Source organism: Laspinema olomoucense D3b (assembly GCF_025370785.1).
Lineage (GTDB): Bacteria > Cyanobacteriota > Cyanobacteriia > Cyanobacteriales > Laspinemataceae > Laspinema > Laspinema olomoucense.
Genome location: NZ_JAMXFA010000021.1, coordinates 1 through 115,343 on the forward strand (window position 1 = coordinate 1; position 115,343 = coordinate 115,343).

Below are 115,343 nucleotides of genomic sequence, written 5' to 3' on the forward strand. Positions count from 1 at the left end.
ATCTCCCCTATCTCCCCTATCTCCCCTATCTCCCCTATCTCCCCCATCTCCCCTATCTCCCCTATCTCCCCTATCTCAATTAGTCCTGCTCATCTAGCATTCGTTCCAATGCCACGCGATCGACTCGTCGGGGGTAGCGTTTATCCATTGGGATTTTTTCGACGACGCGCAACGCTTCTACATTGGCCCATTGTAGGGATTCTAGGACGGAGGATAAACTGCGTTGAAATAAGGTGCGATCGCCGCTTTGGTCGGCCATTTCTACAACTAAAGTTCGCTGATAGCGATAGGAAAAAAAGGCGATCCGCTGGACTTCGCGATTGTAATCTACGGCGCATTCTACAGTGAGGGGATAAATCACTCCGAATTTATCTTGAATGCAATCTTGGCAGGGTCCAAGCAACCACAATCGTCCCTGAGAGTCTAAGTATCCTGCATCCCCGGTGCGATGCCATTGTTGGTCCCCGACCCGAAAGTTCATGGGTTCGTCTCCGAGTTCGTTTAAGGTTCGGGTGAGGAAGCGATCGCCTTGCAGCACAATTTCTCCCGGTTCGGAATAAGGGCGGCAGGTGGCTTCAAATTCGGCTTGATTTTGATAGGGGACAACGGGTGCGCCCCATTGGTTGGAAATAATTCTTAACTGAATATCTGGGGCCGGTTTGCCCACGAGTAAGCCTTTTCCCGTCTGCATTTGACTAACATCGCTGACTTCAATTTCTCGGCGAGAGAGGCTGGCGATCGCGGCGGTTTCTCCATAAATTGCGATAATTTCTGCTTGGGGTGCAATTTGATTGACTTGATTAAGCCGACTGGGCAGAACTGGCGTTCCCCAAATAAAAATTTTATACAGCGAGGTTAATAATTCTCTTTTTTTTAGCAACGCTTCGATTAGGTTTTCGAGTAAAGTGGGAGCAGCCACAATCCGAGTGGGTTGATATTTGTTAATGGCATCAATAATCGGTTTTATTTGAGTCATTAAAGGCTTCTGGGTTTGAAACTTGGGCAATAAACTGGTAACGCCTAAGCCGAGATTAATTAGTCCTAAAAGTGGTTGTAGGGTAATATCTATTTCTCCGGGATGTAATAAAAGAATTTCTCCCAGTGATTTTTGTTGAACTCCCAAATAATGGTGAGTCAATTCAATAAATTTAAATTGGTCATACAATCCCACAGTAGAGACGATTAATGCTGGAGTTTGTGGCTCAATTTCGGTAATTTTAGGGTCAGTTTCTAGGGTTTGCGATTTCTGCCAAGAAATGAGGGGGGGGAGGGAAAATCCGATGGTGAATTTCAGCGCAATTTTGCGAAAAGCCCGGGAGAAAAACCGCCCAATTAAATTTTTTGTGGTGGTAATGATGGCTTTTGGACGGCACAATGTACAGGCGCGATCGACTTCATCAGACTTGGCATCTGAATCGAGGATTAAGGCGATCGCACCCAGCCTAAAAATTGCAATGAGCGCCACGTAAAAATCTGTTGACAGGGGCATCATCAGCAAGACGGTATCTCCCGTCTGCACCCCTTTTTGTCGCAACAGCGTAACTCCCCTCCGCGCCCTCAACTCCAAGTCTGCAAAACTCACCCTGCCTCTGGCACCGCGTCGCATCTCCAGGATGGCTGGAGTTTCTGGGGTTTCTTCAACTTGTTTGTGTAAAATTTCGGCAATATTCATCGCTCAAGGAGTGGGATAAAGGCAGGCGTTGATTCGCCATTTTAAGCCAGCAACAGGGCTGGAAACTACATCGGCATCCCGCTCGCCACGGGAATTTAAGGGGTGGATAAAAATTGTTTTGATTGGGCTATTTTAGAAATATATCCTATGAAGTGACCCCTTGGGAAATCCGAACGGCCAATTTAACAGAGATACCACAAGTGCAAGCGGGTAGCCTCTAGCCCGAGAGGGAGATGGGGGGATAGGGGAGATAGGGAGGATAGGGAGGATGGGGGAGGAATGGAAATGAGCAAGGTCGTTTTTATATCGACCGAATAAGATAAAATGGAAATCTTTATTAGGATTTTTCAAGGGAATGATAACCGATTTCATTTTAAAGGATAATGGAAACAATTATTGGGCCAATCTGTGCAAGTAGGGGTCGGTCAATTGAGCAGATGTATCCTGAGTCACAATTTAACCCTGCCCATTGAGATTACAATTTTTCCTTAATGTCCCCGGTCCGGATTTGATTCAACTCCAAAGGGGAAAACCAGCCCTGATCATACCTGATAAATGTCCTGAATTCTAATAAAAATTCGGTTAAACTGCTAATTGATGTCGTACATTCCTCTATAATCTGTTTAATCTCATGCGTAAAACGAAGATTATCTGCACTCTGGGTCCGGCTAGTTGCGATCGCAATACCATTAAACAAATGGTTCTGGCGGGAATGGATGTAGCTCGCTTAAACTTCTCCCACGGTGAGTATGCCACTCACGAACAAAATATCCGCACCATTCGCGAAGTCTCCGCCGAATTAAATAAACCGATCGCGATTATGCAGGATTTGCAAGGTCCGAAAATCCGCGTCGGAGAAATGGAAACCGGGGTGGTTCTCCATCCTGGGGATCAAACCATCATTACCATGCTAGAGGTATTGGGCAATGCTGAACGCTTTAGTTCAACCTATAAAGGATTAGCCCATGATGTTAAAGAAGGAGATTCAATTCTCATTGATGATGGTCTGATTTGCATCCAAGCTAATCGTATTTATGAGAAAGAAATTTACGGAACAGTAATTTATGGGGGCCCGGTCAAAAGCCACAAGGGAATTAACCTCCGACATTCTTCAATTTCTGCGCCAGCCATGACCCAAAAGGATATTGAAGATTTGAATTTTGGCTTAGAGCAAAACATTGATTATGTGGCCCTCTCTTTCGTGCGGGAAGCCTCAGATATCAAAGAAGTAAAAGGAGCAATTAGGCGCAAGGATAAATACGCTCATGTTATTGCTAAAATCGAGCGCCATGAAGCCTTAGAGTGTTTAGAAGAGATTGTAGAAACGGCAGACGTTGTGATGGTAGCCCGGGGAGATTTAGGGGTGGAAATTCCCTTAGAACGGGTTCCTACCCTCCAAAAATCGATTTTACAGGCCTGTAGAAATCATCAAAAACCTGTGATTGTCGCCACTCAAATGTTAGAGTCTATGATTCATAATCCGCGCCCGACCCGTGCGGAAGTATCGGACATTGCTAATGCGATTTATGATGGAGCAGATGCGCTGATGCTGTCGGGAGAAACAGCAGTGGGAGATTATCCCATTGAATCGGTCAGAACAATGGCGCTGATTGCCGAAACTGCCGAGGCTCAGTTAACCACTTCCCGACAATATGTCACGGGAATTGAGGCATATTCGATTGGGAATTCGGTGGTCCATGCAGGCTGCCAACTGGCTGAAAACCTCCATGCCAAGGCGCTAATTTGCTTTACTGAACATGGATTCACAGCCCGGTTATTGTCGAAATATCGCCAATCTATCCCAGCGATCGCCGTCACTACCGATGAGTTTATTCAACGGCGCATCGCTCTATATTGGGGGTTGCAATCCTTGCAACTCCAAGAGGTTTCTAATACCGATGAAATGATTGTTTTATTAGAAAAAACAGTTTTGGAACAACAACTGGTCGAAAAAGGAGATCTGGTTGTCATTATTGCTGGGTTACCCCTTCCTATTACCGGGGTAACTAACTTGATTAAAGTGCATCGCATAGGGGAAAGTTATGCCGTTTAAGGGAAAGAAACGCCCTCTGAGGGAATGATTTTATAATTCCGCACTGATGAGGTACTCATAGCCAGCACGAGTGAAAGCATCTTGCTCCCCCCACATCCTCGGGAGCAAAATGCTCTCACTCCCAAAAGAAGGTACGCGGATAACTGTGGGAATGGTGGTAACGCGGTGCAACAGGAGTTTGGCGTTTGAACCCCGGCTTGCCCTCTGTTGAATTTGAGAATAAACGGTTTAAAATAGTTGGCAGTTTAGTCTATTGGGAATTGGTTCGATGCGTTTACCCCAAAAATTAATGCTTCTCGGGTCCGGCGAACTCGGGAAAGAATTTACGATCGCCGCTCAACGTCTCGGGAATACAGTCATTGCGGTTGATCGCTATGCCAATGCTCCGGCGATGCAAGTGGCGGATTATTCTGAAGTGATTTCTATGCTGAATCCCGATGATTTGGAACGAATCGTAAATCACCATCAGCCTAATTTTATTATCCCAGAAATTGAAGCAATTCGCACCGAAAAATTACTCGAATTTGAGAAAGATCGCGGCATTGTGGTCATTCCCACAGCGAAAGCAACAAACTACACCATGAATCGCGATCGCATTCGGGAACTCGCTCATCAAGAGTTAGGCATTAGAACCGCTAAATATGCTTATGCCACCACTTTAGAACAATTAATTGCCGCTTCGGAACAAATCGGCTTTCCCAATGTGGTTAAACCTGTGATGTCTTCTTCGGGGAAAGGACAATCTACCGTTCGCGATCGCAGCGAAGTGGAGGCATCCTGGAACTATGCGATCGCCGGTTCCCGTGGCGATACTCAAAAGCTAATTGTTGAGGAATTCATTGAGTTTGAACTGGAAATTACCCTGCTAACAATCCGCCAATGGGATCATCCCACGTTGTTTTGTCCGGCGATCGGTCATCGTCAGGAACGCGGCGACTATCAAGAATCCTGGCAACCGGCAGATATTTCACCGGAACGAGTCCAAGAAGCCGAGGCGATCGCCCAAAAAGTTACCGATGCTTTAGGTGGTGCAGGTATCTTTGGCGTCGAGTTTTTTATCACCAAAAATGAGACCATTTTCTCCGAACTCTCCCCCCGTCCCCACGATACCGGCATGGTAACTCTCATCTCCCAAAATCTCAATGAATTTGAGCTTCATCTCAGAGCTATTTTAGGGCTACCTATTCCCAAAATTGAACAATTTGGTCCTTCTGCCAGTGCAGTTATTTTAGCCCAAGACCATTCAGAATCAATTTCTTATCAAGGGGTAGCCGATGCCCTCATCGAACCGGATGTGGATTTAAGATTATTTGGTAAACCCGATTCTCGTCCCTTCCGCCGCATGGGAGTCGCTTTAGCAAAAGGTCAAACCATTGCAGAAGCAAGGGCAAAAGCAACTCGGGCCGCTAATACCGTGAAAATTAGTAAATAATCCCAGAAAAATCCTAGGGACTCGGTACAGCAGGCATGAAACCCTCCGGTTTTTTATTCCATTTCTGCCCCGAAACAGTAAATTTAGGCTAAAAATCGGGTTTCTGACTCCTGCTGATTTAATCTGATACTGATGCCCTAGGTCCATAGCCCGCACAGGCGCTCTAACGGTAAGAATAAATGTTTCAACTCCAGATTATGCCTAACTATGTCTGGGGGATGAGGGAGAAATCTCTCTCCTGAGAGAGTATATTTTCCTTTTATTTTTGCATACTATTAGGAGTTTCTAAATAAACCCTCCTACTATCGGCGTGCCTTAGTCTTGGCTTCTGTCAAGACTAAGCATTTTTTCATTGCTTCAGTTGAGAGGATAGCCGAGGATATTTAGAAGCCCGAAACCGAGAGCAAGCCTTAATTATTTTTAAAATATTAATTTTTTTCCCCTATTCTACATCCCTACTGATATTTTGGAAAATCTTTCACCCAAGGAGTTAGAGCAACTCCCTAAGTCCGGCAATAAATTAGAAATAAATCAAGGAGAATCCCCGAAAATGTTTAACCCTTTAAAAGTTACCCTAACTTTGATGACATCTGGCCTCTTTGCCTTAATGCTCCCTGTTTCCAAGGGAGCGATCGCCCAAGAATATCCAGGCTGTTTTATGATCGATTCTTCCGGCCAAGCCAGGAATCTCAATAACCTCTGTCAACCCCCGTTGCAAACTGCCACACCGGGGGGCCAAATCCCCGGACAACCGGGCAATGTCCCCGGGGGAGAGGCAGCAGCGCCCGGTCAAGTCCAAACCCTCCCTGATGGCACAACTGTTCAAATCCTCCCCGATGGCACGAGGGTGATAAATGGGACGGGTTCTGCCCCGATTCAAACAGTGCCTGGACAGCCCACCCAAGGAACTCCCACTCAGCAGCAGGTTCCCATAGGAACTCCCACTCAGCAGCAGGTTCCCATAGGAACTCCCACTCAGCAGCAGGTTCCCACCGGAACTCCCACTCAGCAGCAGGTTCCCACCGGAACTCCCACTCAGCAGCAGGTTCCCATAGGAACTCCCACTCAGCAGCAGGTTCCCATAGGGACTCCTACTCAGCAGCAGGTTCCCATAGGAACTCCCACTCAGCAGCAGGTTCCCATAGGGACTCCCACTCAGCAGCAGGTTCCCATAGGAACTCCCACTCAGCAGCAGGTTCCCATAGGGACTCCCACTCAAACGATTCCGGGGGATTTTCAAGTTAATCCTGGAGTTCAGCAGCAAGTGAATCCCGGAGTTCAGCAGCAAATTAGTCCCGGAGTTCAGCAACAACCGACGGTTAGTCCCGGAGTACAGTAAAGGTTAGAAACCGGGTTTTTTACGAATCCGCAACCCATCGGGGCCAAAAACTCGGTTTCTTCTCCCGGGGATTTAAAAGGGTGCAGATGTTCCAGCAGTTCAAGGCAAAACACTGCATTATCATCCCAGGCAAGCTGATTGCGTATGATAGAGGCAGACCTTCAACCCCCATAACGATAAATTCCGTGTCAGTCAATCGCACTATGACCCGTAAGCATTCAGGGCATCCCTTGGGGCGTCTGCTGGAATATGGACATCAATATCGCGTTCAAATCTGGCAGGCGATCGCCTGTTCTATTCTCAATAAATTGTTTGACTTGGCACCTCCAGCCCTGATTGGGGCGGCAGTGGATGTAGTCGTCAATGAAGAAAACTCTTTTGTTGCCCAATTTGGGGTGACCGATGTCTTTGGACAATTGCTGATTCTCAGTGGGCTTACCTTTATTGTCTGGGTGTTGGAATCGGTCTTTCAGTATGCTTACGATCGCCTTTGGCGGAATCTAGCCCAAACCCTACAACATGATTTACGCCTGGATGTTTACCGCCACTTACAAGACCTCGACCTAGCCTATTTTGAGGAGCGTTCTACCGGCGGGTTTATGTCTATCTTAAATGATGATATTAACCAATTAGAACGCTTTTTAGATGTTGGGGCCAATGAAATTCTCCAGGTGGTCACGACGGTGATTATCATTGGCACAGTCTTTTTTGTTTTAGCGCCGACGGTGGCATGGATGGCACTGTTGCCCATGCCTTTTATTATCTGGGGTTCGATCGCCTTCCAGAAATTGCTCACTCCTCGCTATGCTGAGGTTCGAGAACAAGTCAGTTTACTCAATAGCCAACTGAGCAATAATTTAAGTGGAATTACCACCATTAAAAGCTATACCGCTGAGGTTTATGAAAGCAAACGCATCGGACGATTGAGCGAAAATTATCGCCAAAGCAATCGACGGGCAATTGCCTTGTCTGCTGCTTTTATTCCTTTAATTAGAATCATCATTCTGGTGGCTTTTACCGCTACTTTGTTGTTTGGCGGTCTGGCTACGGTAGAAGGGAATCTAGCAGTGGGAACTTATAGTGTTTTAATCTTTTTAACTCAGCGGTTATTATGGCCGTTAACACGGTTAGGTCAGACTTTAGATTTGTATCAACGGGCAACGGCTTCTGTAGCGCGAGTGATGAATTTATTAGAGACACCGATCGCCACCCATCCGGGGAATAAACCGTTACCGATTCAAACGGTACGCGGCGAAATTCAATGGCGGGATGTTAGCTTTGCCTATTTTGAGCGCAATCCGGTGATTAATCACTTATCCCTAGAGATTCCAGCAGGAAAAACTATTGCTTTAGTGGGGGCGACAGGTTCGGGGAAAAGTACCGTAGTGAAACTGTTGCTGCGACTGTATGAAATCCAGTCGGGTAGTATTACTTTAGATGGGATAGAGTTGCGCGATATTCAGTTGCAGGATTTGCGACGGGCGATCGGGTTAGTCAGTCAGGATGTATTTTTATTTCATGGGACTGTTGCTGAAAATATCATTTATGGCAGTTTTGATGCCCGCTATGAAGATGCAATTGAGGCAGCAAAACTCGCAGAAGCCCATGATTTTATTATGGAACTGCCTCAAGGGTATGACACCATTGTAGGGGAGAGGGGGCAGAAACTTTCCGGGGGACAGCGACAACGATTGGCGATCGCCCGGGCCCTGTTGAAAAATCCGCCGATTTTGATTTTAGATGAAGCGACATCAGCGGTGGATAATGAAACAGAAGCGGCGATCGGGCGTTCTTTGGACCGAATTACTCAAAACCGCACGACCATCGCGATCGCCCATCGTCTCTCGACTATCCGAAATGCGGATTGCATTTATGTCATGGATCGGGGAGAATTGGTAGAACGCGGCACTCATGAGGAACTCCTGGAACGAGGAGGGATTTATGCAGGGTTATGGCGCGTGCAAATGGGTTTAAAGTAATCCAATCATCCAATCGCAACACAAGAGAAATAGCAATGACTGGTTTTTTACCGGGGAACCTTCAGCCAGAGAAAGTCGAGGACCGATGGCGTTATGAATTAGCTGATTTTGCCAAAGCTCACCAACAGGAATTGGCAGCTCTTTCCTGGGGCCTATGGCTGGAAAATCAACATAACGGCAGCGTGATGGGAATCGACTTGCAACCCACTCCGCATTTTATTTACTGCCCAAAAGAGGCGGTACTTAAACTCAATGAAACCGTGGGGAGTTTCTTACAAGAAGTCGTGGGAATTGTCGAGGGGTTTAATCCAGAAACTGAGGTTCTCCTCGTCGGGATTAATCAAGGGCAGCTAAAGGTGATAGAATTTGTCACTGAACCACCCCCTCCCCAATGTTTTGAAATGATATCTACCGATGTGGATACGTTATTGGACCGATTAGAACAGGGTCTGCAAGAACGGGTGAAAGGGTAAGAGTTAGGGGACTGGGGTGAGGGGAAGGGTAACGGTAAAGGTCGTCCCTTGACCCAGTTGGCTTTCTACGGTAATTTGACCGTGATGTAAATCTACGGACCGTTTGGCGATCGCCAGTCCCAACCCAGTTCCGGGAATCGTTCCCACATTAGAAGCGCGAGAAAATGGCACAAACAAGGTGTTGATTTCTTCGGGGTCAATGCCAATCCCGCGATCGCAGATTTGAAACACCACCTCATCTTCCTGGAAAGATAGGTTAATCAAAATTTCCCCCCCTACCGGAGAATACTTAATCGCATTTGCAATTAAATTATTGAACAAATGCCACAGTAATTTTTGGTCGAGGTAGGCGGTTCGGGATTCTCCTTGTTGAGTAAAAATTAGGCGGTATTCCTGTCCCGCACTCAATTGGAAGGTTTCGACAATCCTCTCGCAAAATGATGCCAAATTTAAAGGGGCGGGGTTTAAGCTAGTTTTGGGAAAATCCGCTTTACCAAATTTTAAAATATCTTCAAGTAGCTGATTTAGGCTTTCCGTCGCCATCACAATTTGTTCAAGATGTTTTTGGGTTTTTTCCGGGGGCCAATTATCCACATACTCCTGAATTAATTCCGCTGAGGATTGAATAGTCGTCAGGGGGTTGCGAAATTCATGGGCCGCCATCGACAAATATTGAGCTTTAATTTGGCTCATTTCTTCGGCTTTATAACGGTTAGTTTCTGCGGTAGAAACTGCTTTTTTGACTTCCAATTCAGCCTGATGCCTGGATAAAGCAATTTCGATAGTCACCCACAGTTCAGTTTCCCGAAAAGGTTTGAGAATGTAACCCAAAGGCTGAGTCACCTTCGCTCGTTTCAAGGTATTTTCATCAGCATAAGCGGTTAAATATACCACGGGAATTTCTAAGGTTTCCCGAATTTGATCCGCTGCCATAATTCCATCCATTAGCCCTTGCAGCATGATATCCATCAACACCAAATCCGGCTGATGAATGGCCGCAGCGGCGATGGCTTCTTCTCCCGAGGCTACGATATCCACCACCTCATATCCCATTTTTTCTAAGCGGAGGGCAATATCTTCAGCAATAATGGCTTCATCTTCTACAACCAGAATTTTATGTGACATAACAGGTTTTCCCCAACTTTAATCGGTACCATGAGACAGAATTCCTGTCCCTCAAGTTTTGTGTCAATTATAAAACTGAAATTGCCTGGGGTAAAGCAAAGAAGAGTGGGAACTCAAACCCTTTTGCGGATCCCCGAAACGGCGTTAAAGACCTTGGGGAGAGGGAAAGGTAATTTGAAAGCAAGCTCCGTGACTATTTTTAATATCCAGGGTTCCCCGTAATTGTCGGGTCAGAGCACGGACTAAGCGCAGTCCTAAAGAACTGGTTTTTTTGAAGTCTAATTCGTCCGGTAAGCCCCGACCCGTATCGCGCACCATCAGATTTAATGTCTGATGATCCAAGGCGGAAAATTCTATAAAAATGGTTCCCGAACCGTCGTCGGGAAAGGCGTGTTTGAGGGAGTTGGAGACGAGTTCATTGAGCAACAATCCGCAGGGAATTGCCGTATCTAGGTTGAGGGAAACATTTTCAATCTGCAGTTTTAACCGGACTTTTTTGGGGCTAATATTGTAGCAGGAAAATAAGTTGCTCGTCAGGCTTTCAATGTAATCATTGAAATCTATTTTAGCGAGGGTATCAGAGTGGTAAAGTTTTTCATGAATTAAGGCCATTGAAGCAATGCGGTTTTGACTATCGCGTAAAATCGATAAAATTCGCGGTTCTTCAATATAAGAACTTTGCAGGGAAAAAATACTGGAAATCACCTGCAAGTTATTTTTGACCCGATGATGAACTTCCTTGAGGAGGAGTTCTTTTTCTTCTAGGGAGGCTTTAATTTGGCATTGGGCTTTTTTGCGATCGCTCAGTTCCACTTGCAGACGTTCGTAAAGTTCTGACTGCTGAATTGCAATGGTCAGTTGAGTGGCTAAAGAGGCTAAAAGGTCAATTTCCCCGCCTTGCCACTGCCGAGGTCCCGAACATTGATGGGCGATTAATAATCCCCACAGTGTATTTTTTTCAATGATGGGAACGACCAGTTTAGCGCGGACTTCGATGGTTTTCATAAACTCCACCAAACAGGGGACAACCTGTCCGGAATCGCGGTCAACTAAGGCACAAATTCGTCCTTCAATGTACCGTTGATAATTTTCTACGGGAAACACTTCTTGGGGGAAAACCCGATTTAAGACCTTCAGCCAACCGGGTTTGACGGCTTCGGCGATCGCACTGCCGGTCCCATCAGCCCAGACCCGATAGACTAAGACGCGATCGCACCCGAGCACTTGCTGCACTTCCTCAACGGTGGTACTCAGAATTGTGGTTAAATCCAAGGAGTGGCGAATTCGTTGGGCGATCGCCCCAAGCAACCGTTCCCGTTCCACCTGTTGCCGCATCGCCTCTTCCGCCTGTTTGCGATCGCTGATATTCAACATCACCCCATCGGCGATCACATCCCCATTATCCATCCAAGTATAATGGGTATTGTCCTGCACCCACTTCAGTTCGCCCGAAGCACTAATAATGCGAAATTCCTGATGATCCCGGGGTTGTTGCCTCCCCCCGAGGGAGGCAATGCGCTCCCGAAACCCCTCGCGATCGTGGGGATGGACTCGGCCAAATAATCCCCACAAATCCGCCATCGCATCCATAGGGTCGATCCCTGTGAGTTCTTTAATACCATCACTGATGAAAGGAACCGTAATCCGTCCATCGGTCCGAACAATCGCCCGATACATCACCCCGGGCAAGTTCGCGGCGATCGCGGAAAACTGGCGATCGCGTTGCTCCCGGCGGGCAATTTCAATTTCTAGCCGTTCCACCGTCCGGGCTAATTCCGCAGTGCGCTCTTGCACCAAGGCTTCTAGGGTTTGATTTTCCCGATCAATGTTAGAAATCAATTGATCCCGTTCCTGCTCCGCCTGTTTCTGCTCCGTTATATCTTGTACCAGGGATAAAATTGAAATCGGATGTCCCGCTTCATCTAACAGAGCCGAATTATGCCACTCACACCAAATAACTTCCCCTTTTTTTGTATAATTTCGATAGCAAACAACATTGTGAGGTTCTTTCCCCTCCATGAGGCGATCGAGGGCTGCGATAACCAACCCTTCATCCTCGGGATAATTACAAGGCCACTTTTGCCGAGGAATACCGATTACCTCTTGTGCCTTCCAACCCAAAATTTTTTCGGCTTGGGAAGACCATCGTTTCACCCCGAACACACAATCCCACTCGATCGCCCCTAGGGGAAAATTTTCTACATGAAAGGTTAATCTCTCGTAAGCCTGCCGCAGTTCTTCATGATCCGATGGTAGACTTTCCGCACCCTCCAAGGGGGGACGGGTGGGGGCGGCCCAGTTAGTCAAACGGTTCTCCGGCTGTTGGCTAAAATTTTGCATTCCTTACCTTCCCGAACTCAATCCCCTTCAGCGGTTTCACGACTCCTATTTTTGATAGGCAGTGGCTTTCCTGGCGACCTCCAACCGAGAACCCCAAACATCTCGGGGGTCGAGTTGCGGTCCCTGACGCCTTCAGGACTTGCCCTGAACCAGCCGGTTTTTTGGACTCCCAGTGGGGGGATTCCATTAATCCCAGGCTTTTAGGACAAAAATCCCAGAGATTTTACATCAGGGTTCGCACTGCCTGCATTCCCTAATTTTAGGTTTTGCTATGTCTTTATATTCTGTCGCGAAAAAGACCCAGTTGCCAAAAAAGTTTGGCAACTGTGGAACAGCCGTGGATCAGTTCAGAACTTAGACCATTCCAGAATGTGCTTCGCCGTCATCTGGGGTTGTTCTAAATGGGGAACGTGACCACAGTTGGGAATCCAGATTAGCTTACTTGAGGCGATCGCTTCCGCGAACTTGTAAGCATCCGCTGTGCCCAAAATTTGGTCATCTTCTCCCCATAAAATTAGAGTCGGTTTGTCTACCTGCTCAATTTTATCTGCTAAAAAGTTGTAGCCCCCGCTTTTGGTAAAGGCGATCGTGCCGCGATCCCACCCCGGCATCTGCAAATGCAGACTCGCACAAGCTGCGGCATCTGCCGAAGCTAACGCGCGATCGCAGTACGCTTTCAGACTGATTTGTTGCCGAATCCGAGGATTTCTTAAAAATTGGGTTGCCAAATACCCCAGGGGGGGAAACATCATCTTGCCCATCGCGGGACCCTTGGCAAACCCAGCACTATCAATTAACACCAATTTTTGCACCGCATTCGGGTAAGATAAGGTAAAATCGAGCGCCGCTGCACCGCCCATTGATACCCCTACTACAATCATGGGCTGTTGAATTAATTGGGTCCAAAACTCATATAAATGGGTTTTAATCGCCGAGGGTGTAATCGGAATTTCCGGCAGGCGATGGGTAAATCCAAATCCCAATAAATCCATCGCCCAAGTTTGGTGCTCTGCTGCCAGCAACGGCAGCAACCGGCGAAACTCAAACACGGAACTATCAAACCCATGTAGCAGCAAAATCGGCGGCCCCCCCCGCCCTTCCCGAACGAAACTCGTCGGAATCGGGCGATCGCCCCCGGAAGTCAGGATGTCCTGACATTCGATTCTTTGTGCCAGGGCGATCGAAGTGGATTCCGTCAAAAACTTAACATCAGAAGGCAGAAAACTCGGAAACATAATTTTGATAGAATTCAAAAAGTGTCGGTTGCAAGACACTCAATCAACAGTAAACTAAAAATAGCACGTCAAAGCAGCAATTAAAATTATGGTTTCCCTCGCCCCCACACCCACAGATCTTCCCAAATTAGATGAATTTGCACAAGGATTACCCAATATTTGCGGCTGGGAAAACGCAGTTCGTTCCGTCGTTCAACATAACGAACCTGTATTTTTGCCTATTACAAATATCCGATTAGAAGACATTAGTGCTGCATTTGCGATCGCCTTGCATATGCACCAACCCACCATCCCGGCAGGACCCAACGGTGAGTATATCGGCCACTTGCAATATATGTTTGAACATACCGGCGAAGGCGATAATCACAATGCCGGACCCTTCTCCTGGTGCTACAGTCGCATGGGGGAATTCATTCCCGAACTCGTTGCCAATGGTTGTAATCCCCGAGTCATGTTAGATTACTCCGGCAATTTATTGTGGGGATTGCGACAAATGGGACGCCATGATGTCATCGATAGTCTCAAACGCATCACCTGCGACCCCCAATACTATCTCCATGTGGAATGGTTAGGAACTATGTGGAGTCATGCCGTGGTTCCCTCCACTCCCCTGCCGGATCTAAAACTACATATTCAAGCATGGCAACATTATTTTGCCTCAATTTTTGGCTGGGAAGCCCTCGCCCGAGTCAAAGGATTTTCCCCCCCAGAAATGCACCTTCCCAACCATCCTGATACCCTCTTTGAGTTGATCAAAGCCCTCAAAGAAAGTGGCTATCGCTGGATTATGGTTCAGGAACATTCCGTGGAAACCTTAGAGGGTCATAGTCTGGGCTACAAACATCTTCCCCACCGCCTAATTGCCCGAAATTCCCACGGAGAAACCACCAGTATTACTGCCTTAATTAAAACCCAAGGGTCTGATACTAAATTAGTGGCACAAATGCAGCCTTATTATGAAGCCAAAACCCTGTCTAAACAGCAAATTGGGTCGGTAACCGTTCCCCCTATTGTTACACAAATTGGTGATGGGGAAAATGGGGGCGTGATGATGAATGAATTTCCCGACGGCTTCAAACGCACTACTTATGAAATTGCCCAAAATAATGGGGGAAAATCGGGAACGGTTGCTCTTAACGGGACTGAATATTTAGAACTGATTGAAGCGGCAGGCTGTTCCCCCGAAGAGTATTCCCCTTGTCAAGCGGTGCAACAACATAAAATCTGGCAACGGGTTGATCTAGAGAATGTCACCCCTGAAAAAGTAGCCGAGGCGATCGCGCAGTTAAAGCAAGAAGACCATCAATTTCATGTGGATGGTTCCTCCTGGACGAATAACCTCAATTGGGTGCAAGGCTATGAAAATGTAGTCGGACCCATGAATTCCCTCAGCGCCCTATTTCATGAAAAAATTGATCCGCTCATGGGTGATGAAAACTTTACCCAAGAACCGCGCTATCGTCAAGCCTTACTGAACAATTTGTTAACCCAAACCAGTTGTTTTCGCTACTGGGGACAAGGAATGTGGACTGACTTTGCCCGGTCCATCTACAATCGGGCGATCGACCAGTTAAACAACGACTTTTAACCGTCCAAGTTCAACATCAAAACGTCAATCCTTATTAATAAACCTCCTGCTTTCATTCGGGATTGATCCCCCCAACCCCCCTTAATAAGGGGGGCTTAAGAGATTGAGGTAAGAGGTCTAATGTTTGTAATAACAAGTTCAGTTGTTATAGCAAATCCGGGTATCAAAAGTCTGTTTTTGCTCTTTAGCCCGCGTAGGCGGGCTTTGTTCGTATAGCCTCCGGGCTTAAGCCTGGGGGGTTTTATAGACTTTGAATGCCGAATTCCGTATTACTCCTTAACTGGAATCTCCATCTGTAAGGTTCGGACTAGAAATGCCCACTTATCGGCGGCTTCCTCGATGATTTTAGCAGTGGGTTTTCCGGCACCATGTCCGGCTTTGGTTTCAATGCGAATCAGGACGGGTGCATTCGAGGTATGCGCTTCTTGTAAGGCAGCGGCGAACTTGAAACTATGTGCGGGAACAACGCGATCGTCGTGATCTGCGGTGGTAATGAGAGTGGCTGGATAGGCAGTACCCGGTTTAAGGTTATGTAAGGGAGAGTAAGCATACAAGGCTTTAAATTCATCGGGATTATCCGGGGAACCGTAATCGGAACACCAGGCCCAGCCAATGGTAAACTTGTGGAAACGTAACATATCCAGGACACCGACGGCAGGGAGGGCAGCAGCGAACAGGTCCGGGCGTTGTGTCATACAGGCCCCGACTAATAATCCGCCATTGCTGCCACCGGCGATCGCCAGTTTCTGGGGTCGCGTGTACTGATGTTCGATTAACCACTCCGCAGCGGCAATAAAATCATCAAACACATTTTGTTTATTTAACTTCGTCCCCCCTTGATGCCAATCTTCTCCGTATTCTCCCCCACCGCGTAGATTAGGAATGGCAATGATGCCGCCCAATTCCATCCAGACGACTTGGGAGACAGAAAAACTTGGGGTGAGGGAAATATTAAATCCGCCATATCCATACAAATAGGTGGGATTATTTCCATCCCGTTGGATTCCCTGTTTATGGATGATGAACATCGGTACTTGGGTGCCATCTTTACTGGTGTAAAAGATTTGCTCCGTTGTATAATTATCTGGGTTGAAGTCTACCTCGGGTTTTCGATAAAGGGTACTCTTCCCGGTCACCATATCGTAACGATAAATCGTGGGTGGCGTAGTAAAGCTGGTGAAACTATAAAAGGTTTCAGTATCGTGGCGTTTGCCATTAAATCCACCGGCAGAACCGATTCCCGGTAATTCGACTTCGCGGATGAAGGAACCATCGAGGTTAAAGAGTTTAATTTGACTGCGCGCATCTTTGAGATAATCGGCTACAAATTGATTATTTAAAAGACCGATACTTTCTAAGGTTTCGGCGGCTTCGGGAATCAGTTCTTGCCGATCGCCAGTGCGGATATTCAAGGCGATCGCCCGTCCCCGGGGGGCATCCAAGTCCGTTTGAAACCAAAACACATCCCCTTCTTTATCAATAAACCCATACTGGGCTTCAAATTCGGTAATTAATTCAATAACGGAAGCGTCAGGATTGGTTAAATCTTTGTAAAATACCAAGTTTTTCGGGTCAGTACCGCGCCAGACCGAGATAATCAGCACCGTGCCATCTTCACTGACACCCCCGCTAAATCCCCATTCTTTTTGATCAGGACGATGGTAGATTAAAATATCATCAGATTGGGGAGTACCGAGGCGATGATAGAAGAGTTTTTGATAATAGTTAACCTCTTCATATTGGCCTTTGGTGTTGGGTTCATCATAGCGGCTGTAGAAAAACCCTTGATGGTCGTGGGTCCAAGAAGCACCGGAGAATTTAATCCATTGAAGATGGTCGGATAAATCCTCGCCGGTTTCAATATCGCGCACTTTCCACTCTTGCCAATCGGAACCGGAGGAAGAGAGACCATAAGCCATGAATTGAGCATTTTCGCTAATGGCAATACCTCCTAGGGCGATAGTGCCATCTTCCGAGAGCTTATTGGGGTCGAGCAAAACCCGAGGTTGATCATCGAGGTGATTGAGGACATAGAGAACGCTTTGATTTTGCAGTCCATCGTTTTTAAAATAAAAATACCGACTGCCTTTTTTAAAAGGGATACTGTACTTGGAATAATCCCAAAGTTGAGTCAAGCGATTTTTGAGGCGATCGCGTTGAGGAATTTCGTTAAGATAAGCAAAAGTGACTGTATTTTGCGCTTCTACCCAAGCTTTGGTTTCCTCAGCGTCGGGGTCTTCCAACCAACGATAAGGATCGGAAATCTGGATACCGTGGTAGTCATCCACGATATCGCCTTTACGAGTATTGGGATAGCTGAGGGTTCCGTCGAAATAGGACATACACTTAGGGAATTAAGGAGTGTATTCTAGTGTAGCGTTTTGCCTAGAGGATTAAAGCCTTACCGGGGACTGGGAGGGCTTTTTTACCTACCCACCATAACCGGGCGATCGGTACAGATTGGCTCCCAGGAACCCCGTCCCCAGCCCAGCCCCCTCCCGAGGGAGGAATCGCGACAGAATCGCCCCAGGTGTCCGTGATGGCAAGGGAAGCGGTGATTTTTCAGCCCGAGGTAGGAGCTCGGATTCCCCCACCCTAGGTGATCGGTTATAATCTCCGGATTTTCTGCTCTGTCCAATCAGAATAGAGAGAACTCCATTGCGATCGCAATGGAGTTCTCTCTATTCTGAACTGTTCCCCACTCCATGTACCCTAACAAGAAGATCAAAGGGGAAAAACATCCGGTGTAGAAGCAGCTTAATGGTAGGGTGGGGTCTAAATCCTCCGGGGTCACCCCCCATTCTAGGGTAGCCACGCTCTCAGACTCTAACTGATCCTGAGCCAGCGCGGCTAGGGCTAAGGGTTTCCCCAAACAGATGCCCTGTCCGGGAGCATCTACACAGAGGTCACCGGGGAAAAATGCCCTCTTGTTTACCCCAGTCTGGAGCGGATCCTAAAGAAAGCGGGTATCGCCCCTAAGTGGCCTCTATCAATCAACTGACGAATTGTCCGTGGCGAGGGCTACATAAATTAGATTGAGGTAAATGCTTCCATCGGCGAGTTATTTAGAATACAAGCTAAAGCAATTGGGTCGCCAACAATGGGAAGTATAAAAAAGCCTTTTTGAATCAAACCAGTAGTTGAGTGAAGTTGACCCTTTCTTTCTTACAGTGCTACATTTTTTACTATGGCTAAAATCCTAATTGTTGATGATGACGTAACCGTGCAGCTCGTTCTCCAGGACTTACTTGAAAGCGACGGACATCGCATCACCGTGGCCTCTGATGGGACCGAAGGCTGGCGTTTGGCTAGAGAACTGGAACCGGACTTGATCGTTTGCGATTGGATGATGCCCGGACTGGATGGATTAGAAGTCTGTCAGAAAATCAAGTCTGACCCCAAACTTGCACCGATGTTTTTCATCCTACTCACCGCCCGAGAAGAAGTGGGCGATCGCATCAAGGGACTCAACACCGGAGCCGATGATTTTCTCTCCAAACCCATCGAAACCGAAGAGTTTCTCGCGCGGATCAGGGCTGCCTTACGACTCCAAGGCTTAACCCAGGAACTCAGCCAAGCCAATCAGCAGTTAGAAGCCTTAGTCGAAGTGCAGCGCCGACTCCTCGCCTTTAAAGGAGACACCACCACGGATAATAGTCTCAGCTACCCCTACACAGAAATTCTTAAACCCTTGGGACAAGCGGCTCATGCCAGTCGCGTCTACCTGTGCCAAAATCCGCCCTTGTCTACAGGCAATCTGGCCCACAGGGGGCACTCTCCCCTTTTAGTGGCCCAGTGGAGTTGCGAAGAGTTAAAAATTCAACCCGGATCCGACCCCTCTCCCAAACCGGCTCAATGTTTCTCCTTAAAAGCACCCGTGCTGATTGAGCGGTGGGTATCCCTGTTGGCACGAGGAGAAGTCATTGCCGATGTTGTGAGTAACTTTCCCGACTCTGAACGAAAAATCTTAGAACAATCCGGAATTCAATCCCTGCTGATTTTGCCCCTGATTGTGCATGGGGAATTCTTTGGATTTATTCGCTTTGACAACTGCACAGAACCTCGGGTCTGGTCCGAGTCAGAAGTCTCCATCCTCCGGGCCGCTGCTGCTGCCGTCTCTCTTCATAAAGAACGGGCCTTAGCGGAAGTGGCCCTGCGGTCTTCGGAAGCTCGCTATCGTGCCATTGTCGAAGATCAAACTGAACTGATTTGTCGGTTTGCACCCGATGGCACTCTAACCTTTGTTAATGATGCCTACTGCCGCTATTTCGGCGTGAGTCGCAAAGAGCTCATGGATGGATCGGTGGTCTCTTTGATACCGGATATCGATCGCAACCCCATCGCCATGCCTGTGGTCACCCGGGAACGCCGGATCATCCTGAGCAATGGAGAAGTGCGCTGGCAACAGTGGACCGATCGCGCCATTTTCGACGCCCAGGGGGTGTTGAGTGAGTTTCAAGCCGTGGGACGAGATATCACTGAACGTAAATTAGCCGAGGCAGCGGTCCAAGCCAGCGAGGAACGGTTCCGCCAATTAGCCGAAAATATCGAAGAGGTCTTTTGGATTAGCGATCCAGACTATAGTCAAATCCTGTACGTTTCCCCAGCTTATGAGGAAATTTGGGGACTAGAACGCCAGCAATTGTATGAGAAACCCACTGCTCGTTTAGATGCCATTCATCCGGACGATCGCCAAGCCGTCCTCAGCGGATTGATGCCGTTAGATCGCCTCGATCGCGAATATCGGATCATTCGACCCGATGGTTCCATTCGCTGGATTCGCGATCGGGGCTTTCCCATCCGTGACGAAGAAGGAAAGATCTACCGCATTGCCGGAATTTCAGAAGATATTACCGAAATCAAACGCGCTGAAGAGCAACTCCGTCATGCCTTGGCGAAAGAACGAGAAATCATGGAGTTTAGAACCCGATTTGTTTCAATGGTTTCTCATGAATTCCGCACCCCCATGACCACCATTCTCTCCTCTGCCGATTTACTCGAATATTATTTAGAGGAATGGCCCCATGACAAACTGGATAAAAAGTTCCAAGCCCTCCATCGCATTCAATCGGCTACGGTGAACATGACCCAATTACTTGAAGATATCCTGTTCATCGGACGGGCCGAAATGAGCCAACTTCCGTTTAATCCCCAACCCCTTGATCTCGCCGCATTTTGTGAAGGAATTGTAGAAGAGTTTCAATTTTCTTCAACCAAAAATTACACGATTAACTTTGTCCAAAATTACTCTAAGGAGTTTTTAAGCCATAAATACCATAAACCTTGCTTTGATGAAAAATTATTACGATATATCTTAAACAACCTCCTTTCTAATGCTATTAAATACTCCCCGGAGGGCGGAGAAGTTTATTTTGAATTAACCTGTACCGAGACTCAGGTTATTTTTATGATTAAAGACTCAGGAATTGGCATTCCTTCCGATGAAATACCCCGCCTCTTCCAAACCTTCCACCGTTGCGGAAATGTCGGGAATATCCCCGGTACCGGGTTGGGATTGGCAATGGTGAAACGGAGTACCGACTTACATGGCGGGGAAATTGCCGTCAAAAGTGAGGTGGGATTCGGGACGGCATTTACCGTTAGGCTTCCTTTGTATAGCCGACAGCGAGAAGAGGATTCAAGTTCACAACAAGTGGGATAATTATTCTCAGGCGGTTGTCCGGACTCGTCCCCTCGGAATTCTGCCTCTTCCCGAATTTTTGGGGAGTAGAAATGACTTCCTAACGGGTCTATATCTAGTGCTTTTCTGATAAACTATCACTTATGATGACTGAATACTTTGCAACTGTTGCTCGGGGTTTAGAACCCATTGCTGCCCAAGAATTAGAACGGTTAGGTGCTCAAGACGTTCGTCCGGACTTTACAGGAGTCCATTTTTCGGGCGATCGCGCTTTACTTTATCGGGTGAATTTGTGGGGAAGAACTCTGTTTCGGGTTCTCGTTCCCATACGAGAATTTTTCTGCCCAAATGCTGAAATGCTGTATCGAGAAGTCCAGTCTATTGATTGGGAAGAGTATCTCGATCCAGGTAATACCCTGGCGGTGAACTGTACCGGCAGCAATCAAAAACTCAATCACACTCATTTTACGGCCTTACAGGTCAAAAATGCGATCATAGACCAACAACGCGATCGCACCGGAGAACGGTCTACTGTGGATCCGAAGGACCCGGATTTGTTGCTAAATCTGCATATTCATGGCGATCGCGCCATTCTCAGTTTAGATAGTTCTGGAAATAGCTTACACCGGCGCGGATATCGTCCGGCAATGGGAACTGCACCTCTCAAGGAAACCTTAGCTGCTGCTATTTTAGAACTCGCTGAATATTCCCCAGAACAGCCCTTTTTAGACCCCCTGTGCGGGTCCGGGACTTTACCTTTAGAGGCGGGTTTAAAGGCATTAAATATTGCCCCAGGATTGTTTAGAGAACGGTTTGGGTTTATGAGTTGGCGCGATTTTGACCTCGAACTTTGGCAGGACATCCGCCAGGAAGCCCTAGAAGGTCAAAAAGCCGAATTAACCGCCCCCATCTACGGCAGCGATCGCGATCGGGCTGTTATCCAACAAGCCCATCTCAATGCGGAAAACTGTGGATTAGATACTCACGTTCACTTTTCTACCCAAGAATTTTATCACATCGAACCCCCTGCCGAAACCGGCATTTTTATCTGCAATCCTCCCTACGGAGAACGTCTCGGTGAAGTACAGGAACTCGGTGATTTTTATAAATCCCTTGGAGATATTTTAAAACAGCGTTTTACCGGATGGACGGCTTATATTTTATCCGGCAATAAAGAACTCACCAAAAAAATCGGGCTGAAATCCTCAAAACGCATTCCCGTTTACAATGGTTCTTTACCTTGTACCTTACTCAAATATGAATTGTATTAAATTTGAGGCCGGATTTCTCGGTAGGGGAATCGCTTTGAAACCCCTACCCATGTTACTTAGTCTTTCTCGATTTTAACCGATATGATTTTATCTCCAGCCCGAATAGAGTTGACGACATTCATATCTTCGGTTTTACCAAAAACGGTATGTTGTCCATCTAAATGGGGTTGGGGAGAGTGGCAAATAAAGAATTGACTGCCCCCAGTATTACGCCCTGCATGGGCCATTGATAATGTACCCGCTAGATGTTTGTTGGGGTTAATTTCACAATTAATTTTATAACCCGGACCCCCCGTTCCTGTTCCATTGGGACATCCCCCCTGGATCATGAAATTGGGTATTACCCGATGGAAGGTTAATCCATCATAAAACCCACTTTCAGATAATTTGGTAAAATTATCTACCGTATTGGGGGCATCTTTATCGAACAGATCCAGATGAATCGTTCCTTTGTCGGTTTCCATAATGGCACGAGGCATAGGTTTCTCCTTGAATTGATTCAGATTTAAGGGCGTTCTCAGTGGACCGATCGCACAGGACAGCCCTATATTACCTTAGAGCGTCGGTTGTTGGGGAGAGGGGTCATTTGTCATTTGTCATTTGTCATTTGTCATTTGTCCTTGGTTGATGGGGGAGATGGGGAGATGGGGAGATGGGGAGGAGGGGGAGGATGGGGAGGATGGGGAGGATGGGGAGAGGGGGAGAGGGGGAGATGAATTTTTTGGGTTCATCTTTGCCGAGGATGATGTTGATGGGTGCGGGATTGTTGTACTCTAATCATTACCGAAAAAAGCAGAGGAAAATTATGGATAGCGAACAAACTCAAGAAATTCTCAGGTTGCGGGATAAAAAATTGACCCCGAAGCAAATCGCCCGCAAAATGGGGTTGAAAGTCTCGGACGTTACAAGATTTGTGAAGGAACAAGCCGAACAAGTGGCGATCGCTCGTGAGGAATCCGGAGAATTAGCGCCGCTGGTGGAGTGTCTAATCAATGCCAATTGCCTATACAGATTCTTTCCTGAAGAAGGGGCGATCGCAACCCAATCAGAGGATGATTTAGAAACCACAACCGACCCGGGTATGGCGATTGTAACGGTGACGCGATCGCCTGGATTGAACCGCTTTATTGTCTGTACTTACCTCGTGGATTATTGGTGTTTGGGGGTCAAAGATGCCTCGGGGCCGCGCAAATACAATCGCAGTGAATATCAAAAAATTGCCTCTTTGTATTATGACTCGTTCATCGGGGGTTCTGAGAAAATTTCATTAACTCAGGCTCAAGCCATTGTCTGGGGCGCTGTTGAATATGCGGAAACATTAGGCTTTAAACCCCATCATGATTTTGAACAATCCAAAGAACAGTTAGGGGAGTGGAATGGGGAGCCAAAACTTGAATTTGGAAAAGACGGAAAGCCATTCTATACTAGCGGACCCTACGATAATTCCGCCTCAATTATTAGTACCTTGAATAAATCTGTGGGTGAGGGAAATTATCATTATATGATGGGTAGGGAGATGGACTTATAATTTTGTTGAATTTCTGAGGTTGTCAAGCAGGTATTAACTCCCGCTTGACAACCCCGAGACTTAGCTGGCATTAAATGCCATTTGCCAAAATGCCTTTTCAAATTGAGCCACGGTAATCACGGTTTGTTCAGCTTCTTTCTGAACCTCCGGTGAGGCATCCCTGAGCATTTCATCGGCTTGTTGTGCTAACAATTTGACATAATCGGTAAAGCCCGAATTTCCCCAGCGATCGGCAAATTCAGTATAGGGTTCCGGCATGGGTCCTGGCAATTGCCACCCTTGATTATAAGCCAACTCCACCGCCCACAATCCCGTTGCTTGCACCGCATAAGGAGTCCGGGCTAGATTTCCTAAAAACTGGCTGTATTCTTCACAAGTGCGCTGTTTAGCGACATCCAAGGATAAATTCCGTTCGGCGGCTTTGGCTTGAAACCAGTTCAATTCATCTTTGAGGGCAGTTAATCCTCCTAACAGGACATCAAAATGATGGCGAGGAGCAACGGATAAAATCCGGGCTAACATCCGCGTAAATTCCACTACAAATTGATAATCCTGCACCAGCCAAGTATTAAATTGCTCGGGGGTAATAGTGCCTTGTTTACACCCCTCCAGAAAAGGATGGACCGTGGCTTCCTGCCAAAGAGGTTGATGGTTTTTAAGAATTTCTTGACAGGTGAGGCTCATAAGTTAAGAATAATAAACAACAGCTTCAGGTTACATCATTTGGGTACAAAACTGCCCCGTCCCGCATCATCAAGGTTGCTAGACGAGGCGGTGTTTTAGTTGCTAGAATAGGTGCTTTCAATTTCAGCCAATTCCATCCAACGTTCGGTAGCTAATTCAATTTCATGAGCCAAATCTTGGACCTTTTGATGGAGTTTTTGCACTTCGGTGACGGCCCCAGGTTCGGCATGATAGAGGGCTTTTTCCGTGGCGGCTTTTTCCGCTTCCATTTGGGCGATTTTGGCTTCGAGTTGCTGATACTCTCGCTTTTCCTTGGAGGACAGTTTGCGCTGGCGATTTTTATCCCAACTGACCCGTTCCGACTTGTCAACGGTGGCGGTTTGGGAGTTGGGTTTTTTGTCGTTTTGGCTGGCGGTTGCCAGCCGTGCGGCTTCGGCGGCTTCAGCTTTTTGGTAGTCGAGATAAACCGTATAGTTGCCGGGATACTGGCGGAGGTTTCCGCCTTCTTCTAAGGCAAATATGGTATTGACGGTGCGATCGAGAAAATAGCGATCGTGGGAGACAACGATCGCACATCCGTTAAAGTCTTCTAGGTAATCTTCTAAAACGGATAACGTCTGCACGTCTAAGTCATTGGTGGGTTCGTCCAAAATGAGAATATTCGGGGCGCTCATCAAGACGCGCAGTAAAAACAGTCGCCGTTTTTCTCCCCCGGAGAGTTTATGAACGGGTAAATATTGTTGATTCGGGGGAAACAGAAACCGTTCTAACATTTGGGAGGCAGTAATTTGCAGTCCGTCGGCTGTTTTGACTAATTCGGCTTCTTCCTTCACGTAATCGATCGCCCGTTGATTTTGATCCGCAGCGGCGAGTAAATCATCACAGTGTTGGTCAAAATAACCGATATGGATGGTACTGCCAATCTCTACTGTTCCCGAATCTGGAGCGAGGCGTCCGGTAATGATATCCAGTAAGGTGGATTTCCCAATGCCATTTTTGCCGATAATGCCGATGCGATCGTCGGGACTAAATTTATAGGAAAAGTCCTGGATCAAGGTGCGATCGCCATAAGCTTTACTGACATTTTCTAGCTCGATCGCCTTCTTGCCAATCCGCCGACTAGCCGTGGAAATTTCAACCTTCCCTAAACTCTGTTTAAACTCCTTATCCTGGAGATCCATTGCCCGCCCAATCCGAGCTTTTTGCTTGGTACTGCGGGCTTTGGGTCCGCGACTGAGCCATTCTAATTCCCGACGTAATACGCCATAATGTTTACGTTCCTGACTGGCTGCCGCTTCTTCGGCTAGGGCTTTTTTTTCTAAATAATAAGAATAATTTCCGTCGTAAGTGTAAAGTTCCCCACGATCAAGTTCGATAATCCGATTAGTGACGCGATCGAGAAAATAGCGATCGTGGGTAATCAGCAAAATTGCCCCGCGAAAGCTGTTCAAGTAACTCTGCAACCACTCCACGGAAATCGCATCCAAATGGTTTGTCGGTTCATCCATCAGCAGCACATCTGGATCGCTGAGTAAAGCGGCAGCTAGGGCGATCCGCTTGCGGTATCCCCCAGAAAGGGTCCCGATTTGGGCGTCAAAATCTTCAATTCCTAACTGACTGAGGATAATTTTCGCTTGGGTTTCCAGTTCCCATGCGCCGCTGGTTTCCATATTGTGCATGACTTCGGATAACCGCGCCATCAACTGCCCATCTTCAGGATGGCGGGCAATTTTGTGACTGAGGTCCTCATACTCACGCACCAGGTTCATGCGATCGCCACAGTCGGCAAAAACCTGCTCTAATACCGTCCGATTTTCATCGAGCTCCGGTTGCTGCGGGAGATACACGATTCTCACCCCAGAATTGACTAAGATTTGTCCGCCATCCACGGGCTCTAAGCGGGCAATCATTTTCAATAGGGTAGATTTGCCAGATCCGTTCGTGCCGATCAAGCCCACTTTATCGGTGGGATTGAGGCTAAAGCTGGCATCCCGGAGGATTTCTTTAATGCCAAAATCTTTTTTGACGGATTGCAGGGTAAAGATGCTCATCGAGTTCCTTTGTACGGCACAGACTCCTGCTTTGTATTATCCCTCAGTCTTTGCCTCGTGGGTAGTGCTTCAGGCTGAATCTGCCTTGAATCCACTGCTTAAGGGCCAGTCCCCTCCCTTGAGGGCCACAATTACCGGGGATTTACAACGGGGCTTCCCGAGGATGGGTACAGCTCTAGGGGCAAAGCACAAGCAACGGGGTTTCTTGAAAAAATAATAGGCAATGAGTTCCAAATCAGTTACAGCAACCGGGTTAGTCTTCCCTTTGGAATACCCCCGCACTCCGCGAGTAATTGGCTTAAATTTGCATTAAATCTGCCCCTAATTTTTGGCAGAAATCCCCCCGTTTGCTGGTCCGCTTGCTCACCTTCCCCTGGGTAGGGATCGGCGCATTAGGAGACGAAATCCGGGGAAACGGAATGATGAGGCGATCTATTATCATACCATTCCTAGTTTTTTATTTAGCAATAGTTTTATTGATAAATATTGATAATTTACCGAACTTCAAGGCCATAAAATTAAACTAGCTGGGAGTCAAGGGGTTGAGATCTCTCGATTGGGTGAGATTGTTAATCCTGCCTTGAGAAATCCCTTAATTTAGGTCTACCTGGGGAGTGTTTTTTTACGTTCAGGGAGATGAGAGGCTGATGTATAGGAAGCCGACCCCCAGAAAAAAGGCGATCGCCTTTCCTGATCTACTCCTTGCTGACATCTCCCCTCGTCTGTAGGGGCGTGAAAGCCCAAACCATCCTAGGACCCAGGGTGGCCAGTCATCGGATATCAGTACCCGACAGGACCATTCCCCCGGGAAACAAGGAAACACAGGTGCGCTATGAACCCAGACAGTCTAAAAACTCAAATCCCCCCCGATCGCCAGGCGATTCAACTCTGGCTGCAACAACAGCCTCCCCATCAACGCCGCGATCGCCGCTTATGGGTCAAAGAGTTTTTAGCCTTTGTCGGGAAACCCCTGGCGGTGGTTACCATAGTCGATGTCCGGGCCTTTGCTCAAACCCTGGCCGCCCGTCGCATCCCACCCCAACAAGCTCAAGCGCGATTGTCCGTGATCAAGTCTCTGTTTGCCTATTGGTATCGTCAGGGGCAGTTGCCGGTGAATATTCCCCTCCAACATTGGCCCAAAGTCCGGGTTAAGGCACAGTCACCACCGGATTCGGCAATTCTCACTCGGGTGCTGTCTAATTTAGAATCTACCCTCAGACAGAGATTTGGGCGACGCTCCCGGAAGCGATCGACCCGTCAGAAGCAGGCAGCCTTCTGGGGGGGAGTCTGTTTGGTGGGGGTGGCGTTGGTGATTCCTGCCCACCTCAACTCACAAGCGGAAACCACGGAAGAAGTCACCCTTCCCCAGCCTGCGCCCCCAGTTCGATCGCAGACGGTGGCCAGTCTCAAGGCGGCTTATGTCCAGGCTTTTCTCGATACAATCGCCTGGGCTGAAGGGACTGCCGGTCCCTCCGCCTATCGGATGCAGTTTACCGGCACTGAGTTTTCGAGTTTTAAGGATCATCCCCGGGAAATCAAATGTGGGTCCAGCCACGGGTCCCGCCTTTGTTCCGATGCCGCAGGCAAGTACCAGTTTCTGAGTACCACTTGGGACCCCCTGGCTAAAAAAATAGGCGCGTCTGATTTTTCCCCCGCTAATCAAGACCGCGCCGCGATCGCCCTGTTGGATGAATATGGGGTGTTAGAAGATATTGAAGCGGGTTCTTTCACTTATGCCGTGCTCCAGTTGATTCCCGTTTGGCCTTCCCTTCAGGATGTGGGCAATGGCGATCGCGCCCGGGCGATCGCCCGGTTGGAACAGGTGTATCAGCAGAAATTACAGAAGCATTCTTTTGACCAAGCCGCGTTCCCCACAAAAAATTAGCGATCGCTATTTGTGCCGTTAGTTAATATTTATTAATAATTGGCTCAATCAACTCCCGGTAAGGATTTGAGAAGCGGCCAGAAAAATTACCTAAAGTTTAATGGGGGGAATCTGTGCGGGGTTATTAACCCTAATGATAGAGGGGATTTCTCCAGTCTATTCCTGGGAATCTCTGCCTGGGGGGGGAGCATTAACTTTAGGATTCTCGACAGAATAGAAGCTAAGGTAACTCGAAACTTAGGAGTAATCGCATCAATCAATAATCGGGTTTAGTTCCCTTGGACTAACCTCTGATGAATTGCTAACTGCATGAGATGAAAAGAACGGAGTTTCGGGCCGCCGCCCTTGAACCCTGACGCAAGGGAACTATAGATTACCTCGGTAAGCGACCTGCACTAATTTAAAGATTCTTAACAAATTTTTTTCGGACTTAACTTAAAACTGCGGGTCTTCAGGGTGTTCATTGCCATCGCACAGGTAGAGTCCAAAGCAAAAGACGAATTTCAGAGTTTGAGACCCGGCGATCGGCGAACTGAAGAAACAAAAATTAAGGAGAATTGCCATGAAAGGTATTTATAAGATAGTCACCGTTTTAGCAATTAGTTTAGGAATTGGGATAGCCCCAGCGGCGATCGCCGAAAATTTATCTGGGCCATCCCACCAGGAATCCCAGAGTGTGATTGAAGTCGATTCTTATGACTTTGTAGTGCTGGCAGAAGATGCCCTGGATGTGGGAGATTATCAAAATGCCATTTTCCATGCCAACCGGGCGATCGATATCGAACCGGCTTTAGGAAATGCCTATCTGATCCGAGGACAGGCGCGCGCCTATCAAGGGGAAATTCAAGCGGCGATCGCCGACTTAGAACAAGCGGCCCAGGTTTACCGTCAGAACAACAATCAACTTGGTTATCGGCTGGCATTGGAATATCTCAAGGACTTGAATGCGCCCACTTCTCCTCAAGCCTTAACCCTTCCAAACCTTCCGGAGTAATGGGGTCCAGAGTCGGGCGATCGGTCCCCCTCCCCATCACCGGAGGCGATCGCCCTCCCGGGATCACCCTGTATAACTCCCTATCTCTCAGCAGATATAACCTATTCCCCAGATTCACCTCAACTTTCAAAATGTTCCTTGTCCGCAAAGGATAATCTTTATGACTCTCAAGGCGACCCCAGCCCAATTACCTTACCTGCCACCCCTAGCAACTCCGTTAAACCAGGCCGCAGAACGAATCCTCCCCCTACAGCGTCGCGCCATCAGCGCCCTCGTTGTTACCCTACTTTTACTCATCCTCACCTATACTCTGGATGTTCTATCCGTTTGGGCCTCTATCGCTACATCAACGGCCCTCTCCACCTTGTGTTTACTAAACATCCTCACCACCACCCTCACCCTGCTGACTGGCGTAGCCGGGATCGCCGCAGCCATGACCTTTGTCTCCTATCGTGCTAAGGTACTGCGCTGCGGTTCCCCAAGGGCCAGGATGATGGGACCTCTGGCTCCCTCCTCCCTCAATCCGTAGTCAACGCGCCCCCTCAAAAGCTTTTTCCATTAGACCCAATCCGGTTTTTAAAAGCCAGTTTTCTCTTCACCCTTCCCGGCAGGCTTTGTCCCTGTCACCACACCGGATATTCGGTGTGGGTTTTTTATGAGAAATTTTTCTTTTTTAGGCCAATATCCGGAGAATTTATTAGGCAGAATTTCGGGAAGTGAACCCTAGATAGGGCCTTTTCTTCCCTCGGCGGGTTAATAAATCTGATTGGGCTTATCAAACTGGTGGCTTCCCCCAAGCCAGTTTCTGCCCTTACCCCATCAAAATTTCGGGGGATAAAGAGGGCAGAAAAGAGCTTGTTAAAAGGGACTTGAGCCTATATAATTACTCTTTTAAATCGCTCTGACTCCGTTGAACGGGCTACTCTAATTGTCAGGGTTGCCTCAGTGCCGGATGTCAGAAGGATGGAGACGAGCTTTTAGAGGGAATCGAGCCAATCAAAATAACCGAAGACTGTCCCTCCCGTTGTGGACCCTGCCCCCCTGCCTTGGGGATCGGCTGTCCCTTAAGAATTGTAAAAATATGTAAAATCTCCCTTAAGGATCTAGTAAATTAAAATAAATTGAGCCATTGTTAGCTAGGCTTTACTTCCATCTAAAGCCTATCACGGGAATTTACACATTATTAAGCTAGGCTCTATCGGGATAAAAATAGTCCACCAATCCCCGGGGAAAATCCTAAAAAATTATAGATTTAACGGTTAACAATAAAAACAGTTATAGCAATTTTCACCTTCATGAGGTAGGTTTATTGGCTCCCCCCTAGCCCCCCAGAGTTCCCCCCTGCCCCCCCTTAAATCCCCGTACAGTCGATGGCGTTCTTAAGGGGGAAGCCATAGGAATAAATGTTTAATTACTGGGGGATTTGGAAAGTCTCCCTTTTTCTTCGGGGTGTTAGGGGGAGCCTGAATCTACTTCACCCCGAAGAAAAAGGCTATAGTTCCTCCCCAAAATAAATTAAACCGAGTCAAGCCCGTGGCAAGCCAGGGGACAGGACTCTATAAACTGAAGTGAATAAGCATGGATAGAACATGAATTTAGGCCAGATTCATATTATTGAAAAAGACTCGTTAATGATCGCGCCAGCTACCGGGGTGAGTGAGGCGATCGCCCTCATGATTCAACAGCGAGTTAGTTGTGCATTAGTGGTGGACAATCATCAGCTAGTTGGCATTTTAACCGAAAGAGATATACTCAGAATTCCCCCAGAGGCGAGAGACCTTCACACCCTCAAAGTTGCCACAATTATGACCTCAGATCCGGTCCGGATCGTGGTTTCCTCAGCCTTGGAAATTTTTTCCGTATTATCCACCCTGCGCCAGCACCAAATTCGCCACTTACCGGCTATTGATGAGTCGGGAAATATCCTGGGAGTGATTACCAAAAATAGTATCTGCAAAGTCCTTCAACCCACGGATTTATTAAAGCTCCAGCAAGTTGCTAAGGTGATGAGCGATCGCGTAATTCACTTACCCCAGACTGCTTCTGTGTGGGAAATCGCCCAACAAATGACCCGAGAGCAGGTCAGTTGTATTGTCATTGTTGACGCCCAACATGACTCAATAACGGTACCCCTGGGGATGATTACGCAACGGGATATCGTTAAACTGCCGGCTTTAAATTTAAACTTAGCAGAAATTGTTGCCTCCCAGGTTATGAGTACCCCGTTGCTTCCCCTTAAAACCGGGGATTCTTTGTGGGATGCTCATCAATTAATGGAAAAACATGGAATTCATCGCTTAGTTGTGGTGAATGACTCGGGAAATCTAGCGGGAATTGTGACTCAAACTAGCTTGTTAGCAGCCTTTGACCCCCTGGAAATGTACAGCAACCTAGAGGTGTTAAAGGAGCAACTGAATCGCCAAGGGATTGAATTAACTCAAGTAAAGGAACGCCTCCAGGAGGAAATTGCCCTGCGACAACAGGAATTGCAGGAACGGTCCCGACTGGAGACGGAATTGAAAGCACAAAATACCCGATTGCAGGCTGAGATTAGCGATCGCATTCGGGTCGAAGAAGCTCTAGCCCAACGGGAAGGAGAATTTAGAGCCTTAGTCGAACAGGGACCCGAGTTAATTGTGCAAAGGTCCGAAAAAATCTTGCAAGAACGGGAGCATTTCATTCAAACCGTTACTCAATCTTACCCTAATTTTTTATATGTTTATGACCTCATGGCTCAGGAGTTTGTTTATACTAATCGCTCCTTGGGGGAAATCCTCGGCTATTCGGAAGAACAAGTTAAAGTCATGGGAGAGGACTTTTTTGAAGCCTTGATGCACCCCGAAGACTTTCAGGAAATTCCCGATCGCCTGAAAAGTTATGGTTTGCATGAAGAGGGTCATTTGTTTAGAAGAGAATACCGTCTGCGAGATGTTAGCGGGATTTGGCGGACTTTCGCCGTTCGGGAATTGGTGTTTGCCCAGGATGCTCAAGGAACGGTGACGCAAATTTTAGGGACAGCGATCGATATCAGCGATCGCAAACAGGCGGAACAAGAGCGCTTGCAACTGCTCGATCGCGAACAAGCCGCCCGCGCCGAAGCCGAAGCCGCCACCAATCGGGTGGTAAATATCCTAGAAAGTATTACCGATGCTTTCTTTTCTCTCGACTCTAGTTGGCGATTTACCTATATTAACCCCCAAGCCGAACGGCTCTTTCAAAGAAGCAAAGAAGAACTCCTCGGCCAAAATCTGTGGCTGGAGTTTCCCGAAGCAAGACAGGGTAGATTTTATGAGGAATACCACCGGGTGGTTGCCGACAACATAAGCCGGGAATTTCTGGAATTTTATCCCCCTCTGAATCGCTGGTTTGAAATTCATGCTTATCCCGCAAAGGAGGGAATTTCCGTGTATTTTGAAGATGTGACAGAGCCGATTCGATCTGAAGCCTCCCTCAAAGAAAGTGAGCAGTTTTTACGCAGTATCTATGAAGGGGTAGAAATGGCCATTTTTATTGTGGATGTCTTGGCTGATGGCACATTTCGCTATTGTGATAGTAATCCCACTCATGAACGGATTTGGCAAATTTCTGCGGAAGAAATGAGCGGGACTACTCCAGAACAGTTGTTGCCTCAAGCCAGGGCCGAGGAGGTGATGCATCGGTATCAGCACTGCATTGAAACTAGAGAACGGATAACTTATGAAGAAAAGCTGCCTTTAGAGGGTGAAGACAGTTGGTGGCTGACTCACTTAAGCCCAATTTTTGACAGTAGCGATCGCATTTACCGTCTGATTGGAACAAGTTTTAACATCACTGATCGCAAGCAAGCAGAAATCGCCCTGGAACAACAACTCAGGCGCGAGCAATTACTCAATGCGATTCAAGATCGGATTCGATCTTCCTTAAATTTAGAAGAAGTTTTAACAACGGCTGCCGACGAAGTTCGCCAATTTTTATCCAATGATCGCGTATTAATTTACCGAGTTTATCCCAATGGCACCGGCATCGTAGTCACGCACTCCTCTGGTCCGCTTGCGCCTCAAATTAACGAGAATACTTTTCCCCAGGAACGCTTTAGCCAAGAGGAACGAGACCGTTACGCTCAGGGGGAAATTGTAGCAATTGAAGATACCGAGTTGGTCAAACATTTACCTTGTCTAGAGGTGTTAATGAAAACCCTCAAGATTAAGGCTAAACTGGTCATTCCCATTTTAAAAGAACAAAATTTGTGGGGTTTACTGATTGCCCATCATTGCCAAAGTACGCGAGAATGGCATCTTTCGGAGATAGAATCCCTGCGCTCTATTGCCGGACAACTGGCGATCGCGGTTCAACAATCCACCCTATTTGAGCAAGCCCAGGCTGAACTGATTGAGCGGCGAAAAGCGGAAGAAGCCTTGCAAACCAGCCAGCGCTTCGTTCAGAACATTGCTGATACGTCGCCCAATCTCTTATATATCTACGATATTTTAGAACATCGGAACATTTATGTCAACCGAGAACTCGCCCAAATGTTAGGTTATTCTGACGCAGAAATTTCCAAATTAGGGAATAATTTGTTACCCTCTCTGATTCACCCTGATGACTTGGACAAAATTCCCGAACATTTTCAAAACCTCTCCCAAGCTCAAGAGGGAGACATTGTGGAACTGGAATATCGGCTGAGAAATATTCATGGGGAATGGCGCACAGTTTTAGCCCGAGAAACGATTTTTGCCCGAACAGAAGATGGCACAGTTAAGCAACTCTTAGGCACAGCAACAGATATTACCAAACTCAAGGAAAGTGAAGCGGCATTACGCGAAAGTGCCGAACGGGAAAAAACCGTTGCTTCCGCAGTCCAGCGGATTCGTCAATCCCTGGATTTAGGGACAATTTTTGCGGCTACCACCGAAGAATTGCAAGGATGTTTAAGCTGTGATATTGTTGCCATTTACCGTTTTAATCCGGACTACAGTGGCGAATTTGTCTCGGAAGCCGTCACCTCACCACGAGTTTCAGTCTTGCAAAGAAACCGGCAATCCCTGCACCTGTCTGCGCAACCGGATCGTGACCAACTTTGCCAGATGCAAGTTCTGATTAATTCTTGCGTAGAATGGCAAGATAGCCATCTGATTCAGACGGGAGGGAGTGATTTTAACCGAGATGAGAGTTGCTTGGTGGTGGAAGACATTTATCAACGCAACTTTAGCCCCTGTTACTTAGGAAGATTAGAAGAATTTCAGGTTAGAGCTTACATGATTGTACCGATTTTTTGCGGGCCCAAACTTTGGGGATTGTTAGCTGCTTACGAAAGCGAGCGCCCGCGACACTGGCAACCGAGCGATCGCAAAATTGTCATCCAAATTGGCAATCAATTGGGAGTTGCCTTGCAGCAAGCGGAATTGCTCGAACAAACCCAGAAGCAATCAGAAGCCCTCCAAAAAGCGGCGATCGCTGCGGATGCGGCTAACCAAGCTAAAAGTGAGTTTCTCGCGAACATGAGTCACGAATTGCGAACCCCACTCAATGCCATTCTGGGATTTACTCAACTCATGAATCGCAATTCCTCCTTAAATGCCCAGCACCAGGAACACTTGAGAATTATCAATCAAGCTGGAGAACATTTACTCTCATTAATTAATGATATTCTGGAAATGTCCAAAATAGAAGCGGGGAGAACCATCTTTAACCCCACTTCATTTAATTTAATTTACTTACTCCGAAACCTGGAAGCCATGCTGAAAGTTCAAACCCAATCCAAGGGCTTAGAACTTAATTTTGAGTTGGATAGTAACCTGCCGGAAATTATAATTTCTGACGAAAGCAAATTGCGGCAGGTTTTAATTAATATGTTAGGGAATGCTATCAAATTCACCAACTCTGGCGGAGTTACTTTGCGAGCCAAACGAGAACCTTCTTTAGACAACAATTCCCTAAATACTTCCGCAATTTTATCTGAAACCCCATCAATCCTCTGCATTGAAATCGCAGATACCGGAGCTGGCATTGCGCCGGAAGAAATGAATCAGCTATTTGAACCCTTTTCCCAAACCGAAACCGGACGTAAATCCCAGCAAGGCACGGGATTAGGATTGCCAATTAGTCGAAAATTTGTACAATTAATGGGAGGAGATATTCACGTCCGTAGCACCGTGGGAGTAGGGAGCGTGTTTAGCTTTGGGATTCAAATTTTGGAAATCAACAAGACCCCCGAACCTCCGGTTCAAACTCCTGGAAAAGTGATTGGGTTAAACTGTGCTCTGGAACGCTATCGCATTTTAGTCGTCGATGATGCAGTTAACAATCGGCGGTTTTTAGTGACCCTACTTTCTGACATTGGGTTTGAGATACGGGAAGCAGAAAATGGTCAAGAGGCGATCGCCCTCTGGTCCAGTTGGGACCCACATTTGATTTTTATGGATATGCGGATGCCCGTGCTTGACGGGTATCAAGCAACCCAACAGATTAAAGCCAGTCGGAAAGGACAGAAAACTGTGATTATTGCCCTCACAGCCAGCGCTTTTGAAGAAGAACGAAAAGGGATTTTGTCTTGCGGTTGTGATGACTTTCTGCACAAACCATTTCGGGAAGAAGTCCTCCTCGAAAAAATATCCACTCATCTAGGGGTTAGCTATCGGTATCACCGCGAAACTTCTCCCGAGTCCCCAAAAGTCTCCCCCATTAAAGACCTTTTAAATTCAGAGGAAATTAAACATTATTTAACTCAAATGCCTCCACAATTTGTTACCGAACTTTATCACTACGCTTGTCAAGGCTACGATGAAGGAATTTTTGAATTACTCGAATTCATTCCCCCAGAAAATAGCCATTTGGCTCATACTTTAAGAGAATTAACCAAAAACTTTGATTTTGAAATGATTATTGAATTAACTGAACAGGAGGAGGCATGAATTCCGATCTAGGTGAATTAAATAAACCCCGGGAATCCCAAAACAATCGCCCGAATATTTTGGTAGTGGACGATACTCCAGATAACGTCCGCCTCTTGTCCTCTGTATTGACCAATAATGGCTACCGGGTTTGTAAAGCCTTGAAGGGAGACATGGCTTTAACCGTCTGTAAAAATGCCTTGCCCGATTTAATCCTCCTGGATGTCATGATGCCGGGGATGGATGGCTATGAAGTTTGCAAATCCTTGAAGCAGCAGGAAAGCACTCGTCAAATTCCCGTGATTTTTTTAAGTGCATTGAATGAGGTGGAGGATAAAGTCAAAGCCTTTGAAGCGGGAGGAGTGGATTATATTTCTAAACCCTTCCAAGAGGCAGAGGTTTTATCCCGAGTTCAAACTCATTTAAAGTTACGCCAACTCCAGATTAATCTTCAAGAAAAAAATCTTTGCCTAGAACAGGAAATTAAGGACCGTCAAAATGCGCAACGCTCTCTGGAGATGAGTGAAGCCAAAAACCGGGCATTGGTCAATGCGATTCCTGATGTAATGTTTCGCATTGGCGAGGATGGATTTTTCTTAGATTATCGTAGCCCCTCTTTAAAAAGTCTGGAGGACATCGCCGACGACAATCCCGAAAATCAGCCCGGTAATGCCCTCCAAAAGAGCCAGTATTTTACTCAAAATATTTTTCCGATTTCTGAATCTTTAGCCGCTGATTCTAGTTTTGTAGGGAAGCATATTAATGAGGTTTTATCCAATGATTTAGCCATTTGGATTATGCATTATGTGCAGCAAACCCTGCTGACTTCAAAACTCCAGCTTGCGGAGTATATTCAACGAGATAAAAACCAAGAGCGGTGGGTGTCTTATGAGGTGCGCTATGTCAAAAGTGGCCCATCGGAGGTGCTGGCGATCGCCCGGGATATTTCCTCCCGTAAACAGGCTGATGCTGCAAAACTCCAGGCCGAAGCTATCATGCGCCATCAAAAGCAAAAAATTGAACAAGCCTTAAAGGATCTTCAAGAGGCTCAAGTCCAATTGGTTCAAAATGAAAAAATGGTAGGCTTGGGTCAATTAGTCGCCGGAATTGCCCATGAAATTAATAATCCGGTTAATTTTATCTATGGAAACATCTCTCATGTTCAGAGTGCCACCTCTAGTTTAGTCAAACTTCTGGAAATTTATCAACAAGAACATCCCCCCAACGAGAAGGTTAGGGAAGTGATGGAAGAGTTAGATTTTGATTTCTTAACGGACGATTTAAGAAAAATGATCACTTCCATTGCTGCCGGAGCCGATCGCATCAATGAAATTGTTTTATCTTTGCGGAAGTTTTCCCTCATGGATGAAGCCGGAGTTAAAAAAGTTGATATTCATGAAAATTTAGACACCACACTAATTTTATTGAAACACCGATTTAAAATAACTGACGAACAAGAAATTGAATTGATTAAAGAGTATGGGGAAATTCCGCCGGTTCTGTGTTATCCAGGCGAATTGAACCAAGTGTTTTTTAATCTTTTCAATAATGCCATTGATGTTTTAAAAGATATCTTACCCGATCGCCTCAAGGCTCAGGAAGCCAATCCCAACGCCCCTGAGTTCATACCTTCCATTCAGATTTCTACGGAGTTAACCGAGCACCAAACCCTGTTGATTCGGATTAAAGATAATGGTCCCGGGATCAGTGAATCGGGGCGATCGCGCTTATTTGACCCTTTCTTTACCACCAAACCCGTCGGCAAAGGCAGAGGATTGGGACTCTCCATTAGTTACCAAATAGTCGTCCAAAAACATGGAGGACAACTCTCCTGCAATTCCACCCCAGGTCAAGGCGCAGAGTTCGTAATTGAACTCCCCCTGGTACAATCCACCGTAGACCCCCTGGGGGCTGTTTAAGCAGCGATCGGTCCCCGAGTCAACCTGGACTCCGGGACCGAATCGCACAGGCCCCTCCTCTGTCAGCCTTCCCTTTCCCAACTGGACCTGCACCCTGGAGCCTTCCCCGGGGAACTTTTGAGCGGCGATCGTTTCCGATATTCCATCCCCCTAACGGTGAGGGCCTTCCTCCCGGGGGTCCATCGATACCCCAGGGGAGAATCTCTAATCCCACACTGTTCAATTTAATGTCATGATTTTTTCATTGTGGGGTCAAAAAATCTTTTTAGCCGCCATCAACCCCCTCGAATTCAGCCGATTCTAGCCTTTAGTCCCTCCACAGACAGCTCAATTGTCACATGGGTCAAATGACTCGCATCACATCCTCTGGATAGGGTTTAATTCATAATAGAAGCATTTATGGAAAGCTCAAAACAATTGGCGGACTGAGTGTCCCCTGAACCCGAATGGAACCCAGCCATTTCCATGTCAAAATCAGCCTGGGCAATGAGTGGGTTTAACCCCTCACTTCCCAAAGCGGGATGTCGCTCCAACCTCCCACGGAAATCCAGAGGGAAAGGCGATACACCCCCAATTCTGGGGGGTCCGATCTTAAAAGCCCTCTGAGTGGTCAAGAAACCTGCCCCAACTTTAAGACTTAGTTTGATTGAGAAGACGGAAGATGTTTAATTCAACAGCACTACTCATTGAAGCTTTCGTAGAACGCCTGCAAGAAGGCTACCATCGGACCTACGGAGGTTATAAACCTGATTACGCAGAAATCCTGGCTTGGGCCGGTGGTATGGCCTTAGAAAATATTGCCAACAGTGATGCCCTGTATCACAACGTAGAACATACGATTTTGGTAACCTTAGTCGGACAAGAAATTCTGCGCGGTAAACATATTCGAGAAGGCGGCGTATCCTGCGAAGATTGGCTCCATTTCATTATTTCCTTGTTGTGTCATGATATTGGCTATGTCAAGGGAGTCTGTCGCCAAGATGAAGATAGTAAACGACTTTATGCCACCGGCAGAGATGGTTTGAAAGTACCGATTCCCTTTGGATCTACGGATGCCAGTTTAACCCCCTATCATGTCGATCGCGGCAAACTTTTCATCTCCGAACGTTTCGGAGGTCATCGCCTGATTGATGCAGAAGTCATTAAACGCAATATCGAGCTCACGCGCTTTCCCGTTCCGGCAGATGAAGATCATAAAGATACCTTTAATTATGCGGGAATGGTTAGAGCCGCAGATCTCATCGGTCAATTAAGTGATCCCCGCTACTTGCAAAAAATTGCTGCCTTATTTTATGAGTTTGATGAAACTGGGGCGAATAAAAAGCTAAATTACCGCCATCCTGGAGACCTCCGTCGGAACTATCCAAAATTCTACTGGCATGGTGTTTTTCCCTTTATTACCCAGGCTCTGGCTTACCTGAATTTGACCCAACAAGGTAAACAAATCGTCGCTAACCTCTATGCAAATGTCTTCAAAATAGAACATGAAGACCAGCAGCTTTCTGAGGTTGCCTAAACCCAACCGGCGATCGCATCCAACCCCTTCCCCAATCATCCCTCAACAGGGGAACGATAGAGGATGAAAGGGAAATTTCTACTGTTCGCAGTAACGGCTTAAGTCGTTCTCACTGTTGGGTCTGAGCAACAGCAGAAAACTTACCCTAAATAAAAAGCGCGATCGCTCCACAGAGATCGCGCTTTTTATTATCCTAGAAACTAAAGCTAAACCCCCGCCTCCGCCTTCAGCGAGACCAGCTTTTCACCTTTAAGCATTCGTCCGGCAGCTTCCAGTAAGGATTCCTCCAAATAGGGTTTTGTGAAATAGCCACTAGCTCCCATTTGAATTGCCATTTGCCGATGTTTGTCCGCACCCCGAGAGGTGAGCATCGCGATCGGCAGCGTGGTGAGTTGCGGGTCCTTCTGCATTCGCGAGAGCAGTTCGAGTCCATCCATTCGGGGCATTTCAATATCGCAGAAGACCAAATCGCAGGGGAGACCCGATCGCATTTTTTCCCAAGCTTCTTGACCATCCCGCGCCTGTTCCACCCGGTATCCCGCCTTATTAAAGGTCATGGACAACAGTTCACGCACCGTAATCGAATCATCCACAATCAGCACCGTTGGGTCGATCACCGCCTCGATTTCAGGCTCTGGCTGAATCCGGTTACCCAGGGCATCTTCCCACAGAGTGCCCGTGCCTTCTCGGCGCAGACGTCCGGCAGCCAAATCGAGCAACTCTAAAACGTCCGCGATCGCCACAATTCGGCCATCCCCCATCACCGTTGCACCTGCCACTCCCACGGGCTTCGGCACAGGTCCTTCGAGCTGTTTAATTACAATTTCCTGCTCCCCTAACACCTGATCCACCTGAAGAGCCAGGAAGTTACCCGCCGAACGCAGAACCACCACCGAAATGATATCCTCTTCCGGGTTGGCCCCATACACCACCCCGCGTCCGAGATGACGATTATAAACCAACAGTTCTCGCAGGTGACGGAACGGCAACATCGTATCCCGCCAGGGAATAAACGTCTGTCCATCTTCCTTAGTTTTAATGCGATCGCGGGGGACATCAATCATATCTTCCACCCCATCCATCGGGAACGCAATCCGGGCGCGATCGCTAATACAGCACAGGGCCTTAGAAATACTCAAAGTTAGAGGCAACCGAATCGTAAAGGTCGTCCCCTTACCCATAGTCGAATCAATCGTCACCACCCCACGAATAGCGCTCAAGCAGGTCCGAACCACATCCATCCCGACCCCGCGACCCGCCAAATCATCCGCTTGATCCCGGGTACTAAATCCGGGCATAAACAGTAAATCATAGACATCCAAACGGGTCATAATCTTCGCCACTTCCGGCGAAATCAACCCCCGTTGTAATGCCTTGGCTTTCACCTTTTCCGAATCAATCCCGGCTCCATCATCGGAGACAGAAATCACCGTTTGGTTCCCTTGGTGGAACGCCCGCACCACGATCCGCCCAACCGGGGGCTTACCCTTTTTCCGGCGCTCTTCGGGAGTTTCCACCCCATGAGCCAGAGCATTGTTAACCAAATGGGTCATGGGGTCCGAGAGTTGCTCCAGAATCATTTTATCGATCAGGGTTTCACGGCCCTCAACCTGAAGCTCCACCTGTTTGCCAAACTTAATCGCATTATCCCGGACCCCACGGGGTAGGCGATCGGCAGTTTGAGCAAAAGGCACCATGCGCGATCGCGTCAGTCCCTCTTGTAACTGAGTCGTTACCTGGCGCAGTTGGCGGGTCACCTGTTCAGTTTCATCCACCAAAAATTCAATATCCGAAGCCGATTCCCGGACCCGAACAATCAACTCCAAAATATCTTGGGACAGACTATGGAACGGCGTGAACCGATCCATTTCCAAGGCGCTCCAATCGGATCCGCCATTGCCTTGGTCCTTATGGCTATTACTGTTTCCCACCATAAAGTGGTAGTTTTGTCGGGAAGCCAGCAGAGAAATTTCCAAGAGCGATCGCTCGTACAAATCCTGCATCCGCTGCCCTACATCCGTAAGCTGGGAGACCTGATGCAGCAAATTATCCAAAAACTGCCGCATCCGTTCCTGATTCTGCTCGATGCTATTGCGATTAACAACCAGTTCCCCCACCAGGTTGCTCAGGTTGTCTAATTGTCGCACCGGGACCCGCATAGTCTGCTCAAAGCCCCCACGCCGAGGGGCTCTGCCCCCGGACTCGTGGGAACCTGTACCTGGAGTTTCAATCAATTTCGTCAGGGTGGCCCAATCATCGGAAGCCGTGGTATCTGGATCCGATTTGGGGAAGCCCGATGAGGATGTTAGGGAGTTTGGATACGTCGTCGGTAAAGCAGCCACAGCCGTGGAAGGGCTGGTTGCCCCTGGTTTCTGGCTACTCACCGGGTTTAACAGAATTTCTAACTCCTCAAAACTCGCTTTGAGCGGCCCCATTGCTAACAAGTAGTCTAATTCCGTAAAAACATCTGCTCCCTGGGTCAGTTTGGGTTCCGGAGGCAAATCCAGGCGCTCTCGGATGGGAGCGGATATTGCCACAGGGGTGGCTTGGCCCAGGTCACCCATCACGGAGACGGACGGCTCCTCCCCAAATAAGGATTCAAAGTCTAAATTAACCTCTGTGGACGAAGAAAATCCTGACCCTGACCCAGTTGCCTTCGATGGCCCTTGGGGGGGCGGGGAGGTTTGGTTGACATCAAGGTTAGGCGATCGCCCCGTCGGTTCATCGAACAGGGACTCTAAGTTTTGATAAAAGTCGCTAGTGTCTTCCGGGTCTTCCGAACTCTCCGGGTCCCAGTTCCAATCCTCACCGTCCAGGTTGCTCTGACTCTCCTCGAAGAGGTTGTAGTTGTCATCCCCTGCCGCCAGTTCCTCCCCAAACAGTTCGGAATCTAAAGAGGAGTCCTCCAGTAGATCAAGCTCTGCGATCGCCCGGGGTGGTTCATCATCAAACAGGCCGTCCAAGGCTTCTAAGACATCGGACTGTGGCTCTGAATCGGTTTCCTCAAAGTCCAACCAAAACTCGTCAGACTGCCCAGAAGTCCGGGCGGCTTTTCCTTGCCCTACCGGCTCTTTCGCGGCTTGAATTGAGGGCGACGGGGCCCTGTCGAGTTCAAATAAATCCGTCAAGTCGTCTTCTATAGCTGCACTTTCCGAGGGTTCGGAGTCAAACCAATCCATTGATTCCTCAGACGAGGTAAGATTCAACGAAGCATCCTCATCCTCGCCGGTCTCTCCAAACAAATTGTCAAAATCTTCCTCATCAATGGGAATTTCAGTAGCCAGTTGCGGTTCAAACCTGTCTCCCCCAGCTTCTGTGCCACTTTCAAATCCATTGATTTCCAGCAAATCCCTAAATTCTGAATCGTCCGCTATTTCTAGGGAAAACTCCGCCTCCGGTTCCGGTGGGTTCATTTCAGTGACGGCATCTAGCGGCTCATCATCCCACATTTGCTCCCAATCATCGGGCTCTTTGAGTTCTTCGGTGGCGACTTCCTCAAACAAATTTCCCAAGTCATCTAGTTTTTGACTGGAGGACTTGAGCGGTTCTACGGGGGTGGGACTCCGGGGAGGTTCGCTGATGCTGCTATCCTCCATCTCTACAAATCCCTCAAGTCCGAACAGGTTACCTAAATCCTCTTCGTCATTTTCCGGACTACTCATCGGGGTCCGATTGCCCGAAGGGGGTTCAAATAATAAATCGTCAAAATCATTGGTATTAGAGAGAAGTTCTCCCGGGTCCGGGAGTAGAGCCTCCCGGGTCCCTTCCCCGGTATTTGCTTCTTCTACGACTTCTTCTCCTTCCCAGTTTTCATCAAAGTAGGAACTCTCTCCTTCAAATAAGTCCGCCAGAGTGTTGAGTTCCGCTGCTCCTACTTCCGGACCACTATTATAAGTGGGTTTGCTACCCCGTTTATCTTCACTCCAGGTCTGGTTGTTTTCTGCATCCGGATTCTTTTTCCTTGTAGAGTCGCGCCCTTGGGATGTTCGTTGATTGTGATCAGAGTTTGACACGTTATTAGGCATAGGATTAAATTTTGAGTCTGTATGAGTAGTTTCCGATAGGATTGGGATGGCTGATGAAGTTGCGGGTTGTTGTTGAGGCCGGAGGAGTCTTTCGAGTTCTGGACTGACGGTAATGGCTTCGGCATGGCCACAGAGAACCTGTTCTCTAGCCTTTTGGATTTCTTTGATGAGAATAGGGGCAAGAACCCGATAGCTATATTCTGGAGTAGCGATCGCTGTGGCTACCTGCTCAATTAAATGACACCACAATTTTAAATCGAATTGCTCTCCGGCTCGTATCCACTGGCGGCAGATTTGTTGCATCCGTTCTTGTCGTTCAGGATTTTCTCCCTGCTTCAACAGATGCACCATTTCTTGCAACAGCCGAGAAACATCACTTTTAAAAATGAGTTGTTTGGCACTGTCTTCTTCTGCGCCTCTGTGCTTGGGCGGACTCTGGAGGCGGGTGAGTTCGCCTCCCATCTGGATTCTTTTCTGGGTGCGCGTCACGAAGGCTGAGGGACTCTCTTGTTCCTGAACCAACTGGGCTAAATGCTTGTGAAGTTGGGCGATCGCCGGTTGGACTTCGGCACAAATCGCGGCTCCTTTGGCTTCGTCTAAGGGACCGGGAACGCGGATTAATGCCACAGTATCCTGAAGCCCCCGAAACACTCTCAAAAATAGGGACGAAAGCGTGGAGTCAACTTCCACTTGCACATCCTGAAGCACTTTAAATTCGTCTTCTAGTTTGTGAGCGATTTGTTGAATGGCACCCAGTTCCAGCATTCCTGCCCCCCCTTTAACGGAGTGGGCCGCCCGAAAGAGTTCCGCAAGTACGGAGGGATCTTGTACCGCGATCGACAGATTTTGCAACCCTTGTTCTATTGTATTGAGGTGTTCTGTGGCCTCCTCAATAAAATAGCCCATTATTCGCTCTCGTTGTTCCGGCTGCATAGCGGGTGTCCCATTCCTATTCCTATTTGTTAAACAAGGGTCTCATCGGCTTATCTAACGGAGTTTTATCCCCTTAAAAGGTCCGGATTTTGCTGATTAAAACGGCCTCCGCCAGCTTAGAGGGATTGTCGTCCGCAGGTGACAAGCGGTCTTCTCGGGATTAAGGTCCGTCTACAGGCATCGGTCCTTGATGGGTTGGACGGCTTGTGACCTGGGATCAATGTACCCATTCCTACCGATTCGGTGATCAACAGGTCCCGTTGTCACCCTGAGAGACCCTCGGGCCGCTGTTTCTAAACAATTGTAGAGACACCCTAGAGCATCTCTACAATCACCCATTCACCCCCCACCCAGGCAGAGATTAAAACTCTTGCCGGTGCTTAAAGGCAACTTGTAGACCCTAGCGACGCTCTCCAGTTTCCACTCGGAACCGTTCCACCGAGGTCAACAGGTCTCGCGCCACACCCACGAGGTTTTGCAGAGAACCCGAGACCCGCTGGGCTTCTTGGGAGGTTTCCTGGGCGGTGAGTTCCACCGCTTGCATCACCTGGGCGACCGATCGCGACGTTTGGGATTGTTCCACCGTATCGGCCGTAATCGATCGCACCAACACATCGATGCGATTAGTCACCTGAATGATATTTTCCAAGGCCCGTTTGGCTTGTTCTGCCCGCTTCGTCCCCTCAATCACCTGTTGGGTGCCTTCCTCCATTGCCACCATCACCCCGCCGGTCTCGCTCTGAATTTGCATCACGATTTGCTCGATTTCTTTGAGCGCTTTAGCCGAGCGATCGGCTAACTGACGGACTTCATCCGCCACAATCGCAAACCCCCGACCCGCTTCCCCGGCACGAGCGGCCTCAATACTAGCGTTGAGCGCCAAGAGGTTAGTCCGTCCGGCGATCGTCGCAATCAAGGCCACAATTTTGGAAATTTCTTGAGTCGATTCCGCCAGTCGCTTGACTTTTCGCGTAGTTTCTGCAACCGTTTCCCGGACTTCCAGAATCCCCGCCACAGTCTGTTCCACCGCCTCTCCGCCTTTTTTAGCCGTTGCCGAGGCAGATTTTGCCACTTCTTCGGCCTCCCGAGCGTTATCAGCCACCCGTTGAATCAAATCCGTCATCACCTGGACAGAATTGAGGGTAGCCGCCAGTTCTTCGGCTTGTCGGAGGGCATCTGTGGATAAACTGCGGGCAAACGATTCGCTATCCGTTGCTCCTTTGGTCACTTGTCGCGCCGCCAGTTTCACTTGCAGAACGATTTCCCGCAGGTTTTGAATCGTTAGATTAAAGGAGTCAGCCACGGCCCCGAGGACATCAGCAGTAACTTCGGCCTGCACCGTCAGGTCCCCTCTAGCCGCCCCTTCCACATCATCCAGCAGACGAATCACTTGTCGTTGCAAGTCTTCCTTGGACTGTTCCTGTTCTTCTGCCTTCCGTTGGGCTTCCGAGGTGGTCGTGTAGATGATTCGCCCCATTTGGTTGAATTTAGCGGAAAGCTGGCCGAATTCATCTTCAGTATAAACCGTCGCTCGGGCGGACAGATTGCCCTGAGACATCGTATCGAATTGCGCGTGTAAATCGTCCACCGAACGGCGAATCAACTTCGCGCTGGCACTGCCGACCCCAAAACAAGTGAGAATGCTGGCCCCTCCAGCAACTAAGGCCATCATGGGGTCCTTCAGTTGTTGGGGCCAACTGCGTTGACTGGAAAACGCAAAAGAAACCGAAGCCGCTGCGATCGCTGAGACTCCTCCAGAAATTAACGCAATCCACAGGAATTTTTTCACCAGGGACGCATTTTCCAAAAAGCTCAAAATCCCCGGTTCTGTATTTGCTACCGCTTCTACCGGAGGATTTTCCGGCTGAGTAAATACGGGGACTTGTTCGGCACTTCCAGCGAACCGAAAAATCTCATCATCCCGAATGATCGACCCATCCGTATCTTCTCCAATATCGTAGCTATCGTCGATATTTCGGAAGGAGGCTTTTCTGCCCATGCTACCCATTCCAAATCCACCCGTACTCGAACCTGTCGTATCCTCAGACAGATCGAAATCGGGAATATTATCCGGAATGTTGCCGAAATCATCAAAATCATCGAACTCACCCAAAAAGTCAACGCCCTCTTCTTGGAGAGGGGACGAGGTTGCGATCCGGTTCGGAAAATTCTCCCCCTTGCCCTGAGAATCAAAGGCATTGTCCCCACTAAAGGCGTCGTCAAAATCCTCTAAATCGTAACTAGGGGCGCGATTGTATCCATTCGTGGGTTCAGAGACGAAGGTCTTACTATCGTAGTCATCATCCTCTTCTATTTTCGGTTGATCCAGTCCTTTGGGCTGGGAGTAAGGAGGCCCTGATGCTTTGGAAATTCTGTTGAGCGCTGGAGTCTGTTCGAGCTGTTTGCGTCCCATCAACAGGGTTTCTTCTTCCTCTGAAGGGGGGTTAAAGTCAAAGTCTTCGTCAATATCATAAGGAATGCCCGGATCCCCCGCACCGTTTCCATTCTGATGGTAGGATGCCTGTTCATCATCCTCGCTGAACTCATTCCCTACATCATCGACGGCATCGAACAGGTCAAAGTCTGAGTCGATCGCCGACCCATTGTTGTTGTAATAACTGGTTGCTTCGTCATCCTCTAAGGGGTCTGAATTGGACTCGAAGTCCATATCATCTTCTACAGCAAACGCATCTTCAAACTCCTGAAACGGGGTTGCCAAATCCATCAGGTCCAAATCATCATGGCCCCCATCAAAGGGAGAGTGATTCGAGACCCCGATCGCCGTTTCCTCCCCCACCAAATCCGGCATTTCATCCTCTCTAGGCAAAAAGTCCGGTAACTCCGATGCCAGGGGATCTCTCCATTGGTTGTTTTGGACCTCGGAGAGCATTTCTTCGTCATCAATCGCAAAGGGGTCTTCATCTGCCATCCCCTCATAAGCCTCTTCGCTTGTAAAGGGATTCATCAAGCCGCCCTCTTCTGTCCCAGCAGAAGCCACTCCTAAATCCCCCGAATCATACCCCTCCAACTCATCAAATTCCATTGATTCGAGTTCGCGATTCGGGTCCACCGGATCCAGTTCCAGACTCAAGTCCTGTGAATCCGACCCAATCTGGTTGATAGCTAAGGCTTCATTGTAAGCCCGGTCGTGCAAACCCAGGGCGGAGTCCTCTTCTTCCCAGAATTCTTCTTCCTGGCTCGGGGCTGGGGCTTCCAGCTCATACAACGCCGTATCTTGTTCCGATTGAATCGGATCAAAATCCGTCTCGAACTCCTGCGCGGCGGAGTCATATTCATTGTCCGACTCATACCCATACTCGGAAGGCTGCATCCCTTCTGAAGCGTACTGATTGGCGTAGTCTATGCCTTGGGACGCTCCCTCAACGAACGCCGGGTCATCCGTCAGATTCAGCACCCCTTCGTACTGACCCAGTGCCACATCATACATTTGCAATCCATAACAATAGATGTGACCGGCTAAGAGTCGCGCACTGGGATCCTCGGGAAAATTCGCCACTAATTGATTGACGATTCCCGCTGCTTCTTCATAATTTTTCTCGGTATAGGCCGTTAAAGCTTGTTCGTACTCCTGCTGATAGTCCGTACTTGATACCATTTGCCCCCTCCTGGCGGTGCCTACCTGGTGCGCTCTTACAATTTTTCTAGTGAAATCTTATCAAGGTTAACTAAAACTATAGTTATATCCATTGGATTTCTGGACTGCCTTGATGGGATTCTAGGAGACTGATATTACAAAAAAAAATGGATTTAAAGCCCCGTCCTTATTAAGACGGCTTTTAATAGGTGTGCTATAACTGAGTGTAGTGTATCGACGTAACGATAGCCTTTCCCCGTCTGATCCGATCGCCCATCCATGCTCAAACCTTTGCTCTCCTTGTCGGGGCTGTACCTCATCAGTTTGACCGGGGCTAGAGGGGGGTTGTGGCAAAACTTGAAATAGAAAGGCCCCCGCCACGAGGAGTCCCCAATCCGGGCCTCGGATATCTGCTCGAAAACCAATAGAGAAATCAGTCCGGACTGAGCGCCCCTTTCCCCGTCCTCAACCCAAAAGTTTCTGGGGCCAACTGGCTCAGCCCTGAGTTTAACTCCTGTTTCCAGCCCGATCGCCTCACCCAGGGCGCACCTACGATTCGAGCCTTTGGGTGGGAGGTGGGGTGGCTGAGTACCAGAACTCATAAATGTCTCATCTGTGGTTTTGTACTGGACAGAGATGGGAATGCCGCTCTTAAGAGACTCAAGGGAACCGTCCGTACGGTCCGGCTTCCTAGAAGGGTCCGTACCGCCCTAGAGGCATTGACTCGGTGGATCTGAAGGTGAAATCCTTCAAGGTTAGCCGAGTCGCGACAACCGGAAAACGCTGCAACAGTGATACTGGGAATCAGGCTGGGTTTACGGTGCAAAGGAGGTTAACTTTCGGATGAGTTGTAATTAGCTTGCGCTGAGTTTAACTCGCCGGGGCGGTTGGTCCTGTGGGACACCGGGGGTCGGGGCTATTTATGCTGCCCATCGTGCCGATCGCACAATCGCCACCTGATCCAGCAATCGCAAAATTTTCTCCTCTTGTTCTTTAACTTCTTCTTTGGGTGGGATGACCCACTCCCCCCGTAAAAAAGGAGCCATACTGTCTGGAACATTGGTGGGCAGTCGGACTTGCTCCACATCAAGCCAGTCCATTCCCACGATTTGATCAACCGCTAACCCTAGTATAGTGTCTTGGTCTTCGACTGCGATCACGGGAATTTCGGGGCGATCGGTATTTAACGTGGTGGGTTCTCCGAGAAATTGCCCTAGATCCGCGACCCAAATTACCCGCCCACGAATATTGAGCGTTCCCAATAGTAAGGAGGAGACGTTGGGAATCAGTGTAATGCGATCGGGGGATTGGGAAATCACCTCCCGAATCCCCGTGGCACTTAAAGCAAATTCATTGCCAGAAGGCACGAAAAACCGAAGATGTAACTCCCCTTCAGGGCTTTCTAATTCTTGAAATTCCGGTGCTTGTTCTAAGCCAATCCCCGTTAAAAAGTCCGGATTACCCACCATGATTGCAAGTCCCCTATCTTCTGAGTAGCTGTTTGACCGTTCCCACCAGTTCAGTGGGCTGGAACGGTTTGGCAATGTAAGCATCTGCGCCTTGCTTCATGCCCCAGTAGCGATCAAATTCTTCACCTTTCGACGAACACATGACCACTGGAACGTTTTGGGTTTTGGGATCAGCCTTGAGACGGCGACAAACTTCGTAGCCATTCATCCGAGGCATCACAATATCGAGTACCACCAGATCCGGGCAGGTCTCCTGAATCCGTTCCAGGGCTTCTAAGCCATCACTTGCTACGGTAACATTCAATCCACTCTCTTTCAGTAGGGTTGAGATCATCTCCCGTTGCGTGACGCTATCTTCTACAACCAGAACTGTACTCATAACTTCCCTTCGCTGAAAAGCTCTCTGAACAGATTAACGGGACCGCCCCCAGGGCGGCGTGCTTGTCTTAGCCCCGCTGCCTCCAGGTTATGCAACCGGAGACATTTGAGGGATGGGTTTAACAGTGCCAGCGTCTTCAACACAGTGGGTGACAGGTAGTTTTCCTTTGAGAATTAGAAATAAATCCTATTATATTGGCCCCAAAGCACTCATAAAAATCAAGGCTTTCACCCCCCACCCTCTGGTGCGGTCAATTTGGGTAGCCCACAAAGGGGGTATTCAAAGAGCCGATGAGCCTCCGGTGCGATCGCAGGTTTGCTTTAAGGGGTAGGGGTTGGGGTCCAACTAACCGAGGGGGACAAACGAGCAGCCTCCGGTTCGGGACCCTTTCTGGGAAAAGAGCGTTCGTTGGCCTGGTTTCGTGCTAATGATAGTTTACCTCTTCACGCTCCCGGATCTAAACAGACTGGGATTCTAGTTTCCAAAAGTTTCTCATTTTCTGGTCCTGGGCTACGGTTTTAGATGCCAGGGACAAGAAACCTGGTTTTTAGCCTAAGTGGGGTACTCACTGCCCAAGAGTTTGTCAAAAAACCCAGTTTTTAACATAAGCGGTCCCCCCGGACTAAATGGGATGCCGCATGGAGCATCGATCGCCCTGGGTGTGACTTGCCCTTGACAATGATGGCGATCGCCTCCGAGGGCTGAGTGTTTCAAGGATAATCCAGACTAGAGTTCCGCTTCTATCACCTCGGCTAATACCCGGTCCGGTTCAGGAACATCGGGGTCTCCGGGGCCAATATATTTTTCGACAATGGTTAAGAGTTCACTTGAACCGAAGGGTTTGGTGAGATAGTCTGTGGCTCCCACCATTCTAGCTTTGACGCGATCGATAAAACCATCTTTGCCCGTGAGCATCACGATGGGGGTCTGGCGAAAAGCACTGCTATGACGGAGCATCGCACAGATTTCATACCCATCCAGTTCGGGCATGGTAATATCGCACAGGATCAAGTCAGGTTTGAGGTGAAAGACTAAACTTAGGGCTTTGAGGGGATTCATCAAGGCAGTTACTTCATACCCATATTGCGCCAGGATCGCTTCCACCGTTTTACCCACAGTCAGGTCATCTTCGATACAGACTACTCGGGGAATTTTCAATCCGTGATCTACATCGCATTCTCCCAACCCGTTGCCATTTAAGGGGGAGTTTGGATAAAAAAGTTGGACCAATCCCAACTGAACGAAGGGATAGATGGCACGGGCAACGGTTAAGATATCCCGATTCAGGTATCGAGACATTTGGCGGAGGTTGGTTGTCCCATCTGCCCAGCGATTGAGGTTATTAAAGGTATTTTCCGGAAGAGCTTCGCGCATCTGGGCAGCATCGGAGATCACCGGGCATTGATTGGGGGATTGGATATGGGGATGAAACTGTTTCCACTCCTGAACCTGCTTGATAATTTTGGTCACGAGGGGCGCAATTTCCAGGGTGGTCAGTTGCGGCGCGAGTGCCGGACCCATTTCAAAAATAAAGGAGCCTTGGTGGAGGCTGAGTAGATCGAAGAGGGTTTCGCGAACCATGCCCTGAATGATGCTACGTCCTTGGGCTGGGGTGAGGATGTGGTTTTCTAGTAAAGCCCATAAATAGCCATATTCTAGAGCGTTGGTTGCAGAGATGGAGAGGTTGGTGATGCTATCTAAGGCGGATTCTGCGTTATAGCGCCGCAGGAAGTCCCGCAATCGGGATAGGCTGGTATCCGTATTGGCGGCATAAATGATTTGTCCATTGGAGAAGAACACAAACCAGGATTGGTCACAGGAGCGCGATCGCTTATCTCGGTAAGGATAGCGATACACCAAGGAGTCCCGCACGTTATCGCGTCCGCCACAGGTATTGCCGGAGTTAATCCCATAAGCTTCTACAAACAGTTCTCCTGTTCGCTGTCCCAGTTCAATGAGTTGTAGAATGCTCCGAATATCGATTTCATTCAAATTTCCCTGCATGCCACTAAAATTTTCTCCTTAAAACCGTTTGAAACCGACCGTGCTGTAAGGCCCGCAGGGGTAGGGAATACACTGTTCACCTGAAAGTAGGGGATGCCTGGAATCCCTGTTGATTGAGAGCAGGGAACTTTGGCTGCGCTATTTCATTTATTCCGAGCCCAGCAGCCAGCTACAATAGAAAGAGCCGCAAGAATAATGATCTGCCTGTGGAACCCCTGAAATAAGGTGAGACTCCTGCGTTAACAAAGAAGGCTGGATTGCTGTAGCCCCGTTGAACCAGCACTTTTTAGAATGGTTGAGCGGACCTAACACAGCATCAGTGACAGACAATGACAAGCAGATTTACATACCATAATGTCCGCAAAGTTGCAATACCTCTGATTCGGGTAGTTGTTTGGAGCCGGTTGTAGCACCTTGACAAGACCTTGACCGGGGATCTTTGAGAAGATCCGCCTCGATTTGAGGTAGCCTGGTCAAAGCAGCCGGACTAGAATTGTCAAAGCTGTCCTTTTACTGTACCGTCTTATTCCCCGGTAGTGGAACGGTGCGCACGGATTGTTATGATGCGCGAATAAGCCGGATGAGTTCCTCGGCTGGCCTATTCCCACCCCAGAATTCGGGGGTTTTACCCTGGGCAAACCCGGGAGTCTTGCGACAACAGGCTTTAAACTGTCCTGGGCCTGATACAATAGAACAAAATTTTCTTTCTCTCCCGGTTCTGGGGCTGATTGGAGATTCCGGGGTCTACCCATCAACCTCGTCTGACCTTATGCGATCGCTTCCCTGATAGGGTATGATACGCCTTTATAGGTTCTGACCTGTAACTGCCAGATGTGTGTTCCAATTTTTTAGACTTTTTCCGTTGCCAGCGGTGGGTGAAGGGTAAACCACAAAGTCCATTCGGGCTGATGTGACCGCCACTCTCCCAGACGCTGTTTAAGCCCTAAAAGCAGATAGAACAGCAGATAGCTCGGCAACTGAAATCCCGCTCGGAATCTTCAGGGAGGGATTCTGATCTACAGTGTTGGTTCTGATTATAGGTCAACCTGTCCCCTCTTGCTTGGGGCGATCGCCTAAATCAAGCTGGGCGATCGCTGGCCTAAGTTCTCCCTATTCTGGTTTACTGTTAGGGGTCGGCATAGCGATCGCCCCTCGGGGATCGCGTTGGCTCGACTCATCCTAACTAACCCAGGACATTCTAACCATTCACCGGAGGTCACAAAACTTAGCTACCCTTTAAACTCAACTCATCGTTTGGGTTGAATAACGGGTTAGCTTATGCTAACAAATGCTAATATACGCTACCATTTAGGTAGGCCATAATACTACTGCCCTCAACGCAGTTAAAGTTTGGGGAATATACCCCCATACGCTTCTGAAATGTCAGCCCCCCTCCCAGTGGGAAGGGACTTGGGCCACCCATCGGCACTGAAAAGCTGACACTGCCAATCATGCCGTTACCCGGTAAACAACTTGATGAATCCCCCCGACTTCCGATGATTTGCTTTTTCAGCAGTTGCCAGACTCGGCTCAAAAGCAGACATTTAGTTAGCTCGGTTTGAAGGAGCGTATCCAGGTTTCGGAGAGTTCCCCGGGAAATAAATTCCCGAAAAAATCCCTCCCCCTTCTCGCCAGAAGCCCCGGGTTTTCAGACAGGTTTTTAACAGATGAAGGCCAAATCAACCGCACCAAAAATGCCCAAAAGCCAAGAATTTATTCCGTTGAATCCCATTCACCGGATTCAATTAAGCCGGTCATTGTCTGCTTACGGTGATTTTATTCTCTACCCCAAAAAAATAAGAGGGTCAGACCCGGGAAATTTAGGCCAACCCGATACCCCTAAGCTGACGTTAGTTCAAATATTAGACCAGATATCGGCGAATATAGCCATCACCCGAATTATTTTAAATACCCTGCTAAAACAGGTTAAATCAGTCCCCCCTCACATAAAAAATTTTATAGTTAAAACTGCTGATATAGCACTAAATTCACGCCAAACAGGGTCAAAAAAGGAGGCACAGATTCATCCCAATGAGTATAGCAGTCGCCGAATGGATAAAGTCCCAAAGGGATTGTTCCCCAAGTTGGCTATTAACCCCCCCAAAATGTATCCTGATTATTTAGGACAGGTCACCCTAAACAACAGGCTGCCTCACCGGAGTTTCCTAACGGTTAACCCTTGCTTTTTTTTGCAAGAAAGACCCCCTTGTTTCGGGAATTGATACGGTTGGGTTGAGGCCAGCCTTCAACGGATTAATGGGTTAACTTAGGTTAGCAAAAACGTATCAAAGTATTGGTTGAGATCAGAATTCGGCATAGAAACGGAAGAGGAAGAGCGGCGTGCTTTATCTAGCGGAAGTACAAAAACAGAAAAGCGGCTTTGGCCTGGGTAGCGGTAAAGCTGAACTCAAACTACTCGCCTGTCAGCGAGGTGAACAAAGTTGGGCAGCAGTACCCGGATCGGAGACGATCCCAGCGGACGATGCCAATAATTTGAATGCGGGGACTCTGGTACTCGTCGATCTGAGTCCTAATAAACAAATTAAAGGCAATATTGAAGAGGCGGCTAACCGTCTCGTCAGTATTTTGCAGGGATTCTCCCGAGGCCAAGAGAAAATTAAAACCAAGGAAGAAGAAATTGAGCAGTGGATGCAGTCGCTGACTTACCAAAGTCAGGAACTCCAGCGCCGCGAAATGGAACTTCAAGTTCGAGAAGAAGAAATCGCTCAACTGGAGTCTCAACGCCAGGAAATTCAAGGCTCCTCGGAAGAAGCACAACGCATTCGCAATGAACTGCAAGCCAAGCAGCAGGAACTGGATGCTGCCCTGGAAAAACTCCAGTCTGAAAAACAGGGGATGGAGGCGCAATTGGCTCAATCCCAACAGTCCGTTAAGTTGGATGAGGGACTTGCCACTCACATTCAGGAATTGCTGGATTATCTGACCCAAACAACTCCTCCGACTGCCTCCCTTGGGGAACAGATTGCAGTCGTCCTAGAACAGATTTCGTCACAGCAGGCGGTTCTTGATGAACACTGGCAACGTTTGGAACAACATCGTTCCCAAGCCCAGGTAGAAGAACAGGAAGCGGAGGCCAAACAACAAGAATTAGGGCGATTGCGCCAAGAGTGGGAAAAAAATCAGGGAGATCTAGCTGAGGCTCACTCGCAGTTAAAACTCCTGGAAAAGACGCTTTCGATTCAGCAAAACCAGGCGAATACTCTTGATGCTCAAGTGCAGAACCAAGTGATCTTAAGAGAACAATTGGTTCAACTTTCGGAGATGTTTGAACAGGTGGCGGTGGTTCCAAAGGTGGATATAGAAGCCTTGGAACGGATGCCAATTGAAGAATTACAAGGGTTGGCACAAAATCTCCAGCACGATTTGGATAAAATCTTTCAATTTGTGAATGGTCAAGAAGAGGAGTTGAAGTTACAGCGGGAGACGATTCAAGAGCTAGAGCGACAGTTGGCGAATGCGAATGACTCCGATCGCTGGAATATTCAGCGCAATCTAACCGATGAGCAGGAAGCGTATCAAATGTTAGACCAAACTTTGGTGGGTCAGCGCCGAAACCTCCGGGAACGTCAAGAAACCTTGACTCACCACCAAGCGGTTCTGGCTCGTCGTCAAGGTCATGGGGATGCGACGCCTGTTAAGCAAGCTCAACCGATGGATCCGGTGTTGGCACAAATTGACCAACAGAAACAACTTTTGGATGAGCAACTGGCTCAGATTAAACAGGAAATCGAGCAAACTCGACAGTCTCTCGATGGGGTTCAGGGTCAGGTGAGCGATCGCGCCAGTCAAATGGAGGGGAAACGACAGGCGATCGAGCAATTGGAGGCACAGTTGGTGCAACTGCGGTCTAGCGCGGCTCAATTAAGGGGTCGAGTCACCAATTATGAGGAGATGTTGCAGCCACTGCAAGACAAGCTCAATGAGCTCAAGTCTAAGCTGGAAGAAGTCAGCAGTTTGTTGACTCAGGTCCAGGAAACCGAGGGTCATCAACAGCAGGCCGTCACCCAGTTGCGGGACCTGTTGATGGGATTGATTACTTCCCAGTCGGCTGAGTTGGCAGCATCGTAGCATCCCCTGGGAAGGGGGTGCGGGCAGCGGTCCCTTCACCTCCTCTCGGGACTCAGGATGATCCAATCTCCCTCTACTCGGGCAGTCGCCCCTCCCGGAAACGGATCGGTTTGAGTTTTGTTCGGGGCCTGAATTAAGGCGGTCATTTTCTCCACTTGCTCGTAATTCGGCGCTTTCGGTAACTGTTGCTGCAACAGTTGCCGCAGGGCACGGCGCTGAAGGGCGAGGGGTGCAGTCTCCAAAATGCGCCGATTGATTCTCTGAGTCATCTGGGTAAATTCACCCTTGACAATTGGCTCACTTTGTGATTTGGCTTGCTCCAACAGTTCCCCCGCTTGGGTTTCCAGGTATTCCACATCAGCGCGTAAGAGTTCGGCAGTTTGTGCGAGATGTTGCTCTACACCGGGGTTAAACTGTTGAGTGAGGTAAGGGAGCAATTCTTGGCGGATGCGGTTTCGGGAATAGGTGATATCGAGGTTGGTAGCGTCTTCCCAAATGGTAATCTCACGCTGTTGACAAAATCTGCCGGTTTCTTGGCGGCTAACTTCTAGGAGGGGACGCACCAGGCGGAGATTAGGAGTAAGCTGACGGTCCCAGGAAAGGGCTTGTAATCCATCGGCACCAGTGCCCCGGATTAAGTTAAATAGGAGGGTTTCAGCCCGATCGCTCAGGGTGTGACCCGTGACGAGGGTGGTATAACCTTCCCTTTGGGCAGTCGCGCTTAAGGCATGATAGCGCCATTCTCGCGCACCGGCTTCCGTGTGCGGGACTTCAGTGCCAGCGGTTTGGAGGAAAAAGGGTAACTGCCACTGATTTGTGAGAGTTTCCACATATTTTGCATTAGGAGTCGAATCGCTACGCCACTGATGATCACAATGGGCGATCGCCAGATGCCAATTCCATTTAGGTTGTAAATCTAGCAGCAACTGGGCTAAACAGAGGGAATCTTGTCCACCGGAAACGGCGATTAAAATGCGATCGCCCGGTGACAATAACCCACGCTGTCGCAAAGTTCGATGGAGTTTAACATGGAGAGGCGTCCATTGAGTCATAGGTGATTGAGCATCGGTTGTTTATCCTAACTGTCCATTTGGCGAATTTCATCTAGTGGAGATTCGGGTTCTGTGGGGCGATCGGGATAAAATTCTATATGAAGTTTCATTTTTCCCGTTTGCCATCCTTTTCCCGGTTGGAGAACTTTACATTCCCATCCATTGAAAAAAAACTTTTTAAGCGGATCGTAAGTTTGATTTTCCCAGGATTTGAGTAAAGTGGCAAGTGTAAATAGCTCCGGCAAGTTACTAATCTTTGCAAAATTGGATTGCTGAGAAATTACGTCATTTTCTGGATGCAACTCAATCCATTTATCATTCATTTTTGTCTCTCCCTTTGATTGTTTTTACTCTCTTTCATCGTGACAAAAGCTGGTTTTTTACCTTGTAAAAAAACTCAAATTTTGAGCTAACCCCGCTTGACCTGCGTAACTTTTGCTTGATTCTAACGGTCCATTTTCCGAATCTCATCCAGGGGTGAATCTGGTTCCGTGGGGTCATCCGGGCAAAATTCGACATGAATCCTAATTTTTCCAGTCTGCCATTTTTTCCCCGGTTGGAGGACTCTACACTCAAACCCATCGATAAAAGCTTGCTCTTCCTCACTCAGTTGCTCTCGCAGGTGATCAAGGATTTGGATACCCGTAAAATTCCAGGGCCAATCCTCAATTTGATTTTCGGAATTGAATTGTTGAGAAATTATATCCTCTTCTGAATTCAAAATTATCCAGCTTTCCTCCACGGTTTTATTCCTCCTTGTCTGACAGTCTACAAAATAGTGAGGTGAGGTTGAGGGAATTTCCAGAAAATAGGGTGCGCTAGAGATGTGTAACGCACCCTATAAGTTATCTTGCTGAGTTCAGATTGGATAAGAAAATCGAGGGAAACCTGGCGATATAACCTTACCCAATCCGGTAAATTTCTTGGAGCGAAGGTGATGGGAAAATAATTGCCAATTATTCCTTCTTGATAGTGGAAGGTTCGGGAAAACCGCTGAGATGATTTTGAACAGAATTACTGTCTTCGGGACAAAATTCAAGACGCAGTTGAACTTTTCCTCGTCGCCAGTATTTACCTGGACTTAACACTTCACATTCTAAGCCCTCGGTAAATAAACTTTCTTCTTCTAATTTTGTTTGCAGCAAGTCCATGAGTTCACTGACTTTGAACGTGCATTGAAACATCAGATTGCTGCCACTGGTAGACAGGACGTCTTCATTTCCGAGCGCCTCAAATTGCTGAGCCATTTCTATCTCCGCGTTCTATTAATTTGACAGTTTTCATAGCGGCGGTTATGGGGTGGATATTCAGTCTCCCTCGACCCTGGCGATCGCCCTTTGAGAGCGACTCCTAATGGGACCCCATAACCACTTTGTATTGACGGTTTAGAAAAACCACCCGTAGGAATGCAGCCCTTTACCCAAAAGATTGACCCCAAGATAACAGATCCAGACTACGACAAACCCAGCGGCTGCCAAAATTGCTGGTTTTCGTCCTTGCCAACCTCGGGTAATGCGCGCATGAAGATAGGCAGCAAAGACTAACCAGGTAATTAATGCCCAGGTTTCTTTCGGGTCCCAACTCCAGTAGGAACCCCATGCTTCGTTTGCCCAAACTCCACCGGCAATGATTCCAATGGTGAGGAGGGGAAACCCTAATCCGATAATCCGATAACTGATGTTATCCAGGGTGTCGGCAAGACTGAGGCGTTGGGGTGAGAGGGTTGCTTGGAGGGTTTCGGTAGCGGGTTGTGCGGAGGTATCAACTTGCACGACGTCAAGCAAGGCAACATTGCCGCTGAAACCCTTGCCGTTGTTGTTGCCGGAGAATTCGGTAGCAAATTCCGGGGTGGGACCTTCGACTGCTGGAATGGGGGTTCCTGCACGTTGGAGGCGGTAGCGATCGCTGCGATAGGACCCATTCCCAATGGAACTCCCCCGCAGTTCGATATTTTGACCCCGTGTCACCACTAAGAAGGCGATCGCCAGCAGAGAACCCACCATCAGGGTGGCATAACTGAGCATCATGACGCTGACGTGCATCATTAACCAGTTAGATTTTAAGGCAGGGACGAGGGGTGCTGATTGCTGCATTTCCCCCGGTAAAGTGAGGGCAGCAAATGCGGTAATCGCCATCGCCACTGGGGCAGTGGCTACCCCAACTAACCGACTGCGGCTCATATTTTCCGCAATGAGATGAATCGCGGTAATTCCCCAGACGAGGAAAAACAGGGATTCATAGAGGTTACTTAAGGGAAAATAGCCCGCTTCGATCCATCTTGCGCCGAGTAAGGTGGCGATGCAGAGATTGGCGATCGCCATGCCACTGGTCCCCAAGGGCCACAAAGCGGGAATTCCCGGAAATGCTGCACCTATCCAATACAACAACATGGTAATGAATAGGACGCAGAAAGATGTATTGTCTAGCCAATTCTGAAGGCTACTGAGGTCCACAAGCATTCTCCCATCGGTTTAGATTGAGACGTTCTAGTTCTCTTTATCCTAACCATTGTTGTTACTGCTCAAACCTGTGAATTTGATACGGGAGTGTTCACGGGCGATCGCACTGGGGATTTTTGGGGTGGAAAAAACCCGCACCCTGAAGGGTGGGGCGTTTGCGGACAAAGCCCGCCTGCGCGGGCTGAAGAGAAGCCCGCACCCTGAAGGGTGGGGCGTTTGCGGACAAAGCCCGCCTGCGCGGGCTGAAGAGAAGCCCGCACCCTTCAGGGTGGGGCGTTTGCGGACAAAGCCCGCCTGCACGGGCTGAAGAATAAAGGGGCCGGAAAAACCTGCACCCGGTTTGAGGAGTGTGCCGTCAGGAAAGGGTGGGGGTTAAAGCGTAGGAGTACCGGATTTGGAAATCTTCAGCCTGCGGAGGCAGGCTTCGTCCGTATAGCCCCACCCTTCAGGGTGTGGGTTTTTAGGGTATTCCAACAAATAAATCATCCAAATCCGAGGGTTAAGGACCCAACAATACTCTTGTAGCCTGCGGAGGCAGGCTTCGTCCGTATAGCCCCACCCTTTCCTTACGGAACGCTACGCGAACAGGGTGTGGGTTTTTAGAAACCTTTGACTCTCTATTACTCTGGGGTACTCGGGGTCTGTACCTCTGGAGTCGCTGGTGCTTTAGGCGCAAGAGAGGGGGTAGAAGGTTGTGCGCCCGGAAGGGTAGCGCCGGGGAGAGGTTGGGCACTACCGGCTTTTTTCATCGCCACAAAGACTTGATAACGAGTAGTCCGTTGGTTTTCAATTGCAGCAGTGACCCCGATCGCCCGCATGGCACTAATGGCAATTTGTTGTTGGGGAGGCAGTTGCAACCAGGCGGGAGTATTCTGATTAAGAGTCCGTTCCATATCCATGAAAAAATGGCCGTTGTTAGGAGAAAGCTCTAACGGGACCACACTTTGGAATTGCTGACTCATGGCGAGGGGAGTTTGCGGTTTGGGGATAATCCGCTCAGCAACGGGGGCCAAAACGCTGATAAAGGCTACATTCCCATCTAACCACCCGTGGTTCACGCTCACGGAACCATTTTGAGCCGTCCATTTGACTAGAGGCTGTTCGCCAATCTGAGCCTGTTCAACTTTAAAGTTATATTGCTCAGTCATCACTTTATCCAGCTTAGCGAGAATCGCTTCCCCCGCACGGCGATCGCTGGCTTGGACCATTAATACCACCCCCACGGGAAAAAACGAGGTATTGTTTTCTGCCGGTGGCAGCATTGCCAGGGAAAATTCCCCTTGCATCCAGGGGAGTAAGTCTTTTTCTAAATCTAGGGTCGTGGTATTTCGGATGGCAGTTTTCAACCAGTCCGGACTAATCGGTGCGAGGGGATTGGTTGCCACCCCTTGGCTATAATCTTGCCAGACGCGCTGTAAATTGCCTCCGGACATCATCATTAAAGTGTCTGCCGGGAGGCGGGTTGTCATAGTTTTACCATTATTTTCGACGGCATATTTCCGTTCGCTATCGGGTTTGAGCCATGCCACGGTATCAAAGGCAATGCCTTCGGTTTGGAGGGTGATACTGGTGGCGAATCCTTGGTTTTGTTGCTGCTGCGCAATTTCATTGGGATCGGCGCGATCGGAGTTTAACGAGGCAACGGCAGCGGCAACGGGAACGTTGACATAAAAACGACCAAAGGGTCGGGAGGTTTCGATTTTTTGCCATGCAGCGATCGCACCCGGTGCATCGACGATGGAGGGTGCGCCGAGGAAGGTGTCAATGGCGCGGTTGATGGTTTCACTATCCTTGGCGATCGCTAAATAGCGCCCATCGATGACAGTGACGGAAAAGCGATTCTCATCGGGCACCCCTTGGGTTTCTTTAATTTCTATATTTTTGTAGGTCCGAGGGACCCATCTGCCGCCTTGTGGAGGTTGGGCGGATTCTAGAATTTGCTTGGCGCGACTGGGATTGGCGATCGGTAACACCATGAGTAGAGACTGGCGACCCGAAAATGCGGCGGGAGAAGGCACTACTTCTTCCTTATTTTCCCCAGCGGCATTCACGGGGAAAGGGGGTAAAAACCCCAGGGTCACTTCGGACCCTACCCAAGGTTGAATGTCTTTTTCATACTGGAATCCATTGGCGGTGAGGTAGCGATCGCGCAACTGCACTAGGTAGTTATCCAGCAACTTTTGGCTTTCGGGGGTGCCAAATTCGCGCATTCTCTGCCACTGTCCCGCATTGGTGGTGAGGGAAAGGGTCATCAAAGCATCTTCAGGGATCAGTTCGGCACCCACTGGGATCTCGGGTAAAGGCCGTTTTTGGGCGATCGCCCAGAATGCCGTAATTGCTCCACCGAGTAACAGAACCGCCGCAACAGCAGCGATCCCGATGGAAACTTTTGGTTTTTCCAGTTTGAATTTGGGGGTCCCTTTGGTGTCTTGGGTCTCAGATTTAGTCTCAGACATGATGTTACCGAGTGTCAGGAGTGCAATTGACAATTTAACGCAAACTGTTGCTTTCTTTCGCGTATCCTTCCCCAATTCTCAAAAATGTGGCATCCGCCCAGAGGTAGAGCCCCCCTGATGCGGGATACAGGAATAAGGTAGAGGAAGAATCCAAGGGAGGGAAAACCCGTTTTTTTAGTAGAAATTTCAGGAACTATTTTACATCTCTCGGGTGAATCAGTAAAACGCGGATACAGTATTCGCTAAACCGGATAAAAATCCAGTTTCACTGCCCACAGAAAGGGGCAATTTGCTACGGATTTTCTCAAAAAAACCAAGGTTTTCCCCATGCGGTACTGACGCCCTAGACGGCAGTAGACTTAAAATCAGTTCCGGTTGGTTTTCTGGGATTTGACCTAACCGGCGTGATATTTTGTTGATTCTGGCTCTCCCATTTTTTTAAGGGCAAATTGGGGCAGTTATGGGGCGATAGAGGGTATCTCGTTGTTGGTAAGGGCGATTAATTCCGGTAATCGCCGATCGCAGGGTTTCCGGTTCCATACAGCTTCCCCCTTTCGCCCCGGCCATTGTGGTAATATGTTCTTCCATTAACGTGCCGCCAATATCATTGCATCCCCAGTTGAGGGCTGTTGTTGCACCCTCTAATCCCAGTTTTACCCAACTGGGTTGATGATTGGGAATCCAGTTGCCGAGGAAGATTCGGGAAACCGCAGTTAGGAGCAAAGTATTGGAGAGAATGGGTTGATCTCGACCGACACGACTGCGCAAGGGGGCGGGGGCTTGTTCTCCTACAAAGGGGAGTAAAATAAACTCGGTAATTTTGGCAGGATAGTTACGATCGCAGGCAGTTTTTTGAAGCGATCGCAATTTTTCCAAATGGTCAATTTGTTGCTGCGGTGTTTCAATATGTCCGCACAACATCGTGCTAGTTGTTGGTAATCCCAAGCGATGGGCGGTACTGATAATTTCTAGCCAAGTTTCGCTATTAATTTTTTCCGGACAAATAATATTTCGGATGCGATCGTCCAAAACTTCCGCAGCAGTTCCCGGCATGGAACCCACTCCCGCCTCCTGCAAGGTGGCGATCGTTTCCTCATAGGTGATCTGGTCTTCCCGGGCAATAAACTGGACTTCTTGGGGAGAAAAAGCGTGCAAATGCAAATCAGGAAATTTATCTTTAATTGTCCTCACCAGTTTAAGATAATAAGGCAAGGATTTTCCGTCAATTTTAGCCTCCAAATGCAAGCCGCCCTGCATACAAATTTCTGTTGCTCCCCGTTGCACCGCATCGGTTGTTTTTTCCAGAATTTTTCCCCAATCCAGCCAAAATGCTCCCTCTTCATCCGCATCCCGACGAAAGGCACAAAAACTACAATGTTGCTCGCAGATGTTCGTAAAATTAATATTGCGATTAATCACGTAGGTCACCGTATTGCCAGATTGTTTTTCCCGGAGTTCGTCAGCCACCTGGGCAATGGCATTGACCTGTTTGGGTTCGGTTTGTTGGAGCAAAATTGCGGCTTCGGCGGGAGAAATATCGGTTCCATCCAAAGCCTGAGATAGAAGAAAATCAACAGTTTTTAAAGTCATGACAGTAGAAGTAGTTAATGAATAGGAAGGGTTAATTCGTTTTAATTAACCCATTTGTGAGGAGCTATAGGGAGGGGAGCCAAGTCGGGTGGGATAATAGTGATTAAATTAATTCAGCTTTATCCCTCCATTCTATAATCTGATGAATTTCTTTTTTTGAAGCTAAGAGGGTGATTCGATTCCCCCAAAATATGACCGGGTACTCAGGACATAAAATTAGGGATCCTTTCAAAAACTGGATCAAGGCGTCATAATAGATTCTTGGTCCTTGGGGTTCGATGTTCCTGTAATCCAGATTGATTCCACTTGCTCATCGATTTTAGCCCGCAGGGAAAACACGACTATTTGGGTTTGATTATTACAGATTAATGGAAATTTCACCCGCTTTGCATCCGGCCTACATCCAACCCGCTCTTTCCTCCTTAGACATATCGGTGGTTGTCCCTATTCACAACGAGGTGGAAAGTCTGCCACACCTGATCAGTGCGATCGCCCAGGCTCTGAGTGATGCTCAACTCAATTATGAACTGATCTGCGTGGATGATGGCTCCACCGATGGCTCCACCGAAGTGCTCAAACAAGAAGCGCAAAAGCGAAATGACTTAGTAGCTGTGATTTTGCGCCGCAACTATGGGCAGACGGCGGCAATGGCAGCGGGATTTAAGTGTGCGCGATCGCCGATTATCGTCACCTTGGATGGGGATTTACAAAATGACCCCGCCGATATTCCCGAACTGGTAATGAAGTTAAATGAGGGATATGATCTCGTTAGTGGTTGGCGTCAAAAGCGTCAAGATGCGGCCCTCACTCGTTTGCTTCCTTCTAAAATTGCTAATGCCATGATTGGCAAAGTAACCGGAGTCCAATTGCACGATTACGGCTGTTCTTTGAAAGCATACCGCACGGAAATTGTGGCGGATATGAATCTGTATGGTGAGTTGCATCGTTTCTTACCTGCCTTGGCATTTATTGAGGGGGCGAGAATTGTCGAAATTCCAGTCCGTCACCATGCTCGACGCTATGGTAAAAGCAAGTACGGATTAGGCCGAACGATTCGGGTCTTGATGGATTTATTAACGGTTTTCTTTATGAAAAAATTTCTCACCCGTCCTATGCACGTTTTCGGCGGGTTTGGAATTATTTCTATGGTCTTGGGTTTTGTATTAGGATTGTATTTAACAATTCTCAAACTCGGATTTGGGGCAAGTATTGGCGATCGCCCCTTACTAATTTTGGCCGTAGTCCTGCTTTTAGCCGGGGTACAGTTGTTTAGTTTTGGCCTCTTGGCGGAGTTATTGATGCGAACCTATCACGAATCTCAGCAACGACCTATTTATCGGATTCGGGAAGTCATCGAACCCTCGTCTCGATAACCGGGCTGAAAAAAGTCAACGCTTACAAGGACAAGAAACCCGGTTTTTAGCCTAAATTAGTGGCGAATTGATAAAGAGGTGGTGAAGAAACCCGGTTGCTAACTTTTTCCGGGTTTTCTAACCTTTACCGGGGCAAGAAACTGGGTTTATGCTTCAACTTTTAGCGCTGGGATGAAAGTCAATCAGGTAACTCGATTTCTGAGGGGCTACTTTCATCGTTTATCCTGAGTTCTTTCCCCTATTCTCGAATCCCATCGTCGGGAATGCTGACGGCGGAAAGTCCGGCGATCGCCCGTAAGTTTTGGATGCGAATCAGTTCCATAAAATCTAACCCAGGTCTCCCTTCTAGGGTGGCGACGGTTTCGATCGCACTCATCAGATGTCTAGCGGCATCAGGTTCGTTATATCCTCTTCTCAGGGCAATTTGAATGGCCGCTTGATCTGCCTCGATTTCGCGATCGCTGCGGTGGGTGCTTCGCCAAATTTGAACCCCTGCTAGGACCGTTAACCCCCCAGCAGTCACCACTCCTACCGCATCTCTTTGGCCAAGTTCGACCAGAGTCCCTAACAATCCAGCAATGACAACCCCTTGATATAAGTCCGCTTTAAACCATTTCACCCCCAATAACCAGCTAACGGTTCTCAGGAGTAACAAGTCTCTTTGGGGTCTGGATAATTTACGCCAGAGGTCAAAGTTAATATAAATCGGTCGTTCCCTCGCCCAAGGCAGGGGAAAAGAACTCTCGATCGCCGTTGATTGTTGCGGTTTATTGACGATTTTGCACAGCATCCGACCTGATGCAGGCATCAAGTCTAATAAGCGGAAAATTTCGGGTGATGGATCCATGATAGGCAGATTCGGGTTGAAAGTGGGGATATCTAGAGTTTGGGGGAAGTGGCAAAGAAATGCCCACAGCGTCCTACAATAGAATACGATAGTGCGATTCGTTCCTCCTTTGGAGTGGGTTGGGCCCAAACCAGCCATTCCCGGGAATATTAGGGCAGCTATCAGCCATCTTAATGAGTGAAGTTTAAGACATGGAAGCTTTTGAGCCAATTCCACCGGAATGGACAACGAAGGCAGTTCACGCTCACGAGTTCGACTGCCCTTCCTGCCATGCTACCTCTATGGAGGCGCAGCGGGTTTGGATTAATCGGCGATCGCCGGTTTATACGGAAAACCACCGCCGCAAGTGGCAGGAGTTTTACGAGTGTAGTCAGTGTAGTTGTGTTTGGTGGGCCTGGAGTAGCGATCGCCCCCCTTCTCAGTTTGCCGATCGCCAGGTCCCTCCCCGAGATGATTTCCCCTCGTCTCTGGATGATTTATTTTAACCCTTGACAAATGTCCAGTATTGTAATTGGGTCGCTCTAGGGTGAGAAACGGGCCATGATTTACCACCTAGGGGCTTTTTCTAGCAATTTTTGAGCCGCAACCCGATCCAACCCTCGGGAGAAAAAATACCCCTGTCCATAATCACAGTGCAAGGACCAAAGTTGCACTAAATGTTGCTCTTTTTCCACCCCTTCTGCGGTGACGTACATCCCGAGATTATGGGCAAGGGTGGCGATCGCCCGGACAATTTCCGAACTTTCATTATCCCCCTCCATTCCCATCACAAAGGATTTATCAATTTTCAAGGTATTAATCGGAAATTGGGCTAGATGAGACAAAGAAGAATACCCCGTGCCAAAATCATCAATACACAAATGAATATTCCGCGCTCTCAATTGTTCCAATAACTCCGCTGCTAATGCCGCATTTTCCATTAATACACTTTCAGTAATTTCTAACTTTAAACTACTGGGGTCCAGATGGGTTTCTTCTAAAATGCGATCGATGCGGGCCAGTAAATCCGGTTGTCCCAACTGCTGCCCGGACAAATTAACACTAATACTCAAAGGTTCCGGTGTCTTAAATTGCTCATGCCACTGTTGCATTTGCAGGCAAGCTTCCCGCAAAACCCATTCCCCTAAAGGTAAAATCAACCCCGTTTCTTCCGCCACGGGGATAAATTCCCCCGGAAACACTAACCCGCGTTCTGGATGTTGCCAGCGTACTAACGCTTCAAATCCGGAGAGTAAACCCGTATCTAACGCCACAATCGGTTGATAATGTAGCAGAAATTCCGCTGGTTCTAAATAAGGCTGACTGTCTGTTTTTTCCTCTGAACTCGAAGCATAGGAAATGACCAAACCCGAGGCAGGGTCGGTGAGATTTTTCGCCAGAAATTCTGAGGTGTGTGCAGGCGTAGGGAGGGGCAGTTCACCATTTTTGAGAATAGAGCGCCGCAAATCATTTTCTAAGTTTAATTGAGCTACGGCATCTTCTAACATTGTACTATCAAACACTTCATATCGCGCTTTGCCTCGGGCTTTGGCGCGATACATGGCAATATCCGCATCCCGGAGTAAATCTTCGGGACGCTCATAGCCCAGTTTGCTGGGGGCGATACCAATACTCGCCGAGGTAAAGACTTCATAACCCTTTAGATTAAAGGGAGAAATTAGTTCAGTGTGAATTTTTTCGGCCACTGTAATCGCCGATTGAATATCCGGGATATGTTCGACTAAAATGGTAAATTCATCCCCCCCAAACCGAGCTAGAATATCACCGGAACCCACACACTTTTGCAGGCGTTTTGCCAAAGCGACGAGCAGGCAATCCCCAATAAAATGCCCTAAACTGTCATTGACCACTTTAAATCGGTCTAAATCCAGAAAAATCACGGCAAACTGATAATCGAGTTGAACTTTTGCCCGAGTTAAGGCAGAAGTGAGACGGTTCAGGAAAAAAGCACGGTTCGGCAACCCGGTGAGACTATCGTGCAGGGCTTCATGACGTAATGTATCTTGGGCATTCTGGCGATCGGTAATGTCCATAACGTGAATATGCACAATATTGAGGGAGGGAATCGGGTGATACAACCAATAAAATAGCCGATCCTGAACGAACCGTTCTACCTGCCACCCGGATTTCCCTTGTTTTAGGGAGGTGACGACCAGTTCTCGATGATTCCGGGGTAAAAAGCCGGTAGCCAATCCCAGGCGTAATTCTTCTAACACTCGTTCGGTGGCAGGATTGACGTAGAGAATTTCTCCTTTAAAATCGCAGGCGAGGACGGGATTGGGGTTGTATTTGGGAAAGGCAGCGAGGCGGATATTGGCTTCTTCGGTGGCTTTGCGATCGCTGATGTCGGTTTGGGAACCCGCCATTCGATAAGGGTTTCCCTCGCGATCGCGCACTGCCAGACCCCGAGAGAGCATCCAGCGATATTCTCCCTGAACATCTAAAATTCGATGCTCACTTGTGAAGTGGGGGGTGACTCCGGCTAGATGATCGGCGATCGCTTGTTTCAACGGGTCGATATCATCCGGATGAACTCGGCTAAACCACTCTTCTGGACGGTAAAGCGAGTTATGCTCAGAAATCTTCTCGCCATTTTCCACCTGATACCCCAGCAAGGATTTCCATCGCGGGGAAAAATACACCCGGTTGGTAATCAAATTCCAATCCCACAGTCCATCATTCGCCCCAGCTACGGCTAAAGCATACCGTTCTTCACTCTCACACAAGGCGCGTTCCCGTTTCTGGCGGTCGATCGCAGCAGCTAAAACATTGGCGATCGCCTGTAAAAAGTGCAAATCCTCTAAATCAAACTGATGGCGTTCCGCACTATAAGCTGCTAAAACGCCATAAGGTCCCGTTTGTCCATGTACCAGCACTGTAATCCCACTAACGATACCCCGTTCTAATAAAAAGGGAGAGGGTGTGAAACGGGTTTCCTCCAGGAAATTAGAGGACAAAATCGGTTCATTCACCACTAGAGTATAACCCGCTTGGGATTCTGTATTCACCCCTATTTTTACCGACTTGAGCGCATCCTGACAACATCCCCCACAGGCTTTTAACTCCAGTTCCTCGCGATCGGGTAACAATTCCCACAAACAACAACAATCGCTATCGAGGGTATGGAGCACTTCTTCGGCTGCTTCTTCAATCAGGCTCATGACCTCCATTCCCGCCAGCGCCCACTGCCCTAACCCCGCAATCACCGCACTTTCCCGAGCGTGTGCGGCTAACAGTCGTTCGGTGCGCTTCCGTTCTTGCAGTTCCCGTTCCAACGATGCCATATTCGCTTGCAGTTGCTGTTCTAATTGATCAGCATGAATGAGAATCGGACGAGTGAGGGGATATAGTAAAAGCGCGATTAATCCTGTGCCTAAGAGTAATAAGACAACCGTAACCCCAACTAAAAGCTGGATGTGGTGAATCCCAGCTTCCACATGAGTTGAGGAAAGTTGTAACAAAATCACCCAGTTGCTGCCCTGAATTGGTGCAACTGCCACCGCCTCGGAACCGGGAAGACTGTTTTTGGGGAAGTAAACGCTGCGCGGGTGCGTCATCTTCTCGTTTTGTAATACCGAAAGCCGAGTATTCGGTCCCAGCGGCATCAAACCTTTTTCATCCGTATAAGAGAGGAACGGCAGCAGGCGATCGATCCGGGCATTGTTGACTCGTGCTAAAGCAATTTCTACGGATTGACCCGAAGGGACAAACTCCTGTAAAATTCCTTCGATTTCCGAGACGGTGAATAAGAATAAATCGGTCCCCTGGGGTTCTGGGGATGGCGGGTTAACTCGGACTATAGTGACGAGCAAATAAGACGGGTTGACGACTTGTACCGGCTGGAAGGAGATTTTTTCCGGGGCATCCCCCATCGATTCAAACCCTAAGCCCAGGGGAATCTCCATCCCTAACTTTACTATTACCTCACCCTGGCGATCGAGCCGAGTGATCCCCGCTACTTTTGGGGCTTGTTGGAGCACATCCACCCGGGGGGAACTCCCCTGTAGCCCCTGGGTTAAATCACCCCCAAGGGTGTTGGTACTGGAAAGCTGTTGCGCGATCGCCCTCACCTGCCAGAAATACTGCTCTAGGGCTTGACTTTTCGTTTGGGCTACTAAAAGAACCTGTTGTTGGCGGTCCTCGTTCAGATGATGATAAAGGAATCCGATACTGACGATAGAAATGATTGCACCGATGGAGAGCATCCCCAATGCCGTATAAACCACAAGCGATCGCCGTAACCGTCCCGATAGGTTGCCATTTGCCACTGTTAATGCCCACCGTTGGAAAAGCAAGTGAATCTAAAGCCTCTTTCTCACGATAACCCTATCCCTACTTTTTAGTAAACCATTTTTGCTCGGGTTTGTCTGCACAATCTGAGATTTTCTAAAACATAATTTAGGATTGCACGACGCAATGGACAAAAGTCCAGGCTTAAAAACTCTCCAACTCCTCTAGGAGCCACTGCCAATGGCAGTCAAACCCCCTAAAGTCGTCATAGAAGGTACTCTCAAAGACTGCACCGCCAAAACAAGTCCACCCTACCGGATCGTTACCACGATTAGAAGTAATTATGGCTACCATTTCCCCTCTGAATCAAGGCGATCGGTCTTTTCCCTAATTTTTCCACCCTTGTCTTACTGCATTTGCCCCTGTTATACCCCATCCAGTTTTTAAAGCACGTTTACTCTTCACTCCCACCGCCAAAGCTTTCCCCCTCTAGGCGAACCCTCGAATGGCTCAGCTTTTTCACACAACGAGAACTGAACTCCCTCTTCTTCCCTCAACCGCCAACCACACCCGATCCCTCTTAGTGTTCTTCTCACTTTTAGTAAAGCCGGAAAGAAAATCTCGCCTAAATTTTGGTAACGAGGAGAGAGAGCGGATAAAGTACCTATGGACAATTTAAAACCCCTTTTCCAGCGGTAGGTTTTGACTGTTCGGGTTCAAACTGGAAAGTAGTATCAGTTGTTGCCACAACTACACACTCCCCGATTTAACCCCATTGAAAGGATCCTCCAGATTAGGCCCCTAGGAATCCGGTGACAAATTTTCCTCATCCCTGGTTCAGACACAGAAGGGACTGATATCTGCCCTAATTCTAGGAAGAGTCCTACAAAATACCCCTGTACCAAGCTTTTGGGTAATTAACCCGCCCCGGAAAGGGTTGGTTACGATAGCCCCACCCTCAAGGGGACCCGGGTTTTTTGTAGAAAAATTTATTAGACTCCCGGCAATAATTACCATACAATAAAAGTTCTGTCAACACCCTATGGAGGGAAGCATCCCAGGTTTACGCTCTCAAATACCGTTCACAAATAGGGGAACACTCACCGATGCCAGACTACTATCAACTTGAAAAACGCTTATGGGACGCGGCGGATCAATTGCGTGCCAATTCCAAACTCAAACCGTCAGAATATTCCCTGCCGGTACTGGGTTTAATCTTCCTGCGCTATGCTGACTATAAGTTTACCCAAGCCCTGCAGCGCTATCGCACAAGCGATCGCCCCGTAGCGGAACGGGAACGGGTGTTATCTGTTCCCCTCCAGGCACGGTTTGAGTCCCTGCTGAATCGTCCGGCAGAAGCCAATCTTGGAGAAGAGATCAATAGTGCGATGCGGGCGATCGAAGCTGAAAACCCCGCGTTGAAAAACATCCTCCCCAAAACTTACCACCGTCTCAGTAACGAGATCCTCCGGCAACTGCTGACGGACTTTCATACCATCGCCTTGGATATCGAAGGGGATGCGTTTGGAAGAATTTATGAATACTTCCTCAGCAATTTTGCCATGAGTGAAGGGCAAAAAGGTGGCGAATTCTTTACCCCTACCTCTTTAGTAAAGTTGATTGTTGAAATTATCGAACCCTATCACGGGCGCATTTTTGACCCAGCTTGCGGCAGTGGAGGAATGTTTGTTCAAAGTGCCTCATTCGTAGAAAAACTACAAAAAAATCCTAGCACGGCCATCGGAATCTATGGACAAGAAAAAATTGCCGATAATGTGCGTCTGTGCTTAATGAACCTCGCTATTCACGGACTTACGGGAGATATTCGCCAGAGCAATACCTATTATGAAGACATTCATAATTGCGTAGGTAAATTCGATTTTGTGATGGCTAATCCTCCGTTTAATGTAGACAAAGTAGACAAAGAAAAAATCAAAGAAGACCCCCGATTTCCCTTCGGCTTACCTCGGGTTGATAATGCCAACTATTTGTGGATTCAATTATTTTATAGTGCCTTAAATGCCAAGGGTCGTGCAGGTTTTGTTATGGCAAATTCCGCCAGTGATGCTCGCGGCCTGGAATTGGAAATTCGCAAAAAGCTGATTCACGAGGGGGTTTTAGAGGCGATCGTCGCTGTCGGTTCTCACTTTTTCTATAGTGTAGGCTTACCCTGTACACTCTGGTTCTTCGATCGCGACAAAGTGAATAACCCCCGCAAAGATAAAGTCCTATTTATCGATGCTCGTCAATTCTATCAGCACGTTTACCGTTCCCACCGGCAATTTAGCGATGAACAAATCCAATTTTTAGGGAATATTGTCCGGATGTATCGCGGACAAACAGTGGAACCTGTAGCAACTTTACCGGAACATACTCGTTACAATCCGTCGGTCCCAGCTTACGGAACTTTACCCAATTGGGAGGAAACATTTCCGGACAATATCTATCGCGATGTTCCGGGTTTGTGCCGGATTGCCGTGATTTCCGAAATTGCAGAACAGGCTTATAGCCTGAATCCGGGACGGTATGTGGGGCTGGCCCCCAAACCCGAAGACGATTTTGATTTTTATGAAAAATTACAAGAACTCAAAGACGAATTTGAGATGCTCACGGTGGAGGCAAGAGAACTAGAAGGGCGAATTTCTCAAACTATTCATGGCCTATTAAAGGTAAAAGAGAATGAATGAACGAGAGAAGAATAACCTCCCGACTTCCTCATTCCTATCCTTTTTCCAGGACTGGGGACTGTTTACTTCTAAACTCTGGTACTCTACCTTTTAGCTAACACCGTGAAACCAAGGAACAATTGGACGCAAAAAGAGATTGGCGAAGTCTGTCTTGTTGGAGATGGCACTCATGCCAAAATTAAAAGACAAGAGGATGGAATCCTCTACTTAACCGCCAAAAATATTAAACCGGGTCGGTTAGAACTTTCCAAAGTTGACTGTATCTCCGAAGCGGATTTTGAACGCTATTTTTGTAAGAGTGCTCAGTCGATTCGCAAGCCAGAAGCCGGGGATATTTTATTTGGCATTATTGGCAGCATCGGAGAACCCTATTTAGTCCAACCCGAGGACTTCTTTGGGATTTCTAGCAGTCTGGCTATTTTAAGACCTAATCAGACCATTCTCTGGTCTCCCTATCTTTATTACTGGGTGAAAGGTCCGATTTTCCAAAATGCGTTACAGGCAAGGAAGGCTGGAGTCGTTCAGTTGTATATCAGTTTGAATGCCCTAAAAGGAATGCCGATCGCCTATCCCGATTTGCGTACACAACAAAAAATAGCGGCGATTTTGACGGATTATGATGATTTGATTTCTAACAACCAACGGCGGATTAAGCTACTCGAACAGATGGCGCAAAGTATCTATTACGAGTGGTTTATGAAATGGCGGATTCCTAATTTGGAATTGCGAGAGGCAACCCCGGAAGAACAACAAGTAACCGGCCAGGAATTGTTTCCAGTCGGATGGGCGATCGCACCGATTGGTGAGGCGATCGAAACCATTAGCGGCGATACCCCAGCGAAGAAAAAGCCCGAATACTGGGCCAATGGAACATTAGTGTGGTACAGAACCACGGATTTAACCAATGCGGGAACGATGTTTGTTTCGGGTTCTACTCACAAAATTACGGACTTAGGGCAGCAGCGCAGTAAAATTCGCACATTCCCCCCCTATTCGGTGATGATGACATCTCGGGCGACGATTGGGGTTGTGGCAATTAATACCACCACTGCTTGTACAAACCAAGGATTTATCACTTGTATCCCCAATGAGCAGATATCGGCCTACTATTTATATTTTTGGATTAAGGAAAACCGCGATCGCATTTTTAACCTGGCATCCGGTTTAATGTACCGCGAAATCAATCTCGGCTGGTTTCGACAATTACCCATCACTATTCCCGACCCCACTACCCACCATCAGTTTATCGAAACCCTCGACCCCCTCTGTCGGCAAATCGAAACATTACAAGCGAAAACGACTAACCTCAAGTTAACTCGGGAGTTACTCTTGAGTAAATTACTCTCCGGCGAAATTGATGTCGAGTAGATAACAGGGGAAGGGTATCATTAGGTTTCAGCGTGATACAGAGGCTGAGTACACTCCTGGAAAATTCAATACTTTTCCAGGGAAATCTAGGGGAGAGATGGACAAAAGTTTAGGAATCAGCCTAAAATTCCTCATTATCAATATCCGGGAATCATCAACCTCTACGGAGGGTCCTAACCACTCCCCATACACCAGTCATCACCCCACGGTTTCTCAAAACTGCCCCTCTGGCATTTTGAAGAAATAAACCACTTAATTTTACCACCCAATTCAGCCCGGTTTCAGGGTCCTGTATCTGAGCAAAACGGAAGCTTTAAGTCAATTTTTTATAGCAACATTAAATGATTTTTCCTACCCTAAACAAGCCAGCTACTCACCCTATTTAAAGATGTTTTTCTGAACTATCTCCTAGAAAAAATCCGCCCATTTGATTGAATTATAATCCAATAAAGGGCAGATTGTCCCGGTGCTAGAGTCTTAGGTTTGAGAATTGATAACCTTCTTCCTATTCCCCTCTGTTGTTTATTCAAAAATCTGCTAAACTAGATAAAAACACCGATGAACGGGGAGACCAATATGGTACAGAGTCAAACCTCGGAAATTCCTATCTTTCCCCCAGGCGATTTATGGAGTGAGGAGCCGCCCTTGGAAAGTTATCGACACCTTAAACAACTGCTGCTGCTGCTTGCTTGTTTAGAGAGGTTTTGGAAAAATCGCCATGATTTTTTTGTAGCCGCAAATATGAGCGTCTATTACAGTAACCGCCAGCGCAAGTCAGAAGAAATGCGCGGACCCGATTTTTTCGTGGTTTTGGATACAGAACGCCGAGAGCGAAAAAGTTGGGTGATTTGGGAAGAAGAAGGAAAATATCCGAACTTTATTATCGAGGTTCTATCTGATAGCACAGCTAACACGGATCGGGGCTTAAAAAAACAGCTTTACCAAGATATTTGGCGCACTCCCGATTATTTTTGGTTTGATCCTTATACTTTAGAGTTCCAGGGATTTCACTTGATGAACGGGGAATATCAAGCCACTCAACCGAATGAGCAGGGATGGCTTTGGAGTGAACAATTACAGCTTTATTTAGGTATTTTACAGGAAAAGCTGCGCTTTTTTACTCCAGAAGGGGAACTGGTTCTGACGCCAGAGGAAGAAGCGGATACCGAATATGCTCGTGCTCAGGAGGCGATCGCCCAAGTTGATGCCGAACGTCAGCGTAGCGCTATCTTGCGGCAAAAGCTGCAAGAACTGGGCATCAATCCGGATGATATTACTTAATATTTGTCAAGGTTAAAGGTTCTGAAATATTCGGCCTTTCGGAATCTTTAACCCCCTATTACTAATACCCCTAAAAAACCACCAAGAAATTATCCAACTATCATAAGCAGGGGAAACAAATATTTTTTTGAATCCCTCCAAGTTTTTAAGCTAAAATGTAACAATTTTAAGTTATAATGTTTTTTTAAAACAACCTAAAATGACCTTTATGTTAATTTGGGAAAATTTTATGAACTGGCCTTTTTTACTGTTAGTTTTGGGGCTGGTAAGTGTCGTCATTCCGTTGGGATTGAATGCCTACGTTTATGCGGTGACTTACGGCGATCGCTATCGGGAAATTCAACAGGTTCCCCCTCAACCAATTGCCATTGTTTTTGGTGCGGGGGTTTGGGATGATGGAACTCCTACCCCTATGCTGGCCGATCGCGTTCAAGCTGCGATCAATTTGTATAAACTGGGTCGCGTTCAGAAAATTTTGATGACTGGGGACAACTTCCATCCTGATTATGATGAAGTTCAAGCCATGTCATCTTATGCAGAAGAACAGGGGGTTCCAGCCAGCGATATTCTGCTCGATCGCGCCGGATTGAGCACTTATGAGAGTTGTTACCGCGCTCAAACCCTGTTTGGCATTCAACAGGCAGTTTTAATTACCCAACGCTATCATCTCCCCCGGGCCGTTTATACGGGTCGTCAGATGGGAATTAAAGCAGTGGGTTTAGGAACCCCGGATTGGGGGATTTTCCGCACCGATTCGATGACTTACTATACTTTTCGGGAATTTATGGCCGTTGTCAAAGCATTATGGCAGGTTACTGTTACTCGACCTGAACCCACAGTTATTGGTCCTTTTGAAGGAGGGAAATCAGGGAAATAAACGAGCAACTGTTGCAAGGAACTCTGTCCGGCATTTGCCCAAAACTTTCTTGATCCCTACAAAAAAAGACGCGCCCAACAAATTGCGTTATATCAAGTTTGGCGGATTAACCTAAAAAACCATTTTTTCCTCTTCTCCCCCATCCTTGCAAAGAATGGGGGGAAAGGGGTTAGGTCAGTGTGGGTGTCAAGCAAACATGATATTAAGCGCGTCTTTACAAAATATAATTTCTGGGTGAATTCACTCTTTTAGGGATACCGAACTGGAATTCCGAGGTTTCTTAAATGCTCCTAAATCCAGGTTCGGGATTTTTCTGGAGTAAATAAAAACTTACGGATTTTTCTCATCCATGAGTCCCACCTGAGACCACAGTAGCTTGACCATCAGCGCTTTAGCAATAGCATTCAATTCTTCCGCTGATTCTGACTCCTCTGGGCCTACGTTGGATTTGGGAGCCCTGGGGGACGAGGATTCATCGTCTTGGTTATCAACTTTGGGTGAATCTTCTGGGTTCATGCTGCCTTTACCTTCGAGGATCAATTCGGATATCTGTTCTTACTATAAATCCATTTGTTTCTCTAAAAGGCGATCGCCGTCTAACCCTGATGTGAAGATTATCCCCAGGAGATTGCGATCGCGATCGCAATCTCCTGGGGATACACAAGACCTCGGCAAATTTACCAGAAATATTACCCCCCCTTATCTAAACAGAGTTAATTCCACCTGCCAGTTTTTCTGCTCAAACTGCTTGCGAGAATAAGGAAATTCTTCCCCGCCTTCTAGCTTAATAACATAGTTCTGAAGCTCGGGTATATTTTCTACAACTAGAGGAAATTTACAGGTCATTTTAGAAAAACCAGCTTGTAAAGGTTGGGGGTTCCCTACCCCTAAGACTCCGGTGGCGATCGGCTGGTGATCGCTATTTTGAATGACAACTTCCGTCCCGGGATGGAGATATCTCTCTTGACTCTGAATGCAGGGGTCTCCGGGTTCCGTAAATAGTATTTCTACATACCCCGTTAATTTTCCAGGTTGTGACTGGATTGAGTCTCCTGGGTTCATCACGTTTTTGGGACCCGGTGTAGAAAGGGGCATGAACCCCACTAAAAGTCCCCCCACCGCAAAAACTCCTACAGTTCGTAAAATAAACAAGTTAAGGGTCTTCATAAATTTGGCATTGATTGCTGTTTGTTAGGATGTTAATAAACCGATGCCTTATTCTGGACTTTTTTTTAAATATAATCAGCCTTTGAAGGCATCAAAGGGAGCGGGGCTGACTACCGAATGCTGCCAGAACTCTAGTTTTTATTTTCCCAGCATTCCCTGAATTTATTCATCATTCTTAAGGGGGATCTTATAAAATTGGTACCCTCTTCCTCTGAGTCCCGCTATCTTTATCTTAAACAGGCTGAAATGGGTGTGGTTGGAAGTCGGATTACTGGCGATGGATTTAATCAATAAAGGTCTTACTCTTGAGTTGTTTCTTGAGTTTCGCCCCCCTTTTAATTGATTATTTTTAGACTTTTACCTCAAAAAAAACATATTTTTTTCATACAAATCCCCAATTTGAGAAACCTTAAATTACCTGAATTGCTCTATAGAGCGCCTCCCTATCAGTTAGACAAGATGGGCGTGATTTACCCTTACTATGGTTGATGGAGCATTCACTTCAGGAAGACTGCTGATAGAGGTCCCGTAGGCTGGAGTCACACCTAGCACGATTCCAAAATTTTATCCCGAAAATAAGCGATTTTGGGGTAAAGAGAGATGTGGTTTTTAGGGCTTGTGCGCGATTTAGACTAGAGCAGCGAGTTGCTATAGGGCAAAAAAGTCGAAATTAGAGCGATCGCGATCGCTACCAAGCGGTGATAGGGATTATTCATGCCCGTGATAGGAGTCCCTTCCATTTTCAAAGAAATTGGAGAAGATCCAAAGAGTAGAACCTAAAGTCTGAAGCCGACCACCCGCTTGAGCAACCTAAACCTCTTGCGGATCAGTCAATACATTGAGAGCCATCCGGGTTGACCCCATAAGAGGCTGTAATGTCCATGCAAGTGCTGACTTAGCACCCGCTCGTAACAACAGAGGAAACCAGATGAATGTATTAGATTATACCATACAGCATCTAATTCGCATCACTTGGATAGAGCTTTCTGAAAAAGCGCCCACACAAAGCGATCGTTCTACGGTTCCAACTCGTGCAGACCAGGCATTTTTCCAGCCATTAGGCCCCCTCAAGCACTGGCTCGATCGCCTAGAAGTTCGCGATCGCCAAATGGCGCATAGCTTGTGTAAGCTGATCCCCTCTCAATGTCCCTTTGAACGGGATATCAAAGTTGGGGATCGCGTCTTATTTCACATTCCGCCCCTATGTAAACTCAACCCATTTTATGAGCAGTTTGTAGGGCTGCGCTTCCGCGCATTATGTTATTTAGTCGATGAATGTGGTGAGGACGTCACCGTTTACTGTTAAACCAAACCCGGTTTTTCGCCCTCACTCTGCTTGACCCAACCCCTGCTACTTTCGTCGGAGTTGCGATCGCTTTTTCAATTCCTCTAACCGTTGCTGCAGAAGAGCCAAATTCGGTTGACTGCCCCCATAACGCCAACTCACATAAGCGTGAGAAATCTCCTCGACTGCGGATGCGTCAGTCTGGGGTTGATGTTGATGCAACTCTCGCGCATACTCGAAGGGAGTTTGAGCAGGATGTTTGCGATATCCCTGGCGTCCTAACGTATCCAGCATTTGCTGATACAGTCGTTCCACTGGGGGCATTTTTGCCAAAAACCGACGATAGCGCCACTGTCGGAAAGCGTCCCAAGCTAACCAAACTAGAAATGCCACACCCGTGAGTAAGATTGAACCGGCAAAGAGTCCCACCCAGCCTCGGGTAAACAGCCGCAGTACCCACACAATGCTACCCACCAGCCAACCGCCGAGGATAGAAAAGACCGCTTGCAGAAATCCCGTCACCGGAGAAGGCAGCCACCCTGCAACCCACCGCCACAACATCCGCAACACGCTAAAGGGCTGATATTCTTGAATGGATGGGGGAACGATTTCATGACCGGGAATCGGATCAAAGGCAAACCAACCATATTGAGGAAAATACACCTCCGTCATGGCATAGGCGTCAGTGTTACGAACGATATAAAGTCCGGTAAAGGGATTAAACTCACCGGGTGCAAACCCCACGACTAAGCGAGAAGGAATCCCAATGGAACGCAGCATGACGGTATAGACGGTGGAGAAGTGGTCCGGATAGCCTCCCTTTTGCTGGAACAGAAACGTCTCGACCAAATCATCCTCGGGTCCTAAAAAAGGCAGTCCAAAGGGATCGTTCGGAATGCTGTAGTTTTGTTTGAGATATTGAGCTAGGTATAGGGCTTTTTCGTAGGGGGAGGTTAAGGGATTGGGTGCGCCTGCTAAAATTTCCTCAGTATGTTGGCGCAGGCGATCGCTGATTTCGGGGGGGACTTGCAAGTAATAATTGCGAATCGCCTTGGGATAGGTTGTGGGGGATTGAGAAAGGGCGGCGCGATCGCGATACGGAACTTCTGAAATCACGGTGTAAGTCAGTCCTTCCACCAAACCCAAGGGCGATCGCAGACTCCCTTCCGTATCAAACGTCACCTGTTCAGTGGGAAAATAAAGCGATTTTGGCTCATACAGGGCCGGAATAATATTCGGTAAATCTGAAACGGCTGTATAGCTTTGAACGATCTCTTGAGTTCTCCCGACTCGGCTCCGGTCAAAGGGAACATGAAATTGATAGGACCAACTGGGACGGCGTAGGGTGGTCGCTTCTTCATTGCGACCGATTTCCCAGCCTTTCCCGGTATAGCGGTCAAACGCCAAGACGCGCCAAAATCCCTCCGCTTGCGATCGCACCCGCATCACGACTTTGGGTTTCATTTCGCCTCGGAGATTTTGGTTCATCCGGTTATTGAACCCATAATAAAAGGTATCATCAATCTCACCGGGTCCATCGGTGCCATCCCCCCCGGTGCCGTCTCCTTCGCCGTTCTCATAGCCCGGATTGACAATTTGACGACCATCCAAATCTCCAGGAATTTCAATGGGAGAACTCACGGGAAAGGTCTGTAATTGATAGCCCGGAAAGCGCGGCATGACTGCAAAAATGACCAGTCCGATCGCCAGAACCAGACTAAATAGGAAACCGTAAAAACCGAGTTGAGAATAGTTGATTTTCTTTTTTTTCCGGGGTCCCGTGGGACGTTTCTCCGGTTTCAGTCCTAGGCGCGATCGATAATCCAAGACCAACGTCGGCAGGGCGATCGCCAAAAAGATTAATAATAACGGGGCAAAAGCTAACGTTTGGCTCACGGTTCCCGCTACCCCCAACAGGATCAATCCGATGACCATCGAATAGCCCAAATCCGAGCGCCGGGGGAGGTCAAAACTATGGAGAACCTGAACTTGAATCAGCAGTTCAGCCAGAACAACCCGGGTATCGTTGAGTGCCTCAATTAAGCGCCCGAAAAACGAACCCAGGGCCACGAGCATCCCAATCGCCAGCAAAAATTTAACAGCAATATTGCGATCGCGGCGGCGATACCAACTCCAGGTTGCTCCCAGAATACTCAAGGGGACTGCCCAAAGGCTCATCGTCGTCCCTGCCGCCACATCCGTTGCAATAATCCCCACGATGACAAGGGCCTGCACCAGTACCCGCAGCATCAGCGAGTCCTCCGGAGTCGGAGGTTTGCTTGCCTCGATTTGCTGTCGGATCCTACGCCAGACGGGAATAAGGGACAGATGCCGAATCCCTGACGAGTTAAACATAGTGATGAAGGAGAAAAGAACAAAAGAGTGTCTTTATTCCTTCCTAATTTACTCTATAGAGCGGATGAATGCGGACGTTGCCCCTTCCTTCTAGGAGAGACGCACCACAAAGGTCAGGGCGTTATGGTATTCGTTATGGAAGCGCACTTCTAATAAATAGGAGCAGTCTGGTTGTGGCTCAAACAGTTCAACGTGCAAACATCCGGCATTGGGACGAGAGGTGGTAGACTGAGCCTCACCCCCGCGCAGTTGCAAGGTCCCACCAGAGGGGAATTCGCCCCGGACTCGCAGACATCCTAGGGATTGAGTCTGTTTAGAGGGGTCCTGATTCAGTTTCCCCACACATTCCACCCGAATGCTCAACATTCCGGCACTGGTGAGCCATTGTCGTTCCACTGGCCCTCCCGAAGCACTCACGCTTAAGGTCAGGGTCCCCATAATTTCTCGGGCCGCCAGTAAGCAAAGGACCATTTGCTGATCCGCACTGGCCCCTTCGTAGGTGGGGGGAAAATCAACGGTTCCACTGGCTAGGGGATTCATCGCCTCTGCACTGGATCCACGGGTGGGAGACATCGCCAGGGCCCATCCCGCTAACTGGTGCAGTTGAGGACGGCGATCGGGAAATAATCCTTCTACTGCCCGAACTAATTTAGCGCCATCTTGCAAGGAAGATTGGATCAGAACCCGGCATTCTTCTAAAAGTTGGGTGAGGACAGTCGCCGGGAGAGTGACGGGCAAACTCAACAAGGGCAACTGGGTCAACCAATCGAAAGCCGGAACTTTTTTCTCTTCCGGAAAATCTAAATATTCAGGTTCGTAATCCAACAGTTCATTTTCCCAGGGAAATAGGGGGGGATGATGTTGAATTTCAGTTTCCAGTCGGCGTTTCACAAGTGTGTAAAAACGGTCTTGCACGGCAGGTATCTCTCCTGGTTTAAGTGGTCGCTCTCCGTTGAGACTCACTCCCTCGTCCAGTTCGGTAAACCCTGCTTCTGATTTACCCTCAATAGAGGGCGATCGCTCGATTGGTTCAGAATCGAGAGGGTCTAAGTTATTCTGAGCTAAAGGGTTGTCTAAGTCTGCTTCCGGAGGTGTTTCCGGACTGGTTAGCTCTTCCATTTGCGGCATCGAGTCTGGCTCACAGAGTTGGAACAGCCAGCCGAGAATTCGCTCTTGAATAGCTTCTGAGTTGGCAAGGTTTTGAAAAACTTGCTCGTCCCTATCCATGTCTTACCCCCCTATTCATCTGTAGATGCATTATTTCCGGAATCGCGCTCGTTGCGAAGATGCCATGCGGCTTCTAATAGTCTAAACCACCGTTTCTGCACTTGGTTAACCGTACATTCTAAGAGTTTGGCAATGTCCGAATCCTTCGCGCCTTGTTGCTTTAATCGGAGTAATTTCCGTTGGGGATCTTCTAGGCTGTCTTGAAATTGTTGCCACCGTTCCGGGGTTAACCCTAAGTTTCGCTCTAAATCAGCTTCTAACCATTCATGGACCAGTTCCCAGCGGTGAGAGAGGGCAAATCGAATCAAATGATATTTAAAGCGTTGCTGCAAGTAATCCCGCTGTCGGGGAGTCACGCCTAAAATTTCTTCGATTTCATTAGTGGGTAAATCTTGCAATCGCAAAATAAAATAGTCCGCACAGTCGTTTTGTCCTCTCTCTTGCAGGTAAGCCAGCACTTCTTTGATGACGGTTTCGCGTAAGGAATCATCAGCAGGCTCTAGATCGCGATCAACCATCGCATTTCGCACTTGCTGCACTGAGGAGTCATTCCAGGTTTGGTCTGAGTCTAGGGAGGACCCTTCGGCAGCCTGTTCCATATCCACGGTTGTTTCGGGCGGTTGCTGCTGGGAAAAGGTTTGTGCTCGCAAGATCAGCAGTTGTTGCGATCGCCCTCCCGATAGCGGAATCCGCCGTTTAGCATACCGTTCAGTGAATGCCATATATTCCGACAGTTCTAACAAGGTCGTGGGGGAAAAGGTCCCCTCCAGTTGCGCTTCCCGTCGAAACGCATTTAACGATTCCACATAAAATCCTTGCAGAAAATCTTCGATTAAGTTCAAGCGAGCTTGATAACTCGATTGGATTTGAGGCGGCGTAATGTAGCGATAAACCATCGCACTGAGGGTACTGTGTAATTCAACTCTTCCCCCTCGCGCCCCAAAATTATAATAAAACAGACATTGCTGTAAGCGATGTCGCGATAAAGTCACTCTCCATTTTTCTTCTTCTCCTGATGCTTTAATTCTTTGACTTTCTTGGCAAATCCGGTTAACTTCTGCCGCAATGCGATCGGCGACTTCCCGGCATTTTTGGTCAGAAGAACGGGTATTTTGCTGGAGTTCTGTAAATAGAAGTTGAAAAATATCTTCTTCCACGCGCCCCTCGATTTTTCCCATCATGGTGGTTTTGTTAAGTATCAACCCCCTAGTCCAGCTAGGGATGACTACAGCTAAACTTAAATGGATGATAGAAAGCTCGACCTATTTAACAATGAATTTAGATCGACAAGTTCAGCTTCTGATTGACAATGCACCCCAAGATGGTCAAACTCCTGGTATCGTGGCTGCGATCGCGCCAGCGTTGAAGCAACTGGCTTTGCAATTGCGCCATTCCCAGTATTATATCCTGCAAACTCTTAATCAACGTTGGATGGTGACGGCGTTACGCAATCGCGCTCAACCTGATCTGGAGAAACAGGTAATTTATGCTTTTCCTTCAGTTAAGGACGCCAGCAACGGTGCTTATGCTCCCAAAGATTCACAAGCAGTGGCTGTGCCGGTCCCGGTTATTCATATTTTATTTCAAATGGTGGCAATTGATACCCTCGATAGTGTGGTTTTTTTTGAAAAATCAGGAGATGTTTCTGCCGGGACGGAGGTCCGTCGTCAGGACCTTCAAACCCTGATTCAAGCACAGTTACAACAACATCTGCAATCCCCATCCAATCCGCTTAAATCTCGCCCGGTCCCGCCGGATATTGCCTAGTTCCGACCCAGGGGGCTGCCTCGGATTGGTTCGAGGGGAGTCTCAGTTTAGTCAGGTTAGCCCTTTTTGAGTAACTCTCCCCTGAACAGTCGGGAGAAATAGCTAGATGGCAAAGGGCTAGTCCTGCTCACCCGGATGGTGAGGGCTATTGGATGGGGCCTCTGTCGAGTTTTCTTTCTGTTTAGCACTCTGTTAACCGGGCAACCGCTTTGTTAAATCGGTTGTCGGGTGAATATTTCCACCGTATTAATGGATCTATTCCACAAAAACGCTCCCGGTTCATTGGGCTAAGGGCCTAAGCAATTGACCCTTGCGGGCAAACTCCTTCGTTCCGGAGTTTCGGTGTCACTGCCGCAGCAGAGGTCCCGAAAGGACGCAGGGAAATTGAGCAACTTTAAGAGCGATCGCAATTTCCTTTAAAAAGGGTTAAGCGCGATCGCGCCCGTTGAAAATTAGAGCCCTCGACGGCGATCGCCTTAGAACCCTCAACACCCTCAACGGACCGTTAGCGGTTCATCTGCGGTGCGATTTTGCTACATAAGGATCCACCCGACCGGCTGAACGCTCATTGCTAATACAAGCGACTCAGGACATAATCCGCCAACTTTACCAAGGCTTGATGACATTCCCCCGGGGGCAGTCCCTCTAAGTGCTTGACCGCATCCTGAGCATGGAAAGCGGCTAATTCCCGAGCACGTGGGATGCCATTGGAGTCTTTAATCAAGGCGATCGCCTCGGCTAAATCCTCCTCTTCGGCAAACTCCCGCTCAATTAAAACCTCTAAATAGGGTTTCTCTTCCAACGCATATAACGTCGGTGCCGTCAGATTGCCGCTGCTGAGGTCCGAACCCGCATTTTTTCCCAAAACATCCGTTGAACCCGTGAAGTCTAAGATATCATCCACAATTTGAAACGCTAGACCAATCTGGCGTCCATATTGATAGAAGTTTTCGGCTAGTTCTTCATCTACCTCACTTAATATACCCGCCGCTTTAGAACTATTGGCAATTAAGGAGGCGGTTTTATAGTAGCTTTTTTCTAGGTACGCTTCAATCCCTAAGCTGCTGTCAAATCGATTCAGCCCTTGCTGAATCTCTCCCTCGGCTAGATTCATAATCACTTCCGAGAGCAATTTGACCACTTCTAGGTTATCTAAGTTGGCTAAATACCAGCTCGATTGAGCAAACAGGAAATCCCCGGCTAACACCGCCACACGATTGCCAAATCGACTATGAACCGTCGGCACTCCTCGGCGGAGTTCCGATTCGTCCACTACATCATCATGGACTAGGCTAGCCGTGTGGATCATTTCCGTGATTTCTGCTAATCGGCGATGACGAGGGGTGATCTCTCCATCGGGTGCCAAGGCCCGCGAGAGCAACAGCACAATTGCTGGCCTCATCCGTTTTCCCTTGGCCCCAAAAAGGTACTCCGCCGCAGCGAACAAAATGGGGTGACGGGCACCAACTAGCTGTTTCAGGTTCTCGGTTAACAACCGCAGGTCTGCTTCAACCGGGGAAAATAGGGAGGTGGTTGAGGTCATGGATAGGCCGACTCAGACGTAAAGTTACGAAATTTTACATATATTCTAAGCGAAGCCTCTCCCGATCCGACACTTTTCTTGTAAAAATATCCTGAAAAGCTCATCGGACCGATGTCTTGGCCTCTTTATAAAGAATTGTTAAATAAAATCTCAGAAACCCTGGAAAACTTGACCCGCTTGTGTTAGGGTAGAAAGTAAGAATTTAAAGATTCCATCCATAAGCGTAGCGACGCTACCCAGTTTATTTTCCCTCCCGGCAACCGTCAAGTAATAGATTGTTAGCTAGGTAACTGATTTTAAAAATCAGAACTTCTCCTAGGTGACTTGGGGCTGGGGATGTAAATTTGGTCAGAGGATGAGAAAAAAACCCAGGGTGGGTTACGTTCAGTAAACCCCAGGCGGGTGGCTTTCAGTCTGGATTTTCTTTGATGATCGCTTCTTGTGTTTCGCTCGCTCCCAAGCAGCTTATTGTTTTGGGAAAGCAAGGAGTAGCCCAAACCCCGAAAAACCTAGAGTAGGTTTTTCTGCGTCACCGCAAGACCGATGGGATGGGGTTTGGCATTCACCACTCTCATTCACCCTGTTTCGTTGGCTCGGGATCCTTGGGGTCCGTAGAAAACCCAGAACGATAGATATCTTTTGGAAGGGATGTATTTCCAGCTTTGAGGGTTACCGCAGTAACTTGAGGGGTTCGGCAAATCCTCTCTAGGTCCTCAAGATTGAGAAAGGGGTATTCACCGAGTGACTATATGGGTCCTGCAAGGGCCATGTCAGTATTTTGAAGCCAATTGTGCTTGAAAGTGCTGAAAATTCCTATGACTATTTTCCTTGACGACTCCTGCGCTTTCATTTCTGGCCGTACTATGACATACACTGATATGCCTTTGATTATTCCCGTTCTGGCAACAGGTTATTTGCTAACCATTTATTTGCTCTTGAGTTTGGCAGGACGACACGCAAAAGGGTCAAGTTCGAGACCTTGAAGCGGTGTTCCTGCGGGATTCAGATGCAGGAGAACGATTCTAGTAGCAGAGCGATCGCACTCAAGCTGAGTGGCGATCGCTTTCGAGTCCAGTTATTCCTCAGAAATTCCCGGGCCCTCTAATGTAGGATAGATAGCCCTGGGGCGATCGCCTCATCGAAACCCCAGAACCTAGGAGCCAGAAAACCCAAATTTATCAACAAAGACGGCCCAAACCGAATCTCAATTGGGCAAAAAGCCGCCTTGATGCTCAACCCAATTTGGATCAGCCCGTAGATCAAGGTTCCACTGGCAAAGGCTGACCTTCTAATACAGGTAAACACACCTTTTCCACCACGGGAGTACAGCCGAGTAAATGAACCGCCCGTTGAGCAAACTCTTGAGCACAACCACTCACCGTAAATCGAGTGGGGAGTGCCGGACGAGTCTCTGCCAACCCTAACATCTCCAACTCCCGGGCCGCTGCTGCCACCACATGAACAGCCGGATCCACCAACTGGACCGAACTCGGCAAAATACTCTTGAAAACCGGCGCTAAAAGGGGATAGTGGGTGCAGCCATAAACCAACGTATCGATTTGCTGCTCTTGTAGAGGGGCCAAATATTCTCGTGCCACCTCCATCGTATAAGGGTCATTAATCAGGTTGCCTTCAATTAAAGGGACAAACTCTGGACAACCCACTTGCCAAACCCGCGTCTCTGCATTCATTTCTTGAATTGCACGCCGATAGGCATTACTTGCCGCTGTTGCCGGGGTCGCAATCACCCCAATTCGGCGACCTTGACTCACCGCAGCCCGAGCCCCCGGTAAAATGACGCCCAACATCGGCACTGGAAACTCTGCTTGCACCATTTCCAGGGCCAGAGCGGAACTGGTATTGCAGGCCATAATGACCATTTTGACGTTTTGTGTCATCATCCAGTAGAGAATCTCGCGCACAAATTGGACAATTTCTGCTTGAGAGCGAGTGCCATAAGGAAGGCGAGCGGTATCCCCAAAATAAAGAATGGATTCCTGGGGAAGCTGGCGATAGACTTCTCGCAAGACAGTCAGCCCCCCCAGACCGCTGTCAAAAACCCCTATTCTAGGTCTTTGGTTGTTGCCATCAGCCCCGGGGGTATAGGGATGGGAACCCGCAATGGAACTGGAGAGATAGTTAGAGCCAGTATTGGGGACAAACCCATTGCTTTGTCCTGGAGAATCGTCATGCAAGGGACGCAGGTCAGACTCAAAAAAGTTAGACACGGGTGGTTGATTTGCTTCAAGTGTATGGGTTAAAAATCAGCACTCAGCAGCCCAAATTCGGGAATCTTTCAGAAAGATTTCCGAGGAATAGGCAGACTAGGGATTTTGCAGGTATTGTAGAACACCCTGGACGATCGCCTGGGCTAATTGGGTGCGGTAAGCTGCATTCGCCAGACGCGGTGCATCTTCCGCACCTGTGACAAATCCGACTTCCAGTAATACCGCAGGCATGGAGGTATGGCGCAAGACATAAAATCTGGATTGCCGCACCCGGCGATCGCGAGCGCCAGTCCCTTGCAAGAGGCTGTTATGAATGGTTTGGGCCAGAGCCTGACCACTGGCATAATAATAAGTCTCGATGCCATTCACATCCGGGCGACTCATATCAATCGCATTGGCGTGAATGCTAACAAAAATATCTGCATTGACCCGGTTAGCCAGTTGAACCCGAGGCGCTAAATCGATTTCCCGGTCATCCTGACGAGTCATGACCACTTGGACACCATTTTGTTCTAAAAGTCTCGCCACTTGTTCGGAAATGTCCATGACGATTTCCTTTTCTTGGATGCCCCCAATGCCAACGGCGCCGGGGTCCCCACCGCCATGTCCCGGATCGATAACCACGACTCGCCGTCCATCGCGCGATCGCATCGGCGAGGGGGCAGGATAACTCATCGGTCCTGGCGCGGTGGGAATTGAGGTCCTGGAATTAGGAGCCGCTGCGACGTTACCCGGACGTTGTAAGGTAACCGAGAGCAATTGGGGACTGGGTTGGGTCAGGGGTCCAATCCGCACCCCGGCTGAGGGTTGTACCAGAATTGCTACGGTTTGGGAGTCTTCTTGCTGCAACTTTACCCATAAAAAAGCACCCCGATTAGTAGATTGAGGAGGTTGGACCCCATTGCCTAACTGGGCTGAGGGAATGACGATGCGATAGGCTCCGGAAGCCCGGTCCCATTCACTGGTGTAGGTGAAGGGTTGATTGGACTGGATTAAAATTTGGGACCCATCTTGTTGTAGTTCAACCCGTTCAATGGTGACGATGCGATCGCTACTCGGATTCTGCGCCATTGCCACAGATCCGGATCCAACCCTGGAACCTTGAGGACCGGGCAGAACCACCACGCCACCCAAGTTGCTCGCGGTGACCTGCCAATTGGAGTTAGTATCCGATAAGATGAAGGTCACTCGCACTCCAGGAGTGGACCCTTCCAGGGGTCGGACACTCATGCGAGCGACACCGTGGCGATCGAGTAGTTGGTCTCGTGACCCCATGTTCGGGGAAATGGTGGCCCCGGGGAGATCTACATATAAGGAGCGATCGCTACTTTGCTCCATTTTGACTTGAGGCTGTCCCCCTCGGGTCCGGATAAAAAATCCATCCGGCGTCACCTGAACATTTTCGATTTGAACTCCGCTGCCCGATCGCGCCGGTGGCGCGGCAGCCGCCGATCCACTCGATGGCGCCCCAATTCGTTGGGGTGTGGGTAAGTCAACGGTCCATTCCGTGGGACTGATTCCCCGGAATTGCACCTGTTGCGGATCCATCGTATAACCCGGGCTTAATTCAATCACTAATCGCGTCGTGTCTGACTCGAACTGTCCCACCCGAATAGACTGGAAACCTGAACTGCCCACGGGTTGAGTCACCGCCGAACGGTCTAAGGTTGTCCCGGGCAAATCAATAACAAGGCGCGTGGGATTAGCGATTAATTGCGCCTTGGGTTGAACCCCTCCGGCAGTCGTAAAGTGCAGTCGGTTTTGCTCCGTATCAAAACGCCAATATTCCAGCCTAGCCGCTTGCGCGGGAGCGGCTAGTAGGAACACAGCAGTTGCTGTTGGGAGTAGCCAAGAAAATATTTGCGGTTTCACCCAATTTCTCATAATGAAAATGTTGTGTTTGCGGATAGTACAGCCATAGAGGTTAACAGGGGCTTTGATGGCCCACTTGCCATCAGCACCCTCCCACGGTTTATAAGCCTCAGTTTATTAACATAATCTTAAGACTGGCTTGAACGATATCATGTTCTCATCAGCCAAGGTGGAAGTTTTGTCCCTATCAAGCGTAACCTACCCTTTTCTCTAATTTTTTTAAAAGACCTCGCTGAGGAACCCTTGCAGGCTCAACCTGGGCCATTGTTGAGGGAGGCTACACCACCTTCCACATTTTTCTTCCGGAGTCAACCCCATTTGGACCGATCTCGAATGCCAACTCAATCCCGTGAGTAAGTTATTATATCTAGCTGACCCGGAGAGGCAAACCATTTTCATGAGCTTTAGGATTTCCTCTGGTGGAGTAGATCGGGATTTATTTAAGGGGTCAATTCATGGCACTTTTAGAATTGCCCCACCAAAAAGTTCGAGCTTAAACGACTTTTAGGGGGTAATGCTTTGAACCCTGATAAGTTTTGGAACCCCTCAGAAAGAAACAGCTTACTCTTCGAGTGGGGATGCCCTACTCGGAATTGAACAGCCATTCGCGCTCGCCGCCTTCTCAGGTTTCCAACATTTTTCAGGGAACTAACCTAGTTCTCCGGATGCACCATTGCCTGAGTACAAATTGCGTTCCTCCCGCAGAGTTTTTCAGCTAGGGGTCCAAGGCGAAGGTATCCCTAAAACTAGCCACTTTTGCTTAAAATAGTGATAGGGTTTTTTGATGAATCCACTGTATTTTTTTCAACTGCGGGAATGCAGTGGCTTTAGCTAAACAAATAGTTGAGCGATTTAGCGGTTCAAAATGAGATCTCCCGTTTCAATTCCCACAGTCCCCTCTTTTAGATGCCCTAACCCCCATTAGGTTCGCCCGGGGAATGCTTCGGAATGATGCAAGAGGTCTCTACCCATAAAAGCTATGTTGTAGGTCTTCATCCGGTCGCGGATTTCAACTCCCGCCAAATCCCGGTTTTTTGTTCCATTTTTAGGGTGCTGTAAAACTAATTCATGCAGTTTTCTTGTTCTTTTCAACCTTGCCAGATTGTCTGTCTCGAATATCACCAAACTTGCCTCTATGCAGAAGTCATTCAAATTTTGGCAACTCGTTCGATGTTATGGTTGAGGCCCCTGATGTTGGCTGTAGGTCCTGTCCTGACCCGTCCGCCGTTTCCAGATGAATCCCGGGAACTGTACGATCTACGCCAGGGTGCGGATCTGGTCTGGCCTCAAAGTTTATTCCGCTTGGCCCTGGATACGGAAGTGATTCCTTTATTGACGGAACTGCAAAGTTTTCCTCCTCAAGAACCCGGGTTCTGTGCGATCGCCCACGATCGCCTCAGATCGTTTGTTCAACAGGTTTGGCAAGCCCACCCTGAAGCGTTTGAGGGGTGTTAGCGATCGCCTTGGGGGTTTTTAGAACATCACTACAGGGTGCAGAAACCCGCTTTCTTCCCCCCATTCTCCCGTCCTTGATGCTCTGGGAAACCCGTCAAGAGCGATCGCCTCCAACTCCTACAACCGCTTTCTTATTGATACCGAATTCCCGCATCTTTCATGCGGTGAATCCCCTCAATTATTCTCTCTTCCGTTAGGGTTAAAGCAATTCTAAAAAAGCCTTCCCCTGCCGCACCATATCCGTTCCCTGGGGGAACGATAATGCCGCATTTTTCTAATAGCAAAGTTACAAACTCCGCCGAAGAATAGCCCGGGGGAACGGGAGTCCAGACATAGAGTGTGGCTTTCGGTGGTGAAATCGGCCAACCTAGAGATTGTAACCCTTGAATTAAGATATCTCGGCGATTTTGATACACGGAAATCACCGATTGTAGTTCTTCTTCTGTAGTTGAAAACCCGGCGATCGCCGCCCGTTGAATAGCCTTAAACACTCCCGAATCTACATTAGATTTCACCTGTCGTAATCCCTGAATTCCTTTGGCATTCCCCACAGCAAAGCCGATGCGCCATCCCGTCATGTTATAGGCTTTCGACAAACTGTGAAATTCTAGGGTGACATCCTTGGCACCAGGTATTTCTAAGACACTGGGGGGTTTATAGCCGTCATAAGCCATTTCTGCATAAGCATGATCGTGACATAACAAAATGTCATACTTGCGGCAAAAGGCAACTAAGTTTTCAAAAAATTCTAAAGAGGCGATCGCCCCAGTAGGATTGCTGGGATAATTAATCCACAATAATTTGGTCTGCCGCGCCACCTCTTCGGGAATCGCCTCTAAATCGGGTAAAAATTCCCGTTCTGGGGTCAGTGGCATGACGTAGGGTTCGCCACCGGCAAACAGGGTCGAGGAACGATAAACCGGGTAACCCGGATCTGGGATTAAGGTATAGTCTCCCGGTTCGACAAAGGCTAAAAAGGTATTATGAATCGCTTCTTTCGAGCCAATTGAAGAGACAATTTCTTGGTCTGGGTCTAATCCTTTCACCCCAAAGCGTTTTTCCATCCACTGCGCCGCTGCTTCCCGGAACTCCTTCGTTCCCTGATACGGGGGATAGTTATGGGTGGCGGGATCCTCGATCGCCTCATGCATAGCCTGAAGAATATGTGCCGGAGTCGGTTTGTCCGGATCGCCGACTCCCATATTAATGATGTCAATCCCTTTGGCAATGAGTTCGTTGCGCTTGCGGTCAATCTCCGCAAATAGATAGGGAGGAATTTTCTCTAAACGTTTGGCAAACTGCATGACGACGTGACAACCCGATCCAGGTCAGCATAAAAAAACCTGAAGACAGTTTACCGCACTTTTTGATCCCCTAAAGTTTCTTTTTTACCAGGGGAAACAAGCCCAGTAAGGCTGGGACCTGAGCGGTCGGTTGGCGGGTCCAATGCACCCCGATTCAGGGGTTGCAACCGATTGAAGGCTGTTTTTTTGTTGGGGGTTGGTTTTGGAGGCGATCGCGTTGGATTGTTATCGACTTGCGACTAATTGAATCCGACCTGCATCCATTTCTGCCATTAATAATTCCAAGGCTTCATAATCTACATCATCGATATAACCAAGACGGCTTAACTCAGAGTTGATACCATTTTCGATATCTGGAGTTAGCTGCTTGATATAGAGCGCTTTCTCTACCAGTTGACGAATCACTGCGGTACCTCGCATGGGGTCGATCGGGAGAACTCGATACATCTGTCATTGTCGGCGGAATCTTAATCGGAGCGAGTGATAAGATACGGGCTTTGTTGGTGATTTCGATCGCATAAGAATTCGACCATCTGTGATATCCTGCTCCTCCCCCCAATTTTTCTGAACTTGCGGAAATTACGGAGGTGATTGAGTATAATTTAATACGTTTTAGAGCTTCTTAATGAAAACTTTATAAAACCTGGATTAAATAAAAAGATTCAACGAAACCACTCCCCCTCTATAGAAGATTTTCCGCAACCTATAGTAAATTATAAAAAGAAGATGTTAAATTTACAAAAAATAGGCTTCAGTCGAGGTTAAACAAATGCTTACTAATGTTGCCAGTCCCGAAATTAGTTTAGTTCGGTTACAGGGTGAATTCAATGCCTCTAATGCGGCTGCACTTCAAACTCAACTAACCACAGTCGTCCAGTCTTCGATCCCTTCTACGGTTCTGGTCGATATGGAAAATGTAAATTTTCTGGATAGTGCGGGACTGATGGCGTTAGTTTCAGCGATGAGTCTGGCCCACCGGCTCAACCGCCGCTTTAGTTTATGTGGCGTCTCTCCATCGATTCGGATTATTTTTGAAATCACTCAACTTGATCGGGTATTTGAGCTATTTGAAACTCGGGCGGAATTTGAAGCCGTTCTGAATTAGAACTATTTCTGAACTGTTAAAGGTAAATTAGGCTTTGATTCAATTAACTTAAGGATGTCTAAAAACTCCATTTCAACGGGGGCAAATTCCTGGAAAGCTTAAAAGCAAGGGGGTCTGCCTCTTTTGCATGGGGAACTAAGAGTTAACGGTTCATGCTTTACCCGCGCTCAGGAGTAATTAATTAAAGTCTTTAACAGTTTACAACTTCAGATTATTTAATTTTCAAAAAGTTGAATAGAGTGAGCCTGATGCGATGTAGGGGCAGTTTATAAACCGCCCCTACATCGCTTTTAGACCCGGGAGCATTTTCCAACAGCTACAAGACGGGCTTATAGCTGTCCGTCAAAGACTTTTAATCCTGCTTTGATTTTTAGTGAGTAGGTTTTATTGCCTTTCAAACACTATGAACGAGGATTAATGAGTGAAGTCGTGACGTTGAAGATAAGAGAACGACTGAAATGGTGACTTTGAACCCGGATTTATGGATGATTTCGTGAGATGGAAGTCAGGATGTAGGGGGCAGTAGATGAATTGTCTTGAGCTAGAGAGGGGATGGATGGGGCAGTCCTGGTAGAATCTCTTCAGCCTTGAGCTTGGAGTCTTGAGTGTTAAGCCTTCATCCTTCCCTGCAAGCGTATAAAATAAAGAGGCTCGAAGGGCGCATCAGTATGGACTGGATGTGACGTGGCCCTGATGAAGGGCATCGAGAACCATTAGAAAGTAGAGAGTTGCCGTGGCAGTTGCAGTAGAGAAACTCCTCACCCCAGACATATTACAACCCGCTCGTTATCTGGGTAATGAGTTGGGGGCGGTGCATAAACCTTGGGAAAGTGCCGCTGTGCGTTGGGTGCTCACCTATCCAGAAGTTTATGAGGTAGGAGCCTCCAATTTAGGGCATTTGATTCTATACAACATTTTGAATGCCCAACCGCGACAGCTTTGCGATCGCTCGTATTTACCGGGTGCGGACCTGGTTTTGAAACTGCGAAATACTCAGACTCCTTTATTTTCCGTGGAGTCGAAGCGATCGCTGCCGGAATTTGACATTCTCGGGTTCAGCCTCAGTTATGAACTCGGGGCCACCAATATCTTAGAAATGTTGGACTTGGGCGGCATTCCCCTAACCGCCCAAGAGCGTTCTAGTCCAGGTCCCTGGAACGTGGAAGCCGGAAGCTGGCCCCTCATATTCGCCGGGGGCCAAACCGCCACCTCTAACCCGGAACCATACGCCGCGTTCTTTGACTTTATCGCCCTCGGTGACGGGGAAGAACTTCTGCCGGAAATTGGGTTAGTGCTGGAAGAAGGCAAAGCTGCGGGATTGACTCGGGAAGAATTGCTGTTTGATTTAGCGCAAGTTCCCGGGGTGTACGTTCCCCAGTTTTACGATATGGCGGAGGATGGATCCGTGCATCCCAACCGTCCCGGAGTGCCGAAACGGGTATTGCGCCGAGTTGCCACCCCGATTCCTGCCTATTCCATCGGGTTGGTCCCTTATGTGGAAACGGTACACGATCGCCTGACGATGGAAATTCGCCGGGGATGTACTCGGGGTTGTCGCTTCTGTCAACCCGGAATGCTCACCCGTCCCGCCCGAGATGTGGATCCCGACCAAGTAATCGAGGCGATCGAAGCGGGAATGCGGGCTACCGGCTATAACGAATTTTCCCTATTGTCCCTGAGTTGTTCCGACTATCTGGCATTGCCTGCGGTGGGAATGGAAATCAAAAACCGACTCAAGGACCAAAATATTTCTCTCTCCCTGCCATCCCAGCGGGTCGATCGCTTTGATGAAAATATTGCCAATATCCTCGGAGGCACCCGGACCAGTGGGCTGACTTTTGCCCCAGAAGCGGGAACGCAGCGGATGCGGGATATCATTAACAAAGGACTGACCAACGAAGAATTGTGGCGGGGCATTAAAACCGCTTACGAACAGGGCTGGAATAAAGTCAAACTTTATTTTATGATCGGCTTACCTGGAGAGACCGACGCGGATGTTCTCGGAATTGCCGAAACCGTCCATTGGCTCCAACAGGAGTGTCGTACCCTAGGAGGGAAGCGGTTAGAGGTCACCTTGACGATTTCTAACTTTACGCCGAAACCCCATACTCCATTCCAATGGCATTCCGTCTCTACGGCTGAATTTATGCGGAAGCAGGACCTGCTGCGCCAGGAATTTCGCCGAATGCGAGGGGTGAAGGCCAATTTTACGGATGTGCGGATCTCGGCAATGGAAGATTTTGTGGGCCGAGGCGATCGCCGTTTAGCGCCGGTGGTGCGTCGCGCTTGGGAACTGGGTGCGGGGATGGATTCTTGGTGGGAAAGTTTGGACCGGGCTTTTGGAGCCTGGACCCAGGCGATCGCCGAATCCGATTTAAGCTGGAAATACCGCCAGGTCGAAAATGGCGAATGGAACGTCATGGACGGCACTAGCACCGACTTTGATGCTCGACTTGATGCCCCTTTGCCCTGGGATGTCCTAGATACCGGAATTGATAAAAACTGGTTGAAAGAAGATCTCAAGCTGGCACTGGCAGCGGCAACGGTTCCCGACTGTTCTTTTGAGGGTTGCTCCCATTGTGGGGTCTGTGGTGTTGACTTTGGTCACAATATCGTAGTTGCACCCCTACCGATTCCTCCCTTTGCTGGTCACTTTTCGCCTAACACCGATCGCGTCCAAAGATTGCGGTTGTGGATGGGTAAACTAGGTGACATGGCATTGGTCAGCCATCTGGATTTACTCCGATTATTTGATCGCGCCGTGCGCCGTGCGGATTTACCAGTCTCCTTCACCGGGGGATATCATCCGGGACCTCGAATTTCACCGGCGAACGCCCTCACCCTGGGTTACACCTCGGAAAGCGAAATCGTAGATTTTGAACTGACTGAACTCATGGATCCCGAGGAATTCCGGGAAAGGTTGGCGGCTCAACTTCCGGCAGACCTGCCGATTTATCGGGTTGAGTCCGTGGCAGTGAAAGCGCCTTCCGCGAGCCAAATCCTGGACCGCGCCGAGTATATCCTGCGAGTGGGTTTAACCCCATTGTCAGATCCCGAGGTAGCTTTGCAACCGTCAGACTGGCAGCAGTGGATCTCGGAAATTCTGGCGGCTGAGGAAATTGAGTGGGAACATACAACCAAAAGAGGGAAAGTCAAATGGGTGAATCTGCGCGATCGCCTATTGGAATTGGAACAAATTGAAGTGTCAAGGGATGCCTTGACTTGTACCCTCCGCGTTCTCGGAAGTTGCCGTCATGACGGGACCCTGTTACGTCCCACCCATATCCTCTATATGTTTGAACGTATGGCAAAACGGGAGTTTGAGCTGTTGCACGCTCACCGAAAACAGTTGATTTTGGCTGAAATCTGAAATTTATTTACCGCTATGCGAGATTCTGCTAAAATATAACCCGATGGCCCAACCCATCCCTACCTGAAGCGACAGGAACTCAGCCTTTGAGAACGTTTAGGGTTTCCGGCCTTAAACTCGTCCAAATTGAGTCACATTGAGTCAGACCAGGGTAAAAAGTTGAAGGGCCTTTTGAAAAAGCCATCGTCATAGAGAGCATTCGATCAAGACAAACAGCCAAGGGACCTTTAAAACGGGTCAAGTTTTGAGAAAGCAACAGAGACAGAGCCGGTCGCTGTTCTCCTGTGGGACCCTTATGTTGTGATACCCCTTTCTGGCTAAGTGCGAAGCCGTTCAGGGTAAATTTGTCAAGATTAATTTCCCACTTTCTGTTCTCTATACAGTCACTACAGTGTTAAAGGGGCAATCATCACCTCGGTAGTTGTGGCTGGACCAAGCGTAGAGAGGCGAAATTTAGCAGTTCTACGAACGTAGCCGCACGAGATAGATGCCAAAGCACGAGATGCTGGTCATCATTCCCTGCCGCCAAAACTTTCAGAATTTAGATGTATTCTTTGCCAGTTCGCAAGAGGGATTGGATACCCACTCTTTCGCCAGAGGGAATCCAAAGTATTCTACGAATGTAGTCGGGATACCCTTTTCATCGTAGCTATTGATTCGATCGCTTCGGTCACGGGCTTTTCGGCAATAGCTCTAGCTTGGACCCAACGAGGGATATCAAAGATTAATTTTCCGCCCTAGTGGGTCGGTTCAGTATTAGATAAACAGGACAAAAAACTGGGTTTAAGGCCCAAAGCAATTCGCTTTCGCCAGCATAAATTTTGTCAAGAACCCTTGTTGTCTTCCCTCTACTGTCCCGACACCCTAGAAAATCAAGTTTCGTTTTTTCTATAGCTACATAGGAAGCGGTCATCGGTCGTACTGGGCTTTTGATGCCACGAGCGAACCCAGTAAACGTAGAGACTCGACTTTAGGTCTGAAGTTGGTGATAGCTCATAGCCAAGTTTTGAGGAAATTGAATGCCGAAGCAAATTATTATCGCAGAGCAGTATAGAATTGCTGCTGTTTTTTCTGAAGATCAGATTCAGGAACTCGTTGTCGCCACCGGAACGCATCAAGTCAGTGATATCTATCTCGGAGTAGTGGAAAACGTCCTACCGGGGATAGATGCAGCCTTTGTGAACATCGGCGATCCGGACCGCAATGGATTTATTCACGTTACTGACCTTGGACCTTTGCGCTTAAAACGCTCCTCCGGAGCCATCACGGAACTCTTGTCACCCCAACAAAAAGTTCTGGTCCAAGTCATGAAAGAACCAACGGGGAATAAAGGACCCCGCCTGACCGGGAATATTACCCTTCCCGGTCGATATCTAGTCCTGATGCCGTTTGGTCGCGGGGTGAATCTCTCTCGCCGGATCCGCACGGAAGCGGAACGGAACAGACTCCGAGCCTTAGCTATTTTAATCAAGCCTGCCGGGATGGGACTGTTAGTCCGCACCGAAGCTGAAGGGGTCGGCGAAGAGGCGATTTTAGAAGATTTAGAGTTTCTCCAAAAACAGTGGGAGGATGTTCAACGGGAAGCGGCGACAATCCGTCCTCCGGCACTGTTGAATCGAGATGATGATTTTATTCAGCGCGTGCTTCGGGATATGTACAGCGCTGATGTGAATCGCATTGTGGTGGATGCTACCACTGGGGTGAAGCGCGTTAAGCAACAGTTGATGATTTGGAATGGGGGGAAAACGCCTCCGGGGGTGTTAATTGATGAACACCGCGAGCGCACTCCGATTTTGGAATATTTCCGGGTGAATGCGGCGATTCGCGAAGCGATGAAACCGAGGGTAGATTTACCGTCTGGGGGTTACATTATTATTGAGCCGACGGAAGCGCTGACGGTGATTGATGTTAACTCGGGTTCATTTACGCGATCGGCAACTTCCCGGGAAACTGTTTTGTGGACCAACTGTGAAGCAGCGACGGAAATCGCCCGTCAATTGCGGTTACGGAATATTGCCGGGGTGATTATTGTCGATTTTATTGATATGGACTCCCGTCGCGACCAATTGCAGGTTCTGGAGCATTTCAATAAGGCCCTGAAAGCGGATAAAAATAGACCGCAAATTGCTCAACTCTCTGAGTTAGGGTTGGTTGAGCTGACGCGCAAGCGCCAAGGTCAGAATGTGTATGAGTTGTTTAGTCGCTCTTGTCCGACTTGTGGGGGGTCAGGACATCATGTGCATCTGCCAGGAGAAGGGGAAAGTCCGATTGAACCGATGCAGCCGATTCTCCCAGATATAAGCGATCGCCTGGTGGTCCCTTCCCCGGTTAAGGAAACTCGCGTCCCGGAACCGACGGTCCGCGATATCCCAGATTACGAGCCAGCGACGGAAGTATCGGAGTTGGATCTACTCAATCATCCCAGCTATCAAGAATTGGGTCCAGGAGGCCCACGCCGTCGTCGTCGTCGTCGCTTAGATGCGGGTGAAGGTGAAGGAACGGAGGAAACAACGGTAAAACCTGCGGCGGTTCGCAGTATCTCGCCGATTTTACCGGCGAGTCGGGAACCGAAACCGGAATGGACGGAACCCGAACCTTATGTGCCCGCTCCCACTTATGCGCTGACGAATGAGCGAGATGTGCGATCGCCTAAAGAGGATCGTCCCGAGCGATCGGAACGGGGTCGCCGTTTCCGCGATTATGAGAAGGTGAATGAACCGGCAGAGGTGATTCACGTCGAAATGACACCGGAAGAGCAAGATGTTTATGCGCTGATGGGGATTTCTCCGTTGATCCTCCGGGAAGAAGAGGTGAAACTTTCCAAATCAGCCGTCATCTCGGTGACGGAACCAGGAGAGTCGGTTTCTTCGGTTTCTTCGTTCTCCGAACCGAGTTTTAAAGATGAAGAACCGATTGCAGAGGCGGATGTAGAGGAAGAATTTCCCGAGAAGGATTCTCCCGAGGAGGACTCTCCCGAGGAGAATTTTGCTCCGGTTCATCAGCCAGATGCTGATGATGATGAGGACATCTCCGCATCATCCTATGAGGAAGACAATGAGGATAATTCGGCTGGGTCCCCCCCTCGTCGTCGCCGTCGTCGTTCTTCTGCCGCAGAAGGTTAGTTCGGTTTGATTTAATATTGTCCTTGGGGAGTTATTTTACTGCTCCAAGGACAATCTTTTTGTTTATATCCAGGCTTTAGCCCGCACCCTGAAGGGTGGGGCTATAGGAACAAAGCCCGCCTGCGCGGGCTACTCTATAAAAATGATTTTTGATACCGGGATTTGGTATTAATATAGAATCCGGTTTTCAAAATAAAAACCCGCACCCTGAAGGGTGGGGCTTTTGCGTACAAAGCCCGCCTGCGCGGGCTACTCTATAAAAATGATTTTTGGTACCGGGATTTGGTATTAATAAATTTTTTTAAACCTGAATAATTGTTTACCCCCAACAAAATTGTGCCGTTAAATGTGCCGCAACAACTTAGTCTTTGGGATGTCTCAGATAACAGTAAAAATCCCAATAAAACGCCCCAAAATGACAGAATTGCTGGGGTGGATGAAGTGGGACGGGGTTGTTTGTTTGGTCCGGTGGTAGCAGGGGCGGTTATTTTGTCCGATGAGGCGGCTATACTGTTGAAGGCAGCGGGGGTAACGGATAGTAAGAAGCTGTCCCATAGCCAACGCTGTCGATTAGCAAAACTGATCCGGGAGGAGGCGATCGCCTGTGCAATTGGCATGGCATCAGTCCAAGAAATCGATCGCCTGAATATTTTACAAGCCTCTTTATTAGCGATGAAACGGTCCGTTAATAAACTGCAAGTTAAACCGGAGTTTTGTTTAATTGACGGCAATCAGCGCATTCCTAATTTAGGAATTCCCCAACAAACGATGATTAAAGGAGATAGCAATTCTTTAGTGATTGCTGCTGCCAGTATTCTGGCAAAAGTCTGGCGCGATGATTTAATTGTGCGCTTGGCGAAGAAATATCCGGAGTATGATTTGACAAGTAATAAAGGATATGGTACGGCGAAACATACTCAGGCATTGCAACAGTATGGGGTCTCGCGACAACATAGGCGATCGTTTGCCCCTTGTCGGATAGGGGGAGTTTGAAGGGTTCGGTTTTATGGGGATTGGCGTTTTTGTTTTTCTATTTTGCGTTTTTCTATTTCTGCGATCGGTAACAGCAAAGTCTCCTCAATCTCCTCCCGCACGTCCCTGGAAACATAGCAATCACTGTTGAGGCAGTCTAAGACCAACTGATTAGCATTACAATACCACTTCCATAATTGTGCTTCTTCAGGGCAAAGGATATATTCACTTAAACTTATAAATTGAATGATTTCTAGCATACTATTTATTTCCCTTTCGTTTGACCAAGATTGCCATGAACTTAAAAAGTACCCTCCCTTTATCCAATCCAGCAAATCGTCTGAAGGGTCAAGGTTTTCCGAATCAATTAAGTGTTTAATAAAATCAACAAATATATTTTCAGTTAAAATTTGCGAAGATTTTAATAAAACCATATTTTCATCTAAACTGATTATTAAAAATTTATTATTCAGGTTACTGATGTAAACGTCAATATAAAAAATACTATCATCACAATACTGATAAAAGTGTTGAATTAATCGCAATCTATCGCAACAATCAAATTGATAGCCTAAAATAGAGTGATTATTTACCCAATATAGAATCTGTTGTAAGCCTTTGTAACCGTGAATTAGATGACCAGTCTCATGTTTCATTAAAAGCAACAACTTATCTGCCAGAGACGACATACCTGCTGCTAAAAGAAAGACTTCACGCCACTTTCTATCAGTGAGGTGACTGACTAACTTTTGCAATGCTTCCTCTGAGGATTGTTGATTAATAATAATTTCTCGGGCCGTGAAATATTCATGAAAAGTGAGATGAGAAAATGAATAAATTGCTTTAGCCCGTTCGATTAGTAACCCGTGTTGGGCTTCAATTGAGCGCAATACTGCCTCACTGTCTAGTTGTAGGGCTTCTTCGTCTGTATTGGCATTCGGTAAATTGCGAATGTAATCTGTGATGTAGCGTTCTGCTTCTTTTTGCTTAAAGAAATAGTCTCCAGCTTCAAAGGTGGTTAAAGCAATTTTGCTGAGTAAATCTTCCTTGCGCTGGGGTGATAGCTTTTTATAAACCTGGTCTCGATAAATTCCCCGTTTAGCATCCCATTTTTTCAAAAGCACATCCAGACCTTCTTTATAAAGTTCGGAGCGATTCGCTGGAAAATCTCCTGTTTCTTCAAAGGTCAAACAGAGCAGGGTTAGCAGCAGGGGACTGGTGGCAAGCTCTTGAATTCTCGGGTTATTTTCAATCTGATTAATAAAGGTTTCAGGTTTGACCGCTTTATTTTTAAACCACTTGTTCGCAAAATTAGAAATTTGGGTGGTGTCAAAATCGGCAATTTCAACTTCGGTAAATTTTTCAAAAGTATATTCTAAGGCTGCAATTCTACAGGTCAGTACAAAATGATTATCCCGAAAATCAGTAGAAAAATCGCGAATTTGGTTTAAAACCCGGTGACTATCTTCTTCCCGAACTTCGTCCAATCCATCTAGTAATACTAACGCCTGACGTTGGTGGATAATTTCGGACAAGGATACGCAATTATGAGATTGAGCGATATATTCTAACAAACTGGGGTGGTTAGCAGCTTCGGCAAAGTCTTTAAGGGTGATAAAAATTGGGATGCGATTCCCGAGAAATTTGCGATTCAGGCATTGAATTGCTAAATGTTTCAAAAATGTGGTTTTCCCGGCTCCTGGTTTACCCAAGATTATAAGTTTAGAATATTTTGCGATCGCCTCTAATCCAGGCACTCGTTCTTCTATAATTTTCCCCAGTGCAAAACGTTCAAAATCCTCAGAATTACAGTGTTGCAATAAATCCGGAATTCCTTTACGTCTGCGCCCGGTAATGCTTTCCAGAATATTGACGTGGGTGTAGATATCATCTAACCCGATCGGGTGGTTCATATCCAAGACTCGCATGGTGCCGCATTCGCTTTGAATATAGGCGCGGACCATTTCCCGTGCCTGTTGCACCAGGAACTCGATATTGATCGCAGGGTGAGAAGGCTCGGGAATTGTAGAAGCAGGAGATTTCTGATACTTCTTAATCAAAAAATCGTGTAATTGTCGGACTTTCCCTGGCCCCTGACTACTGAAGCCAAACTTTCTATAGACTCCTGTCATGCGAGTGCGGAAAGTAGTAGCCTGGATAGCGAGAGTCTCTGCAATTTCCTGTTCGTTCTTATTGCTACTAAAGCATTCTACAAACGCCTCTTGCTCTTTCGGAGCCAAGTTATATTCCTGTGCCAGTTGAGTCAGAAAGTCACGCGGTAGAGGTTGCATGGGCAAATGTCTCAATCACTTTAAAACCAGTCTAGCAAAGACTTTTGGCGAAAGTCTACCTTGATGTCAGGCAATGTCAGGGTATGTCAGCCTAAGTTTGAGAGATAACTCTCAAGTTGAGTTGCGACAGTGGAGATGTCCAATAAATTAGGAAATCGCAATGCACCTCAACTTAATCAACTTGGCCCTGTCTGTCGTTGCCCAGAAGTCTGCCGAGATAGTCTTGGAATTACTGCTTAAGAAGTTTTGGCAGAGGGTGCTTGCAGATGAGAATCTAAAGCGGCTGTCCACTGCTATCAAACTTAAGATTCTGGTGCTTTATCTCGACTGGCTGCTGCACAAGTCGGAACCTGGAGAATGGGAGGAGTAAATTTGGCTACTCCATAGATAAAACCCGCGTAGAGATTTCGATGAACTCAGATGCGCGGGTTTTATCTAGCCTTGAAGCCTATGCTTCTGGAATTCCTATCAATTCGCCAGTTCCTGCAATGACTTCACCGATTTGATAGGCAGGAATTTCCTGGGATTCAAACCATTGAATGGTTTTTTCGGCTTGATTGGCTGGGACAACCACTACATAACCGATGCCCATATTAAAGGTATTAAACATTTCGGGCAAGGTGACATTTCCGACTTCCGCTAACCAGGTAAAAATGGGCAGAATCGGCCAACTTTTGGGATCAATTTGGATAGATAATCCTTCCGGTAAACAACGGGGGAGGTTTTCTGGTAATCCACCTCCGGTAATATGCGCCATGCCGTGAATTTCTATTCCGGCTTTTCGGGCTTCTAATACAGGTTTGACGTAGAGTTGGGTGGGGGTTAGCAAGACTTCGCCAACGGATGCGGGGAGGGTTTCCGGTTTGTCCTGCCAATCGATGTTGCAGTCGCTCACAATTTTTCTAACTAAACTAAATCCATTACTATGCACTCCGGAACTGGCAAGCCCGATCGCCACATCTCCCACTTGGATTTGCTGACCCGTGAGCAGTTCGCTTTTTTCCACCACTCCCACACAAAACCCCGCTAAATCATATTCTCCCGGTTGATAAAATCCCGGCATTTCTGCGGTTTCTCCCCCTAACAGCGCACAACCGGATTGTTTACATCCGTCGGTAATTCCCTGGACTACATTCGCCAGTTGTTCTTGATTCAGTTTTCCCGTGGCTAAATAATCTAAAAAGAACAAAGGTTCGGCACCGGATGTTAGAACATCATTCACACACATTGCTACTAAGTCAATGCCAACGGTATCGTGGCGATCGAGCAACATGGCGAGTTTGAGTTTCGTTCCCACCCCATCGGTCCCAGAGACGAGGATGGGTTGCCGATATCCGGTGGGTAACTCGAAATAACCGCTAAATCCACCAATCCCACCGAGGACTTCCGGTCGATGGGTCCCTGTAACCATATTCCGAATTTTCTGGACAAAGGCTCGACCCGCCTCAACATCCACGCCTGCTTCTCGATAATCCATGTATCAACCCATCTGAACGGCTATTTCCACCTTGGCTATTTTACAGGGGAGGTAGGACCAATGGATCGCGGGAAGCAGGATGTTTTTACCCTCTTCAGCCTGCGGAGGCAGGCTACCCTTCGGGAAGCCGCTAGCGCGTCTACGTCCGTATAGCCCCACCCTTTCCTTACGGAACGCTGCGCGAACAGGGTGCGGGTTTTGGTAATTACAGCTTGCAACTCTACACTTGGCAATTGAACACAGCGCAAATTTCGCTTCTTGAATGTAAAGTTTTGATAAAGTATTCTTTCCCGCCGATAAATCCGAAATCCCTATTCTATATCGGTTTAAGTAGAATAGCACCAGTTTAGGAATTGTAAAGTTTTGATAAAGTTACCTGGTTTTAATCGCTCATACCGATCCCCAAGCTCAAATCTTTGTGATAGTCTGTTGCAGTTCAACACACCAAACCGAAAACGTATCGATTATGAGAAAGGTTGAGCAAGCCCCAAGGAAGGGGCTGCATCAGGTCTATCCAAGGGCCTAACCCCACTCATAGATTGTTCTTTATCAGTTCCTCACAGCAAAATATATGAAGCAAAGATTTTGGTGGACAATGGTTGTGCTGCTTACGACCGCCTGCGGGACAACCTCAACCAGTCATGCTGAACCGAATAGACCCGTAAATTTGAACTCGGATCCAGACCAAATCCAGGTCAATCCTGGGGAAGAAGTCATCACCAAGATTCAACCCCATGAAATCACCGGGAAACCCGCAGCTACCCTCTATGTCCGAAATATTCCCGTCTTGACCTTTATCGAGTCTGGGGAAATGACTGGGGATTCTAATTCGGAGACTGAGATAGGGTCGCCAGTATCAGAACTGAAGGGAAAGGGATTGAAGGGGTTAAGTATTTTGGGTTCCCAAGCGATCGCCCAGAGTCCGATCCAGGCCCAGAATCCCCGGGATCCCGTAGCGAGAGCAGAGGCGATCGCCGCCAGCTTGAATCAGTTACGAGAAAGTAACGCCACACCAGAAATTACCCTCGAATGGAATGGGGAATTGGACGAGGAAGGATACCCCATCCGTGACGAATATCTCATCAAAGTTAATGGCATGGACCTAGTGGCGATCGACGAGCAAACCCGCCTACCAGACACCACCAACGACTTAGCCCAAGACGCCATTCAGGCTACAAATCGACTCCGCCGCCTGATTGCCAGCGCCCCCCCGATCGCCGAAATTGCCAATCGCCCCCAACCCAGACCCGAACCGGAACCGCCAACGCTACAAGCTGTCACCCCGGAATATCTTCAATACCAAATCAACGGGATGGCTTCTTGGTATGGCCCGGGCTTTCATGGTCGAATGAGTGCCAGTGGAGAAATCTTTGACGAAAATGCTTTAACTGCGGCCCATCTGTATTTGCCCTTTGGGACCCAAGTCCGAGTCACCAATCTGGATAACGGGAACTCGGTGGTAGTCAGAATTAACGATCGCGGCCCTTATACCGGGGGACGCATTATCGATGTGTCAGCCGCTGCCGCCGAGAATCTGGGCATGATCAATAGTGGAGTTGCCGAGGTGCGTCTGGAGATTTTAGGGTCCTCTACCACCTCATCTGCCGAGTGATGGGGTTTCGGGACCCCTTACAACAGTAGGGTTTTTACGTTCAGGGGGATTGGCCTTACATTTAAAATTACTTCCGGTCCCCTCCCCTTGCCAAGGGGAGGGTTAGGGTGGGGTCCTCTTGAGGCGCTTAAGCGCGTCAAGAGGAATGGCTGGGTGGAGAGTGTCGGCGGTGACATGGCTTTGCCATCTCAGGAAGAAAGAGGTTGGACCAGACTTTATACAGGCGCTTAAACCTTTAAGAGTGCGTTATGTGGCGGTAAGCGGAGCTATCCCGTAGGGAATCGCCCAAGAGGGACCCCACCCTAACCCTCCCCTTGCTAAGGGGAGGGGACCGGAGTTTTTTTGCGGAAAATTGATCCGTCCTAACTTCCTCCTGTATCCTTTCCTGGGATAAACTACTCTGCAAAGAGTATGTTTGGTCAGGATTTGGGGGTTGTGGTGCGCCTGTTTTCAACGGTTGTGGCGTTGCGCTGTTACTTAGAACTACAGTCTGAGGGTCAGACTGTGGGTTTGGTGCCGACGATGGGAGCCTTGCACGCGGGGCATTTGAGTTTAATTGGACGGGCTAGAGCCAGCAATGATATTGTTGTCGTTAGTATTTTTGTCAATCCGCTGCAATTTGGTCCGAATGAGGATTTGCTGCGATATCCTCGGACTTTAGAGCGCGATCGCCTGCTGTGTGAACAAGCGGGTGTGGATGTCATCTTTGCGCCAACTCCGGAGGAGATGGGAATTGGGGAAGGGACAGAGAACTCCTTAACTCAAGTGGTCCCCCCGCAGTCGATGATGTCCGGGTTATGTGGGCGATCGCGTCCTGGTCACTTTCAGGGGGTCGCGACCATTGTTACCAAACTTTTCAATGTGGTACAACCGGACCGGGCTTATTTTGGGCGAAAAGATGCCCAGCAACTGGCGATTTTACAGCGGATGGTTCGGGATTTGAACCTATCCGTGGAAATTGTCCCCTGTGAGATTGTGCGAGAAACTTCAGGATTGGCAATGAGTTCTCGAAATCAGTATCTTAGCGAGGCGGAAAAAGCCGGTGCGGCAGTGCTGTATCGTAGCTTACAAAAGGCTCGGAAAGTTTTTTTCACGGGGGAGGTAACTCGTCAGGGTATAATTGCTGCGGTTCAAGCTGAATTGGACCTAGAACCGGACGTTAACTTAGAGTATTGTGAATTGGTAGAACCGACAAGTCTTAAACCGATTGAACAGATAGAATCTGCGGGATTAGTGGCGATCGCCGCGAGGATTGGCAACACCCGGTTAATTGATAACATTATCCTGAAAGACCGCCAACCGATTGTCGCCATCGACGGTCCTGCGGGTGCAGGGAAATCTACTGTAGCCCGTCGGGTCGCGAAACAACTGGGATTGATGTATTTAGATACAGGGGCGATGTATCGCGCGATTACTTGGTTAGTTCAGGAAAAAGGGATTGCTGTTGACGATGAACCGGCGATCGCCGAAGTAGTCAGTCGCGCCAAAATCGAGTTTATCGAGACCAGTCAGGACCCCGCGATTCCGACCCAAGTTTGGGTAGATGGATCGAACGTAACTGAGGCAATTAGAACTCAAGCAGTTACGGCTCATGTTTCCCAAGTTTCTAGCTTAAAAAGCGTGCGACTTCATTTAGTCAAGCAGCAGCAGCAGTTTGGAGAACGGGGTGGAGTCGTGGCGGAAGGCCGAGATATTGGCACTCATGTTTTCCCGGATGCCGAGTTAAAAATCTTTTTAACAGCTTCGGTGGGAGAACGGGCGCGGCGACGTCAACAAGACCTGACAAATGTAGGGGAAGAAGGGATTACCCTAGAACAGCTTGAAGGTCAAATTGCCCTGCGCGATCGCCTAGATAGCACTCGCCAAATTTCCCCCTTGACAAAAGCCGAAAATGCGATTGAAATTGATACAGATCATCGGACTATCGATGAAGTCATCGCTGAAATCGTCCAACATTATGCAACAGTTATCGGTGCTAAATTTGGAGAATAATTACAAGGAATTGGCAGAAGAAAGGACGAACTGCTAAGGAAGGGCAAAAAACTCCCTCCTTAGCATTTTTAGAGGGTTAGGGTCGGTGAAACAAGACCCTTGATTCTGTTTAGTAAAGGGTTGAGTGGAAATAGTTTTTCTGGCTCAATTCACTGACTAATGGCTAACTTTGGGCTAAGATTTTGGGCTGGGGAAGTCCCATGAAAGGGATGAAATCAGTTCGGTTGAGTTAGCCCTTTCTACATGATTCTGACGGGATAATTAAGGGGTGAGAGTATCTTGCTCCCTTACTGGCTTAAAGAGCAAGATACTTCCCCTCCTCCATCCTCTTGCCAGACTGCGGCAAGACGTGGTAAGGCGATCTAAAAGTTAGAAATTTTTTCTAATTTTCATCCAAATCAGGTGTTAATAAACCGGCATATTATCCGCCAGTTATTAGGGAAGCAAAAAATTTTAAATGAGTTTCTTTCTGAATGAGGGTGATGGAAACCATTAAAATTTTAAGGGGGAAATCTACTAAACATCACGATATAATTCGCTAAATAGGGCGGGAGAAATAAGCGTGGACGAACTGAATCCCTTTTTTTCAAAATCGATGGTACTACTGGCGGCGATCGCTGCGATTAGTACGATTATTATCGGCACATTTCTGCCCCCCTTAATCTTATCTGGGGGAATTGTCCAAGCCAGCAGTAATACCCCAGAAATAGTATTAGCATCTGGCGGGGTTCAAGAAGCATTGAAAGTTCGACTAGAGGGTTTCACTAAAGCGATCGCCCAAAAGCAAACTGACAAGGAAAAACGCTTTACTTTTGCCGTTACCCCTGAGTTTCAAGGGAAAACATTGTATGAGGTAGCCTTAGATGACAGTGAAAAGGCGATCGCCCTCACCTTTGATGATGGTCCTTGGCCGATTTATACCGAGCAAGTCCTGGATATTCTCAAAGAAAATGACATTAAAGCCACCTTCTTTTTGATTGGCCAACACTTAAAAAACCATCCAGCAATTGCCCAAAAAGTAGTTGAAGCGGGTCATGCCTTGGGTAACCATACTTGGAGTCATCATTATCATAATGTCCCGCGAGAAATAGCTGCCCGAGAAATCGAAGATACTGCTGCCCTGATTTATGAAGTAACCGGATTTAAAACCAAGTGGTTTCGGCCTCCGGGAGGGGTACTCACTAATGGATTGAACGACTATGCCCATAGTCAAAATTATGCCGTTGCGATGTGGTCTTCTGACGCCCGAGAGTCTTTCTTTTCTAGTTCGGGAGCATTAGTAAACAACGTTTTGAGGAGCGCTAAACCAGGGGGAATTGTACTATTACATGATGGGGGTGGCGATCGCTCAGCCACGGTGCAAGCCTTACCTACCATTATTTCCAAACTCAAAGAACAGGGATATAAATTTGTCACCTTACCCGAACTATTAGAACTTTACGAACGGCATCAGCAAACAAGTATTGCTGAAAACACTCCCAATCCGACTCCGGTTCCGGACGGGATTGATTAGACTTTAATCCAATAGGTGAGTTTTTTGGATGAGGCAAAACTCACCTATTTTGAGGGAGTTTGAGTGAATCAGCGCGTACAGAGTTTCGCCTCATCGGAGGGAACCGCTGGATTAGTTCTTAAATAATTTCGGACCCAATTACAAGCATAAGTCAGAGGGTCAAGATTGAGGAGGCGATCGAGATGCCAAATTGTCATCACTTGTTCATCTCCGACCGAGGCTAAAATGGGTAGAGTCGGATGAAAAGCTACCGCACGAACTCCCGCCTGATGACCCGTCAAAGTCGTGAGTAAAACCCCCTCTCGGGTCCAAATTTTAATGGTTTCATCAATACTGCTGGTCGCAATTAAAGACCCATCCGGACTAAAATCAACTCCCCACACTGCCGCTGTATGTCCAGTCAAAGTTTTGATTAATGTTCCATCTTTCCGCCAGAGTTTAGCCGTCATATCGCCACTACCCGAGGCAATTATTTCCCCATCGGGACTAAAGGTGACTTTCCAAACCGCTGCCTCATGACCGTTCAGAGTTTTTAAAAGTTGCCCCGATGGGTTCCAGAGTCGAATGGTGGAATCGTTGCTCGCCGAGGCTAAAAGTTGCCCATCGGGGCTAAATGCCACACTCCAAGTAGGGGCAGTATGTGCCGTTAGTCGTTGTATCAAACCATTTTTGCGACTCCATAACCAAACGATTCCATTCGCATCTCCAGCAGCCAGTCTTTCCCCGTCAAAGCTCCAACCAACCGATAATAAGGCAGCATTTGCATCATCAAATGTCTGTAAAACTGTTCCATCCAGTTGCCAAATTTTCAGGGTTTTATCTTCACTAACTGAGGCAATAATCTCCTGGCTTGGATGAAAACTAATGGTGAGAATAGAAGCTTTATGACCTTCTAAAGTTTGTAGTTTCGTCCCATCGAGTTGCCAAATATCAAAATTTTTATCGCTACCGGATGTGCCAATTAACTTGCCATCGGCACTAAATGATAATCCCCGAACTAACCCATTTAATGCATATAACTGTTGTTGAAAAATGCTGCGAGTTTTCCAAAGAATTGCCACATTGTCTGCACCAGCCGAGGCAATTTCCTCGCCATCGGGACTAAACGCCATCCCCCAAATTGCTGCATCATGACCTTGCAGGGTGGAAATTAACGTTCCATCCCGTTTCCAAAGTTTCAGGGTTTTATCCCAGCTTACCGAGGCTAAAATGCTGCTATCCGGGCTAAATCTCAGTTCTTTAACCGTGGCATCATGGGCTTTTACTGTATGGAGGAGGGTTCCTTCTCGGGTCCAAATATTAATCATGCCATCCACCGTAGCCGATGCGAATAAGGTATTATCGGGACTAAAGGCGATCGCATAAACCGGAGCTGGATGTCCAATTAACTGCCGGAGTCTACTCCCATCTGCATTCCACAACTGGATGGCATTATCAATTTTTCCCGCTGCCACAGTTTGTCCATCAGGACTAAATGCTACTGCGCGAATTCCAGTGGTTTCCCCTTCAAATCGAGTCACTAATTCCCCCTGAGAATTCCAGGATTCGAGGAGACTATCCGACCCCCCAGAAATAACCTGCTCACCATCCGGACTAAAGTCAATACTCCAAATTCCTGAAGTAGTCGCCTGAACTGAACTTAATAACGTACCATCTCGCTTCCAAAATTTAACTATTTTATCATCGCCAGCGGAGGCTAAAAATTTTCCATTAGGGCTAAATTTTACTGCCCGAACCACTGCTTGATGTCCCGGTAAGGTCTGAATCAATGTGCCATCTCTTTTCCAGAGTTTAAGGGTTCCATCAACTCCTGCAGTGACAATTTCCTGACCATCGGGACTATAATCCACGGCTAAAACTGCTGCTGTATGACCATTGAGCCGATTAGATTCCTGAATGCTTAAAATGACTTGCCAAAGCGCCGCATTCATGCTATTTTCCAGTTCTCTATCGAGATTTTTGAACTGTTCTGAGCGCTCTTTTCCTTTGATAGCTTGGAGCAAAGCGTTTAAACTTTTATTAGAGGCAAACAACGCTTCTGATGATAAAGTAATTGCTTGAAGTTCACTCAGGGCGGTTTGTTGATATTGGTGATAAGCCAAAACGCCCAAACTGCTGGCAATTATCATGGCAATGCTGACAATTCCTAAAAGGAGATTTTGTTGCTTTAAGTGACGCTGTTCTAATTGGAGTCGCGCTTCTACTTCTTTGAGTCGTTCTGCTTCTAAAGTTCGGTGAGTTTCCTCCCGGTCTAATTCTTGAGAAGCGGCTAGAAATTGATAATCCAAATTACTCAGACTTTTCCCCTGGGACCAATCGAGAATATCCCGTAAGGCTTTTCCCCGCAATAGCCAGGATTTATCCTGATATCCTGAGACAATCCAAGCATCGATCGCCTGGGAATAGGGGCGAAGATTTGCCAGTTGGTTGGCGACCCACTCAAAACTAAAAATTTTCTGATAAATCGGATTTTTAATCTTGAGAATATCATCTCGTTTTTCGATTAACCCGGTTAAAATCAGTTCGGTTTGTTCAGGACTGTCATCAGCAGCAATTGGTTCAAATCCCGAGGATGTCTCACTCTCTTCCGAGTGCAGGAGAATTTTTTGGTAGAGTCCCAGCAACCGTCCGACTCGCTGTTCACTATAAAGTAGGCGATCGCAAATGGTTTTAAAATGTTCTGGCTCATCATTCGCTTTCCAATTTTCAATTAAATTCCTCTCCACTAAACTATTAATAAAATCCGGAGTTAATTGAGGGTAATTGTCCCCGAAGTGGCTGGAAATCATTTGACAGAGCTTTTGAGTCAAAAAAGGTTGACCCCCGCTCCAATACAAAATTCGCTTTAAAGCTAATTGGGGATCGGCAAACTGCTCCGATAAACCTGCTAATAACGGTGAATTTTCTTGAAATACAAATCCCTCTAATTCAATGCCTTTTCCAATATTAAAAGGAGTTCGACTCCCATCGGAAATCAAATCAGCCGGGGTTGCTACGCCAAATAAAGCGAAGGCCAACCGGCTATAATCTTTATTGTCGGCGCGTCGGTTATAACAGGCGCGAATTAGGGCAAAAAAATCATCGGTAGAAAAATTTAAACTGAGAATACTATCAATTTCATCAATAAAAATCACAATGGGATCAGGAACTTGCGCCAGCAGAACCGTCTCTAAAAAATCGCTTAAGCGATTGACATAAGAACAATGAGCGCGATCGCGCCACCAACTCACTAGATTGACCTCTAGTCGAAATGCCTTGGTCAATAACCCCACCATCGACCCATACCACTGTTCTGGGGTGACCTCTTGGGTACCAATGGCGGTTACATCAATTACCCCACAACGAATCCCAATCGATTGTAAGCGATGGGTGGTTTGCACCCGCAAACTTGATTTGCCCATTTGTCGCGCATTAAACACATAGCAAAATTCTCGGTTTACCAATTCCTGAAATAATATTTCATCCGCTTTTCTGCGTACATAAGTGGGAGCATTAAAGGGCAAACTCCCCCCAACTTGATAAGCAAAATCAGAATTTTGAACAACTCGCATGGGCGTATTAACTAAAAAAATAGCTAAAATTTTATGAGGTTAAGATGTAGATTAAAATTAGAAAGAGAGAAAAAATTAAAACTTTTCTTTTCTCTCTCTAAGTTAGCCAGTTAAAAATCGGGAAAAATAAGCCTGATAAAGCAGACAACTGGGGACGGATAAGTGATTTTCAAATTTAATTAATCCCAATCCCTGCAATTTAAAAGCTGGGGTCGGGTGCAATTCTACGCCAGTTGGAGCCAGAATCACCGATTTCCAGGCATCCTTGAGGTCGGGATGCTGCTCTAGAGAGGCCCATTGTTGTCGTAAATGACTCTCAAAGATACTCTCGGGAGTCGTGATAGTTTCGAGTAAGCCTTCTAGGGTGACGGTTTCTTGGCTTAAGTGAAAAAAGGCCAATTGGGTCAAGTAGGGATGGCCTCCGAGAAGGGCGATCGCGCGTTCGGCATAGCGTTTCGCGGGGGTTAATCCATAACGCACCGCTAACTCCGTAACCTGTTCTAAAGTAAAGGCGGATAAACTAATTAACAACCCGACATTAAAGGGCGATTGATGTACGGTTAAGGGCAGAAAAACATCAGTGGAATAGATGATGACTAACCGGAGTTTTTGCCAGAGTTCACTCCCCTCGGTACTATGACGCGATCGCTCATACCAAGCGCGCAGCAGTCCAAAAAAATCCGTGGCAATCTTGGGATAGCTAAATACTAAATTCACTTCATCCAAAACGAGCAACAGCGGACTTTCAGCAGCAGGCAGCAAATAGCTTTCAAAATAATCATTGCAACTATAGCTGCTGCCAAACATCGGATTCCAAAACTCCTCCAAGCGGTTCGGTAACCCCAGACTGCGGGTGACCATCACACACAACCATTGCAAGAAAACTGTTAAACTTTCAAAAACACCACTATCGGCCAGTTGCAAACTGACGATCGCCAAGCGAAACCCACTTTCTTCTGCTGGAGTGAATCCCCGCACCACTAAAGAGGTTTTGCCAAATTGTCGAGGCGCTCGAATCCGAATTAAGGCCCCTGGTTGCAAACTCTCTGCCTTGAGAAGCTGTTCCGCCGGGGATCGAAAGATGTAGAATGGGGAATCTACCGCTAACTGCCCCTTCAGGGGAGTCCGGAGTAAACCCGTTAAAGCTGCCATTGAGGTCTCGGGGTCTGGCTCCTGGCTAATATAGTCCTCTTTTTGGAGGGAAAGGCCAAATGCGTTGAAGTAGTCGGCTAAAGTGACAGAATCGACCGGCTTTTGGCGATGCCGGACTTTCGTCAGAGTTTTGGTACTCAGTCCCGTGCGATCGCTTAACTCTTCCAAGGTGTAGGGGTTTCCACCATTATCTCGTGCGGCTGACAAATGCTCTGCCGCTTGTAAGCGTTGAGCACCCTGAGAGCTGAGAATAACCCCTCTTCTACGTTTTTGACCTGTTGTTTGTTCCAATGGGCTGTCAGGAGAAACCACACTTAACACTTTTTAACCCAATCCAAAGTGGTTGATCTAAATCAAATGGATTAGTTAACCATTTTACAGGGGTTATCAACCCTTTCCCATTAAGATTCCTGCTTAAATGCCTAAGTTACTGCCTTAACGTTCCATCGGGGGTGGCGATCGCCCTTGTCTGATGGCAGGATTGACTTAGGAGAGAGAGCTGAGTCTCGAAAACAGTTAGAGTGCAGAGGTTCCCCGACTGCGGGGAAACCCAACAGCCACGGGATAGGTTCCAACGAACTGCTCTATCTTCCATAGAGTCAGAACCGGGTTAAAAATTCCTTTGAAATTGAAGTAGCCAAGATTCAAATCAAAGTGAAGTTCTTTCACCCTAGA

The 115,343-nt window shown here is 47.9% G+C and carries 71 protein-coding genes and 1 pseudogene; 34 read left to right on the top strand and 38 right to left on the bottom strand.

The features are described from left to right. Nucleotides 1–79 precede the first annotated feature (79 nt). Complete coding sequence (locus NG792_RS16380; protein ID WP_261198035.1) at nucleotides 80–1,672, bottom strand: AMP-binding protein; 1,593 nt, start codon at nucleotides 1,670–1,672, stop codon at nucleotides 80–82. Between the two features lie 631 nt (nucleotides 1,673–2,303). Here NG792_RS16380 and pyk point away from each other — a divergent pair. From pyk to ccmS, 5 genes are all read left to right on the top strand, one after another. Then, nucleotides 2,304–3,725, top strand: coding sequence for a pyruvate kinase (gene pyk, locus NG792_RS16385; protein ID WP_261236090.1), 1,422 nt, complete (start codon nucleotides 2,304–2,306; stop codon nucleotides 3,723–3,725). 268 nt (nucleotides 3,726–3,993) lie between these two features. Beyond that, on the top strand, nucleotides 3,994–5,157 hold the full coding sequence (purT, locus tag NG792_RS16390; protein ID WP_261198037.1) for a formate-dependent phosphoribosylglycinamide formyltransferase: 1,164 nt from the start codon (nucleotides 3,994–3,996) through the stop codon (nucleotides 5,155–5,157). A 583-nt stretch (nucleotides 5,158–5,740) separates the two neighbouring features. Beyond that, nucleotides 5,741–6,496 (top strand): T-complex 10 C-terminal domain-containing protein, encoded by a 756-nt coding sequence (locus tag NG792_RS16395; RefSeq protein ID WP_261236091.1) that lies wholly within the window; start codon nucleotides 5,741–5,743, stop codon nucleotides 6,494–6,496. Nucleotides 6,497–6,699: 203 nt separating this feature from the next. Beyond that, nucleotides 6,700–8,475, top strand: a complete 1,776-nt coding sequence (locus NG792_RS16400) for an ABC transporter ATP-binding protein (RefSeq protein ID WP_261236092.1) — start codon at nucleotides 6,700–6,702, stop codon at nucleotides 8,473–8,475. A 35-nt stretch (nucleotides 8,476–8,510) separates the two neighbouring features. Next, entirely contained in the window at nucleotides 8,511–8,948 is a 438-nt protein-coding gene (gene ccmS, locus NG792_RS16405) for a beta-carboxysome assembly chaperone CcmS (protein WP_261236093.1), read from the top strand. 3 nt (nucleotides 8,949–8,951) lie between these two features. On the opposite strand, the gene NG792_RS16410 is transcribed toward ccmS, so the two are convergent. The 3 genes from NG792_RS16410 to NG792_RS16420 all read right to left on the bottom strand — a co-directional run bounded on the left by NG792_RS16410 (nucleotide 8,952) and on the right by NG792_RS16420 (nucleotide 13,648). Next, nucleotides 8,952–10,073 (bottom strand): hybrid sensor histidine kinase/response regulator, encoded by a 1,122-nt coding sequence (locus NG792_RS16410; RefSeq protein WP_261236094.1) that lies wholly within the window; start codon nucleotides 10,071–10,073, stop codon nucleotides 8,952–8,954. Nucleotides 10,074–10,217: 144 nt separating this feature from the next. After that, nucleotides 10,218–12,413 (bottom strand): histidine kinase dimerization/phosphoacceptor domain -containing protein, encoded by a 2,196-nt coding sequence (locus tag NG792_RS16415; RefSeq protein ID WP_261236095.1) that lies wholly within the window; start codon nucleotides 12,411–12,413, stop codon nucleotides 10,218–10,220. A gap of 347 nt (nucleotides 12,414–12,760) precedes the next feature. Further along, entirely contained in the window at nucleotides 12,761–13,648 is an 888-nt protein-coding gene (locus tag NG792_RS16420; RefSeq protein WP_261198043.1) for an alpha/beta fold hydrolase, read from the bottom strand. A gap of 88 nt (nucleotides 13,649–13,736) precedes the next feature. Between NG792_RS16420 and NG792_RS16425 the strand changes: the two genes are divergently transcribed. Continuing rightward, nucleotides 13,737–15,236 carry a glycosyl hydrolase family 57 gene (locus NG792_RS16425; protein ID WP_261236096.1) on the top strand — a complete coding sequence of 500 codons (1,500 nt, stop codon included), beginning with the start codon at nucleotides 13,737–13,739 and terminating at the stop codon, nucleotides 15,234–15,236. 269 nt (nucleotides 15,237–15,505) lie between these two features. On the opposite strand, the gene NG792_RS16430 is transcribed toward NG792_RS16425, so the two are convergent. Beyond that, nucleotides 15,506–17,578, bottom strand: a complete 2,073-nt coding sequence (locus NG792_RS16430; protein WP_261236097.1) for a prolyl oligopeptidase family serine peptidase — start codon at nucleotides 17,576–17,578, stop codon at nucleotides 15,506–15,508. An 845-nt stretch (nucleotides 17,579–18,423) separates the two neighbouring features. Here NG792_RS16430 and NG792_RS16435 point away from each other — a divergent pair. Next, nucleotides 18,424–20,898, top strand: a complete 2,475-nt coding sequence (locus tag NG792_RS16435; RefSeq protein ID WP_261198046.1) for a PAS domain S-box protein — start codon at nucleotides 18,424–18,426, stop codon at nucleotides 20,896–20,898. Between the two features lie 125 nt (nucleotides 20,899–21,023). Continuing rightward, nucleotides 21,024–22,148, top strand: a complete 1,125-nt coding sequence (locus NG792_RS16440; protein ID WP_261236136.1) for a THUMP domain-containing class I SAM-dependent RNA methyltransferase — start codon at nucleotides 21,024–21,026, stop codon at nucleotides 22,146–22,148. A gap of 56 nt (nucleotides 22,149–22,204) precedes the next feature. Here NG792_RS16440 and NG792_RS16445 read toward each other — a convergent pair whose 3' ends face one another. Next, the gene (locus NG792_RS16445) at nucleotides 22,205–22,627 is read right to left on the bottom strand and encodes a peptidylprolyl isomerase (RefSeq protein ID WP_261198047.1); all 423 of its coding nucleotides are present in this window, start codon (nucleotides 22,625–22,627) and stop codon (nucleotides 22,205–22,207) included. 326 nt (nucleotides 22,628–22,953) lie between these two features. Here NG792_RS16445 and NG792_RS16450 point away from each other — a divergent pair, with 326 nt between their 5' ends. Next, nucleotides 22,954–23,676, top strand: a complete 723-nt coding sequence (locus NG792_RS16450) for a DNA-binding response regulator (protein ID WP_261236098.1) — start codon at nucleotides 22,954–22,956, stop codon at nucleotides 23,674–23,676. 60 nt (nucleotides 23,677–23,736) lie between these two features. On the opposite strand, the gene NG792_RS16455 is transcribed toward NG792_RS16450, so the two are convergent. Then, the gene (locus tag NG792_RS16455) at nucleotides 23,737–24,360 is read right to left on the bottom strand and encodes a TenA family protein (RefSeq protein ID WP_261198049.1); all 624 of its coding nucleotides are present in this window, start codon (nucleotides 24,358–24,360) and stop codon (nucleotides 23,737–23,739) included. A 95-nt stretch (nucleotides 24,361–24,455) separates the two neighbouring features. Beyond that, nucleotides 24,456–26,411 (bottom strand): ABC-F family ATP-binding cassette domain-containing protein, encoded by a 1,956-nt coding sequence (locus tag NG792_RS16460; protein WP_261236099.1) that lies wholly within the window; start codon nucleotides 26,409–26,411, stop codon nucleotides 24,456–24,458. An 832-nt stretch (nucleotides 26,412–27,243) separates the two neighbouring features. Between NG792_RS16460 and NG792_RS16465 the strand changes: the two genes are divergently transcribed. After that, nucleotides 27,244–28,296 (top strand): hypothetical protein, encoded by a 1,053-nt coding sequence (locus NG792_RS16465; RefSeq protein ID WP_261236100.1) that lies wholly within the window; start codon nucleotides 27,244–27,246, stop codon nucleotides 28,294–28,296. Nucleotides 28,297–28,731: 435 nt separating this feature from the next. On the opposite strand, the gene NG792_RS16470 is transcribed toward NG792_RS16465, so the two are convergent. After that, the gene (locus NG792_RS16470) at nucleotides 28,732–28,860 is read right to left on the bottom strand and encodes a hypothetical protein (protein ID WP_261198052.1); all 129 of its coding nucleotides are present in this window, start codon (nucleotides 28,858–28,860) and stop codon (nucleotides 28,732–28,734) included. On the opposite strand from NG792_RS16470, the gene NG792_RS16475 reads away from it, so the two are divergent. The 5 genes from NG792_RS16475 (at nucleotide 28,859) to NG792_RS16495 (ending at nucleotide 39,594) form a co-directional block, all read left to right on the top strand. Further along, entirely contained in the window at nucleotides 28,859–29,290 is a 432-nt protein-coding gene (locus NG792_RS16475) for a hypothetical protein (RefSeq protein WP_261198053.1), read from the top strand. The genes NG792_RS16470 and NG792_RS16475 overlap by 2 nt on opposite strands. Nucleotides 29,291–29,450: 160 nt before the next feature. Then, nucleotides 29,451–29,819 carry a hypothetical protein gene (locus NG792_RS16480; RefSeq protein ID WP_261236101.1) on the top strand — a complete coding sequence of 123 codons (369 nt, stop codon included), beginning with the start codon at nucleotides 29,451–29,453 and terminating at the stop codon, nucleotides 29,817–29,819. 1,060 nt (nucleotides 29,820–30,879) lie between these two features. Continuing rightward, nucleotides 30,880–36,180, top strand: coding sequence for a PAS domain S-box protein (locus NG792_RS16485; protein ID WP_261236102.1), 5,301 nt, complete (start codon nucleotides 30,880–30,882; stop codon nucleotides 36,178–36,180). Beyond that, complete coding sequence (locus NG792_RS16490) at nucleotides 36,177–38,078, top strand: hybrid sensor histidine kinase/response regulator (protein ID WP_261236103.1); 1,902 nt, start codon at nucleotides 36,177–36,179, stop codon at nucleotides 38,076–38,078. The genes NG792_RS16485 and NG792_RS16490 overlap by 4 nt, the downstream gene beginning before the upstream one ends. A 661-nt stretch (nucleotides 38,079–38,739) precedes the next feature. Then, nucleotides 38,740–39,594, top strand: a complete 855-nt coding sequence (locus NG792_RS16495) for an Npun_R2479 family HD domain-containing metalloprotein (RefSeq protein ID WP_261198057.1) — start codon at nucleotides 38,740–38,742, stop codon at nucleotides 39,592–39,594. Nucleotides 39,595–39,800: 206 nt separating this feature from the next. Here the strand turns inward: NG792_RS16495 and NG792_RS16500 are convergent. The 5 genes and pseudogenes from NG792_RS16500 to NG792_RS16520 all read right to left on the bottom strand — a co-directional run. Beyond that, nucleotides 39,801–44,516: pseudogene (locus NG792_RS16500) on the bottom strand (response regulator); the annotation flags it as partial. 436 nt (nucleotides 44,517–44,952) lie between these two features. Next, nucleotides 44,953–48,168 carry a methyl-accepting chemotaxis protein gene (locus NG792_RS16505; protein ID WP_261236105.1) on the bottom strand — a complete coding sequence of 1,072 codons (3,216 nt, stop codon included), beginning with the start codon at nucleotides 48,166–48,168 and terminating at the stop codon, nucleotides 44,953–44,955. Nucleotides 48,169–49,067: 899 nt separating this feature from the next. Then, a complete protein-coding gene (locus tag NG792_RS16510) occupies nucleotides 49,068–49,616 on the bottom strand; it encodes a chemotaxis protein CheW (protein ID WP_261198060.1) in 549 nt (182 codons plus the stop codon). A 13-nt stretch (nucleotides 49,617–49,629) separates the two neighbouring features. Beyond that, complete coding sequence (locus NG792_RS16515; RefSeq protein WP_254566766.1) at nucleotides 49,630–49,995, bottom strand: response regulator transcription factor; 366 nt, start codon at nucleotides 49,993–49,995, stop codon at nucleotides 49,630–49,632. 726 nt (nucleotides 49,996–50,721) lie between these two features. Next, nucleotides 50,722–51,999 carry a response regulator gene (locus NG792_RS16520; RefSeq protein ID WP_261198061.1) on the bottom strand — a complete coding sequence of 426 codons (1,278 nt, stop codon included), beginning with the start codon at nucleotides 51,997–51,999 and terminating at the stop codon, nucleotides 50,722–50,724. 1,024 nt (nucleotides 52,000–53,023) lie between these two features. On the opposite strand from NG792_RS16520, the gene NG792_RS16525 reads away from it, so the two are divergent. Next, on the top strand, nucleotides 53,024–53,182 hold the full coding sequence (locus tag NG792_RS16525) for a hypothetical protein (RefSeq protein ID WP_261236106.1): 159 nt from the start codon (nucleotides 53,024–53,026) through the stop codon (nucleotides 53,180–53,182). Between the two features lie 1,157 nt (nucleotides 53,183–54,339). Next, entirely contained in the window at nucleotides 54,340–56,088 is a 1,749-nt protein-coding gene (hmpF, locus tag NG792_RS16530) for a pilus motility taxis protein HmpF (protein WP_261236107.1), read from the top strand. Between the two features lie 35 nt (nucleotides 56,089–56,123). Here hmpF and tilS read toward each other — a convergent pair whose 3' ends face one another. The 7 genes from tilS to cofH form a co-directional block, all read right to left on the bottom strand. Further along, nucleotides 56,124–57,140 (bottom strand): tRNA lysidine(34) synthetase TilS, encoded by a 1,017-nt coding sequence (gene tilS / locus NG792_RS16535; protein ID WP_261236108.1) that lies wholly within the window; start codon nucleotides 57,138–57,140, stop codon nucleotides 56,124–56,126. Nucleotides 57,141–57,166: 26 nt separating this feature from the next. Further along, entirely contained in the window at nucleotides 57,167–57,463 is a 297-nt protein-coding gene (locus NG792_RS16540; RefSeq protein ID WP_261236109.1) for a KGK domain-containing protein, read from the bottom strand. A gap of 122 nt (nucleotides 57,464–57,585) precedes the next feature. Then, entirely contained in the window at nucleotides 57,586–57,882 is a 297-nt protein-coding gene (locus tag NG792_RS16545) for a KGK domain-containing protein (protein WP_261236110.1), read from the bottom strand. A gap of 214 nt (nucleotides 57,883–58,096) precedes the next feature. Then, entirely contained in the window at nucleotides 58,097–58,387 is a 291-nt protein-coding gene (locus NG792_RS16550; protein WP_261198067.1) for a KGK domain-containing protein, read from the bottom strand. Nucleotides 58,388–58,525: 138 nt separating this feature from the next. Continuing rightward, on the bottom strand, nucleotides 58,526–59,593 hold the full coding sequence (gene ccsB / locus NG792_RS16555) for a c-type cytochrome biogenesis protein CcsB (protein WP_261198068.1): 1,068 nt from the start codon (nucleotides 59,591–59,593) through the stop codon (nucleotides 58,526–58,528). Nucleotides 59,594–60,219: 626 nt separating this feature from the next. After that, the gene (locus tag NG792_RS16560; RefSeq protein ID WP_261236111.1) at nucleotides 60,220–62,055 is read right to left on the bottom strand and encodes a DUF3352 domain-containing protein; all 1,836 of its coding nucleotides are present in this window, start codon (nucleotides 62,053–62,055) and stop codon (nucleotides 60,220–60,222) included. Between the two features lie 438 nt (nucleotides 62,056–62,493). Beyond that, the gene (cofH, locus tag NG792_RS16565) at nucleotides 62,494–63,645 is read right to left on the bottom strand and encodes a 7,8-didemethyl-8-hydroxy-5-deazariboflavin synthase subunit CofH (RefSeq protein ID WP_261198070.1); all 1,152 of its coding nucleotides are present in this window, start codon (nucleotides 63,643–63,645) and stop codon (nucleotides 62,494–62,496) included. A 368-nt stretch (nucleotides 63,646–64,013) separates the two neighbouring features. Here cofH and NG792_RS16570 point away from each other — a divergent pair, with 368 nt between their 5' ends. Continuing rightward, nucleotides 64,014–65,018, top strand: a complete 1,005-nt coding sequence (locus tag NG792_RS16570; RefSeq protein ID WP_261198071.1) for a glycosyltransferase — start codon at nucleotides 64,014–64,016, stop codon at nucleotides 65,016–65,018. Nucleotides 65,019–65,256: 238 nt separating this feature from the next. Here the strand turns inward: NG792_RS16570 and NG792_RS16575 are convergent, their stop codons facing one another. After that, nucleotides 65,257–65,865 (bottom strand): DUF3318 domain-containing protein, encoded by a 609-nt coding sequence (locus NG792_RS16575; RefSeq protein WP_261198072.1) that lies wholly within the window; start codon nucleotides 65,863–65,865, stop codon nucleotides 65,257–65,259. A gap of 191 nt (nucleotides 65,866–66,056) precedes the next feature. Here NG792_RS16575 and NG792_RS16580 point away from each other — a divergent pair, with 191 nt between their 5' ends. After that, on the top strand, nucleotides 66,057–66,350 hold the full coding sequence (locus NG792_RS16580; RefSeq protein ID WP_261198073.1) for a hypothetical protein: 294 nt from the start codon (nucleotides 66,057–66,059) through the stop codon (nucleotides 66,348–66,350). Nucleotides 66,351–66,410: 60 nt separating this feature from the next. Here NG792_RS16580 and NG792_RS16585 read toward each other — a convergent pair whose 3' ends face one another. Both NG792_RS16585 and NG792_RS16590 read right to left on the bottom strand, forming a co-directional pair. Next, nucleotides 66,411–70,133 carry an EAL domain-containing protein gene (locus NG792_RS16585; protein ID WP_261236112.1) on the bottom strand — a complete coding sequence of 1,241 codons (3,723 nt, stop codon included), beginning with the start codon at nucleotides 70,131–70,133 and terminating at the stop codon, nucleotides 66,411–66,413. Nucleotides 70,134–70,299: 166 nt separating this feature from the next. Next, the gene (locus tag NG792_RS16590; protein WP_261236113.1) at nucleotides 70,300–70,449 is read right to left on the bottom strand and encodes a hypothetical protein; all 150 of its coding nucleotides are present in this window, start codon (nucleotides 70,447–70,449) and stop codon (nucleotides 70,300–70,302) included. Between the two features lie 752 nt (nucleotides 70,450–71,201). Between NG792_RS16590 and NG792_RS16595 the strand changes: the two genes are divergently transcribed. The 4 genes from NG792_RS16595 (at nucleotide 71,202) to NG792_RS16610 (ending at nucleotide 76,308) form a co-directional block, all read left to right on the top strand. Beyond that, the gene (locus NG792_RS16595; RefSeq protein ID WP_261236114.1) at nucleotides 71,202–72,782 is read left to right on the top strand and encodes a type I restriction-modification system subunit M; all 1,581 of its coding nucleotides are present in this window, start codon (nucleotides 71,202–71,204) and stop codon (nucleotides 72,780–72,782) included. Nucleotides 72,783–72,884: 102 nt separating this feature from the next. Next, nucleotides 72,885–74,150, top strand: coding sequence for a restriction endonuclease subunit S (locus NG792_RS16600; RefSeq protein ID WP_261236115.1), 1,266 nt, complete (start codon nucleotides 72,885–72,887; stop codon nucleotides 74,148–74,150). A gap of 576 nt (nucleotides 74,151–74,726) precedes the next feature. Further along, nucleotides 74,727–75,431, top strand: coding sequence for a Uma2 family endonuclease (locus NG792_RS16605; RefSeq protein ID WP_261236116.1), 705 nt, complete (start codon nucleotides 74,727–74,729; stop codon nucleotides 75,429–75,431). A gap of 229 nt (nucleotides 75,432–75,660) precedes the next feature. Beyond that, complete coding sequence (locus tag NG792_RS16610; RefSeq protein ID WP_261198079.1) at nucleotides 75,661–76,308, top strand: SanA/YdcF family protein; 648 nt, start codon at nucleotides 75,661–75,663, stop codon at nucleotides 76,306–76,308. 330 nt (nucleotides 76,309–76,638) lie between these two features. Here the strand turns inward: NG792_RS16610 and NG792_RS16615 are convergent, their stop codons facing one another. Together NG792_RS16615 and NG792_RS16620 are read right to left on the bottom strand one after the other, a co-directional pair. Further along, on the bottom strand, nucleotides 76,639–76,824 hold the full coding sequence (locus tag NG792_RS16615) for a hypothetical protein (protein ID WP_261198080.1): 186 nt from the start codon (nucleotides 76,822–76,824) through the stop codon (nucleotides 76,639–76,641). A 183-nt stretch (nucleotides 76,825–77,007) separates the two neighbouring features. Continuing rightward, the gene (locus tag NG792_RS16620; RefSeq protein WP_261198081.1) at nucleotides 77,008–77,475 is read right to left on the bottom strand and encodes a hypothetical protein; all 468 of its coding nucleotides are present in this window, start codon (nucleotides 77,473–77,475) and stop codon (nucleotides 77,008–77,010) included. 928 nt (nucleotides 77,476–78,403) lie between these two features. Here NG792_RS16620 and NG792_RS16625 point away from each other — a divergent pair. After that, nucleotides 78,404–78,781, top strand: a complete 378-nt coding sequence (locus NG792_RS16625) for a Mo-dependent nitrogenase C-terminal domain-containing protein (RefSeq protein WP_261236117.1) — start codon at nucleotides 78,404–78,406, stop codon at nucleotides 78,779–78,781. 45 nt (nucleotides 78,782–78,826) lie between these two features. Here NG792_RS16625 and NG792_RS16630 read toward each other — a convergent pair whose 3' ends face one another. The 3 genes from NG792_RS16630 to hetZ all read right to left on the bottom strand — a co-directional run bounded on the left by NG792_RS16630 (nucleotide 78,827) and on the right by hetZ (nucleotide 83,523). After that, entirely contained in the window at nucleotides 78,827–81,010 is a 2,184-nt protein-coding gene (locus NG792_RS16630; RefSeq protein ID WP_261251564.1) for a transglutaminase TgpA family protein, read from the bottom strand. Nucleotides 81,011–81,205: 195 nt separating this feature from the next. Next, a complete protein-coding gene (locus NG792_RS16635) occupies nucleotides 81,206–82,342 on the bottom strand; it encodes a hypothetical protein (protein WP_261236119.1) in 1,137 nt (378 codons plus the stop codon). A gap of 11 nt (nucleotides 82,343–82,353) precedes the next feature. Next, entirely contained in the window at nucleotides 82,354–83,523 is a 1,170-nt protein-coding gene (gene hetZ / locus NG792_RS16640; protein WP_261236120.1) for a heterocyst differentiation protein HetZ, read from the bottom strand. Nucleotides 83,524–83,614: 91 nt separating this feature from the next. Between hetZ and NG792_RS16645 the strand changes: the two genes are divergently transcribed. Further along, a complete protein-coding gene (locus tag NG792_RS16645; protein WP_261236121.1) occupies nucleotides 83,615–84,109 on the top strand; it encodes a hypothetical protein in 495 nt (164 codons plus the stop codon). A gap of 571 nt (nucleotides 84,110–84,680) precedes the next feature. On the opposite strand, the gene sds is transcribed toward NG792_RS16645, so the two are convergent. From sds to NG792_RS16660, 3 genes are all read right to left on the bottom strand, one after another. Next, the gene (sds, locus tag NG792_RS16650; protein WP_261198087.1) at nucleotides 84,681–85,652 is read right to left on the bottom strand and encodes a solanesyl diphosphate synthase; all 972 of its coding nucleotides are present in this window, start codon (nucleotides 85,650–85,652) and stop codon (nucleotides 84,681–84,683) included. A 1,259-nt stretch (nucleotides 85,653–86,911) separates the two neighbouring features. After that, a complete protein-coding gene (gene murI / locus NG792_RS16655) occupies nucleotides 86,912–87,775 on the bottom strand; it encodes a glutamate racemase (RefSeq protein WP_261198138.1) in 864 nt (287 codons plus the stop codon). Between the two features lie 201 nt (nucleotides 87,776–87,976). Then, complete coding sequence (locus NG792_RS16660; RefSeq protein ID WP_261236122.1) at nucleotides 87,977–89,764, bottom strand: N-acetylmuramoyl-L-alanine amidase; 1,788 nt, start codon at nucleotides 89,762–89,764, stop codon at nucleotides 87,977–87,979. A gap of 1,056 nt (nucleotides 89,765–90,820) precedes the next feature. On the opposite strand from NG792_RS16660, the gene NG792_RS16665 reads away from it, so the two are divergent. Continuing rightward, nucleotides 90,821–91,207 (top strand): hypothetical protein, encoded by a 387-nt coding sequence (locus NG792_RS16665; protein ID WP_261236123.1) that lies wholly within the window; start codon nucleotides 90,821–90,823, stop codon nucleotides 91,205–91,207. A 131-nt stretch (nucleotides 91,208–91,338) separates the two neighbouring features. Here NG792_RS16665 and NG792_RS16670 read toward each other — a convergent pair whose 3' ends face one another. Continuing rightward, entirely contained in the window at nucleotides 91,339–92,511 is a 1,173-nt protein-coding gene (locus NG792_RS16670; RefSeq protein WP_261236124.1) for a pyridoxal phosphate-dependent aminotransferase, read from the bottom strand. 225 nt (nucleotides 92,512–92,736) lie between these two features. Continuing rightward, the gene (locus NG792_RS16675) at nucleotides 92,737–92,931 is read right to left on the bottom strand and encodes a hypothetical protein (RefSeq protein WP_044197591.1); all 195 of its coding nucleotides are present in this window, start codon (nucleotides 92,929–92,931) and stop codon (nucleotides 92,737–92,739) included. Nucleotides 92,932–93,280: 349 nt separating this feature from the next. On the opposite strand from NG792_RS16675, the gene NG792_RS16680 reads away from it, so the two are divergent. From NG792_RS16680 to NG792_RS16695, 4 genes are all read left to right on the top strand, one after another. Continuing rightward, complete coding sequence (locus NG792_RS16680) at nucleotides 93,281–93,616, top strand: STAS domain-containing protein (RefSeq protein ID WP_261198091.1); 336 nt, start codon at nucleotides 93,281–93,283, stop codon at nucleotides 93,614–93,616. Between the two features lie 733 nt (nucleotides 93,617–94,349). Continuing rightward, nucleotides 94,350–96,986 (top strand): TIGR03960 family B12-binding radical SAM protein, encoded by a 2,637-nt coding sequence (locus tag NG792_RS16685; RefSeq protein WP_261236125.1) that lies wholly within the window; start codon nucleotides 94,350–94,352, stop codon nucleotides 96,984–96,986. A 1,019-nt stretch (nucleotides 96,987–98,005) separates the two neighbouring features. Continuing rightward, complete coding sequence (gene rne, locus NG792_RS16690; protein WP_261198093.1) at nucleotides 98,006–100,108, top strand: ribonuclease E; 2,103 nt, start codon at nucleotides 98,006–98,008, stop codon at nucleotides 100,106–100,108. 336 nt (nucleotides 100,109–100,444) lie between these two features. Further along, nucleotides 100,445–101,101 (top strand): ribonuclease HII, encoded by a 657-nt coding sequence (locus NG792_RS16695; protein WP_435387585.1) that lies wholly within the window; start codon nucleotides 100,445–100,447, stop codon nucleotides 101,099–101,101. Nucleotides 101,102–101,112: 11 nt separating this feature from the next. Here NG792_RS16695 and NG792_RS16700 read toward each other — a convergent pair whose 3' ends face one another. Further along, nucleotides 101,113–103,371, bottom strand: a complete 2,259-nt coding sequence (locus tag NG792_RS16700) for an NACHT domain-containing protein (RefSeq protein ID WP_261236127.1) — start codon at nucleotides 103,369–103,371, stop codon at nucleotides 101,113–101,115. A gap of 160 nt (nucleotides 103,372–103,531) precedes the next feature. On the opposite strand from NG792_RS16700, the gene NG792_RS16705 reads away from it, so the two are divergent. After that, nucleotides 103,532–103,741, top strand: a complete 210-nt coding sequence (locus tag NG792_RS16705) for a hypothetical protein (protein WP_261236128.1) — start codon at nucleotides 103,532–103,534, stop codon at nucleotides 103,739–103,741. 78 nt (nucleotides 103,742–103,819) lie between these two features. Here the strand turns inward: NG792_RS16705 and purM are convergent, their stop codons facing one another. Further along, a complete protein-coding gene (purM, locus tag NG792_RS16710) occupies nucleotides 103,820–104,848 on the bottom strand; it encodes a phosphoribosylformylglycinamidine cyclo-ligase (protein ID WP_261236129.1) in 1,029 nt (342 codons plus the stop codon). A 571-nt stretch (nucleotides 104,849–105,419) separates the two neighbouring features. On the opposite strand from purM, the gene NG792_RS16715 reads away from it, so the two are divergent. The 3 genes from NG792_RS16715 to NG792_RS16725 all read left to right on the top strand — a co-directional run bounded on the left by NG792_RS16715 (nucleotide 105,420) and on the right by NG792_RS16725 (nucleotide 109,965). Then, nucleotides 105,420–106,460, top strand: a complete 1,041-nt coding sequence (locus NG792_RS16715) for a septal ring lytic transglycosylase RlpA family protein (RefSeq protein WP_261236130.1) — start codon at nucleotides 105,420–105,422, stop codon at nucleotides 106,458–106,460. A gap of 411 nt (nucleotides 106,461–106,871) precedes the next feature. Beyond that, complete coding sequence (locus tag NG792_RS16720) at nucleotides 106,872–108,452, top strand: bifunctional pantoate--beta-alanine ligase/(d)CMP kinase (RefSeq protein WP_261236131.1); 1,581 nt, start codon at nucleotides 106,872–106,874, stop codon at nucleotides 108,450–108,452. A gap of 595 nt (nucleotides 108,453–109,047) precedes the next feature. Next, complete coding sequence (locus NG792_RS16725) at nucleotides 109,048–109,965, top strand: polysaccharide deacetylase family protein (RefSeq protein ID WP_261198100.1); 918 nt, start codon at nucleotides 109,048–109,050, stop codon at nucleotides 109,963–109,965. Nucleotides 109,966–110,033: 68 nt separating this feature from the next. Here the strand turns inward: NG792_RS16725 and NG792_RS16730 are convergent, their stop codons facing one another. After that, nucleotides 110,034–113,516 carry an AAA-like domain-containing protein gene (locus NG792_RS16730; protein ID WP_261236132.1) on the bottom strand — a complete coding sequence of 1,161 codons (3,483 nt, stop codon included), beginning with the start codon at nucleotides 113,514–113,516 and terminating at the stop codon, nucleotides 110,034–110,036. A 102-nt stretch (nucleotides 113,517–113,618) separates the two neighbouring features. After that, on the bottom strand, nucleotides 113,619–114,959 hold the full coding sequence (locus NG792_RS16735; protein ID WP_261198103.1) for an AAA-like domain-containing protein: 1,341 nt from the start codon (nucleotides 114,957–114,959) through the stop codon (nucleotides 113,619–113,621). Nucleotides 114,960–115,343 lie beyond the last annotated feature (384 nt).

What these genes read in the sequence shown, in the direction of transcription:
- rne (WP_261198093.1), top strand. Translation starts at nt 98,006, where the DNA reads ATGCCGAAGCAAATTATTATCGCAGAGCAGTATAGAATTGCTGCTGTT.
- NG792_RS16675 (WP_044197591.1), bottom strand. Translation starts at nt 92,931, where the DNA reads ATGCGAGGTACCGCAGTGATTCGTCAACTGGTAGAGAAAGCGCTCTAT.
- NG792_RS16480 (WP_261236101.1), top strand. Translation starts at nt 29,451, where the DNA reads ATGACTCTCAAGGCGACCCCAGCCCAATTACCTTACCTGCCACCCCTA.
- NG792_RS16705 (WP_261236128.1), top strand. Translation starts at nt 103,532, where the DNA reads ATGCACCTCAACTTAATCAACTTGGCCCTGTCTGTCGTTGCCCAGAAG.
- NG792_RS16570 (WP_261198071.1), top strand. Translation starts at nt 64,014, where the DNA reads ATGGAAATTTCACCCGCTTTGCATCCGGCCTACATCCAACCCGCTCTT.
- NG792_RS16440 (WP_261236136.1), top strand. Translation starts at nt 21,024, where the DNA reads ATGACTGAATACTTTGCAACTGTTGCTCGGGGTTTAGAACCCATTGCT.
- NG792_RS16495 (WP_261198057.1), top strand. Translation starts at nt 38,740, where the DNA reads ATGTTTAATTCAACAGCACTACTCATTGAAGCTTTCGTAGAACGCCTG.
- NG792_RS16700 (WP_261236127.1), bottom strand. Translation starts at nt 103,371, where the DNA reads ATGCAACCTCTACCGCGTGACTTTCTGACTCAACTGGCACAGGAATAT.
- NG792_RS16410 (WP_261236094.1), bottom strand. Translation starts at nt 10,073, where the DNA reads ATGTCACATAAAATTCTGGTTGTAGAAGATGAAGCCATTATTGCTGAA.
- NG792_RS16665 (WP_261236123.1), top strand. Translation starts at nt 90,821, where the DNA reads ATGCAGTTTTCTTGTTCTTTTCAACCTTGCCAGATTGTCTGTCTCGAA.
- cofH (WP_261198070.1), bottom strand. Translation starts at nt 63,645, where the DNA reads ATGACTTTAAAAACTGTTGATTTTCTTCTATCTCAGGCTTTGGATGGA.
- NG792_RS16425 (WP_261236096.1), top strand. Translation starts at nt 13,737, where the DNA reads ATGGTTTCCCTCGCCCCCACACCCACAGATCTTCCCAAATTAGATGAA.
- NG792_RS16630 (WP_261251564.1), bottom strand. Translation starts at nt 81,010, where the DNA reads ATGCTGCGGGTACTGGTGCAGGCCCTTGTCATCGTGGGGATTATTGCA.
- NG792_RS16635 (WP_261236119.1), bottom strand. Translation starts at nt 82,342, where the DNA reads ATGGATAGGGACGAGCAAGTTTTTCAAAACCTTGCCAACTCAGAAGCT.
- sds (WP_261198087.1), bottom strand. Translation starts at nt 85,652, where the DNA reads ATGACCTCAACCACCTCCCTATTTTCCCCGGTTGAAGCAGACCTGCGG.
- purM (WP_261236129.1), bottom strand. Translation starts at nt 104,848, where the DNA reads ATGGATTATCGAGAAGCAGGCGTGGATGTTGAGGCGGGTCGAGCCTTT.
- NG792_RS16415 (WP_261236095.1), bottom strand. Translation starts at nt 12,413, where the DNA reads ATGCAAAATTTTAGCCAACAGCCGGAGAACCGTTTGACTAACTGGGCC.
- NG792_RS16680 (WP_261198091.1), top strand. Translation starts at nt 93,281, where the DNA reads ATGCTTACTAATGTTGCCAGTCCCGAAATTAGTTTAGTTCGGTTACAG.
- NG792_RS16605 (WP_261236116.1), top strand. Translation starts at nt 74,727, where the DNA reads ATGGTACAGAGTCAAACCTCGGAAATTCCTATCTTTCCCCCAGGCGAT.
- NG792_RS16590 (WP_261236113.1), bottom strand. Translation starts at nt 70,449, where the DNA reads ATGGTAGCCATAATTACTTCTAATCGTGGTAACGATCCGGTAGGGTGG.
- NG792_RS16490 (WP_261236103.1), top strand. Translation starts at nt 36,177, where the DNA reads ATGAATTCCGATCTAGGTGAATTAAATAAACCCCGGGAATCCCAAAAC.
- NG792_RS16430 (WP_261236097.1), bottom strand. Translation starts at nt 17,578, where the DNA reads ATGTCCTATTTCGACGGAACCCTCAGCTATCCCAATACTCGTAAAGGC.
- NG792_RS16725 (WP_261198100.1), top strand. Translation starts at nt 109,048, where the DNA reads ATGGTACTACTGGCGGCGATCGCTGCGATTAGTACGATTATTATCGGC.
- pyk (WP_261236090.1), top strand. Translation starts at nt 2,304, where the DNA reads ATGCGTAAAACGAAGATTATCTGCACTCTGGGTCCGGCTAGTTGCGAT.
- hetZ (WP_261236120.1), bottom strand. Translation starts at nt 83,523, where the DNA reads ATGATGGGAAAAATCGAGGGGCGCGTGGAAGAAGATATTTTTCAACTT.
- NG792_RS16400 (WP_261236092.1), top strand. Translation starts at nt 6,700, where the DNA reads ATGACCCGTAAGCATTCAGGGCATCCCTTGGGGCGTCTGCTGGAATAT.
- NG792_RS16515 (WP_254566766.1), bottom strand. Translation starts at nt 49,995, where the DNA reads ATGAGTACAGTTCTGGTTGTAGAAGATAGCGTCACGCAACGGGAGATG.
- NG792_RS16505 (WP_261236105.1), bottom strand. Translation starts at nt 48,168, where the DNA reads ATGGTATCAAGTACGGACTATCAGCAGGAGTACGAACAAGCTTTAACG.
- NG792_RS16450 (WP_261236098.1), top strand. Translation starts at nt 22,954, where the DNA reads ATGGATAGCGAACAAACTCAAGAAATTCTCAGGTTGCGGGATAAAAAA.
- NG792_RS16540 (WP_261236109.1), bottom strand. Translation starts at nt 57,463, where the DNA reads ATGAATGATAAATGGATTGAGTTGCATCCAGAAAATGACGTAATTTCT.
- ccmS (WP_261236093.1), top strand. Translation starts at nt 8,511, where the DNA reads ATGACTGGTTTTTTACCGGGGAACCTTCAGCCAGAGAAAGTCGAGGAC.
- NG792_RS16625 (WP_261236117.1), top strand. Translation starts at nt 78,404, where the DNA reads ATGAATGTATTAGATTATACCATACAGCATCTAATTCGCATCACTTGG.
- NG792_RS16575 (WP_261198072.1), bottom strand. Translation starts at nt 65,865, where the DNA reads ATGGATCCATCACCCGAAATTTTCCGCTTATTAGACTTGATGCCTGCA.
- NG792_RS16510 (WP_261198060.1), bottom strand. Translation starts at nt 49,616, where the DNA reads ATGGTGGGTAATCCGGACTTTTTAACGGGGATTGGCTTAGAACAAGCA.
- NG792_RS16470 (WP_261198052.1), bottom strand. Translation starts at nt 28,860, where the DNA reads ATGGCAATTCTCCTTAATTTTTGTTTCTTCAGTTCGCCGATCGCCGGG.
- NG792_RS16660 (WP_261236122.1), bottom strand. Translation starts at nt 89,764, where the DNA reads ATGAGAAATTGGGTGAAACCGCAAATATTTTCTTGGCTACTCCCAACA.
- NG792_RS16475 (WP_261198053.1), top strand. Translation starts at nt 28,859, where the DNA reads ATGAAAGGTATTTATAAGATAGTCACCGTTTTAGCAATTAGTTTAGGA.
- purT (WP_261198037.1), top strand. Translation starts at nt 3,994, where the DNA reads ATGCGTTTACCCCAAAAATTAATGCTTCTCGGGTCCGGCGAACTCGGG.
- NG792_RS16380 (WP_261198035.1), bottom strand. Translation starts at nt 1,672, where the DNA reads ATGAATATTGCCGAAATTTTACACAAACAAGTTGAAGAAACCCCAGAA.
- tilS (WP_261236108.1), bottom strand. Translation starts at nt 57,140, where the DNA reads ATGACTCAATGGACGCCTCTCCATGTTAAACTCCATCGAACTTTGCGA.
- NG792_RS16615 (WP_261198080.1), bottom strand. Translation starts at nt 76,824, where the DNA reads ATGAACCCAGAAGATTCACCCAAAGTTGATAACCAAGACGATGAATCC.
- NG792_RS16485 (WP_261236102.1), top strand. Translation starts at nt 30,880, where the DNA reads ATGAATTTAGGCCAGATTCATATTATTGAAAAAGACTCGTTAATGATC.
- NG792_RS16550 (WP_261198067.1), bottom strand. Translation starts at nt 58,387, where the DNA reads ATGGCTCAGCAATTTGAGGCGCTCGGAAATGAAGACGTCCTGTCTACC.
- NG792_RS16445 (WP_261198047.1), bottom strand. Translation starts at nt 22,627, where the DNA reads ATGCCTCGTGCCATTATGGAAACCGACAAAGGAACGATTCATCTGGAT.
- NG792_RS16455 (WP_261198049.1), bottom strand. Translation starts at nt 24,360, where the DNA reads ATGAGCCTCACCTGTCAAGAAATTCTTAAAAACCATCAACCTCTTTGG.
- NG792_RS16620 (WP_261198081.1), bottom strand. Translation starts at nt 77,475, where the DNA reads ATGAAGACCCTTAACTTGTTTATTTTACGAACTGTAGGAGTTTTTGCG.
- NG792_RS16460 (WP_261236099.1), bottom strand. Translation starts at nt 26,411, where the DNA reads ATGAGCATCTTTACCCTGCAATCCGTCAAAAAAGATTTTGGCATTAAA.
- NG792_RS16520 (WP_261198061.1), bottom strand. Translation starts at nt 51,999, where the DNA reads ATGCAGGGAAATTTGAATGAAATCGATATTCGGAGCATTCTACAACTC.
- NG792_RS16720 (WP_261236131.1), top strand. Translation starts at nt 106,872, where the DNA reads ATGTTTGGTCAGGATTTGGGGGTTGTGGTGCGCCTGTTTTCAACGGTT.
- NG792_RS16395 (WP_261236091.1), top strand. Translation starts at nt 5,741, where the DNA reads ATGACATCTGGCCTCTTTGCCTTAATGCTCCCTGTTTCCAAGGGAGCG.
- NG792_RS16465 (WP_261236100.1), top strand. Translation starts at nt 27,244, where the DNA reads ATGAACCCAGACAGTCTAAAAACTCAAATCCCCCCCGATCGCCAGGCG.
- NG792_RS16670 (WP_261236124.1), bottom strand. Translation starts at nt 92,511, where the DNA reads ATGCAGTTTGCCAAACGTTTAGAGAAAATTCCTCCCTATCTATTTGCG.
- NG792_RS16595 (WP_261236114.1), top strand. Translation starts at nt 71,202, where the DNA reads ATGCCAGACTACTATCAACTTGAAAAACGCTTATGGGACGCGGCGGAT.
- NG792_RS16560 (WP_261236111.1), bottom strand. Translation starts at nt 62,055, where the DNA reads ATGTCTGAGACTAAATCTGAGACCCAAGACACCAAAGGGACCCCCAAA.
- NG792_RS16715 (WP_261236130.1), top strand. Translation starts at nt 105,420, where the DNA reads ATGAAGCAAAGATTTTGGTGGACAATGGTTGTGCTGCTTACGACCGCC.
- NG792_RS16580 (WP_261198073.1), top strand. Translation starts at nt 66,057, where the DNA reads ATGGAAGCTTTTGAGCCAATTCCACCGGAATGGACAACGAAGGCAGTT.
- NG792_RS16730 (WP_261236132.1), bottom strand. Translation starts at nt 113,516, where the DNA reads ATGCGAGTTGTTCAAAATTCTGATTTTGCTTATCAAGTTGGGGGGAGT.
- NG792_RS16645 (WP_261236121.1), top strand. Translation starts at nt 83,615, where the DNA reads ATGAATTTAGATCGACAAGTTCAGCTTCTGATTGACAATGCACCCCAA.
- NG792_RS16610 (WP_261198079.1), top strand. Translation starts at nt 75,661, where the DNA reads ATGAACTGGCCTTTTTTACTGTTAGTTTTGGGGCTGGTAAGTGTCGTC.
- NG792_RS16420 (WP_261198043.1), bottom strand. Translation starts at nt 13,648, where the DNA reads ATGTTTCCGAGTTTTCTGCCTTCTGATGTTAAGTTTTTGACGGAATCC.
- NG792_RS16435 (WP_261198046.1), top strand. Translation starts at nt 18,424, where the DNA reads ATGGCTAAAATCCTAATTGTTGATGATGACGTAACCGTGCAGCTCGTT.